Origin of the sequence: Streptomyces malaysiensis subsp. malaysiensis, assembly GCF_040653035.1 — a bacterium.
Classification (GTDB): Bacteria; Actinomycetota; Actinomycetes; order Streptomycetales; family Streptomycetaceae; genus Streptomyces; species Streptomyces malaysiensis.
The window spans coordinates 1-114,309 of the sequence record NZ_JBEZNG010000004.1 but is presented as its reverse complement, the minus strand read 5'-3'; the positions used below and the strand labels follow the sequence as shown (position 1 = coordinate 114,309).

Genomic DNA, 114,309 nt, shown 5'->3' with positions numbered 1-114,309 from the left:
AGACCCGTAGCAGGTCGCCACGGGTGATGATGCCGAGCAGCTTGCCGGTCTCGTCCACGACGGGGAGCCGCCTGATGTTCCGGTCCGACATCACGCGGGCCGCCTCGACGACCGTCCACTCCGGACGCGCGCACACGGCGGGTGCCGACATCAGCGCGTCGGCCCTCGCCCCCTCCGCCTTCGCGCGCTCCCACGCCTCCAGGCGCGGGACCGGCAGCAGCCCTGACGGGTCGGTCTGCCCGGCCGACTTGCGCAGCAGATCGGCCTCGGACACCAGGCCGATCGGGCGTCCCGAGCCGTCCACCACCGGCACGGCGGTGACATCGTTCTCCGTGAGCAGCCCTACAAGTTCCTTGAACGGCATCTCACGCGGCGCCTGGACCACCGGGCGCGTCATGAGTTCTCCGACCGTTCTGTGGTGCATGTTCCGGCTCCTCTCGCAGACTCACGGTGGGTCGGCCGGTGTTCGCCTATCGAGCTTGCCAGCTCATGCCCGCCGCCGAATGAGCCTCATGGCACCTTCTCCCGGCCACCCGGCCCACCACGGGGCCATCCGGCCCCTCGTCCGGGGGCTTTCCGCCCCCAGGACACCTTCCGCCCGCGGTGCCACATTGGAGATGTCAGGCAGAGAGGCGGGATCTCGATGCGTGCCCACGTCGGCGACCAGTTGATTGTCGAAAGCCCCACCACCGGTGCCACCAAACGCGACGGTGAGATCGTCGGGCTCCACCATGACGACGGGACACCTCCCTATGACGTGCGGTGGTCGGACACCGAGCAGGTCACCCTTGTGTTCCCCGGCCCGGACGCACACATTCACCCCATCGCACACGGGCCCGAAGAGCCGCGGGAGGCGGCCGGGCAGCGCGTGTCCGCGGCGGCGCGGCGCGGCGCCCGTTCGCTCTCCGAAGCGGTGATCATGGCTCTGGTGCAGGACGCCACGGCCGCCCCTTCGATGCACAACGCCCAGCCCTGGCGGTTCCAGTACCACCGGCGCAGGCGTGTCTTCCACCTCAGGGCCGATCTGCGGGGTGCCCTGCCGCACTCCGACCCCGAACTCCGCGCCCTGCACATCGGCTGTGGCGCGGCCCTGATGAACCTGCGGGTCGCGGTGGCCCACGAAGGCTGGGAGGCGGACACCCGGGTGCTGCCCGACCCCCGTGACCCGATGCTGCTCGCGTCGGTGACACTGACCCGCCCGCTCGGCGACGAGGCCGATCCGGCGGCGCTGTACCCCGCTGTGCGCACCCGGCACACCAGCCGGTACCCGTTCGCCGAGACGGAGATCCCCGGCGCCGTGCGGGCCGCCCTCGTCGACGCCGCACACCGGGAGCATGTCGCGCTGGCCTTCGCCTCCGGCTGGCATCTCCAGTCCGTACTGGAGCTGGCGCAGGAGGCCGAGGCCCGCAACCTCACCGACGCCGGTGCCGCCGCCGACCTGGCCCGCTTCACCCGCAGCGCGGACGACACACGCCCGGCCACCGAAGGGGTCCCGGAGTCCGCCTTCGGGCCCCGCCGCCGGATCGGCAAGGCGCCCGTGCGCGACTTCGCGGGCGGCAAGCCGGTGCCCGGCCGCCCGACCGCCGATTTCGAGTCCGTCCCCAACCTGGCGCTGCTGAGCACCTCACAGGACCGTCCCGTGGACTGGCTGCGCACCGGCCAGGCGGTGGAGCGGGTACTGCTGCGCGCCACCCTGGACGGACTGGCGGCCTCGTTCGTCACCCAGGCCCTGGAGTGGCGGGACCTGCGGTGGCCGCTGCGCGATCCGATGTCGGGCATGGCCTATGTGCAGATGGTGCTGCGGCTCGGCTACGGCCCTCCGGGCACCCGGACCCCCAGGCGGCCGGTCGACGACGTGCTGGATCTCGAGCCGTAGGGCCGGAGGAGCGCCGGAAACCGGGCGTCCGAGTCGGCATAGAGCCACGGAATCCGTTGCCGATGCCCTTGCCCACGGGCTATATCGGCAGTTCCGGATGGCTGTTGCTTATGTGCTTAATCACCAAGGCTGACGCGTCACACCTCGTCACACTCAGGGAGTGAGCATGAGCCTTGACCTGGCGCGTCGTCGTCTGCTGGCGGCCGCGGGCGCGGCGGGGGCCGCGGGTGCCCTCGGCCTCGTCCCCTCCGGCGCGTTCGCCGCCTCCGGCCGTCGCCCGTCCGGATCCCGCCGTTCGGCCGCCACGATCATCCACGGTGGGCGGGTGCTGACCGGGCTGCCGTACCTGCCCCGGCAGGAGGCGCTCGCCGTGGGACGGGACGGGAGGATCCTCGCGGTCGGTCCGGCGTCCGTGGTGCGCCGTCTGGCCGGGAGGGACACGGACTTCGTGGACGCCCGTGGCGGCACCGTCATGGCGGGGATCATCGATGCGCACGCCCACTGCCTGGAGGCCGGGACGCGCACCCTCAACCCGTCCCTGGGCAATGAGAGCTACACCGTGGCCGCGCTCCAGGCGGAGCTCACCGGGTTCCTGAACGCGAGCGAGGGCCAGGAGCCGGACGGATGGCTGGTGGTGGAGGACTGGAACCCGGTGGGGCTGCCCGCCGGGACCGAGACCCACCACCGTGTCCTGGACGCGCTGCCGACCCGCCGGCCGATCGCGCTCAAGGGCTCGGACGCCCACAACATGTGGGTCAATCAGCGCGCCCTGGACCTGGCGAAGATCACGTCGAACACCCCGGACCCGGCCGGGGGCCATATCGTCCACGACTCGGCCGGAGCACCGTCCGGGCTGCTGAAGGACACCGCGCAGGACATCGTCGCGGCGGTGATTCCGCCACCCGACCGGGACAAGACGCTCGCGGCCGCGGCGAAGGCCCTCCACCAGGCCGCGGCCAACGGCATCACCACCTACATGGACGCGGCCACCGAGCCCGGAACCCTCGGCGTCTATGCCGATCTGGCCGCCTCCGACCGGCTGCCGCAGCGGGTCGTTCCCGCGCTGCGCCTGGACACCGACCTCATCCGCGACCCGAAGGCCGCGCTGGCCCACGTCGACGAGCAGCGAGCGGCCCATGGCCAGGTGCCGGGGCTGTGCTTCGGGACGGTGAAGGTCTTCCTCGACGGAGTGATCGAGCACCCCGCGCAGACCGCCGCGCTGCTGGAGCCGTACCTCGACGCCAACGGCAAACCCACCGACAACCGTGGCGACTTGTACGTCACCGCCACCGAGTACGGGCGGCTGGCCGCTGTACTGGACCGGGCCGGCTGGCAGTTGCACGCACACGCGATCGGCGACCGCGCGGTGCGCACCGCGCTGGACGGCTACGAGACGGCGGTACGCGCCAATGGCCGCCGTGGCAACCGGCACACCATCGCCCATCTGCAACTGGTGCACCCGGACGACTACCGGCGCTTCGCGCCGCTGGGTGTGGTCGCCTGTATGCAGTTGCAGTGGGCGATGCGCAATGTGTGGACGATGGACGCCCTGCTGCCCTACATCGGCCCGGACCGCCACCGGCTGATGTATCCGGCGCGCAGCCTGGAGCGGCACGGCGCGGCGCTGTCCGGGGGATCGGACTGGCCGGTGGATCCGCTCGACTCCTTCAACCAGATCCGCACCGCCGTCGACCGGCGGGGCGAGGAGGGGGCGCTGTATCCGGAGCGGGAGGGCATCAGCCGCTCGACCAGTCTGCGCATGCACACTTCGGGCTCGGCTCATCAGCTCCGTATCGACCATGAGACCGGTGTGCTCACCCCGGGCCGGGCCGCCGATGTGATCGTGCTCGACCGGGATGTGACCCGGGTGCCGGTCGAGGACATCACCGGTACGGAGGTCCGGTTGACGCTTGCGGGCGGCAGGCGTATCTGGGACGCGGAGCGGCCCGGCGCCCAGGCGTCCGCCGCGTCGTTCGCGGCGGCCCGGCCGGTCTCCCTCGCCACCGTGCACGGCCGTCATGCCGCGTGCGGCTGCCACGGCCGGCGGCCCGTGGCGTCACCTCTCTCCCTCGGGCCCGCGTAGACCGGTCTCCCTCGGGCCCGCGTGGACCGGTGGAAGTCGGGCGCGGTTCGGGCACGTCCGGCGGAGCGTTCAGTAGCCGACGGTGAAGTGCCGTTCCTCGCCGGGGATTTCGAGTTCGTCGAGGACGGCCACGGCGAGGTCCTCGGCCGAGATGCGGGACGCGCCGTCGGCGGTGGTGAGGAGGGTCGTGGTGCCGCGCCGGTACTTTCCGGTGCGGTGCCCGGGTTCGAGGAGGGCCGGTGGGCTGAGGTAGACCCAGTCGGCATAGTGCGTTCGGCAGATGTCCAGCTGCGCGGCGCTGGCGGCGGCGATGGCGCGGTACGGCGGCGGCACGTACTGCGGACTGTCGAGAACGAGCCGGTCCGGGTGGCCCGGGACCCGCAGGGGCGCGGCGCCGCCGACGACGAGGATGCGTGTCCGGATCGTGGCGGCCGCGGCGAGCAGGGCCGTCGTGGTCGTGACGGCGGTGTGTTCGTGCCCGGGGGCGGGGCGGGTGGCGGCCACGATCGCGTCGGCGCCGAGGAGGAGTTCGCCCATGCGGCCGGGGTCGTTCGCATCGCCCTCGACGGCTTTCACCCCGGGTGGCGGAGCGGTCGGTGGTTTCTTGCGGAACACCGCGACGAGGTCATGGCCCCGCTTCGCGGCTTCGGTGACGACGCGCGAGCCGACCATGCCCGCGGCTCCGACGACGGCGATCTTCATTGAGGCGTTCCTTCCGGAGTGCGGGTGGCGGCGGCGTCGTGTGAACGGGGGCTACGGTCGCGTCGGTCGCGCGGGGTGTGCCGGGTGCGCGGGGGAAGCTGTCCCGCGACGATCGCGGCGAGTGAGAGCGCGAACCCCACGAGCTGGATCGGGCCGAGCGTCTGGTCCAGCACGATGGCGCCGAGAACGGCCGCGACCAGCGGCGAGAGCAGGGCGAGAACCGCGACGGAGGCGACGGGCAGGGTGGTGATGCCCTGGAACCACAGCGCGTAGGTGATCAGACCGCCGACCAGCCCCAGCCACAGATAGCCGAGGGCGGCGCTGCCGTCGATCGCGGGAGGCGATCCCTCGGCCAGGAAGGTGAGCGGCAGCAGAAAGAGGCCACCCGCGGTGAGTTGCCACCCGGCGAAGGCGGTGGCACCGACCCCGGCGGGGCGCCCCCAGCGCTTGGTGAGCGTCACGCCGAGCGCCATCGTGACCGCACCGGCGAGCCCCGCCACGACGCCGACGGTGTCGAGCGCCGCGTTCGGCCCGATCACCACAAGCCCGACGCCGGCGACGCCCGTCACACCCCACAGGAGGCGCCAGAGGGAGAGGCGTTCATGGAGCACGGTGACGGCCAGGACGGCGACGACGAGCGGCTGGGCCGCCGCCAGGGTGGCGGCCACCCCGCCCGGGAGGCGTTCGGCCGCGATGAACAGCAGCGGGAGGAACAGCCCGATGTTCAGTACGCCGAGCACCGCGGCCTTGCCCCACCAGGCTCCGCGCGGCAGCGTCCGGGTGATCGCCAGCCCGATCAGACCGGCTGGCAGCGCACGCAGGAACCCCGCGAAGAGCGGATGTCCCTGGGGGAGAAGCTCGGTGGTGACGACATAGGTCGTGCCCCACACCGAGGGGGCGAGCGCCGTCAGGGCGGTGCGTGGCAGGTTTCCGTGGCGGACACCGTCGGCTCCGCCGGAAGCCACTTGTGTGGTGTGACGTGTCATGCCTCGAAGTGTCGCCGTGCGGCGATTGATGAGTCCAACACATGTTTGTCACCTCATGGATCTCGATTCAAGATGGATCCATGGAGCTCCAGCAGATGCGCTATGTCGTCGCGGTCGCCGAGACGAACAGCTTCACCCGGGCCGCCGAACGGTGTCTGGTCGTCCAGTCCGCCCTCAGCCACCAAATCGCCCGCCTGGAAAAGGAACTCGGCGCGCGACTCTTCGAGCGCACCAGCCGCCGGGTGTGGCTGACACCGGCCGGCGAGGCGTTCCTCCCGGCCGCCCGCCAGTGTCTGGACGCCGCGGAGCGAGCGGCCGCCGAGGTCGCCGCGGCCGTCGGAGAGGTACGCGGACGGCTCGCCGTGGGCCTGATCCCCACCGTCACCGCCGTCGACATCCCGGGCGCGCTGCGGGACTTCCGCGAGCGGTATCCGCATGTGCGCATCCGCCTGCGGGTGGGCGCGAGCGACGACCTCGTGGAGCAGGTCAAGGAGGGAGCCATCGACGTGGCGTTCCTCGGGCTGCCGACCACGGCACGACCACGGGGCGTGGCCGCCCATGAACTCGCGCGGGACCGGCTCGTCGCCGTGGTCGCACCGGACCATCCACTCGCCGGGGAGCCGGAGGTCGACCTGCGCAGGCTCTCCTCCGAGGTGTTCGTGGACCTCCCGGCCGGGACGGCCGGACGCGCCCAGTCCGACGTGGCCTTCGAAGCGGCGGGTCTCAGCCGTGATGTCGCCTTCGAAGTGACCAGCGCGGACTTCATCGCCCGGCTCGTCGGGCCGGGTCTCGCCGTGGCCATGCTCCCCAGGGCTTATGCGCCTCAGCTCGCCGGTGTCGTCACCATCGAGGTGGCCGACGCCCCGGCCCGCGTCGAGTACGTCATCTGGAGCCGCTTCACGCGTACGCCCGCGGCGACCGCCTTCCTCGCCGCCCTCGACATCACCGCGACGGAATCTTGAGCCGGGACGACCCTGAGCCGGGACGACCCTGAGCCGGGACGGAATCCTGAGCCGGGACGGCAGGCGTCACGCCCCGTCCCGGCGGCCTCGCCGCATCGAGGAGGCCCGAACCTCCAGCCGGGTGCCGATCACCACGGGCGGTGGTGTGTGCGGGGGATCCTCCACCAGGCTGACCAGCGCGTCGACGGCCGCCGTACCGGCCTGCTCCGGGCCCAGTGTCACCGTCGATACGGGCGGGACCGTCCGGCCGTAGGCCGGGTCCTCGCTGCCGCACACCACCATCAGGTCCGCCGGCACCGAAAGACCGCACCGCGCGGCCGCCTCCAGGACCTGGTGGCCGCACGGGTCGTACAGGCCGAACACCGCGTCCGGCCCGCCCTCCCCGGTCAGCAGGGCGTCCAGCCCCCGTCCCGTGTCGTCGTCCGCGTCGAACGGGACGACGCACGGCCGCACACCGGTCCGCGAACACCACCTCCGGTAGGCGGTCGCGCTCGCGCGGCTGTAGTACTCCTGGGTGGGCCCGGCGATCAGCGCGATCCGCTCCGCGCCCTGCCCGGCCAGATGCTCCAGGACATGGCGGGTCATGGCCTCGTGGTCGTTGTCGACCCACGTCTCCCGCGCCCCCAGATCGCCGGGGCGGCCGTCGAACACCAGCGGCAGCCCGCGGGCGCGCAGCAGCCGCACCACGGGGTCGCTGGGCGGACTGTCCAGCACCACCACCCCGGCGGCCGGCAGGGTGCGCCATATGTGCTCGGCGGGCCCCGCGGGCATCGCCATCAGCGCGTAGCCACGCCGATGCGCGGCGACGGTGGCCGCGCTGATGGCCCGGGCGAAGTACGGCACGCTCGCGAAGTCCCAGGCGCTCTGGCCGTGGGCGGTCACCGCGAGACCGAGGGTGCGCCCGCCGCCGCCCACCGGGCCGTATCCGAGCGCGCCCGCCACCGCCTTCACCCGGGCCCGCGTGGGCTCCGAGACCCGGCCCGTGCCGTTGAGCACGTTGGACACCGTCGCGGTCGACACCTCCGCCGCCCGTGCCACATCCGCGATCGTCACCCTGGACACGCCCGGCAGAATACGCGCCCGGGCCCCCGCCGATGGCGCTCGCGAGGGCGGGCGAAGCGGGTTGGCGGGCCCGGGGGACCCGCGGGTGGGTGCGTCGCGGCCACCCGCGCCCGCGATGTCCTGCCTGGCCTGGTCGCACCACTGGGCCCCGGTGGCCGCGGGCGGACTCACCCGGCCCCTCACCCGGCCCGGTGGACCGGTCGACCGCATCGCCGCTGCCCACGGCGCCACCCCCGCCCAGGTCGCCCTCGCCTGGCTCCTGGCCCACTCCGAGGTCACACTGCCCATCCCGGGCACCTCCAAGGTGGCCCACCTGGAGGACAACACGGCCGCGGCACAACTGCGCCTGAGCGGTGCGGAGATCGACGAGCTCACATCGTCATGACCCGTGTCCGGCGAACCGGGGAGCCCGGCGCCGAGCGGTACACCGCGCGGGGAGGCCGCCCACGGGCCGTCGGGCCGAGCACCGGGGACGCCTTTCGCTCCCGGGCCGTTCTCATATGCGCGGGAACGGTTCGGTCAGCGCGGTGAGCACATGGTCGGCCTGTGCGGCACGCAGCTCCTCGACGCTGTAGTGGCCGCTGGCGACCCCCACCGCGGTCGCGTTCGCCGCGCGCGCGGCCTCGATGTCGCGCGGGGTGTCCCCGACCACGTAGACCTCGGAGCGGGTCAGGTCGTGCCCGTGCAGCCGGGCGGCCTTGGCCATCGCCAGCCGGGTGATCTCCGCCCGGTCCGGGGAGTCCGAGCCATAGGCGCCGAACACGAAGTAGCGGCCCAGCCTGCCCCGTTCCATCTTGATCCGGGCCGCGCCCTCCATCGCGCCGGAGATCAGCCCGAGGATGATCCCCGCGTCCGTGATCCGCCGCAGGGTGTCCTCGACGCCGTCCAGGACGCGGTACCCCTCCGATGCCGGGATGTCCTCCGAGAGGTGCCACAGATACGCGGCGTACAGGCGGGCCATCTCATCGTGACTGGGTTCGCGGCCGAGCACGGCGAGGAACGTCTTCCGGCCGACCTGCGGATCCGTCTCCCCGGCCGAGGTGTGTTCGCCGATATCGGCGGCCACACCGTGCAACCGGTCGAAGGCCCAGGCCCAACTCCGCCTCCCCGAGCCTCCGGTGTGGACCAGGGTTTCATCGATGTCGAAGAGCGCTGCTATCGGTCCGGCCATGGTTCGTTCTCCTCCGATTCCGCCTTCTCCAGGGTGCGCGATGGCACCGGGAGCGGCCAGTCGCGCGGCGGCCTCGCCGGCCGGAGTTGAGGGTGGATACGGGCGAGCCTAGGCTGGTGGGAGTGGGCGAGTGAGATGGCCCACATCCGGTTGAACGCCCAACCAGCGTGCCTGGCAAGGCGGTCCCTTCCGAACCGGACCGGCCGCATCACGCGGCCACGGGCCGGCTCCGGCCCCCTCCGCCAGGCCCGCCGACGCAGCGCACAAGCGCAGACATCCATCGAGCGCACGGAGGGCGGCGTAGCCATGACCGACCTGGACACGCTGTCGGTGAACACCATCCGCGGACTGTGCATGGACGCGGTCCAAAAGGCGAATTCGGGCCACCCCGGAACGCCGATGGGGATGGCGCCCGTCGCGTACACGCTGTGGCAGCGGTTTCTGCGTTTCGACCCCGACGACCCCATCTGGCCGAACCGCGACCGCTTCGTGCTCTCCGAGGGCCACGCCTCCGCCCTGCTCTGGTCGCTGCTGTACCTGACCGGCGTCCGCACGGTCGACCCCGACTACGAGGTGCTGGGCCGTCCGGCGGTGACCCTGGACGATCTCAAGTCCTTCCGGCAGCTCGACTCGCGCTGCCCCGGCCACCCCGAGTACCGGTGGACCAGCGGTGTCGAGACGACCACCGGCCCGCTCGGCCAGGGGGTCGCCACCTCCGTCGGCATGGCGATCGCCGGCCAGTGGCTGGCGGCGCGGTTCAACCGCGACGACTTCACGCTCTTCGACTTCGATGTGTACGCGCTGGCCGGGGACGGCTGCATGATGGAGGGCGTCTCCTCGGAGGCGGCCTCGCTCGCCGGCCATCTGCGGCTGTCCAACCTGTGCTGGATCTACGACTCCAACCGGGTCACCATCGAGGGCCACACCGACATCACCTTCACCGAGGACGTCGCCGCCCGCTTCCTGGCCTACGGCTGGAACGTGACCACCGTCGCCGACGCCAACGACCTCGGCCGGATCAGCCGCGCCTTCCACACCTTCCGGGCCGAGACCGAGCGTCCGACCCTGATCCTCGTCCACAGCCATATCGGCTACGGCTCGCCGGTCGAGGACTCGCCGAAGGCACATGGGGCGCCGTTCGGGCCGGAGGGGGTCAGGGCCACCAAGCGTGTCCTCGGCATTCCGCCGGACGCCGCGTTCCATGTACCCGACGGTGTGCCCGACTGGTTCGCGCGGGGCATCGGGGCGCGCGGCGCCGAGCTGCGCACCGCCTGGGAGAAGACGTTCGACGCCTACCGCAGCGCGTACCCCGATCTCGCCGACGAATTGGAGCGGATCCAGCGCCGTGAGCTCCCGGACGGCTGGGAGGCCGCGCTGCCCACCTTCCCGGCCGATCCGAAGGGCCTGGCCAGCCGCGACTCCTCGGGCCGGGTGCTGAACGCCGTGGCCAAGGCGGTGCCCTGGGTGCTGGGCGGGTCCGCCGATCTGACACCGTCGACCAAGACCCGCCTCACCTTCGGCGGGGCGGGCGACTTCGAGCCCGACGACCGGTCCGGGCGCAATCTGCACTTCGGTGTCCGGGAGCACGCGGCCGCCGCCGTCGCCAATGGAATGGCGCTGACGAAGCTCCGTCCGTACTGGTCCGGCTTCCTGATCTTCTCCGACTACGCGAAGGCGGCCATTCGCCTCTCCGCGCTGATGGAGATCCCCACGGTGCACATCTTCACCCATGACTCCATCGGGGTCGGCGAGGACGGTCCCACCCACCAGCCCGTCGAACAGCTCGCGGGGCTGCGGGCGACACCGGGGCTGCTCGTGTTCCGGCCCGCCGACGCCAACGAGGTCACCGAGACCTGGCGCGTGGTCGCCGCCCTCCGCCGGGCGCCGGCCGCGGTGGTCCTCTCCCGCCAGGCCCTGCCCACCTTCGACCGCGACCGGCTCGGCGCGGCGAGCGGTGTGGCGCGGGGCGCCTACGTACTGGCCGACGCGGACCGGGGCGAGCCCGAGGTGATCCTGCTCGCCACCGGCTCCGAGGTGGCGCTCGCGCTGGCCGCGCACGAGGAGCTCACCGCCGAGGGCATCGCGTCCCGGGTGGTGAGCATGCCGTGCTGGGAGCTGTTCGACCGTCAGCCGCGGGAGTACCGCGATCAGGTGCTGCCGCCTTCGGTGACACGGCGGGTGGCGGTGGAGGAGGGCTCCACGCTCGGCTGGGACCGGTATGTCGGCGGCGCCGGGGCCATCGTCGGAATGCACACCTTCGGGGCCTCCGCACCCCTCAAACAGCTGCTCACCGAGTTCGGATTCACCCCTGAGCGCGTCTCGCAGGTGGCACGCGAGCTGGTGGCTTCGGGCTGAGCAGGCAACGACGCGACAGGAGAGCACATGGCTACCGACACCCCCATGCAGCTCGGCATGATCGGGCTCGGCCGGATGGGCGCGAACCTCGTGCGCCGGCTCATGCACGACGGCCACCGCTGTGTGGTCTACGACGTCAACGAAAGCGCGGTCAGGGAGCTGGAGGGCGAGGGCGCGGTCGCCGCCCGCTCGCCCGGCGACCTGGTGGCGAGGCTGGAACGGCCACGGGCCGTGTGGCTCATGCTGCCCGCCGCCGTCGTACAGCCCACCCTCGATCAGCTCACCGAGCTGCTCGACCCGGACGACGCCGTCATCGACGGCGGCAACTCCTACTACCGCGACGACATCACCCGCGCCGCCCAGCTCGCCCCGCACCGCCTGCACTATCTGGACTGCGGAACCTCGGGCGGCGTCTGGGGACTCGAGCGCGGCTACTGCCTCATGATCGGCGGCGAGCACGAGCCCGTGACCCGGCTCGACCCCATCTTCCGCACCATCGCGCCCGGCACCGGCTCCGCCGAGCCGACACCCAGCAGACACGGCGACGGAACCGCGCCCCAGGGCTATCTCCACTGCGGTCCGAACGGAGCCGGGCACTTCGTGAAGATGGTCCACAACGGGGTCGAGTACGGAATGATGGCCGCGATCGCCGAGGGGCTCAGCATCATCGACCACGCCGACGCCGGGCTGCGCAAGCGCACCGCCGACGCGGAGACCACCCCGCTGCGCGAGCCGGAGGCGTACCAGTACGAGATCGACGTCGGCGAGGTGGCCGAGGTGTGGCGCCGCGGCTCGGTCGTGGGCTCCTGGCTCGTCGACCTCACCGCGGACGCACTGGCCCGCTCGCCGAAGCTGGAGGAGTTCACCGGGCGTGTCTCGGACTCCGGCGAAGGGCGGTGGACGGTACGGGCGGCGATCGACGAGGGCGTACCCGCCGCCGTGATCTCCACCGCGCTCACCGACCGGTTCCAGTCCCGGGGCCTCGGCGAATTCGCCGACCGGGTCCTGTCCGCCATGCGCAGTGAGTTCGGCGGACACGCCGAGAAGGGGACCGGGTCATGACGGGACCGACGGGACCGGACGACCATGTGATCGTGCTCTTCGGCGCCACGGGCGACCTCGCCAAGCGCAAGCTCCTCCCGGGACTGTTCCACCTCGCCACGGCGGGCCTGCTGCCCGACGGCTACCGCATCGTGGGCTCGACCCCGCACCGGTCCGCGATGAGCGACGAGGCGTTCCGCACCCTCGCGCACGACGCGATCGCCGCCTTCGGACGGTCCAAGCCGTCCGGGCCGGTGTGGAAGACCTTCGAGGAGTCGCTGTCCTTCGGCGCGGCCGACCCCGAGGACCCGGGTCCGCTGCTCGCGGCCGTACGGACGGCGGAGGACTCCCTCGGCGGGCCGTCGCGCAGACTGTTCCACCTGGCCATCCCGCCCTCCGCGTTCGGGTCCATCGTCGGGATGCTCGGCGATACGGGGCTGGCGGAGAACGGCAAGGTGATCGTGGAGAAGCCCTTCGGCACCGATCTGGTGTCGGCGCGGGCGCTCAACGAGACGATCCACGCCGTCTTCGACGAATCCCGGGTCTTCCGGATCGACCACTTCCTCGGCAAGGAGTCGGTGGAGAACATCCTGGCCCTCCGATTCGCCAACGGCATGTTCGAACCCATCTGGAACCGGAACCACATCGACTATGTGCAGATCGATGTGCCCGAGACGCTCGGCATCGAGGGCCGTGGCCACTTCTACGAAGGCACCGGGGCCTTCCGGGACATGGTCGTCACCCATCTGATACAGGTGCTCGGCATCGTGGCGATGGAACCACCGGTCTCGCTCGCCGCCAAGCCACTGCGCGACGAGAAGGACAAGGTGTTCGAGGCGCTGCGCCCCATCGGGCCCGAGCATGTGGTGCGCGGCCAGTACGAGGGCTACCTCGACGAACCGGGTGTCGCCGCCGATTCGCGGACCGAGACGTTCACCGCGCTGCGGGTGGAGCTGGACAACTGGCGGTGGGCCGGAGTCCCGTTCCACCTGCGCTCCGGCAAACGCCTCGCACAGGGGCGCCAGGTGGTCACTCTCGGGCTGCGCGAGCCGCCCCTGCGGATGTTCGCCACCGACCTCGCCGATCAGGAGAAGTACCGGGGCAACAAGATCGTGATCGACTTCGGGGACCCCGGATGGATCGCCACCCGCTTCCTCGCCAAAGAGCCCGGCCCCGCCATGCGGCTCGAACCGGTCACGATGGCCTTCGGCTACGCCGGCTCCTACTGCGAGGCCAATGGACTCGAGGGCTATGAACGCCTGATCCTGGACGCCATGCTGGGCGACCAGTCGCTGTTCACCCGGTCCGACGGCATAGAACACATCTGGGCGGCGTCGACCTCCCTTCTGGAGAACCCACCGCCGATCCAGACGTACGCCCCCGGCTCATGGGGCCCGGAGCCCGCCATCAGCGAACTGATCGCACCGGATCTGTGGCATCTGCCGGACGCCGCCGAGGTCGTGTCCGGAACCGGCGCATGACCTCGGGCGCCGCGGAAGGCTCTCGCTGACAGGAGCGATATCGTGCGTGCCATCGTCATCGAGAAGTTCGGTGGACCGGACAGCCTCGTCTACACCGAACTCCCCGAGCCCGAGCCCGAGCCCGGCCATGTGGTCATCGAGATCAGGGCGTTCGGCCTCAACCACGCCGAGACGCATATGCGCAGGGGCGAATGGGCCGAGGCCGCGAAGGTCAGCGGTATCGAGTGCGTCGGCCTGGTGAGATCCTGCCCCGGCGGTGAGTTCCCCGTCGGGGCGAAGGTGGCCGCGCTGATGGGCGGCCTCGGACGCACCATCAACGGCAGCTACGCCGAATACACCAAGGCGCCGGTATCGAATGTCGCCACCATCGAGTCCGGTCTGCCGTGGGCCGAACTGGCCGTCATCCCGGAAACCTACGCGACCGCCTGGACCTGTCTGTTCCGCAATCTGGAGATCGCCCCCGGGGAAACCCTGGTCATCCGGGGAGCGACCTCGGCCTTCGGCCAGGCCGCCGTCAACCTCGCGGTGAACGCCGGAGCGCGCGTCATCGGCACCTCACGCAACCGCGAGCGGTTCGCCCTGCTGGAGGAACTCGGCGTGGAGCGGGCCGAGTTGGAGGGCCCGGACCTCTCCGGGCGGATCCCCGAGGCCCAGCGGATCGACGCGGTACTCGATCTGGTGGGCAACAGCACCATTCTCGACTCCCTCGCCATGCTGCGCCGGGGTGGCCGCGCCTGTCTGGCGGGCTGGCTCGGCGGGCTCGACCCGATCAGGGACTTCAACCCCCTGCTCCAGATGGCGAGCGGGGTGTATCTCACCTTCTTCGGCAGCTTTGTGTTCGGCAAGCCCGGTTTCCCGCTGTCCGATGTCCCGCTCCAGACGATCGCGGAGCAGGTGGCGGCGGGCCGGCTGAAGGCGAAGCCCTCGCGGGTGTTCCGGTTCGAGGACATCCACGAGGCGCACCGGGTGATGGAGGCGGGCGAGGCCAAGGGCAAGATGGTCGTCGTCCTGGACTGACCCGCCACCGTGCGGGCTCGGCGACGCGGCCGTCCGCCCGGCGCGCCCGTCAGCTGTCCCGGCCCGCCGACGGATACGCGAGGCGCTGACACGCTCGCCCGGACGGCGTCCGGGGGCGCCGCGCTCGGCCGGCGCGGCACCCCCGGTGGGTCGGGCCGGTCGACCGGCCCGCGGTGTGCGGCTACGCCGCCAGGACGGCCGCCGTGGTGCGCCCGCCGTCGACGTCCAGCACGATGCCGTGGACGAACGCGGCCTCGTCACCGGCGAGGTAGACCGCGGCGTGTGCGATGGCCTCCGGGTGTCCGATGCCTCCGGCCGGGGTGCCCTTCATCATGTTCTCGGCCGGGTGCGCCGCGCCGGGCACGGGTGTGTGGACCACCCCGGGGGAGATCGCGTTCACCCGCACACCCCGCGGGCCGAACTCGGCGGCCCAGGCCCGGGTCAGGGTCTCCATCGCGCCCTTGGAGGAGCTGTAGAGCGCGCCGACGGGGATGCCCAGACGGGCGACCCAGGACCCCAGGTTGATGATCGCTCCTCCGCCGGCCTCGGCCATGGCCGGGGCGAGCGCGGCGGTCAGGAAGAACGGGGCCTTCACATTCACCGCGTAGACCCGGTCGAAGCTCTTCTCATCGGTGTCCGGGGTGCTGTCACCGGGGAAGATACCGGCGTTGTTGACCAGGACGTCGATGCCTCCGCCCAGGACGGACACCGCCTCATCGGCCAGTGCGCGGGACGCCTCGGCGCTGCCGTCCAGATCCGCTTGTACGAAGTCGGCCCGGCCGCCCCGCGCCCGGATGGCGTCGACGACCTCCGCGCCCCGCTCGGCGCTGCGGCCGGACACCACCACATGTGCGCCCTCGGCGGCGAACCGCTCCGCGATCGCCCGTCCGATGTTGCTGGTGGCGCCGGTCACCAGGGCCCTCTTGTCATGCAGTCGTCCACTCATCACGCGCTCCTGCCACGTTCGTTCACCGCACCATCGACGCCCTGCGGGCATGACCTCGATCGGGCCATCCGCGCGGGACACCGCCCGGATCCGCCCGGGGGCCATGCCACTGTGCGAAGAAAAAAATGGACTTGCAAGTCCAAACAGGTCAGGCCGCGGCGGCGCGCCGCAGATCCTCGATGCCGAGGTCCAGCGCGGCCCGCAGATGGTCGGCCCGACCGGTCGACTGGAGGATCGCCACACCGCCCTGGAGGCCCGCCAGCAGTGCGGCGGCGCGGTGCTCGACATCCAGGTCGGCGGGCAGGTGTCCGGCCGTCTGAAGGGCCCGGATCCCGGTGGCCAGGCTCGCCTGCCACTGGCGCATCAACGTCACCACGACATCCCGGGCGCCCGGGGTGGAGCGGCCCAGGTGGAGGACCAGCGAGCCCATCGGGCACCGCTCGCCCTGCTCCTCGTAGCGCTCGACCACCACATCGCGCCACCGCTGCCACGCCTCCCAGGAGTCCAGGCAGCCCAGATACGGCTGCTGGTCCTCCAGGACCTGGTCGGCCTCGTGGTGGGCGACCGCCAGCAGCAGCTCGTCCTTCCCCTCGGGGAAGTAGTGGAAGAGCTGGCTCTTGCTGGTGCGGGTGCGGGCCATGACGTCGTCGAGGGTGGCCACCGACACGTCCTTCTCGCGCAGCACCTCGGCCGCGCCCTCGATGATCCGGTTCCGGGTGGCCTTCCCCTTCGCCGTCAGCTCCTTGCGCATGGCGTCGCCCTCTCTCGACTGGACTGGCTGGTCCAGTCTACGGGCCTCGCCCGGCCGGATCAGTCGGCCAGCTCGGCGGCTTCCTCCCGCAGGACGCGCACCACCGCGTTCGCCGACTCCGTGGCGGGCCCCGGCGAATGCGCCAGGCTGACCCGCCGCCACTCCTCCGCGACCCCTTCGACGGCGACGATACGCACACCGGGCGGGACGGCGGGAAGCAGCGTCGAGGGGGCGGTGGTGATGCCCGCCCCGGCCGCGACCAGGCGGAGCTTCGTCAGCCAGTCCCGGGCGGTGTGGCGGACCCGGGGCCGTCCCGGCAGCCCCGGCCACACGCCGAGCAGCGGCTCCTGCGCACCGGCCGGGCTGGCGATCCATGGCTCGTCCGCGATCTCCTCGGCCGTGACACTGTCGCGCCCGGTGAACCGGCCGCTCGCCGGGACCGCCACCGCCAGCCGGGTCTCGAGCAGCGGCTCGACGCGCAGCGGCGGGGCGTCGGTGTCGGGGGAGCGGTGCGGTGGTCTGGAGGACAGCAGGGCGATGTCGAGCGTGCCGGCGCGCAGCGCCCGCACCAGCGACGGGGTGGTGCCCTCCCGAGTGGACACCCGGATCCGGGGGTGGTCCCGGCGCAGCGCCGCCAGCGCGCGGGCCACGAAAACGGCTCCCGCGGTGGGGAAGAAGCCGAGCCGGACCGGGCCGTCCGCCGCTCCCGCCCCGCGCAACTCCCGGTCGGCGGCGTCGAGCGCGTCCAACGCGACCACGGCGTGGCGCAGCAGGGCGCGGCCCGCGCCGGTCAGCCGCACACCGCCGGGGTGGCGGTCGAAGAGCCGGGCGCCGGCCGCCTGCTCCAGCCCGGCCACCTGCCGGGAGACGGCCGACTGGGTGTACCCGAGCGCCTCGGCCGCGGCGGTGATCGTGCCCCGCTCCGCCACCTCGCGCAGCACCCGCAGCCCGGCCAGGGTCACGTCCATGAGCGCATGTCCATGAGCACGCAGCATACCTGCCATGCGGGACATTCGTTGGCGGAATGTCTCCGCGGTTCCTAGCGTGGAGGGCACACCACAGCAGAACGGAACGACACCATGCCTTTGGTCAACATCTACATGCGCGAGGGAACCACCCCGGAGCACCGCCGGAACGTCTCGCTGGGCATCCACCGGTCCATGGTGGACGTCCTGAAGGTCCCGCAGGACGACCAGTTCCACCTCATCCACGAGCTCAAGCCGGAGAACGTCCAGACGCAGCCGGTGTCCTTCGGCATCCGGCGCGGCGAGGGCGCGATGTTCATCCAGCTGTTCTTCAACGATCGCGACCCGGGGCAGAAGGCGGATCTCTTCGCGGCCATCCGCGAGAACCTCCGGCTGTACGCGGACGTCCCGGAGGAGGACATCATGCTCTGCGTGGTCGAGACGAACCGCGAGAACTGGTGGGCGGCCGGCCGCACCGTCAACCCCCGGACGGGCTTTGACGAGCGCATGGACCATGTGCTCGGCGACACCGCGGCCACCACGGACTGAGGCCCGCCAAACGCCTCAACGGTGGTTGGCCAGCGCGGCGTTGAGCTGGACGACGTTCACCCGCCGCTCGCCCAGGAAACCGAGGACACGGCCCTGGAGGTGGGCGGTGACCAGCGCGCGCACGGTCGCCGGCCGCAGACCGCGGGCCCGGGCGACCCGGTTCACCTGCTCATGGGCGTACGCCGCGGAGATATGCGGATCGAGGCTGGAGCCGGAGGCGGTGACGGCGTCCGCCGGGACATCCCGGGGATCGACACCGTCGAACCTCGCCACCGCGGCCCGCCGCGCCTCGATCGTGCGGACCAGCACCGGGTTGTTGGGGCCGAGGTTGGAGGCGCCGGAGGCCAGCGGGTCGTAGCCGCCGGTGGACGGGCGGGGCTGGAACCACGCGGGATCGGGCCCGGGCGCCCGGCCGGAGTTCCTCCGGCGGTCCTCGGGGAGGGTGAAGTTCTGGCCGAGGAGGGTGGAGCCCATGGTCGTGCCGTGCCGGGTGATCCGTGAGCCGTTGGCCTGGTACGGGAAGGCGCCCTGGGCCACTCCGGTGACGGCCAGCGGGTAGAGGACACCGGTGACGGCGGTGAGCACGAGCAGGATCCGCAGGGCGGACAGATGGTTGCGGACCACGGGGGAGAGCGAGCTGGTCATGGCGGTGCCTTCTGCCAGGCCGTCCTGGCGGTCGTCGGTCAGCGCAGTCCGGGGATGAACTGGACGACCAGATCGATGAGTTTGATGCCGAGGAAGGGCAGGACGAGCCCGCCGAGGCCGTAGATCCGCAGATTGCGGCCGAGCAGGCCCGCCGCCGAGGAGGGCCGGTAGCGGACACCGCGCAGCGCGAGCGGGATCAGCGCGACGATGATCAGCGCGTTGAAGATGATGGCGGAGGCGATGGCCGAGGTGGGGCTGTGCAGCCGCATGACGTTGAGCTTCTCCAGGCCCGGATATACCACGGCGAACATCGCGGGGATGATGGCGAAGTACTTCGCCACATCATTGGCGATGGAGAAGGTGGTCAGCGCGCCGCGCGTGATGAGCAGCTGTTTGCCGATCTCCACGATCTCGATGAGCTTGGTGGGGTCGGAGTCCAGGTCCACCATGTTCCCGGCCTCCTTGGCGGCCGAGGTGCCGGTGTTCATGGCCACGCCCACGTCCGCCTGGGCCAGCGCCGGGGCGTCGTTGGTGCCGTCGCCGGTCATCGCCACCAGCTTGCCGTTCGCCTGCTCCCGACGGATGAGCGCCATCTTGTCCTCGGGCGTGGCCTCCGCCAGGAAGTCGTCCACTCCGGCCTCGTCCGCGATGGCCCGTGCGGTCAGCGGATTGTCGCCGGTGATCATGACGGTGCGGATGCCCATCCGCCGCAGCTCCTCGAACCGCTCCCGCATTCCGTGCTTGACCACGTCCTTGAGGTGGATGACGCCGAGCACCCGGGCGGCCCCCCGCTGCTGGTCGCCATCGCGTTCGGCCACCACCAGCGGGGTGCCGCCCTCCTGGGAGATCCGGTCCACGACCGTACGGGCGTCGGTGCCGGACCGTCCCCCGTGGCCGGCCACCCAGTCGGCGACGGCCGAGGCGGCGCCCTTGCGCACCTGGCGGCCGCCGATGTTCACCCCGCTCATCCGGGTCTGGGCGGTGAAGGGCACGAACTGGGCCTCGCCCAGCTCGCCCTCGTCCCGCGCCCGCAGTCCGTACGTCTCCTTCGCCAGGACCACCACCGAACGGCCCTCCGGCGTCTCATCGGCGAGCGAGGACAACTGGGCGGCGTCCGCGAGCTCTTCGACCGGCGTGCCGCCCACCGGCAGGAACTCGGCGGCCTGGCGGTTGCCGAAGGTGATGGTCCCGGTCTTGTCCAGCAGCAGGGTGTTGACGTCCCCGGCGGCCTCCACCGCGCGGCCGGACAGGGCGAGGACATTGCGCTGGACGAGCCGGTCCATACCCGCGATGCCGATCGCGGACAGCAGTGCCCCGATGGTGGTGGGGATGAGCGCGACCACCAGCGCGGCCAGGACCACGATGGACTGCTCGGCCCTGGCGTAGAGCGCGAACGGCTGGAGGGTGACCACGGCGAGCAGGAAGACGATGGTGAGCGAGGCGAGCAGGATGTTCAGCGCGATCTCGTTCGGTGTCTTCTGCCGCGCCGCGCCCTCCACCAGCGCGATCATCCGGTCGATGAAGGTTTCCCCCGGTCTGGAAGTGATCTTCACGACGATCCGGTCCGACAGCACCTTCGTACCGCCGGTGACCGCCGAACGGTCGCCGCCGGACTCCCGGATGACCGGCGCCGACTCACCGGTGATCGCCGACTCGTCGACCGAGGCGACGCCCTCGACCACATCCCCGTCCCCCGGGATGATCTGCCCCGCCTCGACCACCACATGGTCGCCCAGCCGCAGTTCCGCGGCGGGTACCTCCTCCTCCGGCACCGCTTCCGCCGGTGCCCCCGCCGCCGCGCCCGGCCGCCAGTCCACGAGCCGGCGGGCGGTGGTGGCGGTCTTCGTCCGCCGCAGCGTCTCCGCCTGGGCCTTGCCCCGCCCCTCGGCGACCGCCTCCGACAGGGCGGCGAAGAGGACGGTCAGCCAGAGCCAGACGGTGATGACCCAGGCGAAGACGCTGGGGCTCCGGATGGCGAACGCGGTGGTGAGAAGCGCGCCGACCTCCACCACGAACATCACCGGATTGCGCACCATGCCCCGCGGATCCAGCTTTCTGACGGCGTCGGGCAGGGAGGCGACCAGCTGCTTCGGGTCGAGCAGTCCGCCGGAGACGGGACGGGACGGTGCGGACATCACTGGAGCCCTTCCGCGAGCGGTCCCAGCGAGAGCGCGGGGAAGTAGGTGAGGCCGACGACGATGAGCACCACGCCGGTCAGCAGGCCGACGAACAGCGGCCGGTGGGTGGGCAGCGTCCCGGCCGTGACCGGCACCGGGGCCTGCCCGGCCAGCGATCCGGCCAGCGCCAGGATGAACACCATGGGCAGGAAGCGGCCGAAGAGCATGGCGAGGCCGAGCGCGGTGTTGTACCAGGTGGTGTCGACGGAGAGCCCGGCGAAGGCGGAGCCGTTGTTGTTGCCCGCCGAGGTGAAGGCGTACAGCACCTCGGAGAAGCCGTGCGGCCCGGGGTTGAGCATCCCGGCGCGTTCCCCCGGCCGCGCCATCGCCAGGGCCGCCCCGACCAGGACGACCGTGGGGGTGGTGAGGATGTACAGGGAGGCGAACTTCATCTCCCGCCCGCGCAGCTTCTTGCCCAGGTACTCGGGGGTGCGCCCGACCATCAGCCCGGCCACGAAGACCGCGATGACCGCCAGGACGAGGATGCCGTAGAGACCGGATCCGGTGCCGCCGGGGGCGATTTCGCCCAGCATCATGTTGAAGATCGTCATCCCGCCGCCGAACGGTGAGTACGAGTCATGGGCGGAGTCGATCGCACCGGTGGAGGTGAGGGTGGTGGAGGCGGCGAAGAGGGCCGAGGCCCAGACGCCGAACCGCTGCTCCTTGCCCTCGGTCATGGCGCCCGCCGCATGGCCCGCCCGGCTGCTGACGCTGTGCAGTTCGTCGACGGTGACGATGGCGACCGAGGCGGCCCAGATCAGCGCCATGACCGCCACGATCGCGTACCCCTGCCGGTGGTCGCCGGCCATCCGGCCGAAGGTGCGCGGCAGCGCGAAGGCGATCGCCAGCAGCAGATAGATCTCCAGCCAGTTGGTGAAGGCGTTGGGGTTCTCGAAGGGGTGGCTGGAGTTGGCGTTGTAGAAGCCGCCGCCGTTGGTGCCCAGCTCCTTGATGACCTCCTGGGAGGCCACCGGACCGCCGGTGAGGCTCTGGTGGCCCCCGGCGATGGTCGGGATCGACTCGGCGCCGTGCAGGTTCTGGATCACACCGCCCGCCACCAGCACGATCGCGAAGACGAAGGCGAGGGGGAGCAGGATCCGCAGGGTGATCCGCGTCAGATCCACCCAGAAGTTGCCGACCCGGTCGGTCTCCTTGCGGGTGAAGCCGCGGATCAGGGCGGCGACGACGGAGATGCCCACCGCCGCCGAGACGAAGTTCTGCACCGCGAGCCCGGCCATCTGCACCAGATGGCCCAGGGTCGACTCGCCCGCGTAGGACTGCCAGTTGGTGTTGGTGACGAAGGACGCGGCCGTGTTGAAGGACTGGTCCGCGGGCATCGGCGGTCTGCCGAGCGACAGCGGCAGCAGGTTCTGGAGCCGCAGGAAGCCGTACAGGAAGAGCACCGAGACCGCGGAGAACGCGAGCACCCCGCGCAGATAGGCGCTCCACCGCTGATCGGCGTCCCCGTTCACCCCCACCAGCCGGTAGACCAGCCGCTCGACGCGCAGATGGCGGGGGGTGGTGAGGACATGGGCGATGGCGTCGCCCAGCGGCCGGTAGGAGAGCGCCAGCGCCGCCACCAGCGCCAGGATCTGGAGCCAGCCCGCGAGCGTGCCGCTCACTAGAACCTCTCCGGGAAGATCAGGGCCAGCACCAGATAGCCGAGCAGGGCCGCGGCCACGATCAGCCCGACGAGGTTGTCGGGGCTCACAGCCGCCCGGCCCCTCGCGCGACCGCGCCGATGACGGCGAACACGGCGACGGTCAGGACGATGAACACCACATCTGACATACGGGCAGCACCCCGGCGGGTCGGGTCGTAAGGGCCGTGGCCGCTCACCACCTCGGCCACCGACGACCCTTGTTAGCGCGGCCCGCGCCCCCGCCCGGCGATGTCGACGGTGTCTCGGGACAAGTCTGACCGATGGAGTGAACCCCCGGAGCGTCGGTCAGACCATCGGCGGCCGGAACCGCGGCCGGAGACCTTCTGTTGCTCCCTGTAGACCGATGTCTTCTCCCTACAGTCCGACGTCGCGGCGGCGGATGTCGTCCAGAGACTCGCGCCGTATCAGCAGCCGCGCCCTGCCGTCGGCCACCGCGACCACCGGCGGGCGGCCGACCAGGTTGTAGCCGGAGGCCATGGACAGGTGGTACGCGCCCGCCACCGGCACCGCGATCAGGTCGCCGGGGCGGATGTCGCCCGGCAGCTCCGCCTCGCCCGCCAGCACGTCCCCGGCCTCGCAGTGGCGTCCGGCCACGGTGGCGGTGGCGGGCGGCGCCGTGCTGGTGCGGCCCACGAGCCGGGGCGCGTAGCGCACTCCGTACAGCGCGGGACGCGGGTTGTCGCTCATCCCGCCGTCCACGGCGACGAAGGTGCGGTGCCCGGTGCGCTTGACCGCCAGGACCCGGTAGAGCGCGATCCCGGCCGGGCCCACGACGGCGCGGCCCGGTTCGATGATCAGCCGTGGCACGGGCAGCCCGGCCGCCGCGCAGCCGTCGGCCAGTTCGGCGCGCAGCCGGGGCCCGAGCGCGGCGATGTCGAGGGTGGGTTCACCGGGACGGTAGGCGATACCGTGCCCGCCGCCCATGTCCAGCTCGGGGAGGGTGACCCCGTGCTGGTCCCGGACCCGGGCCAGCAGTCCGACCATGCGCCGCACCGCCGCCAGATAGGGCTTGCCGGAGGTGATCTGGGAGCCCAGGTGGCAGTGGAGGCCGACCAGTTCCAGACGTGGCTGGTCGAGGATCCGGGCGATGGCGTGGTGCGCCGAGCCGTCGGTGAGCGACAGGCCGAACTTCTGGTCGTCGGTGCCGGTACGGATCTTGGCGTGGCCGCCCGCGGCGATGCCCGGGGCGACCCGGACCATGACCTTCTGGCGGCCGCCCTCGGGCACGGCGACGGCCAGCCGGGCGATCTCCGAGGGGCTGTCGATGACGATGCGCCCGACCCCGAGGCGCAGGGCGGCCTGGAGGTCGTACGGGCTCTTGGCGTTGCCGTGCAGCACGATGTGCTCGGGCGGGAAACCGGTGGTGACCGCGAGTTCGAGCTCTCCGGCCGAGCACACGTCCAGGCCCATGCCCTCCTCCGCCACCCAGTGCGCCATCGCGCGGCACAGGAACGCCTTGGCGGCGTAGAGGACGGCGGCCTCCGGGAAGGCGTCGTGGTAGGCGCGGCAGCGGGCCCGGACCTCGGTCTCGTCGAGCAGGTACACCGGGGTGCCGAAGCGGTCCGCGATCTCGGTGAGGGACACTCCGCCGACGGCCAGGTCCCCGTGGTCCAGCGGGACGGTCGAGGCGGGCCAGACCGACAGTGCGGGGTCGGCGGGCGGTGTGTGGGGCGTGCGGTGCGCGGTGCCGGTGATCAGTGGCGTGGCCATGGCGTCCTCCCTCAGCCGAGCCACACGCCGAGGAGCCCGACGAGGGCGGCGGCCCCCGCCGCCCGCACGGCGCCGACGGCCTGGGGGCTCCAGGTGAGCGTGGTGGTGTCGCGGCGCCGCGGCGCCGGTGGTGCGATGTCGCGGACCGCGAGCCGCGGGTCCACGGTGAGTGAGACGGCGCCGAGCGGTTCGGCGAGGGCGCGCAGCGCCGGTTCGCCGAGCCGGATCCACGGCTGCCGGGCGCCCAGGACCTCGGTCAGCCCCTGCCGGGTGGAGAAGCCGACGGCGGTACGGCCGCCCTGGGGCGTACGGAAGATGCGCACGGCGCAGCCGGCGGGCCCCGGCCGGACGGGGACGTACAGGACGCGTCCGGCCGGGACGGGTTCATCGGGTTCGGAGTCGTCTCCATACAGACGGTCGCTCATGACGTGCCTCCAGGGGAGAGAGGAAGGCCCCGGACCGGGACAGAGGACCGGGACCCGGACAGGACCGTAACCACCGCGGCCCGCGGTGGGCGCTCGTCCCTGACGTGACGCTGACGCGATAACGGAAAGTCTTGACGCGGCGCTGGCGCGGCACGCGGGGCGCACCATGGAAGGGCGGGGCGCGGTCGCGGCAGTGTGCACAGGAGGCCGTCGATGGCACGTGGACGGTTGCGGATCCATCTCGGGGCGGCGCCCGGGGTCGGGAAGACCTACGCCATGCTGCAAGAGGGCCGGCGGCTGTGCGAGCAGGGCGCCGACGTGGTCATCGGCCTGGTCGAACCGCATGGCCGGCGGCTGACCGCGGCCCTGGCCGAGGGGCTGGAGACCGTCCCCCGGCACACCCTGGTCCACCGGGGCACGGCCTTCACCGAGCTGGACCTGGACGCGGTGCTGGCCCGGCACCCCCAGGTCGCTCTGGTCGACGAACTGGCCCACACCAACGTCCCAGGATCGCGCAACGCCAAGCGCTGGCAGGACGTCGAGGAGCTCCTCGACGCCGGGATCGACGTGGTCACCACCCTCAACATCCAGCACCTGGAGTCGCTGAACGACGTCGTACGGCAGATCACCGGCGTCGTCCAGCACGAGACGCTGCCCGACGAGGTGGCGCGCCGCGCCGACGAGATCGAGCTGGTCGACCTGTTGCCGGAGACGCTGCGCCGCCGGCTGGTGCACGGCGACGTCTACCCGCCGGATCGTGTCGAGGGCGCCCTCACCCACTACTTCCGGCTGGGCAACCTCACCGCGCTGCGCGAACTCGCCCTGCTGTGGCTCGCCGACCGGGTCGAGGAGGGGCTTCAGCGCTACCGCGCCGAGCACGGCATCACCGCCCCCTGGGAGACCCGGGAGCGGATCATGGTCGGCCTGACCGGCGGCCCCGAGGGCGAGACGCTGATCCGCCGCGCCGCCCGGATCACCGCCCGGACACCGGGCAGCGAACTGCTGGCCCTGCACATCGTCCCCGGTGACGGACTCACCCTCCCGGCCCCGGGCGCACTGGCCGGGCAGCGGGCCCTGGTGGAGTCGCTGGGCGGCAGCTACCACCAGACCACGGGGGAGGACATCCCCGAGGCGCTGCTGCGGTTCGCCGAGGCCGAGAACGTCACCCAGATCGTGCTGGGCGCCAGCCGCCGGGGGCGGTTCTCGCTGCTGCTGCGGGCCGGTGTGGGGCGGCGGACGATCCACGGGTCCGGCCCCATCGACGTGCATATCGTCACCCACGAACAGGCGGCGGGGGCCGCCTCGCCCCGGCTGCCGCGGCCGCCCCGTGGCACCGGACCGGCGCGGCTGTGGTCCGCGACGGCCGGGGCCGCGGTGCTGCTGCCGCTCCTCACGCTGGTGCTGACCGCGGTGCGCGACCGGGTCGGCCTGCCCGGCGCCCTGATGAGCTACCTGCTGGCGGTCGTCGTGGCCGCTTTCGTCGGCGGGACGTACCCGGCGCTGGCCACGGCGGTCGCGGCGGGGCTGCTCGCCGACTTCTACTTCACCGCGCCCCTGCACTCCCTGAAGGTCACCCGCCCCGTCGACATCGTGGCGCTCGCCGTCTTCCTCACCGCCGCCTGGCTGGTCGGGGCCGCCGCGGGCGCGGCCGCCCGCCGCACCCGGCAGGCGCTGCGCGCCACGTCGGAGGCGCGTGCGCTGAGTCGGCTCGCGGTCGCCATCGCACGCGGCCAGGACCTGCCGGCCCTCCTGGAGCAGGTACGGGAGAACTTCGCCCTGACCTCGCTCAGCCTGCTCCAGCGCGAACCGGGCCATACCGCCGAGCCCCGCTGGTACGTCGTCGCCAGCACCGGTGAACGGCCGCCCGAGCGGCCCTACGAGGGCGATCTGGAGGCCCCCATCGACGACGACCTCACCCTGGCCGCCCGCGGCCACGGCCTCAGCGGCGACGACCAGCGCATCCTCGCCGCCTGCGCCGCGCAGATCGGCATCGCGCACACCCAGGGCCGGCTCACCCGGCACGCCGCCGAGACCGACACCCTCGCCGCCGCCGAACACACCCGCGCCTCGCTGCTCCTCACCGCGAGCCACGATCTGCGGGCGCCGCTGCGCGCGGCCGAGGAGGCGCTCGTCCGCCTGCGCCCCACATCGGACGGGGAGACCCGCGGCATCGCCACCGCCCGGTCGGCGGTGCGCCGCGCCACCCAGCTCCTCACCGACCTGGACGACCTCAGCCGGCTGCACGCCGGGGCGCTCGACCTCTACCTGCGCCCCGTCGACCTCGACGAGGCGCTGACCGCCGCGCTGGACGACCTCGGAACCGGCGGCCACACGCTCGTCCTGCGGCTTCCGGAGCAACCGCCGTACGTCCTCGCCGACGCCGCGCTGCTCACCCGCGTCCTGACCGCGCTCGCGGCCGACGCCCTGCGCCACAGCCCGCCCGGCGCACCGCCCACCCTCACGGCCGAGGCCCGGCCGGGCCACCTGACGATCCGCATCACGGACGGCATCGATCCCGATACGGAGCGCGATGGCTCCCGTGCCGATGCCCGCGCCGACAGTCTGCCCCTGCGGCTGTCCCGCGACCTCGGCGAGGCGATGGGCGGCACCCTGGACCACACCACCACCGGCGGCGCCTTCTCCGTGACCCTCACCCTGCCCACGGCCGCACACCGCATCGCCCCCTCACCCGCCGGACCGTGACCGCGCCCACTCCGGCTTGCCGCTTTGGTGATCCGCGCACCACGCGCCGGGCGGACTTGGCACGGTGGGACCATGACGAGCATTGATCCGGACACACCTGGCACGGACGTACCTCGCACGGACACTTCACACACCGACACAGCTCGCACCGACGCGTCGCGCGCCGACGCACCTCGCACGGACACCTCCGGGACCACCGAGCCGCCGCGCCGGGTGCCCGCCGTTCAGGCGATGCGGGGCGCGGCACGGCAGTTGGGGGAGTTGCTCGGCGCCGCGCCGGAGCGGGTCTCCGCGCTCCAGCCGACCCCGGACGGATGGCTGGCCGATGTGGAGATGGTGGAGCTGGAGCGGGTGCCGGAGACCATGACCATCCTGGCCACCTACCGTGTGACGCTCGACTCACAGGGGCAGCTCCTCGGCTATGAGCGGCAACGCCGTTACGCGCGCGGCCAGCTCGACCGTGGACGTTAGGGCCTGTCCGGGGTTGTGATCTGGGCTCGCGGGGCGTGGTACGTACGCTCGCAAGGGCGACCAGGCACGGCCGCCCTTCCGCCGGGTCTCCCCGACGCGCCCCGCGCCGATGCCTCCCGCTCGCGCGGGGCCGTTCCCCGTGTGCGCCTCATGTGTCACATCCGCCTCATGCGTGAACGCCGCCGCCGCGGCCCCCGTATGAGAGCGGACAGCTGACCGAACGCGAGCGAGAGGAAGCACACGTGACCGTCATGACGCAGACCGGCGGGCCGCCTGCCACCGCATCGACCGGTTCGGGGACCGGAAGCCTCTTCGACATCCTCGAACTCATCCTGGACCGTGGCCTCGTCATCGACGTCTTCATCCGGGTCTCCCTCGTCGGTATCGAGATTCTGAAGATCGACATCCGGATCGTCATCGCCAGCGTGGACACCTATCTGCGGTTCGCCGAGGCGTGCAACCGCCTCGACCTGGAATCCGGCCGCAAGGCCCCGGACAAGCTGAGCGACATCGTCGGCAACATCGTCGAGGGCGGCGCCCGGGGCAGGACCGAGGGGGTTATCGGCGGCGCCCTCGGGGCCATCGGCGATGTCTTCGGCCGTGACGACGACCGCGACGACGAGGACAAGTGACCATGTCCGTCTACATCTACGCGATCACCGGATCCGGCCATCCGCTGCGGCTGACGGGGCTGCGTGCGGTGGGCGGCGGCTCCGCCCCGCGCGCGGTCACCGCCGGACCGCTGGCCTGTGTGGTGAGTCCGGCGCCGCCGGAGCTGCGCCCCAAGCGCCGCGACCTCGCCGCCCACCAGGAGGTCCAGGAGCGGCTGATGGCGGATGGCGCGGTGCTGCCGATGCGCTTCGGAATGCTGGTGCCCGACGACGCCGCGGTGACCGCGGCGCTGGACGGCGGGCGCGCCGAATACGTCCGCAGACTGGAGGGGCTGCGCGCCACCACGGAGTTCAACCTGAAGGCGGCCCGTTCACAGGACGATCTGCTGCGGGAGGTGCTCACCGAGTCCGGCGAGGCCCGGCGCCTCAACGAACGCACCCGCGACGGCGGCGGGTCGTACGCGGACCGGGTGGCCCTCGGCGAACTGGTCGCCCGTCAGCTGGACGCACGGCAGCGGCTGCTCGCCGAGCAGGTCGTCGGGCGGCTGTCGGAGATGGCCCGCGACAAGGTGGTGGCGTCCCCGGCCGGGGACGACTTCCTCAACGCCTCGTTCCTGGTGGAGCAGGGGCGCGCCGAGGAGTTCTCGCGGGCCGCGGGGCAGCTGGCACAGGGCTATGGAGAGGGCTACGACTTCCGGCTGCGCGGCCCCCTGCCGCCGTACAGCTTCGTGGCCTGAGGGGACGGGAGCGCCATGGGACTGCTGACCGGGCTGCTCGCCTTTCCGCTGGCGCCGGTGCGTACGACCGTCTGGGTCGCCGAGCAGATGGCCGCGGCCGCCGAGCGCGAGTACTACGACCCGGAGCCGGTCCGGCGCGCCCTCGCCGAACTGGAGCGGGACCTGCTGGCCGGGCGGATCGACGAGGACGAGTACGACCGCCGCGAGAACGAGTTGCTGGACCGGCTGGACCGGCTTGACGAGCGGAGACGAGCCCCGTGACGACGACAGGACCGGTGGCGGGCGGGCTGGGACCGCCGCGCCCGCCCACCCCGTACGACCAGCGGGCGCAGGACGCCCCCTCGCTCGCCGACATCCTGGAACGGGTGCTGGACAAGGGCGTGGTGATCGCGGGCGACATCCGCATCAACCTGCTGGACATCGAGCTGCTCACCATCAAGCTCCGGCTGCTCGTCGCCTCCGTCGACAAGGCGAAGGAGATGGGCATCGACTGGTGGGAGCACGATCCGTCGCTCTCCTCCGCCGCCCGCACCCGGGCCGTGGCGGACGGCGACGCGGAGCGGTCCCTCACCGAGGAGAACGCCCGGCTGCGCGCCGAGATCGCGGCGCTGCGGGCCCGGACCGAGAACAGGAGCGTGGACGGGTGACCGACAACGCACAGCCACCGCACATGGTGTACGCCTACGCGGTGCTGCGCCCCACCCCGGAGGCCGCGCGGGCGGTCGCCGCGGTGCGCGGGGTGGCCGATGAACAGGTGGGGCTCGTGGAGACCGGGGACCTGGCCGCGGCCGTCGGCCCGGTCCCGGCCGAGGAGTTCGAGGAGGACGCGCTGCGGGCGGGTCTTGAGCGGCTGCCCCGGCTGGCGGCGCTGGCCCGCGGCCACCACGGGGTGGTGGCGGCGCTGGCCCCGCTGGGCGCCGTACTGCCGCTGCGGCTGGCCACCGTCTACCGGGACGAGGACCGGGTGCGGCAGATCCTCCAGGAGCGCCGCGACCAGTTCCTGCCGTTGCTGGAACGGCTCGCAGGGCATGTCGAATGGGGCGTCAAGGTCTATACGGATCCCGGGGATCCCGCGGATCAGGCGGATCAGGCGGATCACTCGGGTTCCGCGGATCAGGCGGATTCCGGGGCGCGGGACGGCGCGGCGGCGTCCGAGGCCGCGGGTGAGCGGGCCCTTAGTCCGGGCCGGGCCTACCTCGCCGCCCGTGTCCGGCGTCGGCGGGGCGCCGAGGACGCCTGGCAGGCGGCGGCGCGAGCGGCCGCGCGCATCGCCGAGGAGGCCGGGGCCCTGGCGGTGGGGAGGGTCGCCCATCGGCCGCAGCGCGGCGAACTCGCTAAGGCGGCGGCCGGTGGCGAAAAGGCCGGTGGCGAAAAGGGCGGTGGCGAAAAGGCCGGTGGCGAAAAGGGCGGTGGCGAGCAGCCTGGTGGTGCGCATGCCGGTGGCGCGAAGGCCCGTGGCGAGAACATCGCCAACGACGCGTATCTGGTGCCCGCCGCCCGCGCCGAGGACTTCCGCTCCCGTGTCCTGGCCGCCGCCGACGGGCAGCCCGGGGTGCGCGTCGAGGTGACGGGACCCTGGGCGCCGTACTCCTTCTCCCTCCCGCCCGAGGCGGCCGTCCGGCCGGAGCCCGCATGAGGGGCGCGCTGGACGAGGAGGACGCACGGGCGCTCGCGGGCCGCGAGGTCGCCCTGATCGACCTGCTGGACCGGCTGCTCCAGGGCGGGGTCGTGCTCACCGGGGACCTGGTTCTGTCCATCGCCGATGTCGATCTCGTACGGATCGATCTGCGCGCGGTCATCGCCCCCGTCGACGCCGAACACCCCGCTCCCACGCTGCCCTGACCGCTGCCCGAGACCGTCCCCGCACCGAGAGGAAACCCCCGCCCATGTCAGCCCCCTCCGGCGCCGCCGCCCAGCGGCTGCGCACCGACCCGGACACGGTCGAGCGCGATCTGGCCAAGCTGGTGCTGACCGTGGTCGAGCTGCTGCGTCAGCTGATGGAGCGCCAGGCGCTGCACCGCGTCGACAAAGGCGATCTGACGGAGGAGCAGGAGGAGCGGATCGGCATGACGCTGATGATTCTCCAGCGGCGCATGGACGAGATGTGCGTCCGTCACGGCCTGCGGATGGAGGACCTCAACCTCGACCTCGGCCCGCTCGGCACCCTCCTGTCGCCGACGGGCCCGACCTCCGGGTAGGCACACCCGTCCCCGTCCCCGTCCCCGTCCCCGTCGCCCTCCCGGCCACTTCCGGCGGTCAGTTCTTGCGCGGCCGCGGCTCGGCCCGGTCGATCAACTGCCCTCGCAGCACGGTGAGTTGGTGGGACGCTTCGACGGCCCGGGACTCGTCCAGGGAGGCGAGGGCCAGGACGAGGGTGTCCACGACGACGATGCCCGCCAGGGATTCGGCGGTGATGCCGGTCGGGGTGTGCGGGGCGCTGATCACCACATCGGCGTGGGTGGCCAGCGGGCCGGTGGGGACGTCGGTGACCAGTACGACGCCCGCGCCGACGGCCCGCGCCCGGTCGGTGAGCACGGTGAACTCCCGCAGCCGGCGGCCGGGATGGAGGATCACCACCGCGTCCCCGCGGCCGAGGCCCAGCAGTTCGTCGGCCATGGTGAAGCCGGTGGCGCCGACGAAGCGGGCCCGGCGGCCGGCCCGGCGCAGCTTCAGCACCAGATGGCGGGCGGCGAGCTCCGAGGCGCCGACGCCGTAGGCCACCACCTCACGCGCGTCCGCCAGCGTCTGTACCGCTTGCTTGAGCACATCCGTCTCCAGCAGGCGGCGGCACTGGTCGAGGCGCTCCGTGGCCTCGTCGAAGACCCGGTCCTTGATCTCGTCCAGGTCGTGGCCGACCCGGGCGATGCGCTGTTTGAGCCGCTCCTCGGGGGCGGTGGCGGAGGTGAAGCCGGCGGCCAGCTCCCGCTTGAGCGCGGGCAGACCGGAGTAGCCGAGGCGTTGCAGGGCGCGTACCACGGTGGCGTTGCTGGTGCCGCTGGCCGCGCCCAGCTCCTGCGCGCTCGCGAACAGCAGATTCTCCGGTGGGGCGCTTGCCAGGTACTGGGCCACCACCCGCTCCGAAGCGGACAGCTCGCCCCACATGTCCCGGACCGCGGCGGCCAGTCGTGTCGTCCCCGTAACGTCTTTCGGTTCGCTCATTACAACTATTGACTTCCCTGTGTCGGACATTACTATCTGGGCTCACCGTTCCAAGAACGCTGATTTCTGAAACAAACATTACAGCCCGTCCTGGGCCCCGGCCTCGGAACACAGGAGTGCCATGACAGCCGCCACCATCCCCACCGTCGAGATCTCCGGCCCGCCGGCCGAGCGCGGCCGCCAGTACGGCGAGGCGGCACGCGGAAAGATCGGCGCGGCGCTCGCCTATTACGAGGAGGCGTTCGGCGAATCGTCGGGGCTGACCTGGGCGCAGGTCACCGCGCGCGCCGAGCGCTGGCTGGAGCCGGTGCGCGGATACGCCCCCGAGCTCGTCGAGGAGATGACCGGAATCGCCGAGGGGGCGGGGGTCGGACTCCTGGATGTGCTCGCCCTCAACGCCCGTGGCGAGATCATTTACGACCAGACCTTCGCCCGGATGCGGGCCCGCGCGGACGCCGTGGCGGACGTCGCGGACGACCGGGAGGTGACCGACGGCTGTACGTCCTTCGCCGTGCTGGGCGAGGCGAGCGGTGATGGACACGTCTACTGCGGCCAGAACTGGGACTGGCGCGCGGGCGCCGCGGACACCGTCCTGATGCTCCGTATCGTCCAGCCCCCGCACCCCACCGTGATCATGCAGGTCGAGGCGGGGCAGATCGGCCGCCAGGGCGCCAACTCCGCGGGTATCGCGCTCAACGCCAACGGCCTCGGCGGCCGGTTCGACGACACCGTGGGGCTGCCCCAGACCGTGATCCGCCGCCGGGTGCTGGACAGCGAGTCGATCAGCGAAGCGGTCGACGTGCTGTGCCGCACCCGCGGCCATATCGCCAGCAACGCCCTGCTGACCTGCCGCGAAGGCTTCGCCCTCGACCTGGAGACCACTCCGGGCGCACACGGCTGGCTGTATCCGGACCAGGGCCTGCTCGTCCACGGCAACCACTACCAGACCACCGTCCCCGTCCAGCTCGCGGCCCGCTACCGCCCCGAGTCCTCCGACTCGCTGATCCGGGTGCCCCGGGCCGAGGCCGGGCTGCGCCGGCTGCGCGAGGCCACCACACCGGACGAATCCCGCAAGCTGATCCACCAGGCCATGTCCGACCACCTCGGCCACCCCGAGGGCCTGTGCACCCACCCCGACACCCGGCAGCCCCCGGTCAAATGGTGGATGACGCTGCTGTCGTCCTGTGTGGACCTGACCTCCGGCGACTACCACGTGACCCCCGGAACCCCCTGCGACCACGAGTACCAGCATCTGCCCTGGAACCTCTACGACGGCCCGCACGCCCCGAACTGACGCGCCACCACGTCCGAACGATCAGCGCCATCACGTCCGAACGACCAGAGAGCCTGCCATGAAAACCAAGCTCTGTACCACCGCAGTCGGCCTCGCGGGAGCCCTGCTGTTCACCGCCGGGTGCTCCGGCGCCACCTCCGGGGGCGGCGGCGCGTCCGTCGATCCCGCCAAGCTCGAGCTCACCGACACCACACCCAAGGCGTCCGGCGCGGCCGCCACGGTGAACTGGCTCGTGGAACAGGAGCCCGCCACCTTGGACATGGACGCCCAGGGCGGCAGCAGCACCCGCACCGTGATGGCCAACGTCTGTGAACGGCTGCTTCTGCTCCGGCCCGATATGACCACCGCACCGCGCCTTGCCGAGAAGGCCGAGTACACCGGCGAGAAGAAGCTGGTCCTCACCCTGCGCGACGACGTCACCTTCCACGACGGCGCCCGGATGACCGCCGACGACGTGGTGTGGAGCCTCAAGCGGCACGCCCGGCCGGAGATGAACGAGTCGGACGAGTACGAGGACGTCGACACGATCGCCAAGACCGGCCCGGCCGAGGTCACCATCACCTTCAAGAAGCCGAGCGCCCTGTTCACCAAGGCCCTCGCCGGTGACGCCGGGATCGTCATGGAGCGCAAGGCGGTGGAGAAGCAGGGCGACGACTTCGGCACCCCCGGCCACCCCGACGCCTGCACCGGCCCGTACCGGGTGAAGAGCTGGAACTCCGGCTCCTCCCTCACCATCGAGCGCCACGCCGACTACTGGGACCGCGGCATCCGCCCGCTGACGAAGGAGGTCGTCTTCCGCTGGGCCTCCGGCAGCGCGCTGGTCAACTCCCTGTCCACCGGTGCCTCGGACGGCGCCTATCTGACGGCCACCGGCCCGGCCGCCGTCCTGTCCAAGAAGAAGGGCGTGCGCGCCTACTACGGGCAGTCCACCACCGCCTGGTCGCTCAGCCCCACCGACAGCGGTGCGCTGAAGGACGCCCGGCTGCGCAAGGCGCTGTCGCTGGCGATGGACCGCGAGGGCATCGCCAAGTCCGGTTTCAACGGTCTCGCCGAGCCCTGGGCGACCCCCGTGGGCCCGGGGGCGTGGGGCTATGAGAAGGCCGCCTTCCAGAAGGCGCAGCAGGCCCTGGAGCGCTCAAGCGCGTACACCGCCTCGCCGTCCGCGGACGACATCGAGCGGGCGAAGAAGCTGGTCGAGCGGGCCGGGGCGCCCGCGAAGCCGATCGTCGTCTCCAGCGACGGCAGCGAGAGCCAGACGGTCATCACCAACGCGGTGCGCGGCGCGGCCCAGAAGATCGGGCTGAAGGTGACCGTCAAGACGGTCGCGTCCAGCCGTTACGACGAGTTCTTCGCCGATCCGAAGTCCCGGAACGGCTTCGATCTGATACCGGTCGACTGGTACATCTCCAAGGCCGACCCGGCGGGCTTCTACGACAACGGCCTCACCGGCAACGCCAACAACTGGCTCGGCTACTCGGACAAGGGCTATGACGCCCTCGTCCGCAAGGCCCAGCAGACCATCGACGACCGAAAGCGCGCGGACCTCGTCATCGACGCCCAGGCCAAGTTCGCCGACGACGCGGTGTGGATCCCCCTGGTGCAGGTGCCGTCGGTGATGGTGCTCGGCGACAAGTACACCGGCCCGCCCGCGTCCATGGTGTCGATGTACTACCCGTGGGCCGCCGACCTCGGCGTGAAGAAGGGCTGACACCATGATCCGCGGACTGCCGCGGCGGATCGCCGGTCTGCTCGCCACGCTGCTCGCCGCCTCGTTCATCATCTTCGCCGCCGTCTACGCGGCCCCCGGGGACCCCGCCGTCCTCCTCTCCGGCAGCAGACAGGAACTCACCCCGGAGAAGCTCGCGGCGGTCCGCGCGGAGCACCACCTCGACGAGCCGCTCGTCGTCCAGTACGGCCGGTGGCTGTGGGACGGCGTCCAGGGCGACCTGGGCCGGTCGTTCCAGTACCGCGACCATGTGGCCGACCTGATCGGGGCGCGGCTGCCGACCACCCTGGAACTCGTCGCCTACGCCACGCTGTTCTTCGTGGTGCTGGGCGTCGGCTCCGGGGTGCTGGCCGCGCTGCGCCGCGGCTGGGTGGACTCGGCGGTCGTCGGCGGCACCACGCTCGCCGCCTCCGTCCCCGCCTTCGTGGCGGCCATCGCGCTGGTCTCGCTGTTCGGGGTGCGTCTTGGCTGGTTCCCGGTGACCGGCCAGGGCGAGGGGTTCGCCGGACGGCTGCACCATCTGACGCTCCCCGCGTTCGCGCTCGCCCTCAGCGCGCTCGCCGTGATCAGCCGGGTCACCCGGCAGGCGATGGCCGAGGCGTACGCCTCGGACCATGTGGAGGCCGCCCGCGCCTCCGGACAGTCGGAGCGTCAGATCGTCCTCCGGCATGTGCTGCGCAACGCGCTCGGCCCGATCGTCACCATGTGCGGCCTCGTGATGGCGGGCATGCTCGCCGGAACGGTGGTGGTCGAGACCGCCTTCGGCCTCAGCGGGATCGGCTCGCTGCTGGTGAGCGCGATCAGCACACATGACTTCCCGGTCACCCAGGCGGTGCTGCTGCTGATGGTCATCGGCTATGTCGTGGTGACGACGCTGGTCGACCTGGTCCATCCGCTGATCGACCCCCGGGTCGCGCCGGGCGTCACACCGGGAACCAAGCCGGAAGGAAAGACCGCATGACGACAGTGACGGCCGGGGCACTGATCCCGGTGCGGGTACGGGCACGCCGCCCGGTCCCGGTGATGATCGCGGGCGGCTTTCTCGCCCTGGTCGTGGTGGCGGCGGTGTGCGCACCCCTGATCGCCCCGCACGCGCCCGACGCGGTCGACCTGTCCGCCTCGCTCGCGGGGACCACTTCCCAGCATCCGCTGGGCACCGACGCCTCGGGGCAGGACCTGCTCTCCCGCGTCCTGTACGGCGCCCGGTCCAGCCTGCTGGCACCCCTGGCGCTGCTCGCGCTGGCCGCGCTGCTCGGCGTCACGATCGGCACGGTCGCGGCGTGGCGCGGCGGCTGGGTGGACACTCTGCTCTCCCGGGTGACCGATGTGATGTACGCCTTCCCCGGCCTGCTCTTCGTCGTCCTGGTGATCGCGGTCTTCGGCGACGGCCTCACCACGTCGATCATCGCCCTGGGGCTCGCCTACGCGCCCACCATCGCGCGGTACACCCGCAGCCTCGCCCTCGCCGAGCGGTCCAAGCCGTACATCGACGCCTACCGGGTCCAGGGCATGAGCGGGGCACGGATCTGCGTACGCCACCTGGTGCCCAATCTGGCCGGGGCGATCGTCGGCTATCTCGTGGTGCTCTTCGGCGAGGGGCTGATGAGCCTGGCCACGCTCAGCTATCTGGGCTTCGGCGCCGGATCGCCCTCGATCGACTGGGGGCTGATGGTGCAGGAGGGACAGGACGCCGTGGTGCAGGGGGCGCTGCTGCCGGCCCTGGTACCGGGCGCGGCCATCGCCGCCGTCGTGGTGGCCTTCAACATCGTCGGGGTCCGGGTCTCGGACCGGCTGGGCAAGGGGAGGTAGCCGGCCATGCTGCTGGACATCGAGGATCTCACCATCCGGCTGCCGGCCGGCGCCGCCGCCCGGCCGATGCTGGCGGATGTGTCGCTGAGGGTCGGCAGGGGTGAAGTGGTCGGCCTGGTCGGCGAGTCCGGCTCGGGCAAGTCCACCACGGCACGGGCGGTGCTGCGCATGCTCCCCGAGGGGGCGCGGACCTCCGGCTCGGTGTGGGTGGACGGCGAGGACGTCCTCGCCATGGACCCGGCCCGGCTCCGCCGGCACCGCTCCCGCACCGTCTCCATGATCTTCCAGGACCCGCGCTCCGCGATGAACCCGGTCCGCCGGATCGGCGACTTCCTCACCGATCCGCTCACCCGGGTCCTCGGCCTGCCCCGGCGCGCCGCGGTGGCCAGGGCGGCCGAACTGCTGGCCTCGGTGGGGCTGTCCGACCCGGAGCGTCGGATGCGACAGCGCCCGCACGAGCTGTCCGGCGGCATGCTCCAGCGGGTCGTGATCGCCGCCGCCCTGTCCACCGACCCCGACCTCCTCCTCGCCGACGAGGCGACGAGCGCGCTGGACGCGACCACCCAGGCGGAGGTCCTGGCCCTGCTGCGGGACATCCAGGAGGAGCGGCGGCGGGCCGGAAGCGGCCTCGGGACGCTCTTCATCACCCACGACCTGCCGCTCGCGGCCGCCTACTGCGACCGTGTGTATGTGATGTACGCGGGCCGGATGGTGGAACATCAGCCCGCCCGCGGGCTGTTCGCCGACCCCCGGCACCCCTACACCCGCGGCCTGCTGGACTGCTCGCCCACCCTGGGGGACAACCGCGAACCGCGCCCCATCCCCGGCCGCCCGCCGTCCCTCTCCGACGCCTTCACCGGCTGCCCCTTCCTCCCGCGCTGCGCACGGGCCGAGGCGGAGTGCGAGACCTGGGCGCCGGTGGCGGTCCCGTTCGGCGGCGCCGACGGCGATGGCGATGGCGATGGCGACGGATCGGCGGAGGGCGGCTCCGCGGCCTGCCGCCGACTGGAACTCGTATCGAGGAGCAGCGCATGACCGGGCCCGCACTCGTCGTACAGGGGCTGCGCAAGAGCTATGCGCTCCCGGGCGGTGGCCGGACGACCGCCGTGGCCGACGTCTCGTTCTCCGTCCCGGCGGGCGGTTCGCTGGGCATCGTCGGGGAGTCCGGCTCCGGCAAGACCACCGTGGCCCGGATCCTGGTGGGCCTGGTGCGCCCGGACGCCGGGACGATCACGGTCAACGGCCGGGAGCGCACGCCGGGACGGAGAAGGGGCGGAATGCCGCTCGGACCGGGCGCGCGCAGGGCGGCCCGGCTGAGCCGCGCCCGCGAGATCCAGATCGTCTTCCAGGATCCGTATGTCTCGCTCGACCCGCGCCTGACCGCGCGTCAGTGCCTGCACACCGCCCTGCGGCTGCACGGCCGGTACGAGGGGCAGGCCGCCACCGGCCGGATCGGCGAGCTGCTCGACCAGGTGGGCCTGGGCAAGCGGGAGGCCGACGCCCGCCCGCGCGGTCTTTCGGGCGGGCAGCGCCAGCGGCTGGCCATCGCCCGTGCGCTGGCCGTGGAACCCGAGGTGCTGGTCCTGGACGAGGCGGTGGCGGCGCTGGACGTGTCCATCCAGGCGCAGATCCTCCGGCTGCTCGCCGACATCCGCCGGGAGACCGGTGTGGCCCTGGTCTTCGTCAGCCATGACCTGGCCGTCGTACGGCACATCACGGACGACACGCTGGTGATGCGGCGCGGCCGCGCGGTCGAGACGGGCCCGACGGCCCGGGTGCTGGAATCCCCGGAGGACCCGTACACCCGGCTTCTGCTGTCATCGGTGCCGCACGACGGCTGGGACCCGGCGGAGACGGTACGGCTGCGGGCGGAACTCGCCGAGCGGTGAGCGCGGACCGGCCGCCGAGCGAGCCCCGCCCCGGCTCTACGGCTCTACGGCTCTCCGGCCGGGGCCCGCTCGGCGCCGTGCCGTCAGGAGCTGCCCGAGGCCGTGGCCGTCAGGAGCTGCCCGTCGCCGCGAACGGGACCTGGGCGGTGGGCTGTTCGGGGGCGGCGGGCTGGAAGGGGTGGGACCACAGGCCCTGCGAGCGCAGCAGGGGCAGGACGCCCTCGCCGAACCAGTACGCCTCCTCCAGATGCGGATAGCCGGACAGGATGAACTCGTCGATGCCGAGGCGGTGGTATTCGGCGATCCGCTCGGCGACCTCGGCATGGCTGCCCACCAGGGCGGTGCCCGCGCCGCCGCGGACCAGGCCGATACCGGCCCAGAGGTTGGGGTGGATCTCGAGGTTGTCCAGGCTGCCGCCGTGCAGGGCGAGCATCCGTTGCTGGCCCTCGGATTCGCTGCGGCCGAGGCCGGTCTGGATGGAGCGCACGGTCTCCGGGTCGAAGCCGTCGAGCAGTCGGCGCGCCTCGGCCCAAGCCTCGTCGGAGGTGTCGCGGGTGATGACGTGCAGCCGGATGCCGAAGCGGAGCGTACGGCCCCGCTCGGCGGCCAGGGAGCGGATCCAGGCGATCTTCCGGGCGACCTGGGCGGGGGGTTCGCCCCAGGTGAGATAGACATCGGCGTGGCGGGCGGCGACCTGTCCCGCGGCGGGGGAGGAGCCGCCGAAGTAGACGTCGGGGACCGGGTCGGGGAGCCGGGCCAGCTTGGCGCCCTCGACCCGGAGGTGCTCGCCGTCGAGGTCCACGGTCTTGCCGTCCCACAGGTCGCGGACGATGCCCAGGAACTCGCCGGTGCGGGCGTAGCGGGCGTCCTTGTCCAGGAAGTCGCCGTAGGCGCGCTGCTCATGGCTCTCCCCGCCGGTGACCACGTTGAGCATCAGCCGCCCGCCGGTCTGCCGCTGGTAGGTGGAGGCCATCTGGGCGCCGAGGGTGGGCGAGAGGAAGCCGGGGCGGAAGGCGACCAGGAACTTCAGCCGTTCGGTGTGCCTGCTGACCATCGCCGTGGTCAGCCAGGCGTCCTCGCACCAGGCGCCGGTCGGGGTGAGCGCGCCCACGAAGCCGAGCTGTTCCGCGGCGCGGGCGATCTGGCTGAGATAGCCGACGGACGGCGGGCGGTCACCTCCGGCCGAGGTCACGGGTGTGCCATGGCCACCGCCGACGACATGGCGGCTGTCGCCGTTGGTGGGCAGGAACCAGTGGAAGGTGAGGGACATGGTGTGACTCCGTTCAGCGGGAGCGGGGGCTAAAGGAGGCCGTGGCGGGGTGGTTTCGTGCCGTTCAGCACATAGCGGCCGATGTGCTGGACCTTCCAGCGGGCCGGGTCGTGCAGAGTGTGCGTACGGGCGTCCCGCCAGTGGCGGTGCAGGCCCAGGGAGTCCAGGGCCGAGCGGGTGCCGGAGACCTCGAAGAGCGAACTGCCCGTCTCCACGGCCGCGTTCGCTGCCGCCACCTTCGCCGCGGCCACCGCGATCGACGCCTCGGCGGCGGTGTCGTCGTCGAGTTGGCCGCGGGCGGTGTCCACGGACCGGGCGGCGGCGGACAGCAGCGCCTCGGCACCCCGGACCTGGAGGGCCAGTTCGCCGAAGCGCTGGATCAGCAGCGGATCCTCGGCGGCGGTCTCGAAGCCGCTCTCGAACCAGGGGCGGCTCTTGGCGCGGACGAAGGCCACCGCCTCCGCCAGCGCCCCCGAGGCGATCCCCGCGTCGATGGCCGCGTGCAGCAGCTGCGCGATGGCGCCGTGCAGTTGGGGACCGCGAAAGGTGAGGTGGTGCGGTACGACCCGGTCGGCCGGTACGGGCACGGCGTCCAGCTTTACGGTGCCGCTCGCGGTCGTCCGCTGGCCCATGCCGTCCCAGTCGTCCTCGACGGTCAGACCGGGCGCGTCCCGTGGCACATAGGCCACATGGAGATCGTCGTTCTCCGCACGGGCCAGCACCGGGATCCAGTCGGCGAACAGCGCACCGGTGGAGTAGTGCTTGACACCGGTCAGGGTGTACGAGCCGGCGGCGGCCGGGGTCAGGCGGGTGCGGATGTCCTGGATGTGTTTGGTGCCCGCCTCCGACTGGGCGTTGCCGAACCGCTTCCCCGCCAGCACCTCGCCGAAGAAGAACGCCTGCTGAGCCTGTGTGCCCTGATGGCGCAGCACATTGATGTAGACGAAGTGGCTCTGCGGGATCTGGGCGAGGCTGGCGTCGGCGGCGGCGAGCAGCCGGAACACCTCGGCGAGGGTCACCGCGGACACATCCGCGCCGCCGTACCCGGCCGGTACGGTGATCGCCGGCAGCCCGGACGCGGACAGCCGGTCCAGCTCGGCACGCGGCAGCCTGCGCCGCGCATCGCGCTCGGCCGCGCCGGTACGGAACTCCTCGGCCAGCGCCGCGGCCACCTTCAGCGCCTCGGTGTCATCGGCGATGACATGCGCGGGCCCGGGCGGGGACGACACGGTCAGCTCGCCGCGGCCAGCACGGTGGGGTGCCCGAGCGCCGCCGAGAACTGGTCGACGACCTGCTCAAGCGCCTCGGCGGCCCCGGCCGCCACGCTCACCCCGCCGTCCGGCTCCACCGTGATGTCCTTGTCCAGGGTGAACCAGCCCTGGACGATATGGGCCGCGCCCATGGAGGACAGCACCGGCCGCAGCGCGTAGTCGATGGCCAGGACATGGGCGGTGGTGCCACCGGTGGCCAGCGGCAGCACGGTCTTGCCCGCGAGCGCGTACTGCGGCAGCAGATCCAGCAGGGACTTCAGCAGCCCGGAGTAGGCGGCCTTGTAGACCGGCGTCCCCACGACGAGCCCGTCCGCCTGCTCGACCAGCGCCTTGGCCCGGACGATCGCCGGATGCGAGAAGTCCGCGCCGAGCAGCGCGGCGGGCGGAAGGGTACGCACGTCGAGCGGGATCACCTGATGGCCCTGGGCGGTCAGCCGGGCGTCCAGATGGCGCAGCAGCCGGGCGGTGCGGGAAGTGGCGGAGGGTGAGCCGGAGAGGGACAGAACGGTGGCCATGAGCAACCCTTCGTGATGCGTTCGGGGCGGGATCGGGAGCCGGTGGGAAGGGCGGAGATCAGGTGGGAGGGCGGAGATCAGGACGGCGCGAAGCCGTTGTGCCCGGCGAGCGGGGCCAGGCCGGGAACTCCCGTTGGAGCGAATACGGGCATGGGGAGTCGGCGCCCCGGCGTCGAAGGGAATTCATCGCGGACGGGGCGGGGAAAGACCGGGAGCGCGAATGGGCGCGAAAGGCGGGGAGCGCGGCCGCATTTCCTCGGGGGAGGGCGGCGGCTAAAAGCCTTTCCCGATCATGGGAGGCCGTGGAGAGCGAAGCGGAGGCGATCCCTCAGGGCTCGCTCGGACCCGGCGGCGGGTCAGACAGGACAGCAACAGAACGCGCTGGAAACACGCGCGAGGTCGACGTGGCGTCGCCGCGTGAGGTCCTGTCGCTTCATGTCACCGATCCAACCAGGGGGAAGTCCTGCCGGTCAAGAAGGCCCGGGGTCCATTCCATATCCCGGACGCGGGGGCCGGGCCGCGGAATTCCACGGTGCCCGCTTCGAGATTACCCGGGACACGGCCCGGGGAGTGAGTCGGTATTCATGAGACCGTGATAGGGAACCCCTTGAAGCGGGCCCACCGGACGGGCATCGTGCGGCGTGTGCGAATTGAGCAGCTTGAATACATCGCCGCGGTCACCCGCCTCGGCTCGCTCCGCCGCGCCGCCGAGGAACTGCATCTGTCCCAGCCGGCGCTCAGCGAGACCGTGCGCAACCTGGAACGCGAACTCGGCGTGGATCTGCTGGAGCGCAAGCGCTCCGGCGCGACGATCAGCGCGGAGGGACGGGAGTTGCTGCCGCATATCGTCAGCGTCATCGAGGCGGTCGACCGGCTGCGTGGCGCCGCCGGTGACCAGCACCGGGTCAGCCGGATGATCCGGCTGGGCACGGTCAACACCGCGACGGTCCCGCTGCTGATCCCGGCCCTCCGGGAGTTCCGCGCGACCCATCCGGTGACCCAGGTCGAGGTGGTGGGCGCACAGCAGACCGAGATCCGCCGGGCCCTGCTGGAGGGGAGTTTCGACCTGGGCCTGGTCAACTACCTCCGGGGGGACGACGTTCCGCCCGACCTGGAGACCACCGAGCTGCTGCGCGGCCGCCCGGTGGTCTGTCTGCGCCCGGACAGCCCGCTGGCCGCCCGGCCGACGGTGAGCGCGGCGGACCTGCTGGACGGGCGGGAGCCGCTGATCGTGATGCGCTCCGGCTATCTCATGCACCGCTTCATCCACCGGCTGCTGGCCGGACGCGCCCCGTCCTTCTCGTACTCCACCGACGGGGCCGAGATGGGCAAGCTGATGGTGGCCGAGGGGCTCGGGGTCACCGTGCTCCCCGACTTCAGCGTCATCGGCGACCCGCTGGAGCGCGGTGGCGCGATCACCCACCGGCCGCTCGCCGACGGCGAGGCCACCGACGTGCTGCTGGTGATCCAGCGCCGCCGCTCGGGCTCCGTCCCGCGCGCCGTACGCGATCTGCATGAACTCTTCGTACGGCGTGCGGGCACCCGGTATGCCTGAGCGCTCCGCTGAGAACTTCCTGGGCTAGAGCTCCCTGAGCGCGGGCAGCAGCTGCTTCTCGGCCCAGTCCAGGAACGGCCGCTGATGGTCGCCGCCGATCTGGACGAGGGCGACGTCCGTGAAGCCCGCGTCGACGAAGGGCCGGATCAGTTCGGTGAACTCCTCGACGTCATCGCCGCACGGAATGGACGCGGCCACGTCCTCGGGCCGGACGAACTGGGTGGAGCCCGCGAACGAGGCGGGCCCCGGCAGCTCCGAGTTGACCTTCCAGCCGCTCCCGAACCAGCGGAACTGGTCATGGGCGCGGGCGATCGCCGCGTCCCGGTCCGGGTCGTAGGAGACCGGGATCTGGCCGATCCTGGGCTTCCCGGCGCCGCCGTCGCGCTCGAAGTCCGCCACCAGCTCGGACTTGGGCTCCACGGCGATCAGCATGTCGGCCAGCCGCCCGGCCAGCCCGCAGGACCGCGGCCCGGAGACGGCCACCCCGATGGGCGGCGGCTGGTCCGGCAGATCCCACAGCTTCGCCGAGTCGACGTCGTAGTGGGTGCCGCGGTGGGTGAGATAGCCGCCGTCGAACAGCGCCCGGATGATCTCGATCGCCTCTTCCAGCATCTCGTGCCGCACATCGGCCGACGGCCAGCCCTGCCCGACCACATGCTCGTTGAGGTTCTCCCCGGCCCCGAGCCCCAGCCGGAACCGTCCCTCGGACAGCAGCTGGAGCGTCGCCGCCTTCTGTGCCACCACCGCCGGGTGATAGCGCACGGTGGGGCAGGTGACATACGTGGTCAGCGGGATCGAGGAGGTGGCCTGCGCGGCGGCGCCCAGCACGCTCCAGGCGTACGGGGCGTGCCCCTGGGAGTCCAGCCACGGGAAGTAGTGGTCGGAGGTCACCGAGAAGTCGAACCCGATCTGCTCGGCCCGGACCACGTCATCGACGAGCTGACGTGGTCCGGCCTGCTCGGTCATCATCGTGTATCCCCATCGAACCATGGCTCCCGAGTACCGCTCCCCGCGCCGTCCAAACGGCACGAACGGCTGGTCACCGTGGGTCGTGTCGGCTCACATGCGGTAGACGCGGCACGGTGGTCACTCCCCTTGGCGCTCTGCTTGGTGCTCCGTTCCGCCTGATCAGGTTTGCTTGATCACGTCCGTTTGATCAGGTCCGCTTGATCAGGTCCGTTTGATCAGGTCCGCGCACTTCTCGCCGATCATCATCGTCGTGACGCACGGATCGACGGCGATGAGGTACGGCATCGCCGAGCCGTCCGCGACCCGCAGCCCCGTCACGCCCTTGACCCTCAGCCGCGGATCGAGCGGGGCGTCCGGGTCGTCGGGCGCGCCCATCCGCACGGTGCACGCCGGGTGGTAGGCGGTGTTGTGGGTCTGGCGGACGTAGGCGGCCAGTTCGGCGGTGCTGTGCACATCGGGCCCGGGGGCCAGTTCGGCGCCCGCCCACATGGCCAGCGCGGGCCGGGCGGCGATCTTGCGGGCGAGCAGCAGACCGCGGGTCATGATGTCCATGTCGTACGGGTCGGTGAAGTAGCGGGGGTCCACATGCGGCTTGTCGCGGAAGTCGCGGCTGGCCAGCCGGACGGTGCCCCGGGAGCGGGCGCGGGTGACGTTCGGGGTGAGGCAGAAGGCGTTCTCCGAGGTGGGGTAGCCACGGCGGTAGGTGTTCAGGTCGAAGGGCGTCGCGCCGTAGTGGAACATCAGGTCCGGGCGGTCCAGATCGGGTTCGGTGTCGGCGAAGATGCCGATCTCCCACCACTGGGTGGAGGTGTTGATCATGGGTTGTTCGGCGTTCCACATGATGACGCCCTCGGGGTGGTCCCGGAGGTTGCCACCGACTCCGGGGGAGTCCACGACCACGTCCACCCCCGTCTCCCGCAGATGTCCGGCCGGGCCGATACCGGAGAGCATCAGCAGCTTCGGGGTGTCGATGGCGCCGCAGCAGACGATGACCTCGCGCCGGGCGTGCACCCTCAGGGTGTGGATCAGATCGGGGGAGAGGTAGTCGACCGCGATACAGCGCCGGTCCTCGTCCAGCACCAGCCGTTTGGCCCGGAGCCCGGTGCGCACCTCCAGATGGGGCCGGGAGTCCATGACGGGGTGGAGATAGGCCACCGAGGCGGAGCAGCGGGTGCCGTCCTCGCGGGCGTTGATCTGGAACCAGTTGGCGCCGCGCACCACCGTCGTCCCGGTGTTGAACGGGGTGATCGGGATGCCCGCCTCCGCGCAGGCCGCCAGCACCGCCCGGCCGCACGGGTCCTCGGGCGGCACGGTGCGGATGCGGACCGGGCCGTCGCGGCCGTGGTGGTCGCCGGGCGCGTCGTTGTCCTCCAGGCGCCGGAAGAGCGGGAAGCAGTCGGCGGCCGACCAGCCGTCCAGGCCGTTGGCGGCCCATTCGTCGAGGTCCTCGGCGGGGGCCCAGAAGGCGATGCAGGAGTTGTGCGAGGAGCAGCCGCCGAGCACCTTGGCGCGGGCGTGGCGCAGAAAGCTGTTGCCCTTCTGCTGCGGCCGCACCGGGTAGTCCCAGTCGTAGCCGGAGCCCAGCAGCCCCATCCAGCGGTTCAGCCGCAGGATGTTGTCGTCCCCGCGGTCCGACGGGCCCGCCTCCAGCAGGCATACGCTCACCGAGGGGTCCTCGGACAGCCGGGCGGCGACCACCGATCCGGCCGTACCGCCGCCGACCACCACGTAGTCGAACTGGTCCACGGGCCTCTCCTCACGGGGCGGTGGCGGCCGCGTGTTCGGCGAGCACCCCCGTACGGGTCCGCTGGACGAACCGGCGATCCGGCGGCGGTCCGGCCGGCCCGGTCGCCGTCAATCGAACCACCGCTGGGCACGGGGTGCGGTGTTGCGCCAGATGTGCTTGAGCTCCTGGTACTCGCGCAGCCCGGACGGGCCCAGCTCACGGCCGATACCGGACTGCTTCATCCCGCCCCACTCGGCCTGCGGGACATACGGATGGAAGTCGTTGATCCACACCGTGCCGACCCGCAGCCGGGACGCCACCCGGTGCGCCTTCTCCGCGTCCTGCGTCCACACCGCGCCCGCCAGCCCGTACATCGTGTCGTTGGCGAGCGCCACCGCCTCGTCCTCGTCCCGGAACCGCTCCACGGTGAGCACCGGACCGAAGGACTCCTCCTGCACCACGGACATGTCCGGCGTGCAGTCGTCCAGCACGGTCGGCAGGTAGTAGTGGCCTTTCTCCAGATCCGGATCGTCGGGCACGGTCCCGCCGCAGCGCAGCACCGCGCCCTCGTCGATCCCGGCCGCCACATAGTCGGCGATCTTCTGGCGGTGCTGGGCGGAGATCAGCGGACCGGCGCGGGCGTTCTCGTCGAACGGCCCGCCCAGCCGGATGTTCCGGGCGCGGTGGACGATCTCGTCCACGAACGCGTCATGCAGCTGCTCCTGCACCAGCAGCCGGGCACCGGCCGAGCAGACCTGCCCGGAGTGCAGGAAGACGGCCGTGAGCGCGTAGTCGACCGCGGTGTCGAAGTCGCAGTCGGTGAAGACGATATTGGGGTTCTTGCCGCCCAGTTCCAGGGCGAGCTTCTTCACCGTGGGCGCCACGGCCGCCATGATCCAGCGTCCGGTGACCACCCCGCCGGTGAACGACACCATGTCCACCCGTTCGTCCGTGACCAGCGGCGCGCCCGCGGTGGCCCCCGAGCCCAGGATCAGATTGGCGGCGCCGCCCGGCAGCCCGGCCTCCGTTAGCAGCCGCATCAGATGGATCGCGGTGTGCGGGGTCAGCTCGCTGGGCTTGAGGACGAAGGTGTTCCCGGCCGCCAGCGCGGGCGCCACCTTCCAGGCCGTCTGGAGCAGCGGATAGTTCCACGGCGTGATCAGCGCACACACCCCGACCGGCTCGTGCACCACCCTGCTGTCGATCTCCGGGCTGCCCACCTCCACCACACGGCCGGCGCCCGCGGCGGAGACGAGGTTGCCGAAGTGGCGGAAGCAGTTCGCGATGTCATCGAGGTCGTACTCGCTCTCGACCAGCCGCTTCCCGGTGTCCAGGGACTCGGCGCGGGCGAGCGCGGGCTTCTCGCGCTCCAGCAGATCGGCCACCCGCAGCAGCAGCCCGCCCCGGTCGGCGGCCGGGGTGCCGGGCCACGATCCGCGGTCGAAGGCGTCCCGGGCGGCCGCCACCGCGGCGGCGGCGTCCTTGGGCCCCGCCTCGGCGACCACGGCCACCAGCGAGCCGTCCGCCGGGCAGTGGATCTCGCGGCTGTGCCCGTCGAGAGCGGTCGTCCAGTGGCCGCCGATGAACAGCTCCGGCATGGGTTCCTCCGGGCTAGGACGACGGGGCCGGTCCCGAGGTGGATCCGTCGACGCACCCGGCCGGCCCACACAACCGAGCCTAAGCGGCGCCGGTCACCCGCGCACGGCGTACGGAGGCCGCGGGCACGGCGGGGAGGCGAGCGGGCGCGCGGGGGCGCGGGGGCCCCGGCGAGCCCGGCCGGGGCGCCCCGGGGCGCCGGGGCCGTCGTGGGGGTGCGGCTGGGCGGGTCGCGGGTCGCTGTGGTTGTTGTGCGCATCGTGGGCCGGACGCGGGGCGCGGGGCGCGGGGGCGGGATGTGAGCGGGTGCGGCCGGGGGCGAGGCGCCGGGGCGATGGATGTCCCGGGGAACGATCTCCGGGCGGGACGTGTGACCGCACGCGTGGGCGGCACAATCCCTGGCATGGTCAACGCGTCCGAAGCCCATCGCGGCCCCGAACCCCACCGCGGCTCTGAACCGCAACGGGTCCCCGAGCCCCACGGCGGCCCCGAACCGCAGCGGGCCCCCGAATCCCATCGCGGCCCCGAATCCCATCGCGGCCCCGAGCCCCACCGTGGCCCCGAACCGCATCGCGGCCCCGAACCGCACCGCGGCCCCGAGCCCCGCCGCGCTTCCGAAGCCCAGTACGCTCCCGAACCCCAGTACGCCCCCGAACCCCGGCGCGCACTTGCCGATGAACTGCTCGCCGCACTCGATCCGTTGCCCTTTCCGCGGCGGATGCGGGAGCTGGCCGGGCGGGCGCGGGCGGCCAGTGCCGAGGGGCGGCTGGGTGCGCTGATCGAGGAGTTGGAGCGGCGCGGGACGTACGAGCGGCGGCTGGCGGCCGTGGCCGCGGCCGCCGGAGGGCGCACCGGCCATCTCGCGGCGCGCCTGGCCGACCCGGACCCCGTGGTGCGGCACCGCGCCCTCGACACCGCCCGCCGCGGCGGCCCCGGCGCGATCGCGGACGACGCGCTGGCGGCGGCCTTCGAGGACGCGCCCGCCGCCGTACGGCGCGAACTCGCGCGCACCGTCGTGGCCGGGCGGCGCACCGCCCTCGCGGACCGGCTGATCGAGCCGTACCGGGAGCGCTGGGGCGACGGCGAGGCCGCCCGGCTGCTCCCCGGCTGCGGGCCGGAGACCGTGGCGCGGCTGCTGCCCGGACTCTTCCACGCCGTCCGCGGCTGGCGGCCCCTCGTCGCCCGCCATCCCCTCGCCGTCCTGGACGAGGCCGCGCGCCAGCTCAGCGCGCTGCCCGCACCGCTGCGCACCGACTGGTGGACCCGCTACGCACCCTGTGTCGCGCTCGCCGCGCCCGCCGAGCCCGAGCGGGTGCTGGAGCTGCTCGAGGACCACTGCGACGGCCCGCTGCCCGCCTCCGTACGGGCCCGGCTGCCGGTGCTGGTGACCGCCGAGCCGGGCCGTACGCTACGGCTGCTGATCGCCCCCGAGCACAGCGGCACCCGGCGCCGGCTGGACCGGGCCGTGCTGCGCCGGATCGTCCGCGCCGACCCGCCCGAGCTCGCCGAACTGGGCCGCGCCCTGCGACATGACGCCGACGGCCTCGCCCGGCTGCTGGCCGCGCTGCCGCCCGCCCGCCGCTCCGCGCTCCACGACGCGGCCACCGACGGAGTCGACCCCGCGCACGCCGTCGTGGAACCCGCCGTACTCGAGGTTCTGCCGCGCTCCCCCCGCCAGGCGGAGGCCCGCCGGATGGCCGCTCGGGCGCGCGAGCGCGGCGCGCCCTGGACCACCGTGCTGGAGTCGGTGGCCCATCTGCCGTTCGAGGAGGCGCGCGAGGAGCTGGTGGCCGCCGTGCGCCGCCCCTCGGCCGAGGACCGCGCCCTGGCCTATCCGCTGCTGGTCCGCTGCGTCGCCCGTTCCGGTGACCCCGGCGCCCTCACCACCCTGCTCGACCTGCTGGAACGGCTGCGCAACGAGCAGGACCCGGTGCGCTCCGCGGCGCTCGGCGCGCTCGCCCGCACCCACCCCGCGCTGTTCACCGACGACGCCGCCGAACACCTGGACCGCATCGCCGCCGACGCGATCTCCGCCCGCGACTCCTCCTCCGCCACCCGCCAGGCGCTGCGCCACCTCGCCGTGGCGCTGCTGCGCGAACACGCCGTCACCGGGCGGCGGCAGCTGCTGGGCTGGGCGCTGCGCACCCTCACCCGGCTCGCGGGCAGCGTCGGCGCCACCGACCTGGGCCGCCTCGACCACCGGCTGCGGCACGGCCAGGAGCGGGCGGTGTGCGAGGCGCTGCGGCCCTGGCTGGAGGCGGGGGCCGAACGGGTCGACCACGAGCTGACGTTCGCCCTCGCCCGCTCCCTCGGCCGCCGCGCCCACGCCCTGCCCGAAGTGCAGGAACTCCTGTGGCAGGCCATCTCGTTCGGCAGCGACGCCACGGTGCGCACCGCCATCGGGCTGTGGCTGGAACCACCGGCGGAGCGGGACGCCCGGGTGGCCGAACTGCTCACGCACGAGCCCTCCGCGGCCGTACTGCCGCCCGTCCTGGCCGTGCTGACCCGCAGGCGAACCGATCTGCTCGACCTCGTACTCGGCGACACCCCGCCGTACGGGCGCTTCCTCGCCCACGGCACCCACTGGGCCCCGCCCACCGGCCGGGACACCGGACGCTGGCTGCCCCGCCAGCAGACCGCCGCCGCCCGCGTCCTGGACCGGGCCGCCGCCGACACCTCCCTGCGGCCGGACCAGCGGGCGGATGCCGTCGCCGACGCCGCGTCGATCCCCGGCACCGGCGCGGCCACCGTCCGGACCTGGGCCGCCGCCGCGGACGGGGCCCTGACCGGGCCGGCGGACGTGGTCCTGGCCGAGAGCGCGCTCGCCGCACTCGCCCACACCGACCGCCCCGGGGACGCCCTGCCCGTCCTGCTCGCCCACGCGGGCGGCGACCGGGCCCGGGTGGCGGTGTACGCGGCCACCCGGGCGTCCCGGTACGTCGAGCCGTCCCGGCTGGCGCCGCTGGTGCGCGGGGTGCTCGCGCCGGACGGGGTGGCCACGGCCGTACCGCCCGTCCCCGCGAAGGTCACCAGCCGTAAGGAGGCCGCCCGGCTCGCCGCCACTCTCCTCCCGGCCGCCGACGCCGCCGCGCTGCTCGCCGACGCCTTCGAACAGCCCGGCCAGCACCCCGATGTGCAGGCCGCCTGCGTCGCCTTCGCCACCGGGCTGCTCGACGCCAAACGCGCCTGGGAACTGCTGACCGCCGCCGCGAGCGGACGGCGCGAGTTGCGCCGCGCCGTGCTGCGCACCCGCCCGCTGGACCTCCCCGAGGCGCATCGCGCCCGCTACGCCCAGCTCATACGCGTCGTGTGCGACACCGACGACCCCGAGGTGGCGGCGGACGGCTACGGCGCGCTGGCCGGGTGGTCGCCATGGGCGCCGGACGCGGCGGCCGTGCTGGTCGCCGCCGTCACCGACCTGGCCAACCGGGCCAGTTGGCGGGCCGCCGCGGACGCCCTGCTGGACCTGATGGCCGCGGCCGCCGAGGGCTCGACCGGCGACAACCCGCTGGCCTGGGCGCTCGCCGCGCTCGCCACCGCCGACGCCCGGCCCGGCGGCCCCGACGCCGAACCGGACCGGGACCGTCCCGCCCACCGCCGTATCCAGCACCTCGCCGACCGGCTCGCCACCCGGGCCCGGATGCGGCCCCGCGTGACCCGGCGCACCGCACGGGCCGCAGGTGAACTCCTCGCCGGATACGAGACGTTCATCCAGGAGGCCGCCCATGTGCTGGTGAACGCGCTCGACCTGGACGCCCGCCCCGGCCCGCTGTCCGCCGGGCTCGCCCGCCTCGCCCGGCTGCACACCACCCGCCCCGCGCTCGCCGTCCGTACCGCCGACACCCTGCGCCGGCGGCTGAACACCGCGTCACGGCCGGGCTCCGACGCGGCCATGCTGCGCGCCGCGGGAGACCTCGACGAGGACGGCGGCCACGCCTCCGGGCTGTTCGCCGCGACCCTCACCGAAGTGGGCGGGGCGCGTACGGAATGGGCGGAGCCCTGGCGGGATCGGCTGCGCACCCTGCGCGCCCATCCGCACGCGGATGTGCGGGACGCGGCGCTGCGGCTGACGACGGTGGTGGAGTGAGCGGCCGGCTCACCGCCTCCGGGTGCTCAGTCGCTCTTGTACCAGGCGCCGTCGGCGTAGTCGTACGCGTACTGCGGGCGCCCCTTGATGCTGCTGGTGCGGAACGGCGAGCCATGGTCGTCGATCCGCAGCGTCCCCGAGCTGCCGCCGCTCGTCCAGTCCAGCTCCAGGTACCAGCTACAGTCACAGCCCGCCGTCCGGGCGTTGACCAGCAGCACCTCAGGATCCGAGGCCGAGACGCGATAGGGGAAGCTGACGGCGGGGATCGGCTTGCCCGCGTCATTGCCGTCGGTGGGGCGGGCCAGCGGACGGGAGGCGTCCAGGTTCACCGAGAAGGCGCGCGGGGTGAGGGAGCCCCCACAGCCGTTGTCCATGGCGAACGACGACCACGCGAGCGGGGTACGGCGGCCCACGACCCGTACGTGCAGGGCCTGGAGCACCACGGCGGACGAGGCGCGGCCCTGCACCGTGACCTCCACGTTGGTGGTCCCGCCGTGTACGGCGCCATGCGCGGCGGCCCACGTCGGGGCGTCCTGCTCGGTGGGCGGCGGGGCCACCTCGGACGGGGGCCGGTCGATGACATAGCGGTGGCCGCAGCCGTTCTCCCAGACATGGGAACGGGTGGAGAGGGTCAGCGGGGCCCGGGTGGAGCCGCCGTGGTCCGGCCCCTTGGTGGCGCCGGGCGTGGGCGAGCCGGAGGCGGCCCCCTTGGCTTTCCGCTCCTTGTCGCGTTCGCCCTTGCCGTCACCGCGCGGTGCGCCGGACGCGTCGTCGCCGTCCGTCTTCTGACGGTCCAGATGCCCTCGGGCGGTCGGTCCGGCGGATGGTGTGGAGGACGGGGCGGTGGAGGGAGGCGTGGCCGCGGTGTCCTTCCGGCCGTCCTCGCCGGGCGGTCGTACCTCGACCGCGGTGACGGCGAGCACGACGACGGCGGCGGCCCCTGCCAGTAACGCCCACGGCCGCCGTCCGCGTGACCCGGCGGCGCTGTCCCCGCCGCTGCCCGACACCGCCCGCAACCGCCGCCGCCTGGCGGCCGTGTCGGGGGGTGCGGTGGGCGGTTGGGCCTGCCTGGGGGTGGGTGGTTGGGCCTGCCCGGGGGCCGACGCGGACGGGGTCCGGCCGACGTCGGGCCGTTCGGTGGCGTCCGCGCCCGGGTGCGGGTTTCCGTCCCGCTGTGCGGCCCCGCGCCGGCGCGCGGTGTCATGGCCGTGCGCCGACTGGTCCGGGCCGGTGTCGTCCGCGGTGTCGCCTTCGGCGCGGGGGCCGGTGTCGCCTGGTGAGGAGGCGGGCGTTGCGGCCGGGTGGGCGCCGGGCGGCGACGTGGCCGTCGGCGCGTCGGCCGAGGCGGCGGCGTCGTGTCGTTCATCGGCTGCCGCGCTCGGCCGGGCGTCGCGGGAGCGCCCATCCGCCTGCTGTGGCCCGGCGCTGTCTCCGGCCGGGCCGGTGGCGGTGGCCGCCGTCGGGGGCGGGTCTGTGACCGGGCTCGGGCCGGATGCGGTGGCGGTGGCCGCCGTCGGGGGCGGGTCCGCCACCGGGCTCGGGCGGCCGGACGTGGTGGCGCGCTCCTGGTGGCGGTCGGCGGCGCCTGCGCGTGTGTCGGCCTCGCCCCCGCGCGAGGCCGACGGCGTGGCGCCCGGTGTGCTCTCCCGCGCGCGGCGTCTGGAGGCTTCCGCGACGATCCAGCGGCGGTGGAGGGTGACCAGTTCCTCCGGGGTGGCGCCGCACAGCCGGGCGAAGCGCTCGACGGGGGCGTAGTCCGCCGGTACCGCGTCGCCGTTGCAGTAGCGGTGCAGCGTGGACGTGCTGACGTGCATGCGTGTGGCCAGCGAACCGTAACTGCGGCCCGAGCGCTCCTTCAGAGCCCGCAGACTCTCGGCGAAGTCCTCGACCGCCCTGGCGTTCCCCACGCCACCACCCCCCCCAATATCGGCCCCGGCACCGCGACATGTCCCGTGGGCGTCCCACGCGCGCGTTCCAGGGTGTTGTCATACCCCCAAGTCAGCGTACGTGCAGGCGTTCCAGCGTCCCGGATGCCCCGCCGGTCGTAGCGGCCACGGCCAGGTGGCGCACACGCTTGTCCTGTCGTCGCGGCCTCCTGGTGCGGCGGCGACACGCTGAGATCCTGAGATCGGGAAGAGACGAGGAACCACCTCATGCGCAAGCCCTTGCACTCATTCCGCGGCGCCGCGCTCGGCGCCGTGGCCGCGGCCGCCGTCGTGGCCGTGGCCGGGATCGGGCCGGCCCAGGCCCATACACCGTCGGCGGGGGCCGGGGCGGAGGCACCGGCGGCCGTGCCCCAGCGCACCCCCGCCCACCTCGTGCCGAGGGAGCTTCCGCCGCATCCGAGTTCGGACTGGTACGCCGGTGATGTCACCCGTGGCCTGCCCGAGACCCCTCCGTTCTGCGTGGAGAAGACCCTGCCGTCGGCCGGGGCGACCCACCGCACCTTCTGGACCGAGTACGACACCGGCGCCACGCAGATCGTGGTCAGGACCGGCACGGTGGACGCGGCCCGCAAGCTCGCCGCCGCGGCCGAGAAGAAGATCCGCGCCTGCGCCGCCGACTGGCAGGGCGACTATCCGCAGGGCACCGCCTCTTGGCGGGACTACGGCGCGCTGACGGCCGAGGACGGCGCCCACGTCTACGGCGTCCACACCTCGTACCCGGACTCCGAGCCCGGCATCCACCTCTTCGGGGTGGGACGCGACGGCCGGACCGTCACCGTCGTGTCGTGGGGCGAGATGGGCGGCTACGAGCAGGCGCCGTTGGCCGACTTCAAGCGGACCACCACCACCGCGGTGGTCAAGCTGTACCACCCGTGAGCGGGGGCTGACGGGGGCGGGCCCGAGGGGGACGCGGCCCGAGGGGGCCGACGGGGGACAGGGCCCGAGGGGGCCGAGGGCCGACGGGGGATACGGGGGGATGACGCGGCCCGAGGGGGCCGACGGGGGACGGGGGAGGGGACCGGTGGCGGCGACGCGTACACACGGGGGTACGCGTCGCCGCCACCTTCCCGTGTTCTGGGAGATGACGCCCCGATGGACACCCGGCCCCGGAGAGGTGATGTGTTCCGGCGGCAGCCAGCACCCGGTGCCGGAGGGTCGATCATGGGGGCGCGCGGCCGATAGGGTCGAGGTACGCCCGCCCCACCGGACGCCCGACCGTCGGAGGTTTCCCATGCCGAACGGCTCGCTCTCCCTTGCCGCCTCGCTCTACCTGCTCTCCTACGACCCCGAGACCGGCCGGCCCACCGCCGCTCACACCGCACTCCTCGTACGCGCCGCCGCCCTCACCGAGCTCGTCCAGCGGGACATGCTCACCGACGCCGACGGCTGCCCATGCCCGGTGGCCGACGCCGCCACCGGGGATCGTGCGCTCGACGGGCTGCTGGAGCTGATCGGCGAATCCCGGCCGCGCAGCTGGCAGATCTGGGTGGGGCATCAGCCGCGGCTGACCGAGCACGCGGTCCGCGACCAGATGGTGGCGGCTGGTTATCTGCGGGCGAAGGGGAAGCGGATGCTGGGGCTGTTCCCGGCCAGGGAGTACACGCTGGAACGGCCCGAGCCGGTGGTCGGGATGCGGGATGACGTGGTGCGCGTACTGCACGGCGAACAGCCGGCGGCCGAGGTCTCCGAACGGGACGCGGCGTTGGTCACCCTGGCGGCCGCGGGTGAGCTGAGGACCGTCGTGACGGCCACGGACGCCAAGGTCCGCAAGCGCCGGATCCTGGCACTGGGGGAGCGCTGCGGGGGCATGGGCCCGGTGCTGGAGAAGGTGATCGCCCAGGTGCGTACGGCGCTCGCCGCCGCCGTCGCCACGGCCATGCTGGCGGCGACCACGGCCGTGACCGCCACCTGACCCCGCACCGCGGGGGACGGGCCCAGGCGCCCGTACCGACTCAGGCGTCCCTCAGCAGCGACGCCAGCCCCTGGTCCAGGTCGAGCTCCCCGGCCTCGTTGCCCTCGGGGACGACGGCGTACGAGCGGCCGAGGAATCTGCGGAGGTCGGCGGTGTCGAACTGGACCATGGCCATGCCCTCGGGGGCGTGGAACTCCAGGACCGTCCGCCGCGATCCGCACGGCCACATCTGTACGTCCCCGCTGCCCGCCGGGCCGCGCAGCCCGGCCGCGAGCAGCTCCCGCCCGAACGTCCACTCCACCTCGGAGCCGTCGAGGGACGCGGAGGGCGGGAAGGAGACGCGGACGGCGAACGGATCGTCCCGCTCGTAGCGCAGGCAGGCCGGGATCGCGCGTGACTCGGGCGTCGACGCGATGAGCTGTGCCTGGACGGCTTGGTCGATGACAGTGGTCACGTCGGGCTCCCTTGCGATAGGTGCGGGGCGCGTCGCCCTTCGACCGTTAAGACGTTTGGGCGCTCAGGGCAGTGCACCCGCTTTCGACGTGACGTGCGTCACGACTGATTTTTCGAGGGGACATAGGGCATTTAGGCTTGCCAATCCATGCAAGGTCTCGGGGCGCCGTGCGGAGCTGTTACAGAACGTCGGTAGTGACGAGGCACCCACCCCAGGGGTTGTTCCACCATGACCGAAGGTCACGCGGCGCTCGACGCGGCCGCCTACGCGAGAATCTATGAAGCTGAATATCCGCGTTTGTGCGGATATGCCCGAACGCTCACCGGCAACCCCTGGGTTGCGGGCGATCTGGTGGCCGAGGCGCACTACAGCGTGTGGCGCCGGCTGCGCGCCGGGCACCCCCTCGGTGCCGACGCCATCCCGGACGAGCTGACGAGCGCCGTAAGGGCGCTCTCGGCCGGAGCGGGGGGCTGGGGCCCGGCGCAGCAGGCGTCGTATCTCGAACCGCTGGTGCGGGTTCTCGATGAGCTGCCGCAGCGCTGGATCAAGGTGCTGTGGCTCGCCGAGGTGGACGGGCTCCCGCCGGAGGAGGTGGCGCGGCGGGCCGGGATGACCGACGACGATGCGGCGGCCTTGGTGGAGCGCGTCCGGGAGAGCGTGCGCCAGGAGTTCCTGCGCGCCCAGCCCGGCTATCCGGCGAGCGCCGCGTGCGGTGCGCACTGGGAGCGGCTGCCCGACCATGTGCGGGGCGCGGACTCCCCGCACCAGGCCGAGGAGATCGCCGTGCACATCGACGGCTGCCGGGACTGCCGGGGCCGCATGGAGCAGCTGGTGGCGGCCGACGACCGGCTGCCCGCACTGGTCGGCCCGGCGCTGCTCGACCTGTACGACCGGGGCATGGCGCGCTTCCTGGCGCCGCTGGTGGCCGCGGGTGGGGCGGCTGCCGTGGCGGCGGCCGGAGCGGACACCATGACATCCGGCGGTGCGCATGCCGCTCCCTCGAATGGGCCGCTGGTCTCGTCCCGCCGCTCCATGCAGCACCTGGTCCGGGGACGGGTGCGCCAGGCGGGGCCGGTGGCGGTGGCGGCGGCCGCGGGTGGGGTGCTGCTGGTCGCGGGGGCGGCGGTCATGACGGGGCTGGCGCTGACGGACGGCGGCTCGGCGGAGGCGCAGCAGCCGGCGACGGCGTCGACGCCGTCCATATCGGACACCTCCGACTCTTCTTCCGCTTCTTCCGGCTCCTCGTCGGCTTCGGGTACGTCCGGGGCGTCGCGGCACTCGGACGGGCCGCGGGCGGGCGTTCCGGGGGAGGCGTCCCGGAACCGGCCGTCCACGTCGGGCGTGCCCACGGGGCACTCCCCGGCGGATGTGCCGTCCAGCGCCGTATCGCCCTCGCGGAAGGCGCCGTCGTCCTCTTCCTCCGCTTCGCCCTCGTCGCGGCCGTCTTCGCCTTCCTCGTCCGCTTCCTCCTCCGCGTCGAGCGGCCCGTCGCACCGGCCGACGGGGAAGCCGACCGGCACACCGACCGGGAATCCGACGGGCGGCGGGACGGCGGACCCGGGGGACACCCCGAGCGGGCGGCCGACGCAGCGCCCCACGGACGAGTCGACGCAGCGGCCCACGACCAAGCCGACCGACTCCGGCTCTGCCTCTGGCTCCGGTGACTCCCGGGACTGTGTCTCGCTGGTGGTGCGGCTCTGCGTGTCCCGCTAGGGCGGGCGGGGGTGCCCGCCGGGCCCTGACGCCTGCGGCGGGCTGTTCCCCTCCCCGCCCCTTCCCGAACCGGGGCTCCGCCCCGGACCCCGAGCGGGGCTCCGCCCCAGGCCCCGGGCGGGGCTTGGCCCCAGATCCCGGGCGGGGGTTCCGCCCCAGACTCTGGGCGGGGGTTCCGCCCCAGACTCTGGGCGGGGGTTCCGCCCCAGACTCTGGGCCGGGGCTTGCCTCCAGATTCTGGGCCGGGGTTTCGCCCCAGACTCCGGGCGGGGGCTTGGCCCCAGATCCCGGGTGGGGGTTTCGCCTCAGGTTCTGGGTGGGGGTTTCGTCCCAGGCCCCGGGCCGGGGCTCCGTCCCGGACCTCGGGCGGGGGTTTCGCTTCAGACTCTGGGCCGGGGCTTGCCTCCAGCCCAGGCGCGCGCCGTCGACGAGATGCGGGAGCGCGGTTTCGGCTATCGGCTGGCGCACGGTGGTCAGTGGGGGCTCGGTGTAGCCCGCGGGCTCGATGTCGTCGTAGCCGACCACCGCCACGTCCTCCGGCACCCTGGGCTTGGCCCCAGATCCCGGGCGGGGGTTTCGCCTTCGGCCCTGGGCGGGGGTTTCGCCTTCGGCTCTGGGTGGGGGCTCCCTCCCAGACCTCGGACCGGGGCTCCGTCCCGGAGCCCGGGCCGGGGCTTCGGCCCTTCCCGCCGCATGGCCATGCGGCTCCGCCGCGCGGTGGGGCTTCGCCCCAAGCCCGGGGTCCAGGGGCGGAGCCCCTGGTATCGGGAAGGGGCGGGGAGGGGGAAGCCCCCCACCAGGCGCCCCCTAGCGCGTGCGGCCACCAGGGCTCAATTACAGAACGTGTCAAGCGTGTTGCCCTCCGGAGCGTAAGCTCAAAACAAGCCAGCGGTCCCAGCCGGACAGCGGGACCAGGAGGGATGGACCAATGACGTTCCAGCCGCGCGAACTCTTCCCCGACCGCTCCGCACGCGACCTGTTCGGCGCGGAGATCCGCCGCCACCGCGAGAAGGCGGACATGTCGCTGCGGCGGCTGTCCGAGGTGCTGAACTACAGCAAGTCCCACCTCGCGCGGATCGAGGCGGCGGAGTCGCTGCCGTACGACGACCTACCGGCGAAACTGGACGCGTGCTTCGGGGCGGATGGGTTATTCGCGAGGCTGTACGCGCTGGCGAAGAACGAGCCGTTCCCGGGCAAGTACCGGCGAATGATCGAGTTGGAGAGCCAGGCGGTCATCATCGAGCAGTACGTGGGCGCCACCATGCCGGGCCTGCTTCAGACTCCGGACACGGCAGAGTGCTGGCTGCGGTGCGGCCGCCCGCACGCTCCTGACGCGGAGATCGAGGCAATGGTGAAAGCCCGCATCGACCGACAGTCGTTGCTGGACCGCCCCAAGCCGCCGCGCTGTTGGTTCATCCTCGAGGAGGCGGTACTGCGCCGTCCCGTCGGGGGTCTTCAGGTGATGCATCATCAGTTGACCTCCCTGATCGAGCGTGGTGCACAGCCGCACGTCACCCTCCAGGTGCTGCCCTTCACGGCTGGCGAGCACGCGGAGACCGGGGGTTCTCTGACTCTCTTCACGGTCCCCCATGGGGCGTTGGTGGCGTATGACGAGAGCAGCCAGTCCGGGACCATCATCGAGGACCAGGAGACTGTTGCGCGGCGCAGGGAGAACTACGATCTGCTTAGGGCCATGGCCCTCTCGCCCCGCGACTCCGAGGCGATGATCCGAGCCGTGATGAAGGACTGGAGCCCATGCCAACCACCCCGGGCCTGAGTGTTGCCACGTGGCGCAAGAGCAGTTACAGCAATCCCGACGGCGGCAACTGCGTGGAGGTCGCGGACAACCTCCCCGGTGTCATCCCCGTCCGCGATTCCAAGAACCCCGATGGCCCCGCCCTCATATTCGCTGCCGGAGCATGGGCCACGTTCATCGCAAGCCTCAAGACGGGCTGACTCATGCCAACCACCCCTGACCTGAGCGTTGCCGCGTGGCGCAAGAGCAGCTACAGCAACAACAATGGCGGCGATTGCGTCGAGGTCGCCGACAACCTCCCGGGGGTCGTCCCGGTCCGTGACTCCAAGAACCCCGACGGCCCCGCCATCCCGTTCCCCACCAAATCGTGGGCCGCGTTCATAGCCTCGCTCAAGGCGTAAGCCGGAACGGGCTCCTTACGGCCGCTGCTGGCGGTATTCGGTGAGTGCCGGGGCCGTACGGGTGGCCAGGAACTCGGTGATGGTGTATTCGCCGACGCCCGCGACGATGAAGGGGTCGCTCGCCACCATCTCCTCGATCTTCGCCCGGTCGTCGCCGAGCGCCAGGATCACCCCGCCGTCGCGGGGGTTCTTGGGGCCGGAGGCGAGGAAGGCGCCGTTCGCGAAGTGGTCGTCCACCCAGACGAGGTGTTCGGGGAGGGCGGCCTCGACGCGGTCTGCCGAGGCGGTGTACGTGATCTCCAGTACGAACATGACAGCCAGGCTAGTAACGTGAGCCACACGATGACCAGCGCTGTCGATCCACGATATGAGCTGCCCCGCGACTGGCCCTCGACCGAGGCCGAGGCGATCGGCGTCCAGGAGCGGACGCGGGCGTCCGTGGTCGTCGGCGGGGAGGTGCCCGCGCCGGGCACCGGCCCCGGCGCGGTCGTCGGGGTGGACGTGGCGTACGACGACGAGCGTGACCTGGTCGCGGCCGCCGCCGTCGCGCTGGACGCCCGCGGCCTCGACATCGTCGCGGAGGCGACCGCGGTCGGCCGGGTCACCTTCCCGTACGTCCCCGGGCTGCTGGCGTTCCGTGAGATCCCGGCCGTCCTCGACGCGCTGGGCGACCTCGACCGGCGGCTCGGCCGCCGCCCCGACCTGGTGGTGTGCGACGGCTACGGCCTCGCCCACCCCCGCCGGTTCGGGCTGGCCAGCCATCTGGGGGTGCTCACCGGGCTGCCCACCATCGGCGTCGCCAAGAACCTCTTCGGCTTCCGCCACGCCGACCCGGGGCCGCGCCGTGGCGACTGGTCGTCCCTGCTCGACGGGGACGAGGAGGTCGGCCGGGCGCTGCGCACCCGCGACGCGGTGAAGCCGCTCTTCGTCTCCGTCGGCCATCGGGTGACCATCACGGACGCCTGCGCGTACACCCTGCACCTGGCCCGCGACTTCCGGCAGCCCGAGACGACACGGCGCGCGGACGCGCTGTGCCGCCGGGCCTTGAAAGCCGCCACGCTCTGAACGCGGTGTGGTGAGTCCGGCACTCCGAACGTGGCGGCTGCGCACTCGGTACTCCGGGCGCGGTGCCGGGGGAACCCCTGTACCCCCCGGCGCCGCCCCGCCCCCGGGGTGCCGGACGCCTCAGACCCGCCGCGTCTCGGCCAGGAAGCAGCCGAACTCGACGGCGCGCACATGCACCGCCGCCACCCGCGGGTCCGCGTACCACTCGGCCAGCCCCTCCTCGATCGTCGGCCCGCCGTCGTCCAGCAGCCGGCCGCCGAGGATGTTGCCCTCGGCGGAGTACGCGCGCAGCACCCGCCGCCGGCCCCGGATGCCGTCCGCGATGCCGGGGCCGGTCCAGCCGTCGCACTCCTCGGGGTGGATGAAGACCGGGCCGACCTCGTCGTACGGGCCGGGTCCGGCACCCGTCTCGCGCGCCCAGCGGCGCAGCGGGGCGTAGGAGACGAGCGCGATGGTCTCGTACGGGCGGCTCCGGCCCAGGCAGCAGCGCAGCGGGCTGCCGCCCTCCTCGTCGTCCACCACCAGGCGCGGCGGGTGCCCCGCGTCGTCGGTGGTGCGCAGCAGCTTCAGCGCCTCGGGCGCGATGGCCCGCATCTCGTAGATCTCGCCGTGGTTCTCGCTCATGCGTTCAAGGCTGGCGGGCGGGGGCACGGAGCGCTGGCGGGATTCGGACGGGGCGCTGAGGCGGGGATGTACTTGACAGGGCGATGGCGCTCCGTCAGATTCGGGCCGAAACATAGGACGTCCCACGTCCGTATTGTCCTGCTATTCAGAAGGCTGGGTGTCGATGAGTCTTCCGGCTCCCCTTACCGGTGTCGTTCCGCCCCTGTGCACCCCGTTCACGCCCACGGGCGAGGTCGACACCCGTTCTCTCGCCGCGCTCGCCGAGCGGCTGATCGACGCGGGGGTGAGCGCGCTGTTCGCGCTCGGCTCCAGCGGCGAGGCCGCCTATCTGGGTGACGGCGGCCGCCGTACGGCCCTCGAGGCGGTCATCGAGGCCGCGGACGGCCGGGTGCCCGTGCTCGCGGGGGCGATCGATATGACGACCGCGCGGGTGCTGGACCACGCCCGTACGGCGGCGGAGTTGGGCGCGGACGCGGTCGTGGCCACCGCGCCGTTCTACACCCGCACCCACCCCGTGGAGATCGCCGACCACTTCCGGCGGCTGCGCCATGGCGTGGACCTGCCGCTGTTCGCGTATGACATCCCGGTCTCCGTCCACTCCAAGCTGACGCCCTCGATCCTGCTGCCGCTGGCCGCCGATGCCACGCTGGCCGGGGTCAAGGACAGCAGCGGGGACGACGGGGCGCTGCGGCGGCTGCTGGTCGAGGTCCGCCGGCGCGGTCTCATCGACTCCTTCACCGTGCTCACCGGCTCCGAACTTTCGGTGGACGGCGCACTGCTGGCGGGGGCCCATGGGGTCGTCCCGGGGCTGGCCAATGTCGACCCGGCCGGTTTCGTCCGGCTGTACGAGCATGCGCGCGCGGGGCGCTGGGAGCGTGCCGCCGCCGAACAGGACCGGCTGGCCGCGCTCTTCGCCATCACCGCCGCCGGGGATCCGGCGCTGATGGGCGGCAGCTCGTCGGGGCTGGGCGGTTTCAAGGCCGCGCTGCGGCTGCTCGGCGTGATCGATTGCCCGGACACCGCCGCGCCCCAGGTGCCGCTGGGCGAGGCGGCCGTGAAGACCGTACGTCAACTCCTGGAGGAGGGAGGGCTGTTGCCGTGACCGAAGCCGCCAAGGTGCCCTGGTACCGAGAGGTCTCATCCGGCCAGTGGAAGTCCCTGTTCGCCGCCTGGATCGGCTATCTGCTCGACGGTTTCGACTTTGTGCTGATCACGCTCGTCCTGACCGAGATAGCCGACGAGTTCGACCTGGGCACGGCCTCGGCGGCGAGCCTGGTCTCGGGCGCCTTCATCACCCGCTGGCTCGGCGGGGCGCTGCTGGGCGCGCTGGGCGACCGCTACGGCCGTAAGGCCGCCATGGTCGTCAGCATTCTGCTCTACTCGCTGGGCACGTTCGCCTGCGGGTTCGCCTGGAACTACCTCAGCCTGTTCAGCGCTCGGCTAGTGATTGGCATGGGCATGGCTGGCGAGTACAGCGCCAGTGCCACCTATGTCCTGGAGAGCTGGCCCGCACGGCTGCGCAACCGTGCCTCCGGCTTCCTCATCTCGGGCTATTCGGGCGGCACCATCATCGCCTCCGAGCTCTACAAGTGGGTGGTGCCCCACTGGGGCTGGCGCTGGATGTTCTGGATCGGCGTGCTGCCGGTGCTGGTCGCGCTGTGGGTGCGGCGCGCGCTCCCGGAGGCCGGGGACTGGCACGAGGAGGTGGCGGCGGCACGGGCGCGGCCCAACCCCTTCCGGCCGCTGTTCGCCGGACGCACCCTCGCGAGCGTCAACACGGTGCTGACCGTGGCCGCGAGCGTCGCGCTGTTCCTGGTCTTCACCCCGCCGGGCGCGGGCTGGCGCTGGCCGCTGTCGATCCTGGCGGCCGGGTGTCTGGTCGCCTTCGCGGCCCAGCTCGGCGGACGGCGCCGCTGGCCGCTGTACGTGGGCCTGATGTGCACGGTCTTCTGCGCCTTCCTCTACAGCTGGCCCATCCAGGCGCTGCTGCCCACCTATCTGAAGGAGCAGCTCGGCTACACCCCCTCCGAGGTCACCGATGTGATGTTCTACGCCGGGTTCGGCACGATGGCCGGCTGCTGTCTTGCGGGTTTCGTGGGCGACTGGCTCGGCACCCGGCGCGCCTACGCCTTCACCCTGCTCGCCTCGCTGGCCTTCGTCTTCCCGGTGTTCGCGGTGCGCGACACCCTGGTCGGGCTCGGAGTGCTGCTGTTCTTCCTGCTCGCGCTGAGCCAGGGGATCTCCGGCATCCTGCCGAAGTACATCGCGGGTCACTTCCCGACCGAGAGCCGGGCGGCCTCCCTCGGCTTCGTCTACAACACCGGGGCGCTCGGTGGCGCGGTGGCGCCGGTGCTCGGCGCCCATCTGGCCGAGGGCATGTCCCTCGGGCGGGCGCTGGCGGTGCTCACCTTCGGGCTGACGCTCGTGGTCATCGTGCTGGTCGGCACCGATGTGCCCCGCAGGCTCGGGCGGCTGACCGATCCGGCGGGCGACCAGGACCATCTCCTGCCCGGACAGCCGCTGTCGACGGCGAGGCCCGGCGTGGACACGACCTGACCCCGAACGCCGGTCGGCGCCACACCCGGCCCGCCATGCCACTGCGGGGGCCAAACGCCCTTTCCGGTCACGGCGTTTGGTTGTCCACAGACTCCTGGGAGGGCTTGTGGAATGCCGGACGCGTTCTTAGCATCGGCGGTGTTACAGCAGTGGTGTCACATGATTGGGGGACGGGATGACGGTGGCTGAGGAAGGGGCGGCAGGCCCTCTGGCCGGAGTGCGGGTGCTGGAGCTCGCCGGAATCGGGCCGGGCCCGTTCGCCGCCATGGTCCTCGGCGACCTAGGCGCCGACGTGGTCCGCGTCGACCGGCCCGGAGGGCCCAGGGGCCCGCGGATGGACCCGGACTTCGACCTCGCCAACCGCAACAAGCGCTCGGTGCTGCTCGACCTCAAATCCGAGGAGAACGTCGGCGTCGTTCTCGACCTCGTGGAGCGCGCCGACATCCTCATCGAGGGCTACCGCCCGGGAGTCACCGAGCGGCTGGGCCTGGGCCCGGACGACTGCCTGGCCCGTAACCCCAAGCTGGTCTACGGCCGGATGACCGGCTGGGGGCAGGAGGGCCCGCTCGCCCAGTCCGCCGGCCATGACATCGGCTATATCGCCGTCACCGGCGCCCTCAGCATGATCGGCACGACCGACGGCCCGCCCATCGCCCCCGCCAACCTCCTGGGGGACTACGCGGGAGGCTCGCTCTATCTCGTCATCGGTGTCCTGGCCGCCCTTCAGCACGCCCGCGCGGGCGGCCCCGGCCAGGTGGTGGACGCCGCGATCGTGGACGGCACCGCCCATCTGACCTCCGTCGTCCACGGGATGATGGCCGCCGGGGGCTGGCGGGACCAGCGCGGCACCAACCTCCTCGACGGCGGCAGCCCCTTCTACGGCACCTATGAGACCGCCGATGGCGGCTATATGGCGGTCGGGCCCCTGGAGCGCAAGTTCTACAACGAGTTCATCGAGCTGCTGGGCATCGCCGACCAGGCCCCGGCCCGCGATGACTTCGACAGCTGGGCCGAGCTGCGCGCCGCCATCGCCGACCGCTTCAAGCAGCGCACCCGCGAGGAGTGGACCGCCGTCTTCGGCACCTCGGACGCCTGCGTCGCCCCCGTGCTGTCCCTGCGCGAGGCCCCGGCCCATCCGCAGCTCGCCGCCCGCTCCACCTTCGTCGACCACGGCGGAATCACCCAGCCCGCGCCCGCCCCGCGCTTCTCCGCCACCCCGGGCGCGGTGCGCCGCGTGCCCAAGGGGCCCGGGGCGGAGACCGCCGAGGTGGCCCGCGACTGGGGAGTCACCTCGCTTCTCGGGGGAAACCCGTCATGACCCCCCGTCCGCTCCCCGCCGGCCCGCTGAGCCGTCCCCGCCCGATCCCTCCCCTCCCCTGAAAGGCCGCTGACGTGAGCACCGAAGCGTATGTGTACGACGCCATCCGTACCCCGCGCGGGCGCGGAAAGGCCGACGGTGCCCTGCACGGCACCAAGCCCGTCGACCTGGTGGTGGGCCTCATCCACGAGATCCGGCGGCGCTTCCCCGAGCTGGACCCGGCGGCGATCGACGATGTGGTCCTCGGCGTCGTCAGCCCACTGGGCGACCAGGGCTCCGACATCGCCAAGATCGCGGCCATCGCGGCCGGGCTCCCGGACACGGTCGCGGGCGTCCAGGAGAACCGCTTCTGTGCCTCGGGCCTGGAGGCCGTCAACCTGGCGGCGGCCAAGGTCCGTTCCGGCTGGGAGGACCTGGTGCTCGCGGGCGGGGTCGAGTCGATGTCACGGGTGAAGATGGGCTCCGACGGCGGTGCCTGGTCCGCGGACCCGATGACCAACTACGAGACCGGCTTCGTACCGCAGGGCATCGGGGCCGACCTCATCGCCACCATCGGCGGCTTCAGCCGCCATGACGTGGACAGCTACGCCGCGCTCTCCCATGAGCGGGCCGCGCGGGCCTGGAAGGAGGGGCACTTCGACCGCTCCGTGGTCCCGGTCCGCGACCGCAGCGGGCTGACCGTCCTCGACCGCGACGAGCACATCCGCCCCGGCACCACCCCCGAGACCCTGGCGGGCCTGAAGCCGTCGTTCGCCACTATCGGCGAGGCGGGCGGCTTCGACGCGGTGGCGCTCCAGAGGTACCACTGGGTCGAGGCGATCGACCACGTCCACCACGCGGGCAACTCCTCGGGCATGGTGGACGGCGCCGCCCTGGTCGCCATCGGCAACCGCGAGACCGGCGAGCGCTTCGGGCTGACCCCGCGCGCCCGGATCGTCTCCGCCGCCGTCTCCGGCGCCGACCCCACCATCATGCTCACCGGCCCGGCTCCCGCCACCCGTAAGGCGCTCACCAAGGCCGGGCTGACCATCGACGACATCGATCTGGTCGAGATCAACGAGGCGTTCGCGGCGGTGGTGCTGCGCTTCGTGGACGACATGGGGCTGAGCCTGGACAAGGTCAATGTCAACGGCGGCGCGATCGCGATGGGCCATCCGCTGGGCGCCACCGGTGCGATGATCCTCGGCACGGTGATCGACGAGCTGGAGCGGCGGGACGGGCGGTTCGGGCTGGTGACGCTGTGCGTGGGAGGCGGGATGGGCATCGCGACGGTGGTCGAGCGGATCTAGCCGCCGAGGCCGCCGCTCGGCTCGCCTCTCCGCCCCGTCCCTCTCTGCCCCGCCCCCCGCCCCACGTCCCTTCGCCCTGGAGACCTCAGATGACCCACCCCACCACGGCCTCGACCATCCGCTGGGAGCAGGACGACGAAGGCGTCGTCACCCTGGTGCTCGACGACCCCGACCAGTCCGCCAACACCATGAACGCCGCGTTCATCGACTCCCTCGACGCGATCGCCGACCGCGCCGAGGCCGAGCGCGAATCGATCAGCGGCATCATCGTCACCTCCGCCAAGAAGACCTTCTTCGCCGGTGGCGACCTCAACGACCTCATCGAGGTCGGGCCAGACCAGGCTCAGGAGGTCTACGACAAGAACCTCCGCATCAAGCGCGCGCTGCGCCGTATCGAGACGCTCGGCAGGCCCGTGGTCGCCGCGATCAACGGCGCGGCGCTCGGCGGCGGGCTGGAGATCGCGCTCACCTGCCACCACCGCATCGCCCTCGACGCCCCCGGATCCCGTATCGGCTTCCCCGAGGTCACCCTGGGCCTGCTCCCGGGCAGCGGGGGCGTCGCCCGTACCGTACGGCTGCTCGGCGTCACCGACGCGCTGCTCAAGTGGCTGCTCCAGGGCATGCGCTACAGCCCCCGGCGCGCCCAGGAGGCGGGGCTGGTGCACGAGGTCGCCGCCACCCGCGAGGAGATGCTGACCCTGGCCCGCGCGTTCATCGCCGCCCACCCCGAGTCGGCACAGCCCTGGGACGAGAAGGACTACCGGATCCCGGGCGGCACCCCGGCGCAGCCGAAGTTCGCCGTCAATCTGCCCGCCTTCCCCGCCAATCTGCGCAAGCAGCTGAACGGCGCGCCCTATCCGGCGCAGCGCAATATCCTGGCCGCCGCCGTCGAGGGGTCCCAGGTGGACTTCGAGACCGCACAGACCATCGAGGCCCGGTACTTCACCGAGCTGGTCGTCGGCCAGACCGCCAAGAACATGATTCAGGCGTTCTTCTTCGATCTCCAGGCGGTCAACTCCGGTGCCAACCGGCCCCAGGGGATCGAGCCCCAGCAGGTCCGTAAGGTCGCGGTACTGGGCGCCGGGATGATGGGCGCGGGCATCGCGTACGCCTGCGCCAAGGCGGGCATCGAGGTCGTCCTCAAGGATGTGTCCGTGGAGGCCGCCGCCAAGGGCAAGGCGTACTCCGAGGGGCTGCTGGCCAAGGCGCTCGCCAAGGGCCGGACCACCGAGGCGAAGCGGGACGGGCTGCTGACCCGGATCACCCCGACCGCCGACCTCCGCGACATCGAGGGCTGTGACGCGGTCATCGAGGCGGTCTTCGAGGATCCGGCGCTCAAGCACAAGGTGTTCCAGGAGATCGAGGGCGTCGTCGCCCCGGACGCCCTGCTGTGCTCCAACACCTCCACCCTCCCCATCACCCTGCTCTCGGAGGGGGTGCAGCGCGCCGAGGACTTCATCGGACTGCACTTCTTCTCGCCCGTGGACAAGATGCCGCTGGTCGAGATCATCAAGGGCGAGCGCACCGGCGACAAGGCGCTGGCCCGCGCCTTCGATCTGGTGCGGCAGATCAGCAAGACCCCGATCGTGGTCAATGACTCCCGCGCCTTCTTCACCTCCCGCGTCATCGGCCACTTCCTCAACGAGGGCGTGGCGATGGTGGGGGAGGGCATCGCCCCGGCCTCCGTGGAGCAGGCCGCGGCCCAGGCCGGCTACCCGGCCAAGGTGCTCTCCCTGATGGACGAGCTGACCCTCACCCTGGCGCGCAAGATCCGCGAGGAGACGCGCCGGGCGACCGAGGAGGCGGGCGGCGAGTGGCGGCCGCATCCGGCCGACGCGGTCATCGACCGCATGGTGGAGGAGTTCGGGCGCCCCGGCCGCAGCGGCGGGGCGGGCTTCTACGACTACGACGAGACGACCGGCCGGCGCACCCGGCTGTGGCCGGGGCTGCGCGAGCACTTCGCGCCGGGTGAGTCCGGCGAGTCCGGTGGTTCCGGCGAGTCCGGTGGTTCCGGTGGCTCCCGTGGTGAGGGCACCCGGATCCCCATGGAGGACATGAAGGAGCGGATGCTCTTCTGTGAGGCCATCGACACGGTGCGGCTGCTGGAGGAGGGCGTCCTGACCTCCGTCGCCGACGCCAACATCGGTTCCATCCTCGGCATCGGCTTCCCCGGCTGGACGGGCGGGGTGCTTCAGTACATCAACGGATACGAGGGCGGCGTGCCCGGTTTCGTGGCCCGCGCCCGGCAGTTGGAGGCGGCGTACGGGGAGCGGTTCGCCCCGCCCGCGCTGCTGCTGGAGAAGGCGGAGCGGGGGGAGCGGTTTATGGACTAGGCGGGGGTGTCCGGCGGGCGGTGACGCCTGCGGCGGGCTGTCCCCTCCCCGCCCCTTCCCTCAACCGGGGCTCCGCCCCAGACCCCGGGGCCGGGGCGGGGCCGCGCTCCAGGGGTGGGGCCGCGTTCCAGGGGTGGGGCCGCTGTCCCGAGGCGGGGGCCGTGCCTTGAGGTGGAGCCCCTGCCCCGTGGCGGGGCCGTGCCCTGAGGTGGGGTTGCTGTCCGAGGCGGGGCCGCTGTCCTGAGGCGGGGCCGTGTCCTGAGGTGGAGTCCCTGGCCCGGGGCGGGGAGGGGGAAGGCCCGTCGGGCGACCGGTAGCCGTCCGTGCGATCTCCCGCGCCGCTTCCCCTGTCGCTGACGGGCCTGTCGGTCCGACCCGTCAGCGCCGCGCGCCGAGATGGCGTTCGAGCCGCTCGCTCACCCCCGGGCACCGCTCCCGGGTGGTGTCCAGGAAGGCCGCCAGTACGGGGGAGCGGTCCTGGGCGCGGAACGACATCACCAGCTCCGGCAGCTCCACCCGCGGACTCACCTCGCACACCCGGGTGTCCGGCCGCGCTGCCACCCGCAGACACGCCGGGCCGAGCCCCACCCCGACCCCGCACGAGGCCAGCCCGATGATGGTGTGCACATCCCGCGCCTCCGTGAACCCACCGGCCCGCGCGGGCGCCTCGGAGCCCTCGCCCAGCAGCGTGGTCAGCCACGCGGCGACCACCGGCTCCTCGTCCGCGGGCGCGATGATCAGATGCTGCCCCCTGAGCTGCTCGACGCTCACCCCGCGCTGCCCGGCGAAGGGATGGGCCGCGCCGACCACCGCCACCAGATGGTCCCTGCCGACCGTGACCGACACCAGCTCCTCGGCACCCGCGCCCCGGGGCGCACCGCGCCCGATGGCGATGTCCAGCTCACCCGCGAGCAGCGCCGCCGTGGACCGCCGGGTCGACATCTCCTGGAGCCCCAGCCGCACCTCGGGGCGGTCGCGGACGAAACCGCCCAGTACGGACGGCAGAAGCTCCAGCAGCGCCGAGCCGATGAAGCCGAGCCGCAGCCGCCCCGTCTCGCCCCTGGCCGCCCGGCCCGCGTCCGACACGGCGGCCGACATCTCGGCCAGCGCCCGGCGCGCCCTGGCCAGGAAAGCCTCGCCCGCGGCGGTCGGGAACACCCCACGCGCCGTACGGTCGAAGAGCCGCGCGCCCAGCTCCCGCTCCAGCGCCGCGATCTGCTGGGACAGCGGCGGCTGGGCGATCCCGAGGGCGGCCGCCGCCCGTCCGAAGTGCTGATGCTCGGCCAGCGCCAGGGCGTACCGCAGATGTCGTGACTCCATCGGACCGAGGATAACCGAGGCGATATCCAGGGCATATCGATGACGGGGTCGTCAGATATCGCGATGGATAACGCCGTGTCGTCCCGGTGGACTGTCCCCATGAGCGCCAAGAGCCCCAGAACCCCCCTGAACGATTCCGGCCCCCAGCCCTCCGGCACCGTCTTCGTGCTGGTCCACGGCGCCTGGCACGCCTCCTGGCAGTGGGCGCCCACCCAGCGCGCCCTTGCCCGGCTCGGCGCGGCCGCCCTCGCCGTCGACCTGCCGGGGCACGGCTTCGGGGCACCGCTGCCCTCCGGGACCCACCTCCCGGGCCAGCCGGGTTACGCGACCGAGAAGTCGGCGCTGGCCGGGGTGACCCTGGAGGAGTGCGCCGGGGCCGTGATCGCCGCGCTGCGGTCGGTCCGCCGGTATCCGAAGGTCGTCCTGGTCTCGCACAGCGCCGGTGGCGCCCCCGCCTCCCTGGCCGCGGAGCGGGCGCCCGAACTCGTCGACGAGCTGATCCATCTGTCGTCCTTCGTCCCCGCCGGGCGCCCCCGCTTCGCCGACTATCTGGCCTCCCCCGAGCAGACCGCGACCGTGCGGGGGCAGGGGCTGATGCTGGGCGACCCGGAGGCCATCGGCGCGTTCCGGATCAATCCGTTCTCCGCCGATCCGGAGTATGTGGAGGAGCTGCGGCTGACCTACTACCACGACGTCCCCGCCGAGTCCTTCGCCCGCTGGTACCACGCCCTGAGCCCCGATCTGCCCCTCGCGGTGCCGACCACCCCGATCGCCCTGACCCGGGAGCGGTGGGGCCGGATCCCGCGCACCTTCATCCGGTGCGCCGAGGACTGGGCGTGCACCCCCGCGCTGCAAGATCTGATGATCGCGGAGGCCGACGCGGCCATGCCGGACCACCCCTTCACCGTACGGCCGCTGCCGGGCAGCCATTCGCCGTTCGCCGCCCGCCCCGAGGAACTCGCCGCCGCGCTCATCGGCGACCGCTGACCGGGGCCGCCGACCGCGACCGTTGACCGGGGCCGCCGACCGCCACCGCTGACCAGGGCCGCCGACCCCGGGGCCGGTCCCCGGGGGCGGTCGCCGCGCCGCCCCGGGCCGGGCTCAATCCCCGCTCACCGAGCTCTCTGCGCTCACCGAGCGCTCCGCGCCTTCGGCGCTCTCCGCGCCCTCCGCGTCCTGCCCGTACCAGGCCCGCAGCTCCTGCTTCATCGACCGCTGGAACGCGATCACCAGCGCCTCCACCACCAGCGGCTGCATATGGGCCGACAGCGACTTCTTCGCCTGTATCCGCTCCGGTCCGCTCCCGGACTCATGATCGCGCTCGGGCCCCCACACCTCGTCCCGGAACAGCCTGCCGAGGTCCCGCGCCGCGGAGCGGGTGTGCTCCAGGACGACCGTATGGGCCGCGCGTATCGTCTCCAGCTCGATCGGCACATCCAGCAGCCGCAGCCCCAGGTGCAGCACCTTGGGGTCGATCCGGAAGCGATCCGGGTCGTCGGTGCGCTCCAGAGCGTCCAGTGAGGCCAGCCGGTCGATGTCCTCCTCCGAGAGCTCCCGCCCGGCCCGCCGGTCCAGCTGCTCGCGGGTCGTCTCCTCGGGGGAGTCCGGGCCCCAGGAGGCCACCAGGGCGCGGTGGATCGCCAGATCGTCCTCGCTCAGATCCGGTGGCAATTGGCTCAGATAGCGCTCGATGGCGGACAGGGTCATGCCGTGGCGCTGCAACTGTTCGATCAGCGCCAGTCGGGAGAGGTGCTCAGGGCCGTAGTGGCCGACCCGGCGCGGGCCGATCACCGGCGGCGGAAGCAGTCCGCGGGTGCCGTAGAAGCGCACGGTGCGCACGGTCACCCCGGCGCGGGCCGCCAGTTCGTCGACGGTGAGGGTGGGTTCCTCGGTGCCGGGGGTGGTCATCGGCCGTGCCTCGCTCTCTGTGTCGTCCTGCTCCGCCGTACCGCTGCTGTGCTGCTGCCCGGTCGGGTTCATCAGTATTGCTGTCGCATCACCGCTGTGAAACCTCCCGCCGCCAGTCGCTCACCACCCGGATCGGTACGGCCTGTTGACGCTCTCTTTACCGATGAATAGCGTGCGTCGCCGTTCCGCTGTGTTGGTTTTCTTCCGAATCTGTGAGGTGGGGTCGGATTGAGCTCAAAACGCGGCAGGCATGGGATACGACGACTGATCGGTGCGGTGCTGGCCATGACCACCGCCGTCGGCCTCGGCCTCACGGCCGCGGACACGGCCGTCGGCAAGGCGTCGGACGCGGGCAAGTTCCCCGCCGATGTGCACACATACCTCGAGGACCCGGAGCGGACCGGCGAGGGCCAGGAGCCCCCGCACACCCGGCTGCGGCCGGACGGGCCCGACCGTGGCCGATGGGAGCGCAGCCTGGACGGGGGCTGGCGGTTCGCCCTGGCCGACCGGCCTGAGGACGCCCCGAGCGGCTTCTGGAAGGACGGCTACGACGCCTCGGCGTGGCGGCGCGTCCAGGTGCCCCACACCTGGCAGACCGACGACCTCGACCATCCGGTGTTCCGCAACGTCCAGAGCGAGATGGCGCCCGATGACCCGCCCAAGGTGCCCCGTGACACCAATCCGACCGGGGCGTACGTCCGGGATGTCACGGTGCCCCGGAGCTGGGACGGGCGCCGGCAGGTGATCCGCTTCGACGGGGTCACCTCCGGCTGGTTCCTGTGGATCAACGGCCACTACGTCGGCTACGACCAGGGCGGCTATGTGCCCGCCGAGTTCGATGTGACCGACTATCTGCGTCCCGGCGCCACCAACCGGATCGCCCTCCAGGTGCACCGCTGGAGCGCGGGATCGTATCTGGAGGACTACGACCAGTGGCGCTACGCGGGCATCTTCCGCTCCGTATCGCTGTACTCCACGCCCACGACCCGCATGGAGGACGCGTACGTCACCACCGATCTCGACGCCTCCTACCGGGACGCCACGCTGCGCACCGAAGTGGACATCGCGCGCACCGGAGGCGACACGAGCGGACCGCATCGGGTCACCGGTGTGCTCTACGACCCCGAGGGGCGTGTGGTACGGCGGCTGACGGCCGAGGAGAAGGCCGGGAAGGCCGAGCTGACCGGGCGGATCACCAACCCGGCCAAGTGGTCGGACGAGGCGCCGAACCTCTATGCGCTGGTGCTCACCCTGCGCGATCCCGAGGGCAAGGCGATCCAGACCGTGCGCCAGAGCGTCGGATTCCGTGAGATCGAGGTCAAGGACAAACAGCTCAGGCTCAACGGCAAGCGCATCCTGATCCGTGGCGTCAACCGCGCCGAGACCGACCCGGCCACCGGACGCCATGCCACCCGCGCCCGGATGGAGCAGGACATCCGGCTGATGAAGCGGCTGAACGTCAACGCCATCCGCACCTCCCACTACCCCTCGGACCCGTACCTCTACGAACTCGCCGACCGCGAGGGCATCCTGATCGACGACGAGATGGAGGTCGAGACCCACAGCCACGAGAACTGCCCGGACGACTGCCTGGCCGAGCGCCCCGAATGGCAGAAGGCGTTCCTCGACCGCCACCAGGGCATGGTGGAGCGCGACAAGAACCACCCCAGCGTCATCATGTGGGATACCGGAAACGAGGCCGGTCTTGGCAAGGCGCACTACGCGATGGCCGAGTGGACCCGGGCCAACGAGCCCACCCGCCCGCTCTACCACCAGTCCAACGGCCCCGACGGGGACGCGCCTTACGCGGACATCGCCGGACCCCGCTATCCGACCCCGGCCTCCCTCGAAACCAAGGCCAAGACCTTCACCAAGCCCATCGTGATGGGGGAGTACGCCCATGCCATGGGCAACAGCCTCGGCAACTTCCGTGAGTTCTGGGAGGTGATGCGCGCCTACCCCAGCGCCCAGGGCGGCTTCATCTGGGACTGGGCCGAGCAGAACATCCGCCGTCCGCTGATCACCACCCCCGACTCCTCCGGCAATGACATCGCCGCCTCCCTGTCCGGCAAGCCGAAGCAGGTCGAGGGATACGGAGGCCGGGGCAAGGCGCTGTATCTGTCCGGTCTTGACGACTTCGTGGAGATCTACCGCGATCCGAAGCTGGACCTCACCGGCACCGCCGTCACCCTCGACGCCCGCGTCAAACCGGCCGAGCTCTGGACCGGGGACTTCACCATCATCAGCAAGGGCGACCAGTACGTCCTGCGGATGAAGGACGAGAACACCATCGAATTCACGATCACCAGCGGCGGTAGGCCCCGTACCGTCACCGCCCCCGTGCCCGACGGCTGGACCGGCGCCTGGCACCGGGTGACCGGCACCTACGACGGCACCGCACTGCGCCTCTATGTCGACCGTAAGGAGCTCGCCGAGACCGCGTGGAGCGGGCGCATCGACTACACCGGCTTCGACCTCGGCGTCGGCCGGAACAACGACACCATGGAGGACGGCTGGACCGGCCGGACCGCCAAGGGCACCATCGACCAGGTCAGGGTCTATGACACCGCGCTCGGCGCGGAGTCGCTCGCCCAGGACCGGGACCCCCGGCGCGACGCCCTGATCGCCCTCGACTTCGACGACTTCACCCGTAAGGGCAGCTATCTCTCCTACGGGCTCTATGAATCCGGCGTGGACGGCCTGGTCACGGCCGACCGCGACCCGGAGCCGGAGACCGCCCAGCTGGCCTGGGTGCAGGCCCCGATCCGTATCACCGACCCGGGCGGCGAGGGCGCCCGCACCGGCAAGGTGAAGGTCACCAATGAGCGCGCCTTCACCGGCACCGGCGATCTCGCGCTGCGCTGGACGGTGGCCGAGGGCGCGCGGACCGTCGCGAGCGGCACCCGTGCGCTGGACGTCGCCCCCGGCGAGAGCGCCGTGGTCCAGCTCCCGGCCCCGCCCGCCAACCCCGGCGGCTATGAGCGCCATCTGACCGTACGGGCCGTCACCGCGCACTCCACCGACTGGGCCGGGGCCGGGCATACGGTGTCCTTCGGCCAGTTCGCGGTCGGCGGCGACAAGGTGCCCGAGCCCGAGCCCGCCCAGGCCGCCGGCCGGTCCGCCGAGGCCGTCGAGAGCGGCGACACCGTGCGGGTCGGCGGCGACGGCTTCCGCTACACCTTCGGCAAGAAGGAGGGCACGCTCACCTCGATGCGCGTCGGGGGCCGTGAACTGCTCCGCTCCGGCCCCGAACTGGACGCCTGGCGCTCCCCGATCAGCAATGAGCGCTCCGACTGGGGCACCGCCGAGGGCAAGCGCTGGCGCTCCCTGGGCCTGGACCGGCTGCGGACCACGGTCGACGGGGTGGAGGTGACCCCCGGTGACGACGGCACCGTCACCGTCACCGTGCGCTCCACCGCCGCCGCGCCCGATGTGACCGGCGCGTCCTTCGGCCAGACCGTGGCCTACCGGGTCGACGGCGCGGGCCAGGTCGGGATCCGGCACCAGGTCGAGGCGCGCGGCGACTTCCGCACCCTGTCGTACCTCCCCAGGGTCGGCCTCCAGTTGAAGGTGCCCGAGCGCTACGGCACCTTCCGGTGGTACGGGCGAGGACCGGTGGAGAACCTCAACGACCGTAAGGACGGCACGCCCATGGGCGTGTGGTCCTCCTCGGTCGAGGACCAGTACGTCGAGTATCTGAAGCCCCAGGACCACGGCAACCACGACGATGTGCGCTGGGCGTCCCTCACCGACGGCGGCGGTGCCGGGCTGCTGGTCTCCGGCGATCTGGAGGCGGGCGCCACCGCGTACGACGAGCTCGACCGCGCCGCCTATCCGCACTTCCTGAAGCGCAACGACGGCTGGAACACCCTGCACGCCGACCACGCGGTCACCGGCGTGGGCGACACCCCCAACCCGGTGCGCGACCAGTACCGGGTGAAGGCCGACAGGGCCTACGACTACACGCTCACCCTGCGCCCGCTCACCGGCGGCGCGAGCGCGCACACTGGAAGAGGAGAGAAGTAACCGCACCACCGCAGGTCCCATGAGCACGCAGAGTCCCCGCCGCACCACCGAAGGCCACGATCCGCCCCCTGTCGGCGGCATCCTGTGGACCGTGGCGGGGGAGCTGCGCAGTGTGCTCGCCCTGCCGGCCGCGATGACCATGCAGGTGGCGCATCCGGCCGTCGGGGCGGGCGTGGACCAGTACTCCGTCTTCCGCACCGACCCCTGGGGGCGCGGGGAGCGCTCCCTGCGGTCGGTGCAGCTGTGGGTCTACGGCGGGCCGGAGGCCGAGGCGGAGGGGCGCCGGCTGCGCAGGCTCCACGCGTCCATCCAGGGCGTCGACGCACACGGCCGCCCCTATCGGGCGCTGGACCCGCCCGTCTACGCCTGGGTGCACGCCACCGGCTATCCGGTCTATCTGCGCGCCCAGCGCTATCTGGGCACCCGCCCCTTCACCGCGGCCGAGGAGCGGCGGCTGTACGGGGAATGGCTGCGGGTCGGACGGGTGCTGGGCATCGACGACCGCGAGATGCCGGGATCCGTCGAGGAGTTCTGGCCCTACTACCGCGCGATGGTGCGGGAGCGGCTCGAGCCGACCGCCGTCGCCCGTGAACTGGCGGCGCCCGACGCCCCCGTGCCGCCGCCGGGCCCGCCGCCGCTCCGTCTGCTGTGGCCGCTGCTGCGCCCGCTGTTCACCCGCTTCCGGGCGTTCCTCACCGTCGGGCTGATGCCGCCGGACGCGCGGGAGGCGATCGGGCTGGAGTGGACACGGGAGCGGGAGCGGCGGCTGCGGTGGTTCGGGCGGGCCGTGCGGGTGGTGGTCCCGCTGCTGCCCGAGCGGCTGCGCTATCTCCCCCTGGCACGCGAGGCCCGGCGCCGCGCCCGCGCGGGCGGCCGTGGGCTGGGGCCATGAACGCGCGAGGCCCCGGCCGGGGTGGCCGACCCGGCCGGGGCCCGGAGACGGCTCAGCGGCCGTGGGCGCTGTGCGTGTCCTGGATCCGCTGCCACGACTTCGGCCGCACCGGCGCCTCGGCCGGGCTCACCGCCGCCGCCCGCGCCTGCGCCGCGGCCGGCTTGGACGGGGTGAACAGCCAGGTGTCGAAGAGCGCGGCCAGCGGCTTGCCCGACACCTTCTCCGCATAGGTCACGAAGTCCTCGACCGAGGCGTTCCCGTACCGGTGCTCCGCCGTCCAGCCCTTGAGGATCGCGAAGAAGTCCTTGTCGCCGATGTGGTTCCGCAGCGCCTGGAGGGCCAGCGCGCCCCGGTCGTACACCGCGTCATGGAACTGGTTCTCCGGACCCGGGTCGCCCGGCTCGACCTTCCAGAAGGGGTCGTCGGCCGGGTAGGAGGCGTAGGTGTAGTCCGCCAGCTCCTGCGCGGTGCCCTCGCCCTCCTTCTCCGACCACAGCCACTGCGCGTAGCTGGCGAAGCCCTCGTTGATCCAGATGTCCCGCCAGTCCTTCAGCGAGACGCTGTCGCCGAACCACTGATGGGCCAGCTCATGCACGATCAGCGAGGTGTTCGCGCCCTTGGCGAACCCCTTCGGGCTGTAGAACGGCCGGGTCTGGGTCTCCAGCGCATAGCCCGTGGGCACATTGGGCACATAGCCGCCCAGCGCGTCGAAGGGGTACGGGCCGAAGACCGAGGACTCCCAGTCCACGATCTCCGCCGACCGCTCCACGCTCGCCCGCGCCGCCCCCGCGTTGTCCCCGAGGTCCTTGCTGTAGGCGTTGATCACCGGCAGACCGTTCGCGGTCGTGTCCGTGGTGATGTCGAACTTGCCGACCGCGAGCGTGGTCAGATACGTGGCCTGCGGCTTGCTGGAGCGCCAGTTGTAGCGGGTCCAGCCCAGCTGGGAGCTGGTCGACTGAAGGGTGCCGTTGCTGATCGCCTGCGTTCCGTCCGGCACCGCCACCGATACGTCGAAGGTGGCCTTGTCGAGCGGGTGGTCATTGCTCGGGAACCACCACCACGCCGACTCCGGCTCATTGGCCGCGATCCCGCCGTCCGGGGTGCGCAGCCAGGAGGTGAAACCGCTCGCCACGACCTTCGAGGGCGTCCCGCTGTAGCGCACGACCACGGTGAAGGAGCGGCCGGAGGTCAGCGGCGCGGCCGGGGTGATCTCCAGCTCGTGGTCGCCGGTCGCCGTGAACGCGGCCTTCTTCCCGCCCACCAGCACCTCGCTCACATCGAGCGCGAAGTCCAGGTTGAACCGGGACAGATCCTGCCGGGCCTCGGCCACGATCGTCGCCGTGCCCTCCAGCCGGTCCGTCTTCGGCTGGTACTTCAGCCGCAGGTCGTAGTGGGAGACGTCGTACCCGCCGTTGCCGTACGAGGGGTAGTAGGAGTCCCCGATGCCCGGGGCGCCCGGCGTGGCATCGGCCGCCGACGCCGGGATCGCCAGCAGCAGGCAGGCCGCGGCCGCGCCCGGGACGAGAAGTCTGTGGTGACGCACGAGTCCTCCAACTCGTAGGGGAGAACGATCACTCGTGAGCCTATGTACTCCTCATCCGCACCTCGCGTCCATCACGCCGTCCGACATCCAATCGACATCTGGCCGCAACGCGCACCGACTCGGACCCGTTCACGACATCTATCGCCCTCTTCTGTACGGGAGTTGACTCGCGCTACCGTCCGGCCGTGCTGCTACAGACGCGGAGATCCCGCATACCCTGGACCACACTCGTACTGTCGGCGGTCACCGCGCTGGTCGCCGCCGCCATATCCCTGCTGCCACCGCTCGGCGCCCAGGCCGCCCACGCCGCCTCCGCCGCGCCGGGGAGCACAGCCGACAGCAGATCCGAAAGCAGACCGGTCTACTCCTACGAGAACGCCATCCGCGAATCCGTATGGGTGGACACCACGATCGACGGCGACGCGGACGGACGGACCGACCGGGTCGCCGTCGACATCGTGCGGCCGCGCGAACCCGAGGCGCAGGGCCGCCGCGTCCCCGTCATCATGGACGCCAGTCCGTACTACTCCTGCTGCGGGCGCGGCAACGAGAGCCAGACCAAGACCTATGACGCCGCCGGGAACCCGGTCCGCTTCCCGCTCTTCTACGACAACTACTTCGTACCGCGCGGCTACGCCACCGTCCTGGTCGACCTCGCCGGAACCAACCGCTCCGACGGCTGTGTGGACGTCGGCGGCCGCTCCGACATCCTGTCCGCCAAGGCCGTGGTCGACTGGCTGAACGGCCGCGCGACCGGATACACCACCGCCACCGGCGGACGGACCGTCAAGGCGGGCTGGTCCAACGGCGCCACCGGAATGATCGGCAAGAGCTACGACGGCACCATCGCCAACGGGGTCGCCGCCAGCGGCGTCAAGGGGCTCAAGACCATCGTGCCCATCGGCGCCATCTCCTCCTGGTACGACTACTACTTCGCCAAGGGCGCCCCGCTCTTCGACTCCGGCCCCGACGGACTCTCGGACACCGTCGAGAGCGACGGCGCGCACGCCCGCTGCGCCGCCGTACAGAAACGTCTCGTCGAGGGCGCCCCGCGCAACGGCGACTGGACCGGTCTGTGGAACGACCGCCACTATGTGCCGGACGCCGGCAAGGTGCGGGCCAGCGTCTTCGCCGTCCACGGCGCGCAGGACCTCAACGTGCGCACCAAGCACCTCGGACAGTGGTGGAACGCCCTCGCCGACGCGGGCGTCGAGCGCAAGATCTGGCTCTCCCAGACCGGGCATGTCGACCCGTTCGACTTCCGGCGCGAGGAGTGGGTGCGCACCCTGCACCGCTGGTTCGACCACTATCTGCTCGGGATCGACAACGGCATCGAGCGCGAGCCGATGGCCGATGTCGAGCGCGCCCCCGACCAGTGGTCCACCGACCGGGTCTGGCCCCCGTCCGGCACCCGGCAGACCACTCTGCGCCCGCGCGGCGGCGCCACCGCCGGAGTGGGCGTGCTCGGCACCGAGCGGGCCGAGCCCGGCTCTACGGAGACCTTCACCGACGACCCCGCGCTGAGCGAGGCCGACTGGTCCGCGGCGATCGACACCTCGACGCCCGGCAAGGCGGGCTTCACCACCGGTCCGCTCGAGCGGGACCTGCGGCTGTCCGGCTCCGGCACGGTCACCGTCACCGCCACGCCCTCCACCGCCGACGCCCATCTCTCCGCGGTCCTGGTCGACCTCGGCCCGGCCACCATCCGCGACTACACGGCAGCGGGCGAGGGGATCACCACCCTCGACCGGCGCACCTGCTGGGGCAGTTCCACGGCGGGCGACAGCGCCTGCTTCAAGGAGACCGCCGCCGACAAGGAGGACGTGGACTACACGGTCTTCAGCCGGGGCTGGGCCGACCTCGGGCACTACGCGGACGACGGCAAGGCCCGCCCGCTGACCCCGGGCAAGGCGTACACCATCACCCTGGACCTCGCGGCGACCGACCATGTGGTCCCGGCCGGCCACCGCCTCGGCCTGATCGTCGCGGGCACCGACGCGGGCCTCATCGAGCCGCCGTCCACCACCCCGCGGCTGACCGTCGACCTGCCCCGCACCTCGGCCCGGCTGCCGCTGGTCGGCGGCGCCCCGAAGGCCGCGGCCGCCCCCTCGCGCACGGCGGCCACCCCGCCCCTGAAGGGCGTACGGGCCCCGCACCACCGGACCCCGCTCCCGTCCGTCTCCACCCACGACTGACCCGTGCCGGTGGGTCCCCGCCGCCACGGCCATGGCGGCGGGGACCCACCGGTGGCGGGCCGTGACAGAACGCCGTAACCCACCCCGCACCCGTACTCCCACACCCCAGGAGGTCCTTCGTGTTCTCGCGGTCACCCCTGATCCGCAGCGCCACCTGCGGCGCGATCGGTGCCCTGCTGGCCGGGTCGTTCCTCAGCGCGCCCGCGCAGGCCGAGCAGCGCCCGCCGCGTACCGGGTTCGAGATCAGCCATGGCGCCCGGTGGACCACCCAAGGCGAGGAGGCGGACTTCCTCGCGGCCGTCGACAAGGCCGGCCCGCGCGTCGCCGTCGACCGGATCGGCGCCACCGCGCAGGGGCGGCCGCTGCGGCTGGTGCGCATCGGCGCACCGGCCGCCCCCGCCGATCCCGCCGAAGCGGCGCGCGGCAACGTCCTGCTGCTGATCTGTTCCCAGCACGGCGACGAACCCTCCGGCCGCGAGGCGTGTCTGACCACCGTCCGCGACCTCGCCTACGCCAAGGACCGCGACACGCGCCGCTTCCTGGAGCGCACCCAGGTCCTCGTGGTCCCGACCGCCAACCCCGACGGCCGCGCCGCCGACACCCGCGGCAACTCCGACGGCGTGGACATCAACCGCGACCACATCGCGCTCAGCACCGCCGAATCCCGCGCGATGGCGGGCGTCATCCGCGACTGGCGCCCCGACACCGTCCACGATCTGCATGAGTACGGGGCGACCGCCCCGTACTACACCAAGGACCTGCTGGCGCTGTGGCCGCGCAACCTCAACACCCACGACCCGGTGCACCGGGAGGCGAGCACCCTGTCGGACGCCTATGTGCGCCCCGGCGTCGAGGCCGCGGGCCACACCACCGGCGTCTACGGCATCTGGACCGACCCCGAGACCGGGGAGCCGGTCAAGCAGGTGGCGGGCGACGGCCAGGAGCGGATCCTGCGGAACACCGCGGGTGTCAAGCACTCGATCGGGCTGCTGGTCGAGACCCGGGTCGACCCGCTCACCGACGCCGAGAAGGCCGACCCCGCGCTCAACAACCGCCGCCGGGTGGGCTCCCATCTGGCCGCCCTGAAGGGCTCCTTCGACTTCATCACCGAGCGGCGCGCCCGGATCGAGGCGGCCACGACGGCGGCGCGGCTGGCCGGTTACGCGGACCGGGGCCCGGTCTACCTCGACGGCGCCGACAACGAACCGCCGGAGGACGGCACGGTTCTGACGGACCCGCCGTGCGGCTACCGGCTGGACGCGGCCCAGTACGGCGAGGTACGGGACGAGTTGGCCCTGCACGCGGTGACGGCCCGACCCGTCAAGGGTGACGGGGGCGCCTTCGTACCGCTGCGCCAGTCGGCCCGTGCGCTGGTGCCGCTGCTGCTGGACGGGCGGGCCGCGTACCACCTCACCGCCGGGCAGCCGGTGGACACGTGCTGAGCTGACGCCCCGAGGGCGCGAACGCCCCGAGGGCACACGAAAACACCGGCCCTCACGGTCGGTTGGCATGCATCTCAGAGTCCTGGGTAGCCGAAAGTCCGTCAGATAAACCTCCAGTGAAAGGGCTTTTGCGTGCCGCAGACAGGTACAACTACGGGGGACGTCAGCGGCGATCCGCCGGTGACCGAGGATCTTCCCGGCCCCGACCACGCCGGGTCCCATCGGTCCCCCAGCACGGACCGTGTGGTTTTCGGCGTCTCCGCCGCGCTCACGGTCGCCTTCGTCATCTGGGGGGCGGTGGCCAGCGACACCCTGGAGAGCGTCTCGGACAGCATGCTCTCCGGGCTGATCCACAACGGCGGATGGGCCTTCGTCCTGGCCGCGTCGGGATTCGTGATCTTCGCCCTCTGGCTGGCCATGAGCCGCTACGGCAAGATCACCCTTGGAAAGGAGGGTGAGGAACCCGAATTCCGGACCGTCTCATGGGTCGCGATGATGTTCAGCGCGGGCATGGGCATCGGTCTGATGTTCTACGGCGTCAGTGAGCCGCTGGCGCACTTCGTGTCCCCGCCACCCGGGACCGACCCCGCCAGCGCGGCCGAGAAGATGCAGACCGCGATGTCCACCACGCTCTTCCACTGGACGCTGCACCCCTGGGCCATCTACGCGGTCGTCGGCCTGGCCATCGCGTACAGCACCTTCCGCCGCGGCCGCCGGCAGACGATCAGCGCGGTCTTCACCCCGCTCATCGGCTCGAAGAACGCCAACGGCTGGGGCGGCCGGGTCATCGACATCCTGGCCATCTTCGCCACGCTCTTCGGCTCCGCCGCCTCGCTCGGCCTCGGCGCGCTCCAGATCGGCAGCGGTGTGGAGGTGCTGGGCTGGAAGAGCGATGTGGGCACGGGGCTGCTGGTCGCCGTCATCGCGATCCTGACCGCGGCCTTCATCGCGTCCGCCGTCTCGGGTGTCGCCAAGGGCATCCAGTGGCTGTCCAACATCAATATGGTGCTGGCGCTCTTCCTCGCGGTCTTCGTCTTCGTGGCCGGGCCGACCATCATCATCCTCGATCTGCTGCCGACCTCGATCGGCTCCTACATCGGCGATCTGCCGCAGCTGGTGGGCCGCACCGAGGCCACCGGTGGTAAGTCGGTCGCGGACTGGCTGAGCAGCTGGACGGTCTTCTACTGGGCCTGGTGGATCTCCTGGACGCCGTTCGTGGGCATGTTCATCGCCCGGATCAGCCGCGGCCGCACCATCCGGCAGTTCGTGGGCGGTGTGATCCTGGTCCCGAGCACCGTCAGCCTGCTGTGGTTCGCCATCTTCGGCGGCTCGTCGATGAAGCTCCAGGCCGCGGGCCGGCTGGGGAAGGAAACCACCCCCGAGGGGCAGCTGTTCGGGGTGCTCGACCAGTACCCGGTCGCCGGTGTGATGAGCGTGCTGGTGATGGTCCTGGTCGGCATCTTCTTCGTCTCCGGCGCCGACGCGGCGTCCATCGTGATGGGCACGCTCTCGCAGAAGGGCGCCTTCGAGCCGACCCGCTTCGTCGTCATCTTCTGGGGCGTGGTCACGGGCGCGGTGGCGGCCGTGATGCTGCTGATCGGCGGTGGTGGGGGCGACGCCCTCACCGGGCTCCAGAATCTGACGATCCTGGTGGCGGCCCCCTTCACACTGGTGATGGTGGGGCTGTGCTGGGCGCTGCTGAAGGATCTGCGCCGCGATCCGCTGATCGTCCGGGGCGAGAAGGGCGAGGAGGCCGTCGAGATGGCGGTCATCGCCGGTCATGAGAAGTACGACGGCGAGTTCGAGATCCGCATCGGCCCGGCGAGCCCCTCCGCGTCCGACTCCCCGTCGGGGAACGAGGACGGCGCGGCCGAATCGGGCGACCGGGCTCCCGTCGCCGAGGCCCGTTAGGCCGATTCCCCCGGTCGCTCTCCGCCCGCCCGTGTGCCGGGCGCGACCGTACCCCGCCGCCCGGACCCCCGTCGGTCCGGGCGGCGCGTCGTGTGTGCCGGGGGAGAGCCGGGCGGCCGTCCCGGCACCCCGAGGAAAGCCGGGCGGCGACCCGGGCCGCCCGGCGCACCGCCGGTTTCCCCCCGATACCGCCCGAACCGGGAATACTTGGGGCATGACCTCCGAGTACGTGACCTTCGGGCTGATGCCGGCGATGCGCGCGGGCGGTGTGCAGGCCGACGGCACGTACCAAACCCACCGCGACTTCCTGGACTTCGTGGTGGACGGCAGACCCCTGCTGGCGCGCCTCGCCGACCTCGACGCGGTCTCACCGCTCACCGCCGACACCGGGCCCGCCGCCTTCGCCGACCAGGTCCGGAGGCTGCTGCTGGAGGCGGAGCCGCCGCTGGACGGCAGCCGGTTCATCATCTACGGCTGCCCGGAGTGCGAGGGGCCGGAGTGCGGGGCCCTCACCGCCGTCATCGAACGGGACGGTCCGGACGTCATCTGGCGTGACTTCGGCTGGCAGACCGGCGAGACCCCGGACGCCGAGCGCGACGGCTACCACGACATCGGCCCCTACCGCTTCCACGGTGAGCGGTACCGAGCCGCGCTGAGGCGGCTGCTGACGGCCGACGGCGCGCCCGCGCCCGGGATTCCCACGGGCCCGCGGGCGCTGCTGATCGGGCCGCGCGCCGCCGTCCTCGCCAAGCTGGCCGCCGCGCTGCGCCGTATCGGCGTCGGCGCCGAGATCACCCTGGACGCGGTCGGCGCCCACGCGGATGAGCTGCGCAAATACGGTGTGGTGGTCTTCGGCGGGACGGTGCGCGAGGATGAGCGCGACGCGGTCCGGCGGGCCTTTGCGGCGGCGTGCTCGGAGGCGGTGTGCGTCACCGCGCTCGCCCCGATCGTCCCGCTGCTCGTCGCCCAGGTCGTCCAGGCACTGGACCGCACCTCCCAGGACCACCGCCGCCTGCTCGGTCTGACGGCGGTGGCGGGCGGCGCCGAGGCGGTGGTCGAGATCGCTTCGGCCTGCCGGGTGCGGCTGCTGGCCCACCGCCTTGACCGGCTGTCCCGCCCCCGTACGCACGCACTCCTCGACGCCGTCCTGCCCCCGGGCACCCACCGCGTCCCCCTGGACCCTCGCGCCGTCCGCGGCCGGTCCTTCCTGGTAGCCCGAACGAACGACACGGTGCGGATCACCCCCGTGGAACGGTAGGGGAGGGGCGTCGGTCCCATGCCCTCTCCCCGGCGGGCCAGGTCCGCGGTGACCTCGCCGTCGGCCCGTGCCGCGACGACGCGTGGATCATGCCGGATCAGAACGGGCGGCCAGAAGGCGCCCGCCGCGCCGCGGTCCCAGGCGGGGGGCATGGGGGCATGGTCGAACGGCGCCTGAAGGAGGCGCCGCGCGCGACGGTGACGCGCGGCTCCGACCACCTCTCAGCGGTGGCCGGGGGCCCGTAGCCGGTCTCGTATGGCTCCAGCCCGAGCGCGGTACATGCCTCGGGACAGTCGTCGCCGAGCACGCTCGGGAACTGAGCCGGGCGCACGCCGGGCCTTACGAGGCCGAATCGGCTCGCTTGATCGCCCCGCCGCCCGCCGCCCGCCGCCCGCTGCCCGCCGCTCGCCGCCCGCCCCGCCCGGCCTCGCCGTCATGGCGGGGCCGGGCGGGGCGAGCCGGTTTCGGCGCCGGAGGGCCGAGCGGATCGGCGGAGGTCGGCTGCGGTTCGGTGGCGCCCCGAAGGGGCGCCGGGCTGTGTCGATCTGCGGCTCCGCCGCGCGGGCGCGACCGGCCACGACGGCGCCGTGGACGATCGACGGCAGCTCAGGGCACTCCCAGCGGAGCGCTCAGCGCTTCTTCGGGTCCAGCAGACCCGCACGCCGCAGGGCGTCGGCCATCGCCCCGTTCGCCGGGGCCGCGTCGCGGCCGCCGCCGCGCTGGCCACGGCCGCCGCCCTGGCGCTGCTGGGGCGCGCCGCGGCGGCCCCCGCCCCGCTGGCCGCGGGCGTCCTCGGAGCGGTTGCGGTCACGGCCGCCGCCGGACGGCGCGCCCGCCTCGTCGTCGAGCCGGAGCGTCAGCGAGATCCGCTTGCGCGGGATGTCGACGTCCAGGACCTTGACCCGCACGATGTCACCGGGCTTGACCACATCCCGCGGGTCCTTGACGAACGTCTTGGACATCGCGGAGACGTGCACCAGACCGTCCTGGTGCACACCGACGTCGACGAACGCCCCGAACGCCGCGACATTGGTGACCACGCCCTCCAGGATCATCCCGGCGGACAGGTCGCCGATCTTCTCGACGCCGTCCTTGAAGGTCGCCGTCTTGAAGGCGGGACGCGGGTCGCGGCCCGGCTTCTCCAGCTCCTTGAGGATGTCGGTGACGGTCGGCAGACCGAAGGCGTCGTCCACGAACTCGTCCGGCCGCAGGCCCCGCAGCACCCCCGTGTTGCCGATGAGGGTGGCCACCTCGCCGCCCGCCTTGGTGGCCATCCGCCGCACCACCGGATACGACTCGGGGTGCACGCTCGACGCGTCCAGCGGGTCGTCGCCGCCGCGGATGCGCAGGAAGCCCGCGCACTGCTCATACGCCTTGGGACCGAGCCGGGCCACGCCCTTGAGCGCCTTGCGGTCGCGGAACGGGCCGTTGGCGTCGCGGTGGGAGACGATGTTCTCCGCGAGGCCGGTGCCGATGCCCGAAACCCGGCTGAGCAGCGGGGCGGAGGCCGTGTTGACGTCCACCCCCACGCCGTTCACACAGTCCTCGACGACCGCGTCGAGCGAGCGGGAGAGCTTCACCTCGGACAGGTCGTGCTGGTACTGACCGACACCGATCGACTTCGGGTCGATCTTGACCAGCTCGGCCAGCGGATCCTGGAGCCGGCGCGCGATGGACACGGCGCCGCGCAGCGAGACATCGAGCTCCGGCAGCTCCTGCGAGGCGAAGGCGGAGGCCGAGTACACCGAGGCGCCCGCCTCCGAGACCATCACCTTGGTGAGCTTGAGCTCGGGGTGCTTGCCGCACAGCTCGCCCGCCAGCTTGTCGGTCTCGCGGGACGCCGTGCCGTTGCCGATCGCGATGAGCTCCACCTTGTGCTCCCGCGCCAGCGCGGCCAGCTTGGCGATGGCCTCGTCCCACTGGTTGCGGGGGACGTGCGGATAGATCGTGTCGGTGGCCGCCACCTTGCCGGTCGCGTCGACCACCGCCACCTTCACGCCCGTACGGAAGCCGGGGTCGAGGCCCATCGTGGCGCGCGTCCCGGCCGGGGCGGCGAGCAGCAGATCGCGGAGGTTGGCGGCGAAGACGCGAACCGCCTCGTCCTCGGCGGCCTGCCGCAGCCGCAGCCGCAGATCGATGCCGAGGTGGACCAGGACGCGGGTGCGCCAGGCCCAGCGCACCGTGTCGGCCAGCCACTTGTCGGCGGGGCGGCCGCGGTCCGCGATGCCGAAGCGGTGGGCGATGGAGCGCTCGTAGGAGGTGGGGCCGGCCTCCTCGGAGGGCTCCTCCGGCTCCAGGGTGAGGTCGAGGACCTCCTCCTTCTCACCGCGGAACATCGCCAGCACCCGGTGCGAGGGCAGCTCGGTGAACGGCTCGGCGAAGTCGAAGTAGTCGGCGAACTTGGCGCCCGCCTCCTCCTTGCCGTCCCGCACCTTGGTGGCCACCCGGCCGCGCTCCCACATGCGCTCACGCAGCTCGCCGATGAGGTCGGCGTCCTCGCTGAACCGCTCGGTGAGGATGGCGCGGGCCCCCTCCAGCGCGGCGGCCGCGTCCGCGACGCCCTTCTCGGCGTCCACGAAGGCCGCCGCGGCGGCCAGGGGCTCCACGGCCGGGTCGCCCAGCAGCCCGTCCGCGAGCGGCTCAAGACCGGCCTCGCGGGCGATCTGCGCCTTCGTGCGCCGCTTGGGCTTGTAGGGGAGGTAGATGTCCTCCAGCCGGGCCTTGGAGTCCGCGGCGAGGATCTGCGCCTCCAGGGCCTCGTCCAGCTTGCCCTGGGAGCGGATCGACTCGAGGACGGCGGCGCGCCGCTCCTCGAGCTCCCGCAGATAGCGCAGCCGCTCCTCCAGGGAGCGCAGCTGCGCGTCGTCGAGCATCTCCGTCGCTTCCTTGCGGTAGCGCGCGATGAACGGCACGGTGGAGCCGCCGTCGAGCAGCTCGACGGCGGCTTTGACCTGCCGTTCCCGTACGCCGAGTTCCTCGGCGATCCTGCCTTCGATGGACGTCGTCACGATCACGCTCCGCTTTCGGTCTGCACTGCTCCTGCATTGTGGCAGGTGGCACTGACGAAGCGGTCGCGGCCGACGCTTTCGGCGGGCCGGGAGGGTCGGATACGGGCCGGTCGGACACCGGTATCAGCCGGAAACGGTCATCACACCCGCCTGCGGCGCGGTCCGCTCACCGCGTCCGAGGCGCCGCCGAAGAGGCGGGCCAGCGCGCGGAAGGGAAGCGTCACCACGGTCGCGATGGCGGCACCGATGGCACGGAGCACGTCGGCGATGGCGCGGAACACGGGGATACCTCCTGTCGGTCGGTGGCGGGTCGGCGGCGGCCGCCGAGCACCGTTCGCAACGCGGCGCACGGGCTGGTGCCGGCGTACGCGGCGCGCGGTGTGGGCGCCCGGTTGTCAGACGGCCGATCGCGCACAACAAGGCGGGTATCCCGATGTGCCCCTGCCAAACCCGGCCACCCCGCGGCCGTGGCCGTGCCCCCGGGGGGAGGCACGGCCACGGGACGGGCGGCTCGGCCGGGCCGTCCGTTTCAGTCCTTGCTGCGGAGGTCCGCCGGGAAGGCGCCGTTCTCACGGGCGGTGGTGCTGAGGGCGGTGGCCAGCTCGGTCAGCCGGGCCACACCCTCGGCGCCCAGGTGCTCGTACGGGGCCGCGTCCAGGCGGTCGGTCTCGGCCTCGAGGTCCTTGCGCAGCCGCTCGCCCGCCTCCGTCAGCTCGTTGTCGGCGGTGAGCACCCCGCGGTCGCGCAGCCGCTGCCGGCCCGCCTCCCACTCCTCGGCGCTGAAGCCGCGGGTCCGCAGGATCCACTTGGTGGACATGCCCTGACCGGTCGCGGTGTGCGAGGCCAGCGCCTCGACCGGGTCGAGCCCGGCGCCGACCAAGGTCATCAGATGGCCGTCGCCGCGGTGTTCGCGCAGCAGCGTGGCGGCGTGCCACAGCGCCAGATGCGGGGTGTCCGGCACGGGCAGATCGGCGTGGGCCGCGTAGAGGGGGCGCGCCTGGCGCGTACACGCTTCGGTGGCGCGCAGCGCCAGCTCCGCGGCCTCGGCCACCTCCTTGGAGGCTATGACCTCCTCGCCCAGCACCCGCCGCAGCACCGAGTCGGCGGCCCGCAGCCGGGCCTCGAGGGCGGCCTCGGGGGAGACCACGTCCCACGCGGCCGGAATATGACGGGCGATCAACTCATGGTTGAAGTTGAAGAAGGTCGCGGTGACGGTGCCCGCGCACACCCGTCCCAGCGGCGCCGCGCGGCCGATGAAGTAGCCGGCCGTGCTGTCCTCCAGGCCCAGCTTGGCGAGTTCCTCGCCGAAGTCGGGGGAGAAGTAGATGGCGGAGTGGATCGGGTTGACGACGCTGTAGCAGCGACGAGCGGCAAGCTCGGGGAGAGTGGTCATGGGCCGCACGCTACCGACAGGTAGTCACACCCGGTAGCCCGGACCTCACCAAGATCCCATCGGCCCGCCGGATCCGGCCACTTACCCCGCTCAGCCGGTCGGTGGCGTCCAGCGGAAGCGCGGCGTGCGGCGTTCCAGGAAGGCCGCGATACCCTCCGCGGCCTCCGCGCTGTGCCGTATCTGCTCCTGCCAGTACGCCACCCGGTCCGGCTCCACGGGCCCGGCCGCGAACTCCTTGACCGCCGACTGGGTGAGCTGCGACCGGGAGACCAGCACCCGCGTGAACTCCGCCACCCGCTTGTCGAGTCCGCCCGCCGGCAGCACCTCGTCCACCAGCCCGGTGCGCAGCGCCCGTTCGGTGTCGATCAGTTCGCCCGAGAACAGCAGGAACTTGGCGGTGGCCGGGCCCACCAGCTCGACCAGCCGGCGGGTCGAGCCGGGGGCGTAGACGATGCCCAGCTTGGCCGGGGTGATCCCGAAGCGGGTGCCCTCCTCGGCGAACCGCAGATCGCAGGCGGCCGCGAGCTGGCAGCCGCCGCCCACGCAGTAGCCGCGCAGCGCGGCCAGGGTCGGCTTGGGGAAGGCGGCCAGCGCCTCCTCGGCGGGCAGCGCGACCCCGGTGGTCGCCTCGTACGTGCCGCTCAGGGAGCCGATGTCGGCGCCCGCGCAGAAGGTGTCGCCGTCGCCGGTGAGGACCAGCGCCCGTACGGCGGGGTCGGCGGCGAGCCGGGCCAGCAGCGGCGGCAGCGCCCGCCACATCCCCAGGGTCATCGCGTTGCGCTTGGCGGGATTGTGGATGACGACGGTCGCTATGCCGTCGGCGACCTCGTGCTCCAGAGAGGGCTCCATGCCGCGGATCGTATCCGGGCCGCTCGGGGGCGCCCCCGACGGCACCCGGGTGGGGCGGGAGCCGGGCCGGACGCCGTTCGGGCCGGAGTGGCCGGTCAAGTCAGAGTCACCATGGTCGGAATCCAGGCGAGCAGGAACAGTCGAGCGCGTGACGCTGGCATACGCCAACGGTCAAAAGCGCTCGATAAGCGCCAAGTTCTGGCTACTCCATCGGTCAGTACCGGGGCTTCCCAACACTCGGTATGAGTGGTCGGGCCGCGGCGAGGGGTGAGTATCGGACATGGAGATCGTCGGGAGAGTCCCCTCCGAACCGGGGCACGCCCCGCCCGCGCCCCCGCCGCCGGCCGCCTACGAGGGGACCTGGCGGTTCACCGCACCCGCCCTGGACTCCTCCGTGCCCCAGGCCCGGCGCGCGGTGCGCGAGCTGCTGGTCCATCAGCGTGCTCCGGTCGACGAGGAACTGGTGGAGAGTCTGCTCCTGATCGCCTCCGAGCTGGTCACCAACGCGGTACGGCACGCCGCGCTGCTCTCCCCCGAGATCGCCGTCGAGGTCTCCCTGAACCGGGGCTGGGTCAGGATCGCCGTCGAGGACAACCATCCCTACCGGCCCGTCGCGCTGATGGCGGACCAGGGCGGGACCGGCGGGCGTGGACTGCTGCTCGTGACGGCGATCACGGAGGAGGCCGGCGGGGCCTACGACGTCGACCACACGGCGGGCGGCGGCAAGGTGGTCTGGGCCGCCCTTCCGCTGCCCGGCGCCACTACCAGCCGGCCGCCGTCCCGGTGAGCTCACGGACCGTCGGGCGGGCCGTGTCCAGCACGTTCATGAACCACGCCGAGAACGGCCCCGCGTCGCGCAGCAGCTTCTCCAGCTCATCGGGGGTGACGAAGGCGATCTCGCTGATCTCCTCGGGATCCGGGTTGGGAGTGGCCCCCACCAGCCCCGCGAAGACGTGGTTGTACTCCTGCTCCACCAGGCCAGAGGCCGGGTCGGGGTGGTTGTAGCGGACCGTGCCCGCCTCCCGCAGCAGCGCGGGCGCCGCGCCCAGCTCCTCACCAGTGCGCCGGGCGGCGGCCGCGAACGGCGGCTCACCGGGGTAGGGGTGGCCGCAGCAGGTGTTGGACCAGACCCCGGGGGAGTGGTATTTGCTCAGCGCACGGCGCTGAAGCAGCAGCCGCCCCTCGTCGTCGAAGAGGAAGACGGAGAACGCCCGGTGCAGCTTGCCGGGTGCGAGATGCGCGGAGAGCTTCTCCGCGGTACCGATCGTCGTACCGTCCTCGTCGACCAGCTCGAGCATGATCGGTTCCGCGGAACCGCTGGGTGCGGCGGTCTCGGCGGTCTTGGCGGAGCCGCCGTTGGCAGGTGTGATCGGCATGACCATCCTCATAGTTCCGACTCGTGAACGTCCAAGTCTGCCGCACGTGTGCCCGGTGACCGTGTCAGTGGCACAGCTTGGCTTCGTGATCAGCATGCCCACCCGGTTCCAGCTGGAACGTGCAGTGCGCGACATCGAAGTGCTCCCCCAGACATTCCTGGAGGGCGTGCAGCATCCGCTCGTGACCCATCGTGTCCAGGGCCCCCGGGGCGACCACCACATGCGCCGAGAGCACCGGCATCCCCGAGGTGATGGTCCACACATGGAGGTCGTGCAGCCCCTCGACCCCGGGCAGGCCGAGGATATGGGCGTGTACGGCCGCCATGTCGACATCGCGCGGCGCCGCCTCAAGGAGCACGTTCAGCGTCTCGCGCAGCAGCTTGTACGTCCGCGGAACGATCATGAGCGCGATCACCAGCGAGGCCAGGGGATCGGCCGTCTGCCAGCCGGTCGTGAGAATGATCCCGGCGGACACCAGCACCGCCACCGAGCCCAGCGCGTCCGCCGCGACCTCCAGGAAGGCGCCCCGGACGTTCAGGCTGGTGCGCTGGCCGCCCCTGAGCAGGGCCAGCGACACCAGGTTCGCCGCCAGGCCGACGGCGCCGAAGACGATGGTCAGCCCGCCCTCGGTGGCGGTCGGGGTGAGGAACCGCAGCACCGCCTCGTAGAGGATGTAGCCGCCGACGCCGAACAGCAGCAGACAGTTGCCCAGGGCCGCCAGGATCTCGGCGCGGGCATAGCCGTAGGTGCGGTGCGGGCTCGGGGGACGGCCCGCGAAGTGGATCGCCAGCAGCGCCATCGAGAGCCCGAGCGCGTCCGTCGCCATATGGCCGGCGTCCGCGAGCAGGGCCAGGGAGCCGGCGAGCAGACCACCGATGATCTCCACGGCCATCACGGTGAGGGTGATGCCCAGGGCGATCCGCAGCCGCCAGCGGTGGGCGGCGCCCGCGGTGGTGTGGCCGCGCGCGTGGTCATGGCCTGCGCCCATGTGCGTACGGCCCTCCTCCCGGCGCCGCGGCCCCCTGCTCACCAGTGAACTACGGCGCCGGGACGCGGCCCGGTCAGCCGCGCCGGGCCTCGGGGTGGCGCAGGCACCAGCCCTCCCAGGCCGACTCCACCATCGCGCGGACATCGTGCCGGGCGCTCCAGCCCAGCTCCTTGGCGATCAGTTCGGTGGATCCCACGACCTGCGCCGGATCGCCCGCCCGGCGCGGCTCGACCACGGGGGTGAGTTCGGGGTGGCCGGTGATCTCGCCGATGAGATCGGACATCTCGCGCACCGAGACGCCCTGACCGGTGCCGATGTTCACCGTGAGGTCACCCGGCCCCGGCTGCGCGGCCAGCCGGCGGGCCACGGCCAGATGGGCGGAGGCCAGATCCTCGACATGGATGTAGTCGCGGATACAGGTGCCGTCGGGGGTGTCGTAGTCGGCACCGAAGATCCGGGGCGGCCGCCCCTCGGTGATCCGCTCGAACATCATCGGGATGATGTTGAACACTCCGGTGTCGGACAGCTCGGGGCGCGTGGCACCCGCCACATTGAAGTAGCGCAGACAGGCCGTGGACAGGGAGTGGGCCGCGCCCGCCGCTCTGACCAGCCATTCTCCGGCCAGCTTGGTCTCCCCGTACGGATTGATCGGCCGGCACGGGGTGTCCTCGGTGACGAGTTCCACATCGGGCATGCCGTAGACGGCGGCGGAGGAGGAGAAGAGGAAGCGGCCGACCCCGGCCGCGACCGCCGCCTCCAGCAGCACCGTGAGCCCGTGCACATTCTCGCGGTAGTAGCGCAGCGGCTGCTCCACGGACTCCCCGACCTGCTTCTTCGCCGCGAGATGCACCACACCGGTCACGTTCAGCTCGGCGAAGGTGCGGTCCAGCAGCTCACGGTCGAGGGCGGAGCCGCGGACCAGCGGCACATCCTCAGGCAGCCGCGCCCGTACGCCGCTGGACAGATCGTCGAGCACGGCCACGGACTCGCCCGCCTCGGCCATGGCCCGCACAACATGCGACCCGATATATCCGGCACCACCTGTGATCAGCCATGTCATGCCCCGCACCCTATCCGTGGCCGGGACGGTCGCCGTTTGTGGAGGGCAGCCGCCATCCACCATGATGATCGACGTCACGCGGAAGTGGTCGTTCCCCCGATCGTGTGGTGAATGCGCGGTGAACGGCGGCTTCCATCGATCCGATAGCCTCTGCCGGACGTGCCGCCAGCCCCAGCGGGGCGAGGGCGTGTGATGCCCATGGCCCGGAGGGCCCCTGCCCGCGCCATCAGCGGCGCGGCCACCATGTCAGCTGCCAAGGAGTGAGTTCGTCTGTCGACCGCGATTCTCACCGGTGCGCCGGTCGCCGGCTCGTCCCTCGAGGACGGCCTGCGGTCGCTGGGCTTCGACGTGCGTACGGCGAACGACGCCGCCGGGGTCACGGCGGAGCTCGCCGCCGTCCCGGCGCATGAGCGGGTGGCCCTCGTGGACCCCCGGTTCGTCGGCCATGTCCATACCCTGCGGCTGGCCCTCACCGACCCCCGCTTCCCCGCGGCCGCGGTGCGCGGCGCGCTCAGCGTTCAGCCGGAGGCCCGTACGGCCCTGGCCCGCGCGGTGACGGCTGCCGCCGCCACGGCGCGGATCTCCGGGAGCGGAGGCGGGGCGCCCACCGTCGCCCCCGCTCGGGCCCTCGGCCCCGCCGAGAGCCCGGAGCGCGAGACCGCGCCGACAGGGGTGCCCGCCACCGTGCCCGGCCGGGCGGGGCAGGCGCGGCCGCCCCTCGGCTCGGCCCCGCGCCCCGGCGCGGACGCCGGGGGCGGCGACGCGGGCGCGGCTTCGAGTGCGGACGCCGCGGCACACGCATCGGGCGAGTACGCCGAAAGCCGGAGCCGGACGCGACCGTCCGGGACCGCCGCTGCCCCCGGCGCCCACTCCCGCGTGGACGACCTCGCCGCCGCCCTCGACGCCGAAGGCGTCCCCGTGCACCGGCCCGAGCTCGGTGTGCTCGTGGCCGCCGTGCCCGCGGACGCGCTGTCGCGGGCGAAGGCACAGGACGCCGTGGATGCGGTGGACGACGAGCGGGTGCGGCTGCGGTCCGCGGTGAAGTCGCGGGACGGCTTCTTCACGACCTTCTGCATCAGCCCGTACTCCCGCTATATCGCCCGCTGGTGCGCCCGGCGCGGGCTGACCCCCAACCAGGTCACCACCGCTTCCCTGCTCACCGCGCTCATCGCGGCGGCGTGCGCCGCCACCGGCACCCGGCCCGGGTTCGTCTCGGCCGGTGTGCTGCTGATCGCCTCGTTCGTGCTCGACTGCACCGACGGACAGCTGGCCCGCTACTCGCTCCAGTACTCCACGCTCGGCGCCTGGCTGGACGCCACGTTCGACCGGGCCAAGGAGTACGCCTACTACGCGGGCCTCGCCCTCGGCGCCGCCCGCGCCGACGGCGATGACGTCTGGGCGCTGGCGCTGGGCGCGATGGTGCTCCAGACCTGCCGCCATGTCGTGGACTTCGCCTTCAACGAGGCCAACCACGACGCCACCGGCAACACCAGCCCCACCGCCGCCCTCTCCGGCCGCCTGGACAGCGTCGGCTGGACGGTCTGGGTGCGCCGCATGATCGTGCTGCCGATCGGTGAGCGCTGGGCGATGATCGCCGTGCTGACGGCGTTCACCACCCCCCGTATCACCTTCTATGTGCTGCTCGTCGGCTGTGCGCTGGCCGCCTGCTACACCACCGCCGGCCGGGTGCTGCGCTCGCTGACCCGCCGGGCGGAGCGCACCGACCGGGCCGCCCACGCCCTCGCCGAGCTCGCGGACACCGGTCCGCTGGCCGAGCTGGTGGCCAAGGCCGCCCCCCGCGGGCCGAGTTCGTACCTCGCCCCGCTCTCCGCCGCCCTCGGGGCCGCGGCCGTCCTGGCCGGCACCGCGGCCGCCGGTTTCGGCTCCTGGGTGCCGGTCGGATGTGCGGTGCTCTACGCGGTCCTCGCGGGCGTCGCCGTCGCCGCGCCGCTCAAGGGCCCGCTCGACTGGCTGGTGCCGCCGCTCTTCCGCGCCGCCGAATACGGCGTCATCCTCATCCTTGCGGCTTGCTCGGAGGTGAACGGCGCCTTGCCGGCGGCTTTCGGGCTGATTGCGGCCGTCGCCTACCATCACTACGACACCGTGTACCGCATCCGGGGCGGCACGGGGGCGCCTCCGCACCTGCTGGTGCGGGCGATCGGCGGGCACGAGGGGCGGACGGTGGCGGTCACGGCCGCCGCTGCCCTGCTGCACCACCGGAACCAAGGTTTCACCATCGCGTTGACCGCTTTGGCGGCGGCCCTCGCGCTGGCGGTGCTCACCGAGAGCATCCGCTTCTGGGTGTCCTCAGGAGCACCCGCCGTACACGACGAAACAGGAGAACCCGCATGATCGGCCTCGTGCTCGCGGCCGGCGCCGGACGGCGTCTGCGCCCCTACACCGACACGCTTCCCAAGGCGCTGGTGCCGGTGGGACCCGAGGGGAAGGAAGACGAGACGACCGTCCTCGACCTGACCCTCGGCAACTTCGCGGAGATCGGTCTGACCGAGGTCGCCATCGTCGTCGGCTACCGCAAGGAGGCCGTGTACGAGCGCAAGGAGGCCCTGGAGCGGAAGTACGGCGTGAAGCTCACGCTGATCGACAACGACAAGGCCGAGGAGTGGAACAACGCCTATTCCCTGTGGTGCGCCCGTGACGCGATCCAGCACTCCGTGATCCTCGCCAACGGCGACACCGTGCACCCGGTCTCGGTCGAGAAGACCCTGCTGGCCGCGCGCGGCAACGGGCAGAAGATCATCCTCGCCCTGGACACCGTCAAGCAGCTCGCCGACGAGGAGATGAAGGTCGTCGCCGACCCCGACAAGGGCGTCCAGAAGATCACCAAGCTGATGGACCCGGCCGAGGCGACCGGTGAGTACATCGGCGTCACCCTCATCGAGGGCGAGGCCGCCGCCGACCTCGCGGACGCGCTGAAGACCACCTTCGAGCGCGACCCCGACCTCTACTACGAGGACGGCTACCAGGAGCTGGTCAACCGGGGCTTCAAGGTGGACGTGGCGCCGATCGGCGACGTCAAGTGGGTAGAGATCGACAACCACGACGATCTGGCGAAGGGCCGTGAAATCGCGTGCCTGTACTGACGAGGCTCATCCCCTCGCCGCTCGTCGTCGACATCCGCGCGGGCGCCCTGGACGATCTCGCGGGGGTCCTCGCCGACCAGCGGATCTCCGCCTCCGGCAAGCTGGCGATCGCCATCAGCGGCGGCTCCGGCGCCGTGCTGCGCGAGCGGCTGGCGCCCGCGCTGCCGGGCGCGAGCTGGTACGAGGTCGGCGGCGGCACCCTGGACGACGCGATCAAGCTCGCCGACCGCATGAAGTCGGGGCACTACGACGCGGTCGTGGGGCTGGGCGGCGGAAAGATCATCGACTGTGCGAAGTTCGCCGCGGCGCGCATCGGCCTTCCGCTGGTCGCCGTCGCCACCAACCTCTCGCACGACGGTCTGTGCTCCCCGGTCGCGACCCTCGACAACGACGCGGGCCGCGGCTCGTACGGGGTGCCCAACCCGATCGCCGTGGTCATCGACCTCGATGTGATCCGGGAGGCGCCGGTCCGCTTCGTCCGCTCCGGTATCGGCGACGCGCTGTCCAACGTCTCCGCGGTCGCCGACTGGGAGCTGTCCCACCGCGAGACCGGTGAACAGATCGACGGGCTCGCGGCCGCGATGGCGCGCCAGGCCGGCGAGGCCGTGCTGCGCCACCCCGGCGGGGTCGGCGACGACGGCTTCCTCCAGGTGCTGGCCGAGGGACTGGTGCTCACCGGCATCTCCATGTCGGTCGCGGGGGACTCCCGCCCGGCCTCCGGTGCCTGCCACGAGATCAACCACGCCTTCGACCTCCTCTTCCCCAAGCGCGCCGCCAGCCACGGCGAGCAGTGCGGTCTGGCCGCCGCCTTCGCGATGCGTCTGCGCGGGGCGCACGAGGAGTCGGAGCATATGGCCGAGGTGCTGCACCGGCACGGTCTGCCGGTGCTGCCCGAGGAGATCGGCTTCACCGTGGACGAGTTCGTCCAGGTCGTGGAGTTCGCTCCGAAGACGCGCCCCGGCCGCTACACGATCCTCGAGCACCTCGACCTGTCCACCGACGCGATCAGGGACGCATACGCCGACTATGCCAAAGCAGTCAGTCAAACCATCAGTGGCTGAACTCCGCCCGGTCGTCCACCCCGAAGGGGTGAAGGACCGGCGGAGCGGTGAACACTGGGCCGGGCGCCTGTACATGCGGGAGATCTCGCTGCGCTGCGACCGGTACCTGGTGAACACGCGGGTCACACCCAACCAGCTGACGTATCTGATGACCGTCTTCGGCGTCCTCGCCGCCCCGGCCCTGCTGGTGCCGGGGATCGCGGGCGCCGTGCTCGGGGTGCTGATGGTCCAGCTCTACCTGCTGCTGGACTGCGTGGACGGCGAGATAGCCCGGTGGAAGCAGCAGTTCTCGCTGGGCGGTGTGTATCTGGACCGGGTCGGCGCCTACCTGTGCGACGCCGCGGTGCTCGTCGGCTTCGGTCTGCGCGCCGCCGATCTGTGGGGCTCCGGGCGGATCGACTGGCTGTGGGCGTTCCTCGGCACCCTCGCCGCGCTCGGCGCCATCCTGATCAAGGCCGAGACCGACCTCGTCGGGGTCGCCCGGCACCAGGGCGGTCTGCCACCGGTCAAGGAGGCGGCCTCCGAGCCGCGCTCCTCCGGTGTGGCGCTGGCCCGCAGGGCGGCCGCGGCGCTGAAGTTCCACCGGCTGGTCCTCGGGATCGAGGCATCGCTGCTCATCCTCGTGCTGGCGGTCGTGGACCAGGTGCGCGGCGACCTGTTCTTCACCCGGCTGGGCGTGGCCGTACTGGCCGGTATCGCCCTGCTGCAAACCCTGCTTCACCTCGTGTCCATCCTCGCGTCGAGCAGGCTCAAGTGAGCATGAACACAATGAAGGTCGGAGCGGTCGTCCTGACGATGGGCAACCGTCCCGAGGAGCTGCGCGCACTCCTGGACTCGGTCGCCAAGCAGGACGGCGACCCGGTCGAGGCGGTCGTCGTGGGCAACGGCTCGCCGCTGCCACCGCTCCCCGAGGGCGTCCGGACCGTCGAGCTGCCGGAGAACGTGGGCATTCCCGCGGGGCGCAATGTCGGCATCGAGGCGTTCGGGCCCGGCGGGTCGGACGTCGATGTGCTGCTCTTCCTCGACGACGACGGGCTGCTGCCGGGCACCGACACGGCCGAGCTGTGCCGTGCGGCGTTCGCCGCCGATCCGGGGCTGGGCATCATCTCGTTCCGTATCGCCGACCCCGACACCGGTGTCACCCAGCGTCGCCATGTGCCCCGGCTGCGCGCCTCCGACCCGCTGCGGTCCTCCCGGGTGACCACCTTCCTCGGCGGTGCCAACGCGGTCCGTACCGCGGTGTTCCAGCAGGTCGGGGGGTTGCCGGACGACTTCTTCTACGCCCATGAGGAGACCGACCTGGCCTGGCGGGCGCTGGATGCCGGATGGATGATCGATTACCGGTCGGACATGGTGCTGCACCATCCGACCACCGCGCCGAGCAGGCACGCGGTCTACCACCGGATGGTGGCCCGCAACCGGGTCTGGCTGGCCCGGCGTAACCTTCCTGCGCTGCTCGTGCCCGTCTATCTGGGCGTCTGGCTGCTGCTCACACTGGCCAGGCGTCCCTCGAAAACCGCACTTCGGGCCTGGTTCGGAGGGTTCAGAGAAGGCTGGAAGACACCGTGTGGTCCACGTCGGCCCATGAAGTGGCGTACGGTATGGCGCCTGACCCGACTGGGCCGACCTCCTGTCATCTGACAAGCTCGTAACGAAGAGCATCGGGCGCGACCCGGGGCGCGGCCCCGCTCAGCGCACCCTGAAGACGAAAGTGTCAACTGTGAGCGAGACTACGCACGACGGTGCGGTAGCCGTGAGTGGCCCGCCATCAGCCGACGACGGCCTGTCCCCGGCCGAGCTGGCGCAGAAGTACGGGCTGTCGGTCAGTGGCGCCCGGGTGGGCCTTCGCGAGTACATCAATCAGATGTGGGGCCGGCGGCACTTCATCGTGGCCTTCTCGTCGGCCAAGCTCACTGCCCAGTACAGCCAGGCCAAGCTGGGGCAGGTGTGGCAGGTGGCGACCCCGCTGCTCAACGCGGCGGTGTACTTCTTCATCTTCGGCCTGCTGCTCAAGAGCAGCCGCGGTATGCCGAACGACATGTACATCCCGTTCCTGGTGACGGGGGTGTTCGTCTTCACCTTCACCCAGGCGTCCGCCATGGCGGGCGTACGGGCGATCTCCGGGAACCTCGGGCTGGTGCGGGCCCTGCACTTCCCCCGCGCCTCGCTCCCCATCTCGTTCTCGCTCCAGCAGCTCCAGCAGCTGCTGTTCTCGATGATCGTGCTGGTCGTCGTGTTGCTGGGATTCGGTCACTACCCGGCCTTCTCCTGGCTGCTGATCCTTCCCACGCTGGCGCTCCAGTTCGTCTTCAACACCGGGCTTTCGCTGATCATGGCTCGGCTGGGGGCCAAGACCCCGGACCTCGCCCAGCTGCTGCCCTTCATCCTCCGTACCTGGATGTACGCGTCCGGCGTGATGTTCCCGCTGGCCCGTACGCTGGAGCACGCCGGGGCGAGCAAGTGGATCTCGGACGCCATGCTGGGGAACCCGGCGGCCGTGTACATGGACCTGATGCGGTACGCGCTGATCGACGACTACACCGCGGCCAACCTGCCGCCGCATGTCTGGGCGCTGGCCCTGGGCTGGGCGGTTCTCTTCGGCGCCGGTGGCTTTGTGTACTTCTGGAAGGCAGAGGAGCAGTACGGCCGTGGCTGAGCAGACTCTCGACAAGGGTGCCAAGGCCGCTCAGGCGGAGCAGGCCGGCAAGGCCGAGCAGGCCGCCCAGGCGGCTTCCGCACGGTCGCGGGTGCCCACCGTCGTCGCCGACGACGTCCACATCGTCTACCGCGTCAACGGCGGCCCCAAGGGGAAGGGCAGCGCCACCGCCGCCCTCAGCCGCATCCTGCGCCGCAAGGGCGCCCCGGGGATGCGCGAGGTGCACGCCGTGCGCGGGGTCACCTTCGTGGCGTACAAGGGCGAGTCGATCGGTCTGATCGGGTCGAACGGCTCCGGTAAGTCCACGCTGCTCAAGGCCGTCGCGGGGCTGCTGCCCACCGAGCGCGGCAAGGTCTACACCGACGGCCAGCCGTCGCTGCTCGGGGTGAACGCGGCGCTGATGAACGACCTCACCGGTGAGCGGAACGTGATTCTCGGCGGTCTGGCCATGGGGATGTCCCGTGAGCAGATCCGGGATCGCTACCAGGACATCGTGGACTTCTCGGGCATCAACGAGAAGGGTGACTTCATCACCCTGCCCATGCGGACCTACTCCTCCGGTATGGCGGCCCGGCTGCGCTTCTCCATCGCCGCGGCCAAGGACCACGATGTGCTGATGATCGACGAGGCGCTGGCCACCGGTGACAGGAAGTTCCAGAAGCGCTCCGAGGCCCGTATCCGCGAACTCCGCCAGGAAGCCGGCACGGTCTTCCTCGTCAGCCACAACAACAAGTCCATCCGGGACACTTGCGACCGGGTGCTGTGGCTGGAGAAGGGCGAGCTGCTGATGGACGGTCCGACCGACGAGGTCATCAAGGCGTACGAGAAGGAGACCGGCAAGTAGCCGTTTCGCGAGCACCGGTCTCATAGACGACAGGGCCCCGCCGGACAACCCGGCGGGGCTTTGTCGTCCACCGAGAGGGCCGGGGGCTGTACCGGCTGGGCTCGGCCGCCCCGCAGCTCGGCCTCAAGGCCCTGGCCCACTCGCCCGCACCGGAGGCCGCCCATGCCCTGAGGATGCCGATGGGGTGATCTTCGCTCGACGTCACCGACGGGGAGTCCATGGCCACCGCGGTCGCCAAGGTCGAGGCGGAACACGGCGTGGTCGGGGCGCTGGTCAACAGCGCGGGCTACGCCATGTCGGGCTGTATCGAGGAAGCCTCCATGGCCGAGGTGCGCGAGCAGTTCGAGACCAATGTGTACGGTCTGGCCCGGCTCAGCCGGCTGGTGCTGCCCGGGATGCGCGCCCACGGCGGCGGCGCCATCGTCAACATCCCCTCCATCTTCGGCCGTTACGCCGTCCCCGGCTCGGGCTTCTACAACGCCACCAAGCACGCCGTGGAGGCGCTCAGCGACGCGCTGCGCAACGAGGTGGCCGACTTCGGGGTGCGGGTCGTCTGGTCGAGCCAGGACCGGTGCGCACCACCCGCTTCGGCGCCACCTACGTGGCCAATCTGCGGCCGGTGAGCCGGACGTACGAGAGCTTCCGCCGGGAGAGCGCCGAGTACTTCGAGGCGATCTACACCGGCAGCCGCCGCACCCTGGCGGGCAGCTTCGCCATCCAGCCCGACGATGTGGCCCGGAGGGTGGCGAGGGTGGTGGCCAAGGGCGTCCGCGGCGGCAGGGCGCGCGCCCGCTACCCCGTCGGTCAATCGCCGCCCACCCGGCGGGCCATCAAGGAGCGGCCGCGGATGGCGTATCTCCCGTTCGGCTCGGGGCCGGTGACCGCGTGTGAGCGCGGCACCGCCGTGCCCCGGCCGTCCCGGCGCACCGCCCCCGCCGAATCCGCCGCCTGCCCCACCGACCTTGAGGCCCCGCCGCCACCCGTCGGCGAGCGCCGCGCGTCCGTAGTCTGTCGCGCGGGCGGTACGGCTGGTAAAAATACCGTAAACGCCGTTCGGGGAGGGCGCGTTGGCGGATGCGCACAAGGTGATGATCATGGGCGTGGGCGCACTCTTCCGCCGCGCTCCGACAGCGGAAGCGGAATCGGAGTTCCCGGCCGAGTGAGATACCGCCGGCTTCCTTGATTTCATGCGTTCGCTCCGGCCCGGGATAGCGCGGCGAGAACGGTTGCGGATTGAACTGCTGACCGAATACAAACCGAACAGATGTGGTAATGGGCGCGGCCGTCGCCGGGGTTGGGGAGCCGCGGCGGGCAGGTGTTGTCGACGGGTCCTGACGCTTTTCGGGGAAAGCGTTCCTCGCCGTGATCCGGACGGGAATGCGGACGGTGTACGGGAGCTCTCGAAGGGCGCGGCCCGTGGGAACCGCCCGGCCCGGTCTTCTCGTGGGCGCCCTGCCGGGCCACCGCGAAAGTCCGCAGGCCGGGTGCCGGATATGGGAGACAAGGGCGATATCGCTCATCGGTATCCGCCCTTGCATCCGCCGCTTCCTATTCGGATGGGCCGGGCGGTGTGAGCGGAGATCGCCCCGGGTGAACCGCGCGGAGGTGCTCCCGCGTTGCGGCGGCATCCTCCGGCTGAGCCGCGGAAACCTCCGGTGGCCGAACGCCACGGCGCCGCCGGCCGCAATGCCATGACCCGTTTTCTCCGGGCGCTCGAGGCCCCCGCCGACGGGTCGAAGTGGAAAACCAGTGTCCCGACCGGTCGGTTTCCTTTCCGCCCCGCCCAAGTGGCGGGAACGGGACCTTTCCGCACCTCCGACGAGGCGCACAAGAAGTCGATCTCACCTCCGCTACGCCTGTTTACCGCAGAGCGGTACCGCGTATGGCGGTCAGCGGTTCCCCGGCCGCTTACCGGATCACTCGCGCGCATTCCTCCCGAATGAATGTCCGACGTATGCAGGCGCGCTCCCGCGCGCCCTCCGGTGACCCGGACGGTGGTCGCTGAGCCATCCGGCGGGGCATCCCGACGGATCTGTGGCAGGGTCGGGGAGCTAGCAGTTGAACCAGAGGCTCTGTCACCGCCGCTGTTCACTAAACGGAGGCGCTGTATCGTGTGCGTGTACGCCGGGTTGTCGAGCGGCGCAGCATCAGGGAGGGGGACGCGTGTCGCCAGGGGAAGCGCACGTCGCACCGTACTCACGGCGCGAGCGGCTGCGCATCGCGACCATCCGTGAAATCAAGGACGTCGCCCGGACGCTCCTGGTTCAGGAGGGCCCGGAAAATGTGACCATCCGGGCCATCGCGCGTGAGATGGGCATGACCGCGCCCGCCGTCTACCGCTACTTCAGCAGCCGGGACGCGCTGATCCTCCAGCTGCGTGTGGACATCTTCGAGGAGATGGCCCGTTTCATGCGCGGGGTCCTCGGCCAGCATCCCGAGGAGGAGCCGGGCCGCCGGTGGATCAGCGGTGCCCGGGCGCTGCGGGTCTGGGCGATCAAGCACCCCCATGAGTTCGGGCTGATCCTCGGCCCGTGGGCCCCGGGGCTCGGCCGTGAGGAGACCAAGCCGGAGCGCCATATGAGCTGGGTCTTCGGCTCGGTCTTCTCCGATCTGGTCGCCGATCTGTGGCGGGTGCGGGGCTTCCCCGCCCCGGAGGTCGAGGAGCTCGACCCCGGGCTCGCGCGCACGCTCACCGTGCTCAGCGAGGACCAGGACGTCGACATGCCCCCGGGAGCCATCGCCGTGATGCTCCGCTGCTGGGTGCGGCTGTACGGGGTGATCTCCATGGAGGCGCTCGGCCATATGTCCTTCGCGCTCTCCGAGGGCCAGCACTTCTTCGAGTTCGAGCTGCGCGATCTGTGCCGGGTGCTGGATATCTCCGAGTTCTACGAAGAGGTCGTCTGAGGTCACCCGAAAGCCCCCCGGAGACCGGTCCGGGGGCGTTCGCCGGTCACCCGCCCGGCGCCACTTCGGAGGTCACATCGGGGTATCGCCCCGTACACCTGTACACCGAGAGGCGTAAGCTGTGCCAATGCCTGTCCGGATCATGCCGGAGCCGGGCCCTTGTCCCCTGTTCGGGGGCTCGGGGCCGGAGTCCGTTGACAAGACGGAGCGGCGTGTCCGGATCGTGCCGACCCTGGTAACCGGTGTAGAACGGGGGATGTGACGGCATTGGCCACACGGCCCATCTCCAGCGCTCCCGCGGGGCCCGGTCGCCGGGACCCAGGTGGCGTCCTGGGTCTCGCCCGTACGCCTGGCTGTCCACGGTGAGCGTGGAGGACGAGCGCAGCGGGTCCTATACCACGTCGAGCAGCCGGAGCGGCGGGCAGGAAGCCGCCCGTGCCGTGCTCGACAAGGCCGCTCACGAGAACTTTCCCGTGGCTCCCTTCTTCCTCCCCCGCGCCTGGCGCACCGATCTGATGGCCGTCTACGGCTACGCCCGGCTGGTCGACGACATCGGCGACGGCGATCTGGCCCCCGGCGGCGCCGACGCCGAACTGCTCGGTCTCGACCGCGACCGGGCGGACGACGCGCTCGCGATGCTGGACGCGTTCGAGGCCGACCTCCACCGGGTCTTCCGGTCCGCCGGGGAGCCGCGCCATCCGCTGCTGCGGGCGCTGCGCCCCACCGTCCACCGCCATGGGCTCACCCCCGAGCCCTTCCTCGGCCTGATCGAGGCCAACCGCCAGGACCAGAGCGTCCGGCGGTACGCCACCTACCAGGATCTCCTCGGCTACTGCGAGCTGTCCGCCAACCCTGTCGGGCGGCTCGTCCTCGGCATCACCGGCACCACCAGCCCCGAGCGGATCCGCCACTCGGACGCCATCTGCACCGCCCTTCAGATCATCGAGCATGTGCAGGACGTGGCCGAGGACCTCCGCAGGGACCGCATCTACCTGCCCGCCGAGGACATGAAACGCTTCGGCGTGACCGAGGCCGACCTCGCCGCCCCCAGGGGCGGCGTACGGTTGCGCGCCCTGGTCGCGAAGGAGGCGGAACGCGCCGCGGCCCTGCTGAATGAAGGCACCCCCCTGGTGGGTAGCGTCCACGGCAGGCTCAAGGTGCTGCTCGCCGGATTCGTGGCCGGGGGGCGGGCCGCCTTGCGGGCGGTCGCGGCCGCGGGACATGACGTACTCCCTGGACCGCCCAGGCCCACCAAGCTCAGCCTGCTGCGCGAGGTGGGGGCGACACTGCGAAGAGAGGGGTGAGCCGGACCGTGAAGGGATCTCCGCACGCGTCCGCGCCAGTACTCGCGGCGTACCGCTACTGCGAGGCCGTGACCGGCCACCAGGCCCGCAACTTCGCCTACGGCATCAGGCTGTTGCCGACGGAGAAGCGCCATGCGATGTCGGCCCTGTACGCCTTCTCCCGCCGGGTCGACGACATCGGGGACGGCCCCCTCGACCCGGAGGAAAAGCGCACCCGGCTGGCGGACACCCGTGCCCTGCTGGACCGGATGCGGAGCGGCGGGATCGAGGAGGACGACACCGACCCGGTCGCCGTCGCCGTCTCCCATGCCGCGCACCGCTTCCCGATCCCGCTGGACGCGCTGGACGAGCTGATCGACGGCGTGCTGATGGACGTGGCCGGGCAGACCTACGAGACCTGGGACGACCTCAAGGTCTACTGCCGCTGTGTGGCGGGCGCCATCGGACGGCTGTCGCTCGGGGTCTTCGGCACCGCCCCCGGCACCGGCCACAGCGAGGACGAGCTCGAGCGCGCCCCGTACTACGCCGACACCCTCGGGCTCGCCCTTCAGCTGACCAACATCCTCCGGGACGTCCGCGAGGACGCCGCCACCGGGCGCACCTATCTGCCCGCCGACGACCTGGCCAAATTCGGCTGCGCCACCGCGTTCCGCAGCTCCACCGCACCGCCCGACGCCGATTTCACCGGTCTGGTCCACTTCGAGGTGCGCCGGGCCAGGGCCCTGTTCGCCGAGGGCTTCCGGCTGCTGCCGCTGCTGGACCGGCGCAGCGGGGCGTGTGTGTCCGCCATGGCGGGCATCTACCGCAGACTCCTGGACCGGATCGCCAAGGACCCCGCGGCCGTCCTGCGCGGCCGCGTCTCGCTGCCCGGACATGAGAAGGCGTATGTGGCGGTGCGCGGGCTGGCCGGTCTCGACGCCCGCGCCGTCGAGCGCCGCGGCACCGGGAGGGCGGTGTGACCCACTCGGCCCTGGACCCCGCCCCGCCCGCCGGGCCACGCCCCCGCGGGCGCGCCGCGCTGGTGATCGGCGGCGGGCTCGCCGGTACGGCGGCGGCGCTCGCGCTGGCCGACGCCGGGCTCCGGGTCACCCTGATCGAGGGGCGTCCCCGGCTGGGGGGCCTCGCCTTCTCCTTCCACCGCTCCTCCCCGGCGGGCGTGCTGAGCGTCGACAACGGCCAGCATGTGTACCTGCGCTGCTGCGACGCCTACCAGTGGTTCCTGGAGCGGGTCGGCGCCGCCCGACTCGCCCCGCTCCAGGGCCGGTTGGACGTCCCCGTCCTGGACGCCCGGGGGCGGAGCGGGCGGCGGCTCGGCCGGCTGCGCCGCACATCCCTGCCGGTGCCGCTCCATCTGTCCGCGAGCCTGGCCACCTACCCCCATCTCTCCCTCGCCGAGCGCGCCCAGGTGGGCCGCGCCGCGCTCGCCCTGGGGCGGCTCGACCCCCGGGACCCGGAGCTGGACGGGGTGGACTTCGCCGGCTGGCTGCGCCGCCACGGCCAGTCGCCGCGCGCCGTCGAGGCGCTGTGGGACCTGGTCGGCGTGGCCACGCTCAACGCCACCGCCTCCAACGCCTCGCTCGGCCTGGCCGCGATGGTCTTCAAGACCGGGCTGCTCTCCCGGCCCGGCGCCGCCGACATCGGCTGGGCCCGCGCCCCGCTCGGCCAGCTGCACCACACCCACGCCCGCCGCGCCCTGGACGCGGCGGGCGTGACGACCGAGCTGCGCACCCGGGTGACCGGCGTCACCCGCACCCCCGAGGGCCGCTGGAGCGCCGCCACCGCCGGGCGGCCGGCGGACGGCTCGCCGGTCGAGGCGGACGTTCTCGTGCTGGCCGTACCGCAGCGCGAGGCGCACGCCCTGCTGCCCGACGGCGCCCTGAAGGACCCCGGCCGGCTGCTGCGCATCGGCTCCGCGCCCATCCTCAATCTGCATGTGATCTACGACCGCACGGTGCTGCGCCGTCCGTTCTTCGCCGCGATCGGCTCGCCCGTCCAGTGGGTCTTCGACCGTACGGACGCCTCGGGGCTGAGGGACGCGCCCGGGGCCGGGGACAGCCAGTACCTGGCGGTGTCGCAGTCCGCCGCGTACGACGACATCGACCGCCCGGTGGCCGAGCTGCGCGCCCGCTATCTGCCCGAGCTGGAGCGGCTGCTTCCGATCGCCCGCGGTGCCCGGGTGCGGGACTTCTTCGTCACCCGGGAGCGCACCGCCACCTTCGCACCCGTCCCCGGCGTCGGCCTCCTGCGGCCCTCCGCCCCGACCGACGCGCCCGGCCTCTACCTGGCCGGTGCGTGGACCGCCACCGGCTGGCCCGCGACCATGGAGGGCGCCGTGCGCAGCGGTCTTTCCGCAGCCCGCACCGCCCTCACCGACCTCGGCCGCCCACATGTGAACCCTCTCCCCGCCCTCGGCGGGGGGACGCCCAAGGAGGTGGCATGAGCACCACCACCAAAAACAGAGGAGAGACCGTGACCTCGGCGACCCCAGCTGCCGACACCGCAGGCGTCATGCCGCTGCTGGAGCGCGGCCGCACGCTCGCCACGCCGGTGCTGCGCGCCGCCGTGCACCGGTTGGCTCCGCCCATGAACACCGTCGCCGCGTACCACTTCGGCTGGATCGACGCCGAGGGCAACCCGGCGGAGGGCGACGGCGGCAAGGCCGTGCGCCCCGCGCTCGCCCTGCTGTCCGCCGAGGCGGCGGGCGCCGCCCCCGAGGCCGGGGTGCCCGGCGCGGTCGCGGTCGAGCTGGTGCACAACTTCTCGCTGCTCCACGACGACCTGATGGACGGGGACGAGCAGCGCCGCCACCGCAACACGGTGTGGAAGGAGCACGGCCCGGCCCAGGCCATCCTGGTCGGTGACGCCCTGTTCGCCCTGGCCAACGAGATACTGCTGGAGATCGGCACCGTGGAGGCCGGACGGGCCACCCGCCGGCTCACCGCGGCGACCCGGAAACTGATCGACGGCCAGGCCCAGGACATCTCCTTCGAACACCGCGAGCGGGTCACCGTCGAGGAGTGCCTGGAGATGGAGGGCAACAAGACCGGTGCCCTGCTCGCCTGCGCGGCCTCCATCGGCGCCGTGCTCGGCGGCGCCGACGACCGCACCGCCGACATCCTGGAGCGCTACGGCCACCACCTGGGCCTCGCCTTCCAGGCCGTCGACGACCTGCTCGGCATCTGGGGCAACCCGGAGGCCACCGGCAAGCGGACCTGGAGCGATCTGCGCCAGCGCAAGAAGTCCCTGCCGGTGGTCGCCGCGCTCGCCGCAGGCGGCCCCGACTCCGAGCGCCTGGCCCAGATCCTCGCGGCCGACGCGCGCAAGCCGGAGGAGGAGTTCGCGGACTTCTCGGAGGAAGAATTCGCCGTCCGCGCCGCGTTGATCGAACAAGCGGGTGGCCGGGACTGGACCTCTCAGGAGGCCCGCAGACAGCATGCGACCGCCATGGAGGCGCTGGGCTCGGTGGACATGCCCGCCGAGATCCGGGCCCGGTTCGTGGCGCTCGCCGACTTCGTCGTCGTACGAAAGAGATGATCGCCATGGACCGCTAGTTCGCGTTCGCAGTCGCCGGCCGGCACCCAGCCGGGGTGTCGGCCGACGGAAGCCCCAAAGACGGCAGATGAACACACTGCGAGGGGAAGCCATGACAGCGACACCGACCGTCCAACCCTCCGAGTCATCCGAGTCCAAGACCTTGAGCGTCGCCCGCGAGGCGACGGCCCGCGCGGTGGAGCACCTGCTGTCCCGCCAGGACGAGCGCGGCTGGTGGAAGGGCGACCTGGAGACCAACGTCACCATGGACGCCGAGGATCTGATGCTCCGGCAGTTCCTCGGCATCCAGGACCCCGACACCCTCGACGCCGCCGCCCGCTATCTGCGCTCCCAGCAGGCCCCCGACGGCACCTGGGCCACCTTCCACGGCGGCCCGCCCGAGCTCTCCACCACCATCGAGGCGTATGTCGCCCTGCGGCTGGCCGGCGACGAGCCCGACGCGCCCCATATGACCGCCGCCTCCGCCTGGGTGCGCTCCCGGGGCGGCGTCGCGGCCAGCAGGGTGTTCACCCGGATCTGGCTGGCCCTCTTCGGCTGGTGGCGCTGGGAGGACCTGCCCGAGCTGCCACCGGAGATCATCTACTTCCCGAAGTGGTTTCCGCTCAACATCTACGACTTCGGCTGCTGGGCCCGGCAGACCATCGTGCCCCTCACCGTCGTCTCGGCCAAACGCCCCGTGCGCCCGGCCCCCTTCCCCCTCGACGAGCTCCACACCGACCCCCGCAAGCCCAATCCGCCGCTTCCGCAGGCCCCCATCGCCACCTGGGACGGCGTCTTCCAGCGGCTGGACCGGGCGCTGCACGCCTACCACAAGGTCGCCCTCCGCCCGCTGCGCCGGTCCGCGCTGCGCTCCTGCGCCCGCTGGATCGTGGAGCGGCAGGAGAACGACGGCTGCTGGGGCGGTATCCAGCCACCCGCCGTCTACTCCGTCATCGCCCTCCATCTGCTCGGCTACGACCTCGACCACCCCGTGATGCGCGCCGGTCTGGAGTCGCTCGACCGGTTCGCGGTGTGGCGCGAGGACGGCAGCCGGATGATCGAAGCCTGTCAGTCCCCGGTCTGGGACACCTGTCTGGCCGCCATCGCGCTCGCCGACGGCGGACTCGCCCCGGACCATCCGGCGCTGGTCAAGGCCGCCGACTGGATGATGGCCGAGCAGATCGACCGGCCCGGCGACTGGTCGGTCCGGCGGCCGGGGCTGCCCTCCGGCGGCTGGGCGTTCGAATTCCACAACGACAACTACCCCGATATCGACGACACCGCCGAGGTCATCCTGGCGCTGCGCCGGGTCGACCACCCCGAGCCCGCGCGGATCGAGGCGGCCGTGCGGCGCGCCATGCGCTGGACCCTGGGCATGCAGTCCAAGAACGGGGCGTGGGGCGCGTTCGACGTCGACAACACCAGCCCGCTGCCCAACAAGCTGCCGTTCTGCGACTTCGGCGAGGTCGTGGACCCGCCGTCGGCCGATGTCACCGCGCATGTCGTGGAGATGCTCGCGCACGAGGGCAGGACGTACGACGCCCGCACCCGGCGCGGTATCTCCTGGCTGCTGTCCGAGCAGGAGCCGAGCGGCGCCTGGTTCGGCCGCTGGGGCACCAACTACGTCTACGGCACCGGCTCGGTCGTCCCCGCGCTGATCTCCGCGGGCGTCCCCGCCTCCCATCCGGCGGTCCGCCGGGCCGTCCGCTGGCTGGAGAGCGTTCAGAACGAGGACGGCGGCTGGGGCGAGGACCAGCGCTCCTACCTCGACGCCGAGTGGATGGGCCGGGGCGCCTCCACCGCCTCCCAGACCGCGTGGGCGCTGCTCGCGCTGCTCGCGGCGGGGGAGCGGGGCGGCGCGGCCGTCGAGCGCGGGGTCACCTGGCTCGCCGAGACCCAGCGGGAGGACGGCTCCTGGGACGAGCCGTACTTCACCGGCACCGGTTTCCCCTGGGACTTCTCCATCAACTACCACCTGTACCGTCAGGTCTTCCCGGTCACGGCACTCGGCCGGTTTGTCCACGGCGAGCCCACCGGGGCGCGACCGCGGAGCAGTTGATGTCCGCCGATCCGGCCCCGGAGGCCGGTGGTGCGCCGCTGCTGATCGCCTGCGCGCTCGGCATCGAGCGGTTCGCCCTGCGCGGCGCCGGCCCCGGCGCCGCCGGGGAGGTGACCGTGGTGCGCACCGGTATGGGGCCGCAGTCTGCCGAGCGCGCCGTGACCCGGGCGCTGACCGCCGGGTCCGGCGGGTCCGGGGAGTGGCGCACCGCCGTCATCGCCACCGGCTTCTGCGCCGGGCTGGCCCCCGGGATGCACCCGGGGGACCTCGTCGTCGCCGACGAGACCCGCGATCCGGCGGGCCGCACCGTGTGCACCGGCACCCGGATCCTCGCCGACGCCCTGTCACGGCCGCTTCCGGGCGGCCCCCGCCGTGCCGTGCACATCGGCCCGGTCGTGGGCTCCGACCATGTGGTGCGCGGTGCGGAGCGGACCGCGCTGCACCGCACCGGAGCCATCGCGGTGGACATGGAGTCCGCCGCGACCCTGCGCACCGCCGTCGGCCACGGCGTCCGTCCGGTTGCGGCCGTCCGGGTGGTCGTGGACGCTCCTGAACATGAACTCGTCCGAATTGGCACCCTGCGCGGTGGAATATCGGCTTTCCGGGTTCTACGAACCGTTCTTCCCGCTTTCTTTCACTGGCACCGTTCTTCGCTGCTCCCAGGAGGTGAGCTAGATGGCCATGCCTCTCCGCCAGACCATCCGGGTCGCGACGTATCTCTTTGAACAGAAGATGATCAAACGGCGGGACAAGTTCCCGCTGATCGTCGAGCTCGAACCGCTCTTCGCGTGCAATCTCAAATGCGAGGGCTGTGGAAAGATCCAGCATCCGGCCGGGGTCCTCAAGCAGCGCATGCCGGTCGCCCAGGCGGTGGGCGCGGTGCTGGAGTCGGGTGCCCCGATGGTGTCCATCGCGGGCGGCGAACCCCTGATGCATCCACAGATCGACGAGATCGCACGGCAGCTGGTGGAGCGGAAGAAGTATGTCTTCCTCTGCACCAACGCGATGCTGTTGCGGAAGAAGATGCATCTGTTCACCCCCTCCCCGTACTTCGCCTTCGCGGTGCACATCGACGGGCTGCGGGAACGGCATGACGAATCGGTCGCGAAGGAGGGGGTGTTCGACGAGGCGGTGGAGGCCATCAAGGAGGCCAAGCGGCGCGGCTTCCGGGTCACCACCAACTCCACCTTCTTCAATACCGACACCCCCCAGACCATCGTGGACGTCCTCGACTTCCTCAATGACGAGCTCGAGGTGGACGAGATGATGATCTCGCCCGCCTACGCCTATGAGAAGGCGCCCGACCAGGAGCACTTCCTGGGCGTGGAGCAGACCCGCGAGCTGTTCCGGAAGGCGTTCGCCGGAGGCAACCGCCGCCGATGGCGGCTCAACCACAGCCCGCTCTTCCTCGACTTCCTCGAAGGCAAGACGGACTTCCCGTGCACCGCCTGGGGCATTCCCAACTACTCCCTCTTCGGCTGGCAGCGACCCTGCTACCTGATGAGCGACGGCTATGTCCCGACCTACCGCCAGCTGGTCGAGGAGACCGACTGGGACAAGTACGGCCGCGGCAAGGACCCGCGCTGTGACAACTGCATGGCCCACTGCGGCTATGAGCCCACCGCGGTCCTGGCGACCATGGGCTCCCTCAAGGAGTCGCTGCGCGCCGCCCGAGAAACCGCCGCCGGAAGCAAAAGGTGACTCGATGAGTTCAGCGGAACCAATCGCACTCGGCCTGCCCGCCATGCCGGACAGGCCGCTCGCGCCGCGCCGGGTCTCGCGCCGGATCCAGGTGGGGTCGGTGGCCGTGGGTGGCGACGCTCCGGTCTCGGTGCAGTCGATGACCACGACGGTGACGGCGGATGTCGGTGCGACGTTGCAGCAGATCGCGGAGTTGACGGCGTCGGGGTGCCAGATTGTGCGGGTGGCGTGTCCTTCGCAGGATGATGCGGATGCGTTGCCGGTGATCGCGAAGAAGTCGCAGATTCCGGTCATTGCCGACATTCATTTTCAGCCGAAGTATGTGTTTGCGGCGATTGATGCCGGGTGTGCGGCGGTGCGGGTGAATCCGGGGAACATCCGGCAGTTCGATGACAAGGTCAGGGAGATCGCGCGGGCGGCGTCGGATGCGGGTGTGCCGATTCGTATCGGGGTGAACGCGGGGTCGTTGGACAGGCGGTTGCTGGAGAAGTATGGGAAGGCGACTCCGGAGGCGTTGGTGGAGTCGGCGTTGTGGGAGTGCTCGCTGTTCGAGGAGCATGGTTTCCGGGATATCAAGATCTCGGTGAAGCACAACGATCCGGTGGTGATGGTCAATGCGTACCGTCAGTTGGCGGCGCAGTGTGATTACCCGTTGCA

Annotated in this window: 100 protein-coding genes and 1 pseudogene (1 of these 101 only partly in view); 63 read left to right on the top strand and 38 right to left on the bottom strand. The window is 72.2% G+C overall.

Annotated features, from left to right (window positions below; translation table 11 throughout):
• Window positions 1-424 carry the 5' portion of a CBS domain-containing protein gene (locus AB0E24_RS10050; protein WP_069872547.1) on the bottom strand. Its footprint begins 251 nt before the window's first position, so only the first 424 of its 675 coding nucleotides appear in the window; its start codon is at window positions 422-424; the stop codon falls past the left edge of the window.
• A 219-nt stretch (window positions 425-643) separates the two neighbouring features.
• Between AB0E24_RS10050 and AB0E24_RS10045 the strand changes: the two genes are divergently transcribed.
• Together AB0E24_RS10045 and AB0E24_RS10040 are read left to right on the top strand one after the other, a co-directional pair.
• Complete coding sequence (locus tag AB0E24_RS10045; protein ID WP_208974114.1) at window positions 644-1,876, top strand: Acg family FMN-binding oxidoreductase; 1,233 nt, start codon at window positions 644-646, stop codon at window positions 1,874-1,876.
• 166 nt (window positions 1,877-2,042) lie between these two features.
• Window positions 2,043-3,959: an amidohydrolase gene (locus tag AB0E24_RS10040; protein ID WP_359375941.1), complete on the top strand. Its 1,917-nt coding sequence runs from the start codon at window positions 2,043-2,045 to the stop codon at window positions 3,957-3,959.
• Window positions 3,960-4,028: 69 nt separating this feature from the next.
• Here AB0E24_RS10040 and AB0E24_RS10035 read toward each other — a convergent pair whose 3' ends face one another.
• Window positions 4,029-4,661: an NAD(P)-dependent oxidoreductase gene (locus tag AB0E24_RS10035; RefSeq protein ID WP_100805741.1), complete on the bottom strand. Its 633-nt coding sequence runs from the start codon at window positions 4,659-4,661 to the stop codon at window positions 4,029-4,031.
• Window positions 4,658-5,647 (bottom strand): EamA family transporter, encoded by a 990-nt coding sequence (locus AB0E24_RS10030; RefSeq protein WP_359375938.1) that lies wholly within the window; start codon window positions 5,645-5,647, stop codon window positions 4,658-4,660. Before AB0E24_RS10030 ends, AB0E24_RS10035 begins: the two co-directional genes overlap by 4 nt.
• A gap of 80 nt (window positions 5,648-5,727) precedes the next feature.
• On the opposite strand from AB0E24_RS10030, the gene AB0E24_RS10025 reads away from it, so the two are divergent.
• Complete coding sequence (locus AB0E24_RS10025; protein ID WP_069872541.1) at window positions 5,728-6,609, top strand: LysR family transcriptional regulator; 882 nt, start codon at window positions 5,728-5,730, stop codon at window positions 6,607-6,609.
• A 66-nt stretch (window positions 6,610-6,675) separates the two neighbouring features.
• On the opposite strand, the gene AB0E24_RS10020 is transcribed toward AB0E24_RS10025, so the two are convergent.
• Window positions 6,676-7,671 carry a LacI family DNA-binding transcriptional regulator gene (locus tag AB0E24_RS10020; RefSeq protein WP_359375936.1) on the bottom strand — a complete coding sequence of 332 codons (996 nt, stop codon included), beginning with the start codon at window positions 7,669-7,671 and terminating at the stop codon, window positions 6,676-6,678.
• An 85-nt stretch (window positions 7,672-7,756) separates the two neighbouring features.
• On the opposite strand from AB0E24_RS10020, the gene AB0E24_RS10015 reads away from it, so the two are divergent.
• A complete protein-coding gene (locus AB0E24_RS10015) occupies window positions 7,757-8,056 on the top strand; it encodes an aldo/keto reductase (RefSeq protein WP_434101034.1) in 300 nt (99 codons plus the stop codon).
• 111 nt (window positions 8,057-8,167) lie between these two features.
• Here AB0E24_RS10015 and AB0E24_RS10010 read toward each other — a convergent pair whose 3' ends face one another.
• Window positions 8,168-8,842, bottom strand: a complete 675-nt coding sequence (locus tag AB0E24_RS10010) for an HAD family hydrolase (protein WP_069872536.1) — start codon at window positions 8,840-8,842, stop codon at window positions 8,168-8,170.
• 306 nt (window positions 8,843-9,148) lie between these two features.
• Here AB0E24_RS10010 and tkt point away from each other — a divergent pair, with 306 nt between their 5' ends.
• Genes tkt through AB0E24_RS09990 form a run of 4 tightly spaced genes read left to right on the top strand, consistent with a single transcriptional unit; the run spans window position 9,149 to window position 14,736 of the window.
• Window positions 9,149-11,197: a transketolase gene (tkt, locus tag AB0E24_RS10005; protein ID WP_069872534.1), complete on the top strand. Its 2,049-nt coding sequence runs from the start codon at window positions 9,149-9,151 to the stop codon at window positions 11,195-11,197.
• A gap of 27 nt (window positions 11,198-11,224) precedes the next feature.
• A complete protein-coding gene (gene gnd, locus AB0E24_RS10000) occupies window positions 11,225-12,259 on the top strand; it encodes a phosphogluconate dehydrogenase (NAD(+)-dependent, decarboxylating) (protein ID WP_069872532.1) in 1,035 nt (344 codons plus the stop codon).
• The gene (zwf, locus tag AB0E24_RS09995) at window positions 12,256-13,719 is read left to right on the top strand and encodes a glucose-6-phosphate dehydrogenase (protein ID WP_079259523.1); all 1,464 of its coding nucleotides are present in this window, start codon (window positions 12,256-12,258) and stop codon (window positions 13,717-13,719) included. The genes gnd and zwf overlap by 4 nt, the downstream gene beginning before the upstream one ends.
• Window positions 13,720-13,761: 42 nt before the next feature.
• Window positions 13,762-14,736, top strand: coding sequence for a zinc-binding dehydrogenase (locus AB0E24_RS09990; RefSeq protein WP_359375931.1), 975 nt, complete (start codon window positions 13,762-13,764; stop codon window positions 14,734-14,736).
• A gap of 181 nt (window positions 14,737-14,917) precedes the next feature.
• Here the strand turns inward: AB0E24_RS09990 and AB0E24_RS09985 are convergent, their stop codons facing one another.
• The 3 genes from AB0E24_RS09985 to AB0E24_RS09975 form a co-directional block, all read right to left on the bottom strand.
• Window positions 14,918-15,682, bottom strand: a complete 765-nt coding sequence (locus AB0E24_RS09985; RefSeq protein ID WP_359375929.1) for an SDR family NAD(P)-dependent oxidoreductase — start codon at window positions 15,680-15,682, stop codon at window positions 14,918-14,920.
• Window positions 15,683-15,830: 148 nt separating this feature from the next.
• Window positions 15,831-16,433: a TetR/AcrR family transcriptional regulator gene (locus AB0E24_RS09980; RefSeq protein ID WP_079259526.1), complete on the bottom strand. Its 603-nt coding sequence runs from the start codon at window positions 16,431-16,433 to the stop codon at window positions 15,831-15,833.
• Window positions 16,434-16,492: 59 nt separating this feature from the next.
• Window positions 16,493-17,401, bottom strand: coding sequence for a LysR family transcriptional regulator (locus AB0E24_RS09975; RefSeq protein ID WP_359375926.1), 909 nt, complete (start codon window positions 17,399-17,401; stop codon window positions 16,493-16,495).
• A gap of 111 nt (window positions 17,402-17,512) precedes the next feature.
• Here AB0E24_RS09975 and AB0E24_RS09970 point away from each other — a divergent pair, with 111 nt between their 5' ends.
• Complete coding sequence (locus AB0E24_RS09970) at window positions 17,513-17,947, top strand: tautomerase family protein (protein ID WP_069872520.1); 435 nt, start codon at window positions 17,513-17,515, stop codon at window positions 17,945-17,947.
• A 15-nt stretch (window positions 17,948-17,962) separates the two neighbouring features.
• On the opposite strand, the gene kdpC is transcribed toward AB0E24_RS09970, so the two are convergent.
• The 7 genes from kdpC to AB0E24_RS09935 all read right to left on the bottom strand — a co-directional run bounded on the left by kdpC (window position 17,963) and on the right by AB0E24_RS09935 (window position 24,567).
• Window positions 17,963-18,592 (bottom strand): potassium-transporting ATPase subunit KdpC, encoded by a 630-nt coding sequence (kdpC, locus tag AB0E24_RS09965; RefSeq protein ID WP_359375924.1) that lies wholly within the window; start codon window positions 18,590-18,592, stop codon window positions 17,963-17,965.
• 38 nt (window positions 18,593-18,630) lie between these two features.
• The gene (gene kdpB / locus AB0E24_RS09960) at window positions 18,631-20,727 is read right to left on the bottom strand and encodes a potassium-transporting ATPase subunit KdpB (RefSeq protein WP_206333664.1); all 2,097 of its coding nucleotides are present in this window, start codon (window positions 20,725-20,727) and stop codon (window positions 18,631-18,633) included.
• Window positions 20,727-22,391: a potassium-transporting ATPase subunit KdpA gene (gene kdpA / locus AB0E24_RS09955; RefSeq protein ID WP_069872513.1), complete on the bottom strand. Its 1,665-nt coding sequence runs from the start codon at window positions 22,389-22,391 to the stop codon at window positions 20,727-20,729. The genes kdpB and kdpA overlap by 1 nt, the downstream gene beginning before the upstream one ends.
• Window positions 22,391-22,480, bottom strand: coding sequence for a K(+)-transporting ATPase subunit F (gene kdpF, locus AB0E24_RS09950; protein WP_069872511.1), 90 nt, complete (start codon window positions 22,478-22,480; stop codon window positions 22,391-22,393). The genes kdpA and kdpF overlap by 1 nt, the downstream gene beginning before the upstream one ends.
• Entirely contained in the window at window positions 22,477-22,620 is a 144-nt protein-coding gene (locus tag AB0E24_RS09945) for a hypothetical protein (protein ID WP_167459951.1), read from the bottom strand. Before AB0E24_RS09945 ends, kdpF begins: the two co-directional genes overlap by 4 nt.
• Window positions 22,621-22,786: 166 nt before the next feature.
• Window positions 22,787-24,142, bottom strand: coding sequence for a diaminopimelate decarboxylase (gene lysA / locus AB0E24_RS09940; protein WP_359375919.1), 1,356 nt, complete (start codon window positions 24,140-24,142; stop codon window positions 22,787-22,789).
• A gap of 11 nt (window positions 24,143-24,153) precedes the next feature.
• Complete coding sequence (locus tag AB0E24_RS09935) at window positions 24,154-24,567, bottom strand: SAV_915 family protein (RefSeq protein ID WP_359375917.1); 414 nt, start codon at window positions 24,565-24,567, stop codon at window positions 24,154-24,156.
• A gap of 213 nt (window positions 24,568-24,780) precedes the next feature.
• On the opposite strand from AB0E24_RS09935, the gene AB0E24_RS09930 reads away from it, so the two are divergent.
• The 9 genes from AB0E24_RS09930 (at window position 24,781) to AB0E24_RS09890 (ending at window position 31,287) form a co-directional block, all read left to right on the top strand.
• A complete protein-coding gene (locus AB0E24_RS09930) occupies window positions 24,781-27,270 on the top strand; it encodes a sensor histidine kinase (protein ID WP_359375915.1) in 2,490 nt (829 codons plus the stop codon).
• Window positions 27,271-27,342: 72 nt separating this feature from the next.
• Window positions 27,343-27,741, top strand: coding sequence for a gas vesicle protein GvpO (locus AB0E24_RS09925; protein WP_359375913.1), 399 nt, complete (start codon window positions 27,343-27,345; stop codon window positions 27,739-27,741).
• Between the two features lie 251 nt (window positions 27,742-27,992).
• On the top strand, window positions 27,993-28,373 hold the full coding sequence (gene gvpJ / locus AB0E24_RS09920; RefSeq protein WP_079153708.1) for a gas vesicle protein GvpJ: 381 nt from the start codon (window positions 27,993-27,995) through the stop codon (window positions 28,371-28,373).
• Between the two features lie 2 nt (window positions 28,374-28,375).
• Window positions 28,376-29,089, top strand: a complete 714-nt coding sequence (locus AB0E24_RS09915) for a GvpL/GvpF family gas vesicle protein (RefSeq protein ID WP_359375911.1) — start codon at window positions 28,376-28,378, stop codon at window positions 29,087-29,089.
• Between the two features lie 15 nt (window positions 29,090-29,104).
• Window positions 29,105-29,350: a gas vesicle protein GvpG gene (locus tag AB0E24_RS09910; protein ID WP_102936900.1), complete on the top strand. Its 246-nt coding sequence runs from the start codon at window positions 29,105-29,107 to the stop codon at window positions 29,348-29,350.
• Window positions 29,347-29,736: a gas vesicle protein GvpJ gene (locus tag AB0E24_RS09905; protein ID WP_371352198.1), complete on the top strand. Its 390-nt coding sequence runs from the start codon at window positions 29,347-29,349 to the stop codon at window positions 29,734-29,736. Before AB0E24_RS09910 ends, AB0E24_RS09905 begins: the two co-directional genes overlap by 4 nt.
• A complete protein-coding gene (locus tag AB0E24_RS09900; protein ID WP_359375908.1) occupies window positions 29,733-30,725 on the top strand; it encodes a GvpL/GvpF family gas vesicle protein in 993 nt (330 codons plus the stop codon). The genes AB0E24_RS09905 and AB0E24_RS09900 overlap by 4 nt, the downstream gene beginning before the upstream one ends.
• Window positions 30,722-30,931: a gas vesicle protein gene (locus tag AB0E24_RS09895; RefSeq protein ID WP_079259537.1), complete on the top strand. Its 210-nt coding sequence runs from the start codon at window positions 30,722-30,724 to the stop codon at window positions 30,929-30,931. The genes AB0E24_RS09900 and AB0E24_RS09895 overlap by 4 nt, the downstream gene beginning before the upstream one ends.
• Window positions 30,928-31,287: a gas vesicle protein K gene (locus AB0E24_RS09890; protein WP_359376347.1), complete on the top strand. Its 360-nt coding sequence runs from the start codon at window positions 30,928-30,930 to the stop codon at window positions 31,285-31,287. Before AB0E24_RS09895 ends, AB0E24_RS09890 begins: the two co-directional genes overlap by 4 nt.
• A gap of 58 nt (window positions 31,288-31,345) precedes the next feature.
• Here AB0E24_RS09890 and AB0E24_RS09885 read toward each other — a convergent pair whose 3' ends face one another.
• The gene (locus AB0E24_RS09885) at window positions 31,346-32,248 is read right to left on the bottom strand and encodes a MurR/RpiR family transcriptional regulator (protein WP_359375906.1); all 903 of its coding nucleotides are present in this window, start codon (window positions 32,246-32,248) and stop codon (window positions 31,346-31,348) included.
• Between the two features lie 121 nt (window positions 32,249-32,369).
• Between AB0E24_RS09885 and AB0E24_RS09880 the strand changes: the two genes are divergently transcribed.
• Genes AB0E24_RS09880 through AB0E24_RS09855 form a run of 6 tightly spaced genes read left to right on the top strand, consistent with a single transcriptional unit; the run spans window position 32,370 to window position 38,966 of the window.
• A complete protein-coding gene (locus AB0E24_RS09880; protein WP_079259539.1) occupies window positions 32,370-33,542 on the top strand; it encodes a C45 family autoproteolytic acyltransferase/hydrolase in 1,173 nt (390 codons plus the stop codon).
• 58 nt (window positions 33,543-33,600) lie between these two features.
• Complete coding sequence (locus AB0E24_RS09875; RefSeq protein ID WP_359375903.1) at window positions 33,601-35,250, top strand: ABC transporter substrate-binding protein; 1,650 nt, start codon at window positions 33,601-33,603, stop codon at window positions 35,248-35,250.
• 4 nt (window positions 35,251-35,254) lie between these two features.
• The gene (locus AB0E24_RS09870; protein WP_359375901.1) at window positions 35,255-36,229 is read left to right on the top strand and encodes an ABC transporter permease; all 975 of its coding nucleotides are present in this window, start codon (window positions 35,255-35,257) and stop codon (window positions 36,227-36,229) included.
• Complete coding sequence (locus tag AB0E24_RS09865) at window positions 36,226-37,077, top strand: ABC transporter permease (RefSeq protein WP_359375899.1); 852 nt, start codon at window positions 36,226-36,228, stop codon at window positions 37,075-37,077. Before AB0E24_RS09870 ends, AB0E24_RS09865 begins: the two co-directional genes overlap by 4 nt.
• A gap of 6 nt (window positions 37,078-37,083) precedes the next feature.
• Entirely contained in the window at window positions 37,084-38,112 is a 1,029-nt protein-coding gene (locus AB0E24_RS09860) for an ABC transporter ATP-binding protein (protein ID WP_359375897.1), read from the top strand.
• Window positions 38,109-38,966 carry an ABC transporter ATP-binding protein gene (locus AB0E24_RS09855; protein WP_100805721.1) on the top strand — a complete coding sequence of 286 codons (858 nt, stop codon included), beginning with the start codon at window positions 38,109-38,111 and terminating at the stop codon, window positions 38,964-38,966. Before AB0E24_RS09860 ends, AB0E24_RS09855 begins: the two co-directional genes overlap by 4 nt.
• A gap of 109 nt (window positions 38,967-39,075) precedes the next feature.
• Here AB0E24_RS09855 and AB0E24_RS09850 read toward each other — a convergent pair whose 3' ends face one another.
• The 4 genes from AB0E24_RS09850 to AB0E24_RS09835 form a co-directional block, all read right to left on the bottom strand.
• Complete coding sequence (locus AB0E24_RS09850) at window positions 39,076-40,236, bottom strand: LLM class flavin-dependent oxidoreductase (protein ID WP_174883961.1); 1,161 nt, start codon at window positions 40,234-40,236, stop codon at window positions 39,076-39,078.
• Window positions 40,237-40,265: 29 nt separating this feature from the next.
• Window positions 40,266-41,465: an SfnB family sulfur acquisition oxidoreductase gene (locus tag AB0E24_RS09845; protein WP_359375894.1), complete on the bottom strand. Its 1,200-nt coding sequence runs from the start codon at window positions 41,463-41,465 to the stop codon at window positions 40,266-40,268.
• 2 nt (window positions 41,466-41,467) lie between these two features.
• A complete protein-coding gene (gene ssuE / locus AB0E24_RS09840; RefSeq protein ID WP_069872473.1) occupies window positions 41,468-42,022 on the bottom strand; it encodes an NADPH-dependent FMN reductase in 555 nt (184 codons plus the stop codon).
• Between the two features lie 356 nt (window positions 42,023-42,378).
• Window positions 42,379-42,459, bottom strand: coding sequence for a putative leader peptide (locus AB0E24_RS09835; protein WP_350338121.1), 81 nt, complete (start codon window positions 42,457-42,459; stop codon window positions 42,379-42,381).
• Window positions 42,460-42,665: 206 nt separating this feature from the next.
• On the opposite strand from AB0E24_RS09835, the gene AB0E24_RS09830 reads away from it, so the two are divergent.
• The gene (locus tag AB0E24_RS09830; RefSeq protein ID WP_079260744.1) at window positions 42,666-43,577 is read left to right on the top strand and encodes a LysR family transcriptional regulator; all 912 of its coding nucleotides are present in this window, start codon (window positions 42,666-42,668) and stop codon (window positions 43,575-43,577) included.
• 24 nt (window positions 43,578-43,601) lie between these two features.
• Here the strand turns inward: AB0E24_RS09830 and AB0E24_RS09825 are convergent, their stop codons facing one another.
• The 3 genes from AB0E24_RS09825 to AB0E24_RS09815 all read right to left on the bottom strand — a co-directional run bounded on the left by AB0E24_RS09825 (window position 43,602) and on the right by AB0E24_RS09815 (window position 47,870).
• Window positions 43,602-44,567 carry an LLM class F420-dependent oxidoreductase gene (locus AB0E24_RS09825; RefSeq protein WP_069872471.1) on the bottom strand — a complete coding sequence of 322 codons (966 nt, stop codon included), beginning with the start codon at window positions 44,565-44,567 and terminating at the stop codon, window positions 43,602-43,604.
• A gap of 180 nt (window positions 44,568-44,747) precedes the next feature.
• Complete coding sequence (locus AB0E24_RS09820; protein WP_359375890.1) at window positions 44,748-46,292, bottom strand: GMC family oxidoreductase; 1,545 nt, start codon at window positions 46,290-46,292, stop codon at window positions 44,748-44,750.
• 108 nt (window positions 46,293-46,400) lie between these two features.
• On the bottom strand, window positions 46,401-47,870 hold the full coding sequence (locus tag AB0E24_RS09815) for an aldehyde dehydrogenase family protein (RefSeq protein WP_232637610.1): 1,470 nt from the start codon (window positions 47,868-47,870) through the stop codon (window positions 46,401-46,403).
• Between the two features lie 401 nt (window positions 47,871-48,271).
• Here AB0E24_RS09815 and AB0E24_RS09810 point away from each other — a divergent pair, with 401 nt between their 5' ends.
• A complete protein-coding gene (locus tag AB0E24_RS09810) occupies window positions 48,272-51,955 on the top strand; it encodes a hypothetical protein (protein WP_359375887.1) in 3,684 nt (1,227 codons plus the stop codon).
• A 26-nt stretch (window positions 51,956-51,981) separates the two neighbouring features.
• On the opposite strand, the gene AB0E24_RS09805 is transcribed toward AB0E24_RS09810, so the two are convergent.
• Window positions 51,982-53,862 carry a transcriptional regulator gene (locus AB0E24_RS09805; RefSeq protein WP_359375885.1) on the bottom strand — a complete coding sequence of 627 codons (1,881 nt, stop codon included), beginning with the start codon at window positions 53,860-53,862 and terminating at the stop codon, window positions 51,982-51,984.
• Window positions 53,863-54,108: 246 nt separating this feature from the next.
• Here AB0E24_RS09805 and AB0E24_RS09800 point away from each other — a divergent pair, with 246 nt between their 5' ends.
• Together AB0E24_RS09800 and AB0E24_RS09795 are read left to right on the top strand one after the other, a co-directional pair.
• A complete protein-coding gene (locus AB0E24_RS09800; protein WP_093707667.1) occupies window positions 54,109-54,777 on the top strand; it encodes a hypothetical protein in 669 nt (222 codons plus the stop codon).
• 355 nt (window positions 54,778-55,132) lie between these two features.
• Window positions 55,133-55,813 carry a GOLPH3/VPS74 family protein gene (locus tag AB0E24_RS09795; protein ID WP_359375882.1) on the top strand — a complete coding sequence of 227 codons (681 nt, stop codon included), beginning with the start codon at window positions 55,133-55,135 and terminating at the stop codon, window positions 55,811-55,813.
• Between the two features lie 40 nt (window positions 55,814-55,853).
• Here AB0E24_RS09795 and ssgD read toward each other — a convergent pair whose 3' ends face one another.
• Entirely contained in the window at window positions 55,854-56,267 is a 414-nt protein-coding gene (gene ssgD / locus AB0E24_RS09790; RefSeq protein ID WP_069872456.1) for a spore wall synthesis regulator SsgD, read from the bottom strand.
• Window positions 56,268-56,495: 228 nt separating this feature from the next.
• On the opposite strand from ssgD, the gene AB0E24_RS09785 reads away from it, so the two are divergent.
• Window positions 56,496-57,980, top strand: a complete 1,485-nt coding sequence (locus AB0E24_RS09785; protein WP_174883956.1) for a hypothetical protein — start codon at window positions 56,496-56,498, stop codon at window positions 57,978-57,980.
• Between the two features lie 453 nt (window positions 57,981-58,433).
• On the opposite strand, the pseudogene AB0E24_RS09780 reads toward AB0E24_RS09785, so the two are convergent.
• Window positions 58,434-58,523 (bottom strand): annotated as a pseudogene (locus AB0E24_RS09780) (substrate-binding domain-containing protein); the annotation flags it as partial.
• 385 nt (window positions 58,524-58,908) lie between these two features.
• On the opposite strand from AB0E24_RS09780, the gene AB0E24_RS09775 reads away from it, so the two are divergent.
• Genes AB0E24_RS09775 through AB0E24_RS09765 form a run of 3 tightly spaced genes read left to right on the top strand, consistent with a single transcriptional unit; the run spans window position 58,909 to window position 60,137 of the window.
• On the top strand, window positions 58,909-59,757 hold the full coding sequence (locus tag AB0E24_RS09775; RefSeq protein WP_079259551.1) for a helix-turn-helix domain-containing protein: 849 nt from the start codon (window positions 58,909-58,911) through the stop codon (window positions 59,755-59,757).
• Window positions 59,736-59,936 carry a DUF397 domain-containing protein gene (locus AB0E24_RS09770; protein ID WP_079259552.1) on the top strand — a complete coding sequence of 67 codons (201 nt, stop codon included), beginning with the start codon at window positions 59,736-59,738 and terminating at the stop codon, window positions 59,934-59,936. The genes AB0E24_RS09775 and AB0E24_RS09770 overlap by 22 nt, the downstream gene beginning before the upstream one ends.
• 3 nt (window positions 59,937-59,939) lie before the next feature.
• A complete protein-coding gene (locus tag AB0E24_RS09765) occupies window positions 59,940-60,137 on the top strand; it encodes a DUF397 domain-containing protein (RefSeq protein WP_359375878.1) in 198 nt (65 codons plus the stop codon).
• Between the two features lie 15 nt (window positions 60,138-60,152).
• Here AB0E24_RS09765 and AB0E24_RS09760 read toward each other — a convergent pair whose 3' ends face one another.
• On the bottom strand, window positions 60,153-60,449 hold the full coding sequence (locus tag AB0E24_RS09760) for a YciI family protein (protein ID WP_100805711.1): 297 nt from the start codon (window positions 60,447-60,449) through the stop codon (window positions 60,153-60,155).
• 30 nt (window positions 60,450-60,479) lie between these two features.
• Between AB0E24_RS09760 and AB0E24_RS09755 the strand changes: the two genes are divergently transcribed.
• A complete protein-coding gene (locus tag AB0E24_RS09755; protein ID WP_359376344.1) occupies window positions 60,480-61,202 on the top strand; it encodes an endonuclease V in 723 nt (240 codons plus the stop codon).
• A gap of 120 nt (window positions 61,203-61,322) precedes the next feature.
• Here the strand turns inward: AB0E24_RS09755 and AB0E24_RS09750 are convergent, their stop codons facing one another.
• Entirely contained in the window at window positions 61,323-61,826 is a 504-nt protein-coding gene (locus tag AB0E24_RS09750) for a DUF1203 domain-containing protein (protein WP_069872443.1), read from the bottom strand.
• A gap of 163 nt (window positions 61,827-61,989) precedes the next feature.
• On the opposite strand from AB0E24_RS09750, the gene AB0E24_RS09745 reads away from it, so the two are divergent.
• From AB0E24_RS09745 to AB0E24_RS09725, 5 genes are all read left to right on the top strand, one after another.
• A complete protein-coding gene (locus AB0E24_RS09745) occupies window positions 61,990-62,928 on the top strand; it encodes a dihydrodipicolinate synthase family protein (protein WP_102936879.1) in 939 nt (312 codons plus the stop codon).
• Entirely contained in the window at window positions 62,925-64,382 is a 1,458-nt protein-coding gene (locus tag AB0E24_RS09740; RefSeq protein ID WP_359375874.1) for a sialate:H+ symport family MFS transporter, read from the top strand. Before AB0E24_RS09745 ends, AB0E24_RS09740 begins: the two co-directional genes overlap by 4 nt.
• Before the next feature lie 175 nt (window positions 64,383-64,557).
• Window positions 64,558-65,700, top strand: a complete 1,143-nt coding sequence (locus AB0E24_RS09735) for a CaiB/BaiF CoA transferase family protein (protein ID WP_079259564.1) — start codon at window positions 64,558-64,560, stop codon at window positions 65,698-65,700.
• Between the two features lie 74 nt (window positions 65,701-65,774).
• Window positions 65,775-66,989 (top strand): acetyl-CoA C-acetyltransferase, encoded by a 1,215-nt coding sequence (locus tag AB0E24_RS09730; RefSeq protein WP_069872435.1) that lies wholly within the window; start codon window positions 65,775-65,777, stop codon window positions 66,987-66,989.
• Window positions 66,990-67,078: 89 nt separating this feature from the next.
• Window positions 67,079-69,322 (top strand): 3-hydroxyacyl-CoA dehydrogenase NAD-binding domain-containing protein, encoded by a 2,244-nt coding sequence (locus tag AB0E24_RS09725; RefSeq protein ID WP_359375871.1) that lies wholly within the window; start codon window positions 67,079-67,081, stop codon window positions 69,320-69,322.
• 378 nt (window positions 69,323-69,700) lie between these two features.
• On the opposite strand, the gene AB0E24_RS09720 is transcribed toward AB0E24_RS09725, so the two are convergent.
• Window positions 69,701-70,642 (bottom strand): LysR family transcriptional regulator, encoded by a 942-nt coding sequence (locus AB0E24_RS09720; protein WP_232639812.1) that lies wholly within the window; start codon window positions 70,640-70,642, stop codon window positions 69,701-69,703.
• A 99-nt stretch (window positions 70,643-70,741) separates the two neighbouring features.
• Here AB0E24_RS09720 and AB0E24_RS09715 point away from each other — a divergent pair, with 99 nt between their 5' ends.
• On the top strand, window positions 70,742-71,629 hold the full coding sequence (locus AB0E24_RS09715) for an alpha/beta fold hydrolase (RefSeq protein WP_359375868.1): 888 nt from the start codon (window positions 70,742-70,744) through the stop codon (window positions 71,627-71,629).
• 114 nt (window positions 71,630-71,743) lie between these two features.
• On the opposite strand, the gene AB0E24_RS09710 is transcribed toward AB0E24_RS09715, so the two are convergent.
• Entirely contained in the window at window positions 71,744-72,550 is an 807-nt protein-coding gene (locus AB0E24_RS09710; RefSeq protein WP_359376342.1) for a MerR family transcriptional regulator, read from the bottom strand.
• A 285-nt stretch (window positions 72,551-72,835) separates the two neighbouring features.
• Between AB0E24_RS09710 and AB0E24_RS09705 the strand changes: the two genes are divergently transcribed.
• Together AB0E24_RS09705 and AB0E24_RS09700 are read left to right on the top strand one after the other, a co-directional pair.
• A complete protein-coding gene (locus AB0E24_RS09705) occupies window positions 72,836-76,576 on the top strand; it encodes a glycoside hydrolase family 2 TIM barrel-domain containing protein (RefSeq protein WP_359375866.1) in 3,741 nt (1,246 codons plus the stop codon).
• A gap of 19 nt (window positions 76,577-76,595) precedes the next feature.
• Window positions 76,596-77,468: an oxygenase MpaB family protein gene (locus AB0E24_RS09700; protein WP_359375864.1), complete on the top strand. Its 873-nt coding sequence runs from the start codon at window positions 76,596-76,598 to the stop codon at window positions 77,466-77,468.
• A 52-nt stretch (window positions 77,469-77,520) separates the two neighbouring features.
• Here AB0E24_RS09700 and AB0E24_RS09695 read toward each other — a convergent pair whose 3' ends face one another.
• Window positions 77,521-79,011: a M1 family metallopeptidase gene (locus tag AB0E24_RS09695; protein WP_079259569.1), complete on the bottom strand. Its 1,491-nt coding sequence runs from the start codon at window positions 79,009-79,011 to the stop codon at window positions 77,521-77,523.
• A gap of 185 nt (window positions 79,012-79,196) precedes the next feature.
• Between AB0E24_RS09695 and AB0E24_RS09690 the strand changes: the two genes are divergently transcribed.
• From AB0E24_RS09690 to AB0E24_RS09675, 4 genes are all read left to right on the top strand, one after another.
• Window positions 79,197-81,206, top strand: a complete 2,010-nt coding sequence (locus tag AB0E24_RS09690; RefSeq protein ID WP_359375861.1) for a Xaa-Pro dipeptidyl-peptidase — start codon at window positions 79,197-79,199, stop codon at window positions 81,204-81,206.
• Between the two features lie 119 nt (window positions 81,207-81,325).
• Complete coding sequence (locus AB0E24_RS09685; RefSeq protein ID WP_359375859.1) at window positions 81,326-82,648, top strand: M14 family metallopeptidase; 1,323 nt, start codon at window positions 81,326-81,328, stop codon at window positions 82,646-82,648.
• Window positions 82,649-82,828: 180 nt separating this feature from the next.
• Complete coding sequence (locus tag AB0E24_RS09680; protein ID WP_069872420.1) at window positions 82,829-84,559, top strand: BCCT family transporter; 1,731 nt, start codon at window positions 82,829-82,831, stop codon at window positions 84,557-84,559.
• 214 nt (window positions 84,560-84,773) lie between these two features.
• Window positions 84,774-85,817, top strand: a complete 1,044-nt coding sequence (locus AB0E24_RS09675) for an oxidoreductase (RefSeq protein ID WP_359375856.1) — start codon at window positions 84,774-84,776, stop codon at window positions 85,815-85,817.
• 629 nt (window positions 85,818-86,446) lie between these two features.
• Here the strand turns inward: AB0E24_RS09675 and AB0E24_RS09670 are convergent.
• The 4 genes from AB0E24_RS09670 to AB0E24_RS09655 all read right to left on the bottom strand — a co-directional run bounded on the left by AB0E24_RS09670 (window position 86,447) and on the right by AB0E24_RS09655 (window position 91,067).
• On the bottom strand, window positions 86,447-88,825 hold the full coding sequence (locus AB0E24_RS09670; RefSeq protein ID WP_359375854.1) for a Tex family protein: 2,379 nt from the start codon (window positions 88,823-88,825) through the stop codon (window positions 86,447-86,449).
• A gap of 140 nt (window positions 88,826-88,965) precedes the next feature.
• Window positions 88,966-89,106 (bottom strand): LPFR motif small protein, encoded by a 141-nt coding sequence (locus tag AB0E24_RS09665; RefSeq protein WP_167459952.1) that lies wholly within the window; start codon window positions 89,104-89,106, stop codon window positions 88,966-88,968.
• A 248-nt stretch (window positions 89,107-89,354) separates the two neighbouring features.
• Window positions 89,355-90,218, bottom strand: a complete 864-nt coding sequence (locus tag AB0E24_RS09660; RefSeq protein ID WP_079259573.1) for an SCO6745 family protein — start codon at window positions 90,216-90,218, stop codon at window positions 89,355-89,357.
• 90 nt (window positions 90,219-90,308) lie between these two features.
• Window positions 90,309-91,067, bottom strand: coding sequence for an enoyl-CoA hydratase/isomerase family protein (locus AB0E24_RS09655; protein WP_069872415.1), 759 nt, complete (start codon window positions 91,065-91,067; stop codon window positions 90,309-90,311).
• A 280-nt stretch (window positions 91,068-91,347) separates the two neighbouring features.
• Here AB0E24_RS09655 and AB0E24_RS09650 point away from each other — a divergent pair, with 280 nt between their 5' ends.
• Complete coding sequence (locus AB0E24_RS09650) at window positions 91,348-91,854, top strand: ATP-binding protein (protein ID WP_359375850.1); 507 nt, start codon at window positions 91,348-91,350, stop codon at window positions 91,852-91,854.
• On the opposite strand, the gene idi is transcribed toward AB0E24_RS09650, so the two are convergent.
• The 3 genes from idi to galE all read right to left on the bottom strand — a co-directional run bounded on the left by idi (window position 91,829) and on the right by galE (window position 94,491).
• Window positions 91,829-92,443 (bottom strand): isopentenyl-diphosphate Delta-isomerase, encoded by a 615-nt coding sequence (gene idi, locus AB0E24_RS09645; RefSeq protein ID WP_069872410.1) that lies wholly within the window; start codon window positions 92,441-92,443, stop codon window positions 91,829-91,831. The two genes, AB0E24_RS09650 and idi, sit on opposite strands and share 26 nt — an antisense overlap.
• A gap of 64 nt (window positions 92,444-92,507) precedes the next feature.
• On the bottom strand, window positions 92,508-93,431 hold the full coding sequence (locus AB0E24_RS09640) for a cation diffusion facilitator family transporter (RefSeq protein ID WP_359375847.1): 924 nt from the start codon (window positions 93,429-93,431) through the stop codon (window positions 92,508-92,510).
• Window positions 93,432-93,504: 73 nt separating this feature from the next.
• On the bottom strand, window positions 93,505-94,491 hold the full coding sequence (gene galE, locus AB0E24_RS09635; protein ID WP_347237513.1) for a UDP-glucose 4-epimerase GalE: 987 nt from the start codon (window positions 94,489-94,491) through the stop codon (window positions 93,505-93,507).
• Window positions 94,492-94,839: 348 nt separating this feature from the next.
• On the opposite strand from galE, the gene AB0E24_RS09630 reads away from it, so the two are divergent.
• The 17 genes from AB0E24_RS09630 to AB0E24_RS09550 all read left to right on the top strand — a co-directional run.
• Entirely contained in the window at window positions 94,840-96,843 is a 2,004-nt protein-coding gene (locus AB0E24_RS09630; protein WP_435865257.1) for a DUF5941 domain-containing protein, read from the top strand.
• Window positions 96,840-97,592, top strand: coding sequence for a phosphocholine cytidylyltransferase family protein (locus tag AB0E24_RS09625; RefSeq protein WP_069872403.1), 753 nt, complete (start codon window positions 96,840-96,842; stop codon window positions 97,590-97,592). Before AB0E24_RS09630 ends, AB0E24_RS09625 begins: the two co-directional genes overlap by 4 nt.
• Window positions 97,580-98,653, top strand: coding sequence for an iron-containing alcohol dehydrogenase family protein (locus AB0E24_RS09620; protein WP_069872399.1), 1,074 nt, complete (start codon window positions 97,580-97,582; stop codon window positions 98,651-98,653). The genes AB0E24_RS09625 and AB0E24_RS09620 overlap by 13 nt, the downstream gene beginning before the upstream one ends.
• Complete coding sequence (locus AB0E24_RS09615; protein WP_079153687.1) at window positions 98,619-99,410, top strand: CDP-alcohol phosphatidyltransferase family protein; 792 nt, start codon at window positions 98,619-98,621, stop codon at window positions 99,408-99,410. The genes AB0E24_RS09620 and AB0E24_RS09615 overlap by 35 nt, the downstream gene beginning before the upstream one ends.
• 11 nt (window positions 99,411-99,421) lie before the next feature.
• Window positions 99,422-100,294 carry a glycosyltransferase family 2 protein gene (locus AB0E24_RS09610; protein WP_069872392.1) on the top strand — a complete coding sequence of 291 codons (873 nt, stop codon included), beginning with the start codon at window positions 99,422-99,424 and terminating at the stop codon, window positions 100,292-100,294.
• A 79-nt stretch (window positions 100,295-100,373) separates the two neighbouring features.
• Window positions 100,374-101,309: an ABC transporter permease gene (locus AB0E24_RS09605; protein ID WP_079153686.1), complete on the top strand. Its 936-nt coding sequence runs from the start codon at window positions 100,374-100,376 to the stop codon at window positions 101,307-101,309.
• Window positions 101,302-102,153, top strand: a complete 852-nt coding sequence (locus tag AB0E24_RS09600; protein WP_069872388.1) for an ABC transporter ATP-binding protein — start codon at window positions 101,302-101,304, stop codon at window positions 102,151-102,153. Before AB0E24_RS09605 ends, AB0E24_RS09600 begins: the two co-directional genes overlap by 8 nt.
• Before the next feature lie 218 nt (window positions 102,154-102,371).
• Entirely contained in the window at window positions 102,372-102,776 is a 405-nt protein-coding gene (locus tag AB0E24_RS09595; protein WP_359375842.1) for an SDR family NAD(P)-dependent oxidoreductase, read from the top strand.
• Window positions 102,777-104,316: 1,540 nt separating this feature from the next.
• On the top strand, window positions 104,317-105,057 hold the full coding sequence (locus AB0E24_RS09590) for a TetR/AcrR family transcriptional regulator (protein ID WP_069872380.1): 741 nt from the start codon (window positions 104,317-104,319) through the stop codon (window positions 105,055-105,057).
• A 440-nt stretch (window positions 105,058-105,497) separates the two neighbouring features.
• The gene (gene hpnC / locus AB0E24_RS09585; protein ID WP_359376336.1) at window positions 105,498-106,361 is read left to right on the top strand and encodes a squalene synthase HpnC; all 864 of its coding nucleotides are present in this window, start codon (window positions 105,498-105,500) and stop codon (window positions 106,359-106,361) included.
• Entirely contained in the window at window positions 106,358-107,320 is a 963-nt protein-coding gene (gene hpnD / locus AB0E24_RS09580; protein ID WP_370685127.1) for a presqualene diphosphate synthase HpnD, read from the top strand. The genes hpnC and hpnD overlap by 4 nt, the downstream gene beginning before the upstream one ends.
• Window positions 107,317-108,801: a hydroxysqualene dehydroxylase HpnE gene (hpnE, locus tag AB0E24_RS09575; protein ID WP_359375839.1), complete on the top strand. Its 1,485-nt coding sequence runs from the start codon at window positions 107,317-107,319 to the stop codon at window positions 108,799-108,801. Before hpnD ends, hpnE begins: the two co-directional genes overlap by 4 nt.
• A complete protein-coding gene (locus AB0E24_RS09570; protein WP_069872375.1) occupies window positions 108,798-109,895 on the top strand; it encodes a polyprenyl synthetase family protein in 1,098 nt (365 codons plus the stop codon). Before hpnE ends, AB0E24_RS09570 begins: the two co-directional genes overlap by 4 nt.
• A gap of 109 nt (window positions 109,896-110,004) precedes the next feature.
• The gene (gene shc / locus AB0E24_RS09565; RefSeq protein ID WP_359375836.1) at window positions 110,005-111,951 is read left to right on the top strand and encodes a squalene--hopene cyclase; all 1,947 of its coding nucleotides are present in this window, start codon (window positions 110,005-110,007) and stop codon (window positions 111,949-111,951) included.
• Complete coding sequence (locus AB0E24_RS09560; protein WP_069872371.1) at window positions 111,951-112,676, top strand: phosphorylase family protein; 726 nt, start codon at window positions 111,951-111,953, stop codon at window positions 112,674-112,676. Before shc ends, AB0E24_RS09560 begins: the two co-directional genes overlap by 1 nt.
• Entirely contained in the window at window positions 112,627-113,652 is a 1,026-nt protein-coding gene (gene hpnH / locus AB0E24_RS09555) for an adenosyl-hopene transferase HpnH (protein ID WP_069872368.1), read from the top strand. The genes AB0E24_RS09560 and hpnH overlap by 50 nt, the downstream gene beginning before the upstream one ends.
• A gap of 4 nt (window positions 113,653-113,656) precedes the next feature.
• A partial coding sequence (locus tag AB0E24_RS09550) for a flavodoxin-dependent (E)-4-hydroxy-3-methylbut-2-enyl-diphosphate synthase (RefSeq protein ID WP_359375833.1) occupies window positions 113,657-114,309 on the top strand: 653 nt, incomplete at its 3' end.

Excerpts from the sequence above, each read along its gene's own strand:
- AB0E24_RS10045 (WP_208974114.1), top strand. The coding sequence starts at position 644 with ATGCGTGCCCACGTCGGCGACCAGTTGATTGTCGAAAGCCCCACCACC.
- AB0E24_RS10040 (WP_359375941.1), top strand. The coding sequence starts at position 2,043 with ATGAGCCTTGACCTGGCGCGTCGTCGTCTGCTGGCGGCCGCGGGCGCG.
- AB0E24_RS10035 (WP_100805741.1), bottom strand. The coding sequence starts at position 4,661 with ATGAAGATCGCCGTCGTCGGAGCCGCGGGCATGGTCGGCTCGCGCGTC.
- AB0E24_RS10030 (WP_359375938.1), bottom strand. The coding sequence starts at position 5,647 with ATGACACGTCACACCACACAAGTGGCTTCCGGCGGAGCCGACGGTGTC.
- AB0E24_RS10025 (WP_069872541.1), top strand. The coding sequence starts at position 5,728 with ATGGAGCTCCAGCAGATGCGCTATGTCGTCGCGGTCGCCGAGACGAAC.
- AB0E24_RS10010 (WP_069872536.1), bottom strand. The coding sequence starts at position 8,842 with ATGGCCGGACCGATAGCAGCGCTCTTCGACATCGATGAAACCCTGGTC.
- tkt (WP_069872534.1), top strand. The coding sequence starts at position 9,149 with ATGACCGACCTGGACACGCTGTCGGTGAACACCATCCGCGGACTGTGC.
- gnd (WP_069872532.1), top strand. The coding sequence starts at position 11,225 with ATGGCTACCGACACCCCCATGCAGCTCGGCATGATCGGGCTCGGCCGG.
- zwf (WP_079259523.1), top strand. The coding sequence starts at position 12,256 with ATGACGGGACCGACGGGACCGGACGACCATGTGATCGTGCTCTTCGGC.
- AB0E24_RS09985 (WP_359375929.1), bottom strand. The coding sequence starts at position 15,682 with ATGAGTGGACGACTGCATGACAAGAGGGCCCTGGTGACCGGCGCCACC.
- AB0E24_RS09980 (WP_079259526.1), bottom strand. The coding sequence starts at position 16,433 with ATGCGCAAGGAGCTGACGGCGAAGGGGAAGGCCACCCGGAACCGGATC.
- AB0E24_RS09975 (WP_359375926.1), bottom strand. The coding sequence starts at position 17,401 with ATGGACGTGACCCTGGCCGGGCTGCGGGTGCTGCGCGAGGTGGCGGAG.
- AB0E24_RS09970 (WP_069872520.1), top strand. The coding sequence starts at position 17,513 with ATGCCTTTGGTCAACATCTACATGCGCGAGGGAACCACCCCGGAGCAC.
- kdpC (WP_359375924.1), bottom strand. The coding sequence starts at position 18,592 with ATGACCAGCTCGCTCTCCCCCGTGGTCCGCAACCATCTGTCCGCCCTG.
- kdpB (WP_206333664.1), bottom strand. The coding sequence starts at position 20,727 with ATGTCCGCACCGTCCCGTCCCGTCTCCGGCGGACTGCTCGACCCGAAG.
- lysA (WP_359375919.1), bottom strand. The coding sequence starts at position 24,142 with ATGGCCACGCCACTGATCACCGGCACCGCGCACCGCACGCCCCACACA.
- AB0E24_RS09935 (WP_359375917.1), bottom strand. The coding sequence starts at position 24,567 with ATGAGCGACCGTCTGTATGGAGACGACTCCGAACCCGATGAACCCGTC.
- AB0E24_RS09930 (WP_359375915.1), top strand. The coding sequence starts at position 24,781 with ATGGCACGTGGACGGTTGCGGATCCATCTCGGGGCGGCGCCCGGGGTC.
- AB0E24_RS09925 (WP_359375913.1), top strand. The coding sequence starts at position 27,343 with ATGACGAGCATTGATCCGGACACACCTGGCACGGACGTACCTCGCACG.
- gvpJ (WP_079153708.1), top strand. The coding sequence starts at position 27,993 with ATGACGCAGACCGGCGGGCCGCCTGCCACCGCATCGACCGGTTCGGGG.
- AB0E24_RS09915 (WP_359375911.1), top strand. The coding sequence starts at position 28,376 with ATGTCCGTCTACATCTACGCGATCACCGGATCCGGCCATCCGCTGCGG.
- AB0E24_RS09910 (WP_102936900.1), top strand. The coding sequence starts at position 29,105 with ATGGGACTGCTGACCGGGCTGCTCGCCTTTCCGCTGGCGCCGGTGCGT.
- AB0E24_RS09895 (WP_079259537.1), top strand. The coding sequence starts at position 30,722 with ATGAGGGGCGCGCTGGACGAGGAGGACGCACGGGCGCTCGCGGGCCGC.
- AB0E24_RS09885 (WP_359375906.1), bottom strand. The coding sequence starts at position 32,248 with ATGAGCGAACCGAAAGACGTTACGGGGACGACACGACTGGCCGCCGCG.
- AB0E24_RS09880 (WP_079259539.1), top strand. The coding sequence starts at position 32,370 with ATGACAGCCGCCACCATCCCCACCGTCGAGATCTCCGGCCCGCCGGCC.
- AB0E24_RS09875 (WP_359375903.1), top strand. The coding sequence starts at position 33,601 with ATGAAAACCAAGCTCTGTACCACCGCAGTCGGCCTCGCGGGAGCCCTG.
- AB0E24_RS09870 (WP_359375901.1), top strand. The coding sequence starts at position 35,255 with ATGATCCGCGGACTGCCGCGGCGGATCGCCGGTCTGCTCGCCACGCTG.
- AB0E24_RS09865 (WP_359375899.1), top strand. The coding sequence starts at position 36,226 with ATGACGACAGTGACGGCCGGGGCACTGATCCCGGTGCGGGTACGGGCA.
- AB0E24_RS09860 (WP_359375897.1), top strand. The coding sequence starts at position 37,084 with ATGCTGCTGGACATCGAGGATCTCACCATCCGGCTGCCGGCCGGCGCC.
- AB0E24_RS09855 (WP_100805721.1), top strand. The coding sequence starts at position 38,109 with ATGACCGGGCCCGCACTCGTCGTACAGGGGCTGCGCAAGAGCTATGCG.
- AB0E24_RS09850 (WP_174883961.1), bottom strand. The coding sequence starts at position 40,236 with ATGTCCCTCACCTTCCACTGGTTCCTGCCCACCAACGGCGACAGCCGC.
- ssuE (WP_069872473.1), bottom strand. The coding sequence starts at position 42,022 with ATGGCCACCGTTCTGTCCCTCTCCGGCTCACCCTCCGCCACTTCCCGC.
- AB0E24_RS09835 (WP_350338121.1), bottom strand. The coding sequence starts at position 42,459 with ATGAAGCGACAGGACCTCACGCGGCGACGCCACGTCGACCTCGCGCGT.
- AB0E24_RS09825 (WP_069872471.1), bottom strand. The coding sequence starts at position 44,567 with ATGGTTCGATGGGGATACACGATGATGACCGAGCAGGCCGGACCACGT.
- AB0E24_RS09815 (WP_232637610.1), bottom strand. The coding sequence starts at position 47,870 with ATGCCGGAGCTGTTCATCGGCGGCCACTGGACGACCGCTCTCGACGGG.
- AB0E24_RS09810 (WP_359375887.1), top strand. The coding sequence starts at position 48,272 with ATGGTCAACGCGTCCGAAGCCCATCGCGGCCCCGAACCCCACCGCGGC.
- AB0E24_RS09800 (WP_093707667.1), top strand. The coding sequence starts at position 54,109 with ATGCGCAAGCCCTTGCACTCATTCCGCGGCGCCGCGCTCGGCGCCGTG.
- AB0E24_RS09795 (WP_359375882.1), top strand. The coding sequence starts at position 55,133 with ATGCCGAACGGCTCGCTCTCCCTTGCCGCCTCGCTCTACCTGCTCTCC.
- AB0E24_RS09785 (WP_174883956.1), top strand. The coding sequence starts at position 56,496 with ATGACCGAAGGTCACGCGGCGCTCGACGCGGCCGCCTACGCGAGAATC.
- AB0E24_RS09775 (WP_079259551.1), top strand. The coding sequence starts at position 58,909 with ATGACGTTCCAGCCGCGCGAACTCTTCCCCGACCGCTCCGCACGCGAC.
- AB0E24_RS09770 (WP_079259552.1), top strand. The coding sequence starts at position 59,736 with ATGCCAACCACCCCGGGCCTGAGTGTTGCCACGTGGCGCAAGAGCAGT.
- AB0E24_RS09765 (WP_359375878.1), top strand. The coding sequence starts at position 59,940 with ATGCCAACCACCCCTGACCTGAGCGTTGCCGCGTGGCGCAAGAGCAGC.
- AB0E24_RS09760 (WP_100805711.1), bottom strand. The coding sequence starts at position 60,449 with ATGTTCGTACTGGAGATCACGTACACCGCCTCGGCAGACCGCGTCGAG.
- AB0E24_RS09755 (WP_359376344.1), top strand. The coding sequence starts at position 60,480 with ATGACCAGCGCTGTCGATCCACGATATGAGCTGCCCCGCGACTGGCCC.
- AB0E24_RS09750 (WP_069872443.1), bottom strand. The coding sequence starts at position 61,826 with ATGAGCGAGAACCACGGCGAGATCTACGAGATGCGGGCCATCGCGCCC.
- AB0E24_RS09745 (WP_102936879.1), top strand. The coding sequence starts at position 61,990 with ATGAGTCTTCCGGCTCCCCTTACCGGTGTCGTTCCGCCCCTGTGCACC.
- AB0E24_RS09735 (WP_079259564.1), top strand. The coding sequence starts at position 64,558 with ATGACGGTGGCTGAGGAAGGGGCGGCAGGCCCTCTGGCCGGAGTGCGG.
- AB0E24_RS09725 (WP_359375871.1), top strand. The coding sequence starts at position 67,079 with ATGACCCACCCCACCACGGCCTCGACCATCCGCTGGGAGCAGGACGAC.
- AB0E24_RS09720 (WP_232639812.1), bottom strand. The coding sequence starts at position 70,642 with ATGGAGTCACGACATCTGCGGTACGCCCTGGCGCTGGCCGAGCATCAG.
- AB0E24_RS09715 (WP_359375868.1), top strand. The coding sequence starts at position 70,742 with ATGAGCGCCAAGAGCCCCAGAACCCCCCTGAACGATTCCGGCCCCCAG.
- AB0E24_RS09710 (WP_359376342.1), bottom strand. The coding sequence starts at position 72,550 with ATGACCACCCCCGGCACCGAGGAACCCACCCTCACCGTCGACGAACTG.
- AB0E24_RS09705 (WP_359375866.1), top strand. The coding sequence starts at position 72,836 with ATGACCACCGCCGTCGGCCTCGGCCTCACGGCCGCGGACACGGCCGTC.
- AB0E24_RS09700 (WP_359375864.1), top strand. The coding sequence starts at position 76,596 with ATGAGCACGCAGAGTCCCCGCCGCACCACCGAAGGCCACGATCCGCCC.
- AB0E24_RS09675 (WP_359375856.1), top strand. The coding sequence starts at position 84,774 with ATGACCTCCGAGTACGTGACCTTCGGGCTGATGCCGGCGATGCGCGCG.
- AB0E24_RS09660 (WP_079259573.1), bottom strand. The coding sequence starts at position 90,218 with ATGACCACTCTCCCCGAGCTTGCCGCTCGTCGCTGCTACAGCGTCGTC.
- AB0E24_RS09655 (WP_069872415.1), bottom strand. The coding sequence starts at position 91,067 with ATGGAGCCCTCTCTGGAGCACGAGGTCGCCGACGGCATAGCGACCGTC.
- AB0E24_RS09650 (WP_359375850.1), top strand. The coding sequence starts at position 91,348 with ATGGAGATCGTCGGGAGAGTCCCCTCCGAACCGGGGCACGCCCCGCCC.
- idi (WP_069872410.1), bottom strand. The coding sequence starts at position 92,443 with ATGCCGATCACACCTGCCAACGGCGGCTCCGCCAAGACCGCCGAGACC.
- AB0E24_RS09640 (WP_359375847.1), bottom strand. The coding sequence starts at position 93,431 with ATGGGCGCAGGCCATGACCACGCGCGCGGCCACACCACCGCGGGCGCC.
- galE (WP_347237513.1), bottom strand. The coding sequence starts at position 94,491 with ATGACATGGCTGATCACAGGTGGTGCCGGATATATCGGGTCGCATGTT.
- AB0E24_RS09625 (WP_069872403.1), top strand. The coding sequence starts at position 96,840 with ATGATCGGCCTCGTGCTCGCGGCCGGCGCCGGACGGCGTCTGCGCCCC.
- AB0E24_RS09615 (WP_079153687.1), top strand. The coding sequence starts at position 98,619 with ATGCCAAAGCAGTCAGTCAAACCATCAGTGGCTGAACTCCGCCCGGTC.
- AB0E24_RS09610 (WP_069872392.1), top strand. The coding sequence starts at position 99,422 with ATGAAGGTCGGAGCGGTCGTCCTGACGATGGGCAACCGTCCCGAGGAG.
- AB0E24_RS09595 (WP_359375842.1), top strand. The coding sequence starts at position 102,372 with ATGGCCACCGCGGTCGCCAAGGTCGAGGCGGAACACGGCGTGGTCGGG.
- AB0E24_RS09570 (WP_069872375.1), top strand. The coding sequence starts at position 108,798 with ATGAGCACCACCACCAAAAACAGAGGAGAGACCGTGACCTCGGCGACC.
- shc (WP_359375836.1), top strand. The coding sequence starts at position 110,005 with ATGACAGCGACACCGACCGTCCAACCCTCCGAGTCATCCGAGTCCAAG.
- AB0E24_RS09560 (WP_069872371.1), top strand. The coding sequence starts at position 111,951 with ATGTCCGCCGATCCGGCCCCGGAGGCCGGTGGTGCGCCGCTGCTGATC.
- hpnH (WP_069872368.1), top strand. The coding sequence starts at position 112,627 with ATGGCCATGCCTCTCCGCCAGACCATCCGGGTCGCGACGTATCTCTTT.